We start from the raw sequence: 111376 nt of genomic DNA, 5'->3' as shown, positions 1-111376 counted from the left end.
CATGCTCCAGCGCGCCGCGCGGCGGGCGGCGCTCGGCACAGGTGAAGCCCGCGGGCAGCACGATCACGCGCGTGGCACCGAGTGCGATCGCGGTGGATACCGGGGTGTTGTTGGCCACGCCGCCGTCGATCAGCGTGCGGCCCTCGAACTGCACCGGCGGGAACACGCCGGGGATGGCGGCGCTGGCCAGCACCGCGTCGACAATGCTGCCGCTGGACAGCAAGACCTCGTCGCCGCTGTGCATGTCGGTGGCCACCACGTGCAGCTGCAGTTCCGCTGCCTCCAGCCGCCGCGTGCCGAAGTGCTGCGCCAGCAGTCCGCGCAGCCCGGCCGCCTCCACCAGGTGGCCTCGGTTGCCGCCGAACATGCTCCACACGCTGCGCCAGCTCCACGGCAGGATGTCCGAGCGCCGGATGCCGCGCCACAGCGCGTCAAGCCGGCCGGCGCCGGCCACGCCCGGATTGCAGGCAAAGTAGGCGCCGTTGATGGCCCCGGCCGAGGCGCCGATCACGATATCGGGCATCACGCCCCATGCCGCCAGTTCGCGCAGCATGCCGACCTGGATCGCACCCAGGCTGCCGCCGCCCGCAAATACGAAGGCTGTCTTGTCCATGGCTGCGCCGGTCTCCCTGTCCAGTCTGCGGTCCTGAGCAAAGCATAGGCGACATCCGGGCCATCGGGCAGGTCGGACGGTAAGTCGTTTGTCGCGCTAGGGACTGAGCCTGTGGATCGTCTTCGCGAATTAATAGCGCAATTAACCGCCAGGAATATCCACCAACCACCAATGCTGGCTGGCAGCGGGGTGGCTGGTACCGTCAGCTATGACGCAAGCGGGGCGTCAGTCGAGAAACTCGTCGACGGGGATGCCGAGTTGGCCGGCCATGTGTTCGACCAGGCTTTGCAGCTTCGCTACCTTCTCGGTCAGGGCCTGCTGCTCGGCACGCAGCTGTTCGAGCTCGCCCGGCGAGGCGGTGGCGCCGCCGGTGGTGCGCTCGGCGTCGTCGGCGTCCGCCGCGGCGCTTACTTCGCCGCTCAACAGGTGCATCCAGCGGTTTTCGCGCGCACCCGGCGCGCGCGGCAGCCGGACGACGAAGGGCGGCGCATGGCTGGACAGTTCGTCAAGGAAGGCCTCGACCGACGAGATATCGGCAAAGCCGTGCAGGCGCGCGGTGTTCAGGCGCAGCTCCGCCGCGGTCTGCGGGCCGCGCAGCAGCAGCATGGCCAGCAGTGCGACGGACTGGCTGGGCACGGCCAGCACGCGCTGCATATTGTGCTCGAAGCGCGGCACGCGGCTGCTGCTGCCTTCAAAGACCAGGCTCAGGCCCTTGAGGCCATCGATGGCTTCAAGGATCTCGGCCTCGCTGACGTTCATCACCGGGGCGCGGGCGGTCTTCTGGTTGCAGCCCGAGGCCAGCGCATTGAGCGACAGCGGGTAGGTATCGGGCACGGTGTGCTGTTTTTCGACCAGCACGCCGAGCACGCGGCCTTCAACGGGCGTCAGGGGGCGCAATGCCGGGCGGGCGGGGCGGTCGCCAGCCTGGCTGGCGTCGGAATCATGGTTGGATTGCATCAAGACTGGTTTTTTGCTGAAGGTGACGGCGAATGCCGACACGCCGAGGCGCTCATTCAATCCCAAGCCGGCGCAATCCGCAACTGCGCCGTGCGATTCTCGCATTCTGCGCGCCGCCGTCTACTATCGATAGGCCGCGCGGCGGCAACCGGGAAGATGCGCCGGGGCAGGCGCGGGTCCAGACGGGGAGGGAGCATGGCGATTTCGCAATCGGAGGCAATGGCCCCGGATGAGGACACCGGCCCGGAGGCCGGCGGCGCCCTGGAGGCGCCGTATTCCACGCTGGAGTCACGCTGGCACCAGATGTTCCCGCAGCTCGGCGCCGAAGACATGGCGCGCGTGCGCCGCTTTGGCACGCCGCAGAGCTGGCGCGCGGGCGAGAAGCTCTTTGCCATCGGCGATACGGGCCGGGGCATGTACCTGATCGGCAGCGGCCGCGTGCGCCTGATGCGGCGCGACGGCCTGGGCCGCGAGCACCAGATCACCGAGCAGGGCGCCGGCCACTTCCTGGCCGAGGTCGGCACGCTCAGCGGCCGCCCGGCGCTGGTCGACGGCGTGGCCGTGACCGATACCCAGGGCTATGTGATCACGCCAGAGCGGTTGCGCGCCCTGCTGGTGGCCGAGGCCGAACTGGGCGAGCGCATCATGCGCGCGCTGATCCTGCGCCGCGTGGGGCTGATCGAATTCGGCAGCGGGCCGGTGCTGGTCGGCCATGGCACCGAACCGCAGCTGGTGGCACTTCAGGCCTTCCTGCGGCGCAACGGCTACCCGCATACGGTCATCGACATCGACGCGGAACGCGACTGCTCATTGCTGCTCGACTACGCCAACGCGCCCGCCAGCGACTTCCCGCTGGTGATCTGCGCCGACGGCCGCGTGCTGCGCGCGCCGGACGAAGGGCAGCTGGCTTCGTGCCTGGGGCTGTTGCCGGAGTTCGATCCGGCCCATGTCTATGACGTGGTGGTGGTCGGTGCCGGGCCGGCAGGGCTGGCCACGGCCGTGTATGCCGCTTCCGAAGGCTTGTCGGTGGCGGTGATCGATTGCCGCTCGCCGGGCGGGCAGGCGGGCGCGAGTGCGCGCATCGAGAACTATCTTGGCTTTCCCACCGGCATCTCCGGGCAGGCGCTGGCCGGGCGCGCGTTCGTGCAGGCGCTGAAGTTCGGCGCGCATATCGCCATCCCGCTGGAGGTCAAGGCATTGCATTGCGGCGCGGACCCGATCCGGCTGGAGCTGGCCGATGGCCGCATGATCCCGACCCACACCGTGGTGATTGCCACCGGCGCGCAGTACCGGCGCCCGGACATCGCCGCGCTGGAGCACTTTGAAGGGCGTGGCGTGTACTACTGGGCTTCGCCGGTGGAGGCCAAGCTGTGCAAGAACGAGCCGGCAATGCTGGTGGGCGGCGGCAATTCGGCCGGGCAGGCAGCGGTCTACCTGGCCTCGCACGCGGCGCACGTGCATATGCTGGTGCGCGGGCCGGGGCTGGCCGCCACCATGTCGCGCTACCTGATCGACCGCATCGGTTCGCTGCCCAATATCACGCTGCACACGCACGCGCAGATCAGCGCGCTGGCGGGGGAAGGATGGCTCAGCTCGGTGCGCTACGAATGCCGCGCGGAAAGCCCGGCCCCGGTCACGATGGACGTGCGGCACCTGTTCCTGTTCATCGGCGCCGATCCCAATGCGTCGTGGCTGCGCACCTGCAACGTCGAGGTCGATGACAAGGGCTTCGTGCGCACCGGCGGCGGCGAGCTGGGCTGCGCGTCGGCGGTGCCGTATCCGCTGCAGACCAGCGTGCCGGGCGTGTTTGCCATCGGCGACGTGCGGGCGGGCTCGACCAAGCGGGTTGCCGCGGCGGTGGGTGAGGGCGCGGCCGTGGTGGCGCAGATCCACGACTACCTGGCTCGGGTGCAGGCAGCCGCGGCGCGCTGAGCGCGCGACACTCAGGCCTGCGCCTCGCGCTCCAGCAGTTCGCGCTTGCGCGCCACGCCCCAGCGGTAGCCCGACAGGTTGCCGTCGCTGCGCACCACGCGATGGCAGGGAATGGCCACCGCCAGGTGGTTGGCGGCGCACGCCTGCGCCACCGCGCGCACCGCACGCGGCGCGCCGATGCGCGCGGCAATCTCGGCATAGCTGGCGGTGCTGCCCGCGGGGATCTCCTGCAGGGCCTGCCATACACGCTGCTGGAACGCGGTGCCGCGCACGTCCAGCGGCAGCGCCAGGCCGATCGAAGGTGCCTCGATAAAGCCCACCACTTGGGCCACCAGTTGCTCGAACTGCGCATCGCCGCCGATCAGGTTGGCGCGCGGGAACTGGTCCTGCAGGTCCTGCAGCAGCGTCTGCGGATCGTCGCCCAGCAGGATCGCGCAGACGCCGCGCTCGCTCTGGGCCACCAGGATCGCGCCCAGCGAGCACTGGCCGATGGCAAAGCGGATATCGGTGTCGGCCCCGCCCGCGCGGTAGCGCGACGGGGTCATGCCCAGCACTGCGTCCGAGGTCTCGTAGAAGCGGCTGTTGGAGCCGAAGCCGGCGTCGTAGATCGCCTCCGTCACTGAGTCGCTGGTGCCGAGTTGCCCGCGCAGCTTCCTGGCGCGGTGCGCGGCGGCGTAGGCGCGCGGTGTCAGGCCGGTGGCGGCCTTGAACAGGCGATGGAAATGATAGGGGCTGACGCCCGCCGCACTGGCCAGTTCGGGCAGCGTGGGCAGGGTGTCGGCGGCCTCGATGCGGCGGCAGGCGTCGGCCACGATGGCCGCGTGCCGGGCCGCCAGCGCCGGCGCGGCGGCACGGCGGCTGGGCCGGTAGCCGGCGGCTTCGGCCGCGGCGGCGTTATCGAAGAACTCGACATTGGCCGGATGCGGCAGGCGCGACGGGCTGCTCGGCAGGCAGTACACGCCGGTGGTCTTGACCGCATAGACAAAGGCACCGTCGGCGCCCGGATCGCGCGCCAGCACGCGGGCCCAGCGCGGGTCGCGTTCGATGGTGCTGGCTTCCGGTTGCTGTGTGGGACGGGTCATGGGATACCTCACGTGGCGTCGTGGAAGATGATGCCCAGCGTGTAGCGCTGGCCCGCGTGCAGCCGGCTGACGCCATGCCGCAGGTTCACGCGGTAGCTGCCGCGGCTGCCCTGCACCGGGCGCTGGCTGACGGCAAAGACCACGGCATCGCCCTGGTGCAGCGTCACCACCTCGGCTCGCGACTGCATGCGCGGCCGCTGCTCGGTCATCACGAACTCGCCGCCGGTAAAGTCGCGGCCCGGCTCGGACAGCAGGATGGCGACCTGCAGCGGGAATACGTGCTCGCCATACAGGTCCTGGTGCAGGCAGTTGTAGTCGCCGGGGCCGTAGCGCAGCAGCAGGGGCGTCGGGCGCAACTGGCCGGCGTCGTGGCAGCGGGCAAGATAGTCGGCGTGCGCGGCGGGATAACGCACATCGATGCCCATGGCGGCGTTCCAGCGGTTGGCCACCGGCACCAGGTGCGGATACAGCGCCGTGCGCAATGCGGCCACGGTGTCGGGCAGCGGGTAGCGGAAGTACTTGTACTCGCCCTGGCCAAAGCCGTGCCGGCGCATCTCGATGCGAGAGCGGTACAACGCGTCCTGCGCATAGCCGGCGGCAAGCGCGTCGCATTCGGCTGCCGACAGCAGCCCGCGGATCGCGGCGCAGCCATAGTCGTCGAGCTCGCGTGCAATGGCCGCCCAGTCGGTGCCATCGACGCGGGTGGCGATATCGGCTTCGTGCCCATGCCCCCGCGCCGTGCCGCGCGCTGGCGGTATTGGCCGGCGCGGCCCTGCCACGGCCATTTCGGGACGTTGTATCTGGCTGATGCTCACCGCGGGTCTCCTGTCTCTTGCTTGCATGGTGCCAACTTTAGGCCGCCCGCGTGCGGCTCGCACTCCGGGTCTTGCTTTTGAATTCTGCCAAGTATCCTGCCTTGACAAGACAGATCTGTCTACCAATAATGAGACAGGTCTGTATCATATCGAGCAGGCTGTTCTTCCTACCTGATTCACCCTGTTTCCGCCAAGGAGCCTCCGCATGTCCGCACAAGCCGAAATCCGTTCGCCGTTGCCCCCATTCACCCTTGAATCCGCCATCGCCAAGGTCCGTGCCGCCGAGGATGGCTGGAACAGCCGCGACCCCGAGCGCGTGGCGCTGGCCTATACCGTCGACAGCGCCTGGCGCAACCGAGCGGAATTCGTCAATGGCCGCGCCGACATCGTCGCCTTCCTGCAGCGCAAGTGGCAGAAGGAGTTGGATTACCGGCTGATCAAGGAGCTATGGGCGCACGACGGCAACCGCATCGCCGTGCGCTTTGCCTATGAATGGCACGACGATTCCGGCAACTGGTACCGGTCATACGGCAATGAGAACTGGGAGTTCGATGAGGCGGGGCTGATGCGCAGGCGCTTTGCCTGCATCAACGATGCGCCGATCAAGGCGGCGGACCGCAAGTTCCACTGGACCCTGGGCCGGCGGCCGGATGAGCATGCGGGGTTGAGTGAACTGGGGTTGTGACGGTTGTTCGGGTATCAGTTTGAACGCTGACGCTCGAACTGCTTGAGGCTGCTCCCCTCTCCCGCGCGCGGGAGAGGGGAGCACACAAGCGATGAGGGAACGCCTTACTGCATCTTGTCCAGGTTCCCGATCCGCACCAGCATCTCGGTGAACATCTGCATATCCAGGTTCAGGTCGGCCACTTCCTTGTACTCGCGCGCGTTGTGCGCGGTGTACTTCTTTCCCGGCATGGCCGGCCCGAAGTTGATGGCATTGGGCATCAGCTTGGCGGTGGTGCTGCCGGCGGTGGAAACCGGCTTGGCTTCCAGCCCGGTGGTATCGCCAAAGATATTCAGCAGCGTGGACAGCCACGCGCCCTTGGGATCGCGCGCCATCCAGTTGCCCTGGTCGTACTTGATCTCGACCGGGCCATGGGTGGCGGCCCAGCCGAAGATGCGCTTGGTGATCTTGCCGCCCAGCTCGTCCGGCGTGCGGCCGCGTGGCATGCGCACGTTGGTGACCACGTCGACATATTCGCCGCGCTCGCGCACCAGCGTGGGCGACATGGTCAGCGGGCCCATGAACGGGTCGCGGTAGGCCACCTCCATCCTGGTGCCAAGGTAATCCAGCCCGTACAGGTCGTTCAGGTAGCGGACCGCGTTCAGGTAGTGGTTCTCGGCAAATTGCACGCCGCTGGCCTGCAGGAACAGCGCCAGCCGCGGCAGCGGGTTGACCCCTTCCTCAGGGCGCGATCCGTGCGCCGAGGCGCCGGTGACTTTCACTTCCACGTCGTTGCCGGCGCGCTTCACGTCGATGGAGAACTTGCCGCGCGGGGTGTGGCGGCGCAGGAATTCAGCGCGTGCCTGTTCCAGCGTGGCAGCCACGGCGGCAGCATCGCCACCGGCAATGCGCGCGGTGGCGGTCTCGGGGATGGCATTGGCCGAGGCCGCGCCGCGCATGGCAACGATGGCTGGTCCCTTCTGGTCGGACTTGCCTTGCGCGCTCTTGTCGTCCGCCGATTTGATGCCGAAGGAAACGGTCAGCGTGCCCGCGCCTTTTTCCGCCACCACCGCGGGGTATTTGCTGTCGAGCACGACGTTGTACTCGGGCAGGGTGGTGTGCTGGCGGTAGTATTTCATGCCGTCGCCGCCGGTTTCCTCGGTGGTCTCGATCATCAGGCGGATGGTGCGCTCGAGCGGCACGCCGCTTTCCTTGACGGTCTTCATGGCATACATGACCGCGGCGATCGAGCCCTTGTCGTCGATGGTGCCGCGCCCGTACAGCGTGTCGCCCACGCGCGTCATGCGGAACGGATCCAGCTTGGTGCCGTCCTCCAGCACCCATTCCTCGGCCACCGCGGGCACCACGTCGGCGTGGGTCAGGATGCCGAAGGTATCCTTGCCGCCGCCGGGCAGCGTGACCTCGAAGACCCGGTTGTCGACATTGCGGTAGGCCAGCCCGAAGTCGCGCGCCATGGCCTCGATCATCTTGCCGAACTCGATGATGGCGGGGCTCTCGTGCTGCGGGATTTTCTCGTCGCGCACGGTACGCAGCGCCACCATCCTGCCGATGGCGTCGATCACCGCGGCCTCGTTGCGGACGCGGTTGTAGACGCCCAGCAGGCGGCCGATATTGACCAGGTTGTCGCCGGCCAGCGGCGACCGGGCCTGCCACGCCGCCACGGCCGGCGCGACGGAAGGCTCGGCCCTGGCGGCGGCGGCCATGAATGCCTGCAGGTCGGCCTGGGCCGCCGTTCGGGTGCCGGAGACCAGCGCATCCAGGGCCGGCTTCTTCAGGGTTTGCGCCTGCGTGGGGTGCGCCAGCATCAGCGACAGCGCGAGCATCGGGGCCCATCGGCAGAGAGACGGCAGGCGGCAATATCGGGTCATTGCGGACAAAACGGGAGTCTGAGTGGATGCCGCATGATAGGGCACTCGCCGGTACTTGCTGGAAAAAATATGCTTTTGCGTGCGCGCGGATGAGGTGCAATGGCCGGCGCAATAGGGAATGGCTATGCAGTATCAATAGCGTGAGACAATCGCCGTGGTTAAAACGATGAATTGTACAAATCACATCCCGGTCGACAGAATGGGGCCTTCGCTGCAACCCGCAGCCGAAACCAACCCGATCCAGACCAAGGAGTGAACTGATGCTGCAATCCCGTGAAGGCCAACGCGTTCCCAATGTCGCTTTCCGCATGCGTGAAGACAACGAGTGGAAGACCGTCACCACCGGCGAGCTGTTCAACGGCAGGACCGTGGTCGTGTTCTCGCTGCCGGGCGCCTTCACGCCGACCTGCTCGTCGACCCACCTGCCGCGCTACAACGAGCTGGCGCCGGTGTTCGCGAAGCACGGCGTGGACGACATCCTGTGCGTGTCCGTCAACGACACCTTCGTGATGAACGAATGGGCCAAGGACCAGGAGTCCGAGAACATCACCATGATCCCCGACGGCAACGGTGAATTCACCGAAGGCATGGGCATGCTGGTGGACAAGGCCGACCTGGGCTTCGGCAAGCGCAGCTGGCGCTATGCGATGCTGGTCAAGGACGGCGTGGTGCAGAAGATGTTCATCGAGCCGCAAGAGCCGGGCGACCCGTTCAAGGTGTCCGACGCCGACACCATGCTGGCCCACATCGCGCCGGACGCGCGCAAGCCGGACCAGGTGGTGGTGTTCTCCAAGGTCGGCTGCTCGTTCTGCGCCAAGGCCAAGCAACTGCTGGACGACAACGGCTTCGACTATATCGACGTGCCGCTGGACAACAAGGTGCGCGGCAAGGTGCTGGGCGCCGTGTCGGGCGAGATGACCGCACCGCAGGTCTTTATCAACGGCAAGCTCATCGGCGGCGCCGAGGCGCTGCAGCAGTACCTGGGCAAGTAAGCGGATTCCCCCTTCATCCCCCACCCGGGGACCGGCAGTCGCCGGACCCGATGGGGTCGCCTTGCCCGGCGGCATGGCGGCCCCATCCATCCCGCTGATTGACACCAGTTTGACACCATCAAGACAAAGGAATTGACCGCCATGACCACCATCCAGACCGACGTCGCCGTGATCGGCGCAGGCACCGCCGGCCTTGCCGCCTATCGTGCCGCGATTGCCGCGGGCAAGCGCGCCGTGATCATCGAAGGCGGGCCGTACGGCACCACCTGCGCCCGGGTGGGCTGCATGCCCTCCAAGCTGCTGATCGCTGCCGCCGAAGCCGCGCACGAACTGCGCCACACCGCGCCGTTCGGCGTGCACGTGGATGGCCAGGTCCGCATCGACGGCCGCGAGGTGATGGCCCGCGTGCGCAGCGAGCGCGACCGCTTTGTCGGCTTCGTGGTGCGTGGCGTGGAGAACATCCCCGAAGCCGACCGCATTCGCGGCTATGCCCGCTTTATCGACAACACCACGCTGGAAGTGGATGGGCACACCACCGTGCGTGCCAGCCGCGTGGTCATCGCCACCGGCTCCACGCCGATGCTGCCGACGCCGTTCCAGGTGTTCGGCGACCGCCTGATCGTCAATGACGATGTGTTTGCGTGGGAAGACCTGCCCGCCAGCGTGGTGGTGTTCGGCCCCGGCGTGATCGGGCTGGAACTGGGCCAGGCCTTGTCGCGCCTGGGCGTGCGGGTGCGCGTGTTCGGCGTCAGCGGCTCGCTCGGGCCGCTGACTGATCCCGTGATCCGCGCCTACGCGGCGAAGACTTTCAACGGCGAGTTCTATCTCGATCCGGACGCCAGGGTGACCGACATGGCCCGCGACGGCGACCAGGTGGTGGTGACCTACCTGGACCGCGAAGGCCGCAGCGTGACCGAGCGCTTCGACTATGCGCTGGTTGCCACCGGCCGCGTGCCCAATGTGCGCGGCCTGGGCCTGGAGCATGCCGGCCTGGCGCTGGATGCGCGCGGCGTGCCGCTGTTCGATACGCGCACGCTTCAGTGCGGCAATGCGCCGGTGTTCATTGCCGGCGACGCCAACAACATCCTGCCGCTGCTGCATGAGGCCGCGGACGAGGGCAAGGCCGCGGGCGAGAACGCCGCGAGCTATCCGCAAGTGAAGCCGCTGGCCCGGCGCGCGCCGATCGCGGTGGTGTTCACGGACCCGCAGATCGCGATGGTCGGCCAGCGTTACGCCGACCTGGCCGAAGGGACGTTCGTGACCGGCGAGGTCAGCTTCGAGGACCAGGGCCGCAGCCGCGTGATGCTGAAGAACCGGGGCCTGATGCATGTCTATGCCGACAAGGCCACGGGCCGCTTCCTGGGCGCGGAATGGACCGGCCCGCGTGCCGAGAACATCGCCCACCTGCTGGCGTGGTCGTACCAGCAGGGCCTGACCATCGGGCAGATGCTGGGCATGCCGTTCTACCACCCGGTGGTGGAAGAGGGCCTGCGTACGGCGCTGCGTGATGCGGAGGCAAAGCTCGAGGCCTGAGCGGGCCAGGTTTGCTAGACAGGTCTGTCTGTCATAGTATCAACCTATAGAGGCCGGGCGCCGCAGGGCGCTGTCCGGCTGCTCCCATTACCGACTACGCTGCCACCATGGCCACGACTTCCGCCCGCGACCGCATCCTCGACACCGCTGCCCGCCTGTTCTACCAGGAGGGCTACCGCGCCACCGGCATCGACAAGATCATTGCCGAATCCGGCGTCGCCAAGATGTCGCTCTACCGCCATTTCGCCTCCAAGAACGAGTTGATTTCGGCGTTCCTGGCGCGCCGCCATGACGAGTGGATGACGTGGTTCCGGCAGGACGTGGAAGCCCGGCTGGCCGAGCGCCCGCACCTGGACGTGATTGCCGACGCGCTGGCGGACTGGTTCGGCCGAGACTTCCGTGGCTGCGCCTTTATCAACGTGGTGGCCGAGGCGGGCGGCGACGCGCGCGCGGCCGAACAGGCCGCGGCGCACAAGGCCGAGCTGGCCGCATTCGTCGCCGACATCGCCACGCGCCTGGGCCTGGATCAGCCGCAAGCAGTGGCCGAGGAAGCGATGCTGTGCATCGAAGGCATGATCGTGCGCTACCAGATGCAGCCGGATGCGGCGGTGATCGAGGCGGGGCGGCGGTTGCTGGGCCGGCTGCAGGCCGGCTGATTGGCGTGGGGGCTGGCCACTGAGGCTGAGAACTGCCCAACGCCTTCTTCGTCTGGCTTAGCGCCGAGGCAGCATCCGGTGCGATTTGGCGTAATCGCGCAGTGCGTCGTTCATCAGCGTTTGCCAGCCGCTACCGGTTGCCTTGTAGGCGTCCAGTACATCGGGATCGATCCGCAAGGTCTGGTTGACCTTGCGCTCGCCAGCCGGCTTGGCCGGCCTGCCACGGCGTTTCACCAGCGCATCGGCATTTTCTTTTCCCACGACCTGCTCAAGTACCTCGCGCGCCGGGCGCAGCCGCTTGATTTGTTCCGTCGGCAATGACACCGCATCGGGGTCTCCGGCAATGCCGCGCGCAATTGCGGCGTCCTCCGCGGGCGTCGGCATGGTGAGGTCAGGTTTCCTGTTCATAGTCTCGCGCCAAAATCGTAGCCGGCTGTATTTATGCTACAGCAATAAAAATGAATTTGGCACCGTCGGAATGCCAAAAGCCATATCACTCTGGAGCGGCTAGCCCGAGGCTCCCATAGAAAATGTCTCGCTTCTGACACATTCAGGCTACAATTCTTTGTAATTACGAATTATTCGCATTCGTAATCAGAGTTTTTCCACTTGCCACGCAGCGCCTGCGGGGTAGCTACCTTCCGATCCCTGAGTGATGTATTTCCACCCGACCAAGCAGGCAAAGCCGCGCTTTGCCTACCCCGCGATTGTCACCCCGCGCGGCCTTTCGCTGACCACCCTTGTATTGAGCCTGCAGGCCGGCGGCGTGTTTGCCCAATCCGGCGAAGTGCCTGCGCCGGCAACGGCCGGTGCTGCGGCTGAACTGCCGGCCGTGACGGTCCGCGCCAGCAGCGATGACGAAACCGCCTCCGGCCCGGTCCATGGCTTTGTGGCAAAACGCAGCGCCACTGCCACCAAGACCGACACCCCGGTGATGGAGACGCCCCAGTCGATCACCGTCATCACACGCGACCGGATGGAGGCGCAGGGCGCGCAGAGCGTGCAGCAGGCCATCGGCTACAGCGCCGGCGTCTACGCCGGGCCGTTCGGCAACGACGCCCGCGGCGACTGGGGCCGGTTCCGGGGCACCGAGTTCACGCAGTACCGCGACGGCCTGCTGAACCAGGTCGGCTTCTACAACAACGTGCGGCCCGACGTCTACGCGCTGGAGCGCATCGACGTGCTGCGCGGGCCGTCGTCGATGCTGTTCGGGCAGGGCGCGGTCGGCGGCATCCTGAACCTGGTCAGCAAACGCCCGCAGCCTGAAGCGGCGCGCGAGATCGGGGTGCAGTTCGGCAACTACAACCGCAAGCAGGTGCAGGCCGACCTGACCGGCCCGCTCGATGCGGACGGCAAGTGGCTGTACCGGCTGGTGGCGCTGGCGCGCGACAGCGACACGCAGGTGGACTACGTCAAGGACAACCGCTACCTGGTCGCGCCTTCGCTGACGTGGCGCCCGAGCCAGGACACCTCGCTCACGCTGCTGGCCAACTTCCAGCGCGATGAAAGCGGAACCTCGGTCGGCTTCTTCCCCTGGCGGGGCACGCTGCATGCCAACCCGGCCGGCCAGATCCCCGATCACCTGTTTATCAGCGAGCCTGGCTTCGACCGCTACAACGCCGAGCAGGCGTCGGTGGGCTATGAGTTCCAGCACAAGTTCAACGACACCGTGACGGTGCGGCAGAACCTGCGCTATTCGCACAGCACGGTGGACTACCGCAGCATCTACGCGGCCGGCTTCAACGGCGCCGGCCACGGCTGGGTGCCGGGCAGCGATACGCTGATGCGCCGGACGGTCTACCTGAACCAGCCCACGCTGAACTCGTTCGCGGTCGATACCCAGGCGCAGACCAACTTCCGCACCGGCCCGGTCCAGCACACGCTGCTGACCGGCGTCGACTACCAGCACTCAGAGATCACGGGGCGCGCCGGGGTGGGGGGCACGGCCGCGCCGCTCAATGTGTTCAACCCGGTCTACGGCAATTTCACCCTGCCGGGCACGCGCGACCTGAATCCCGCCACGCAGGCGCAGACCGGCCTGTACGTGCAGGACCAGTTGTCGTGGAACAAGTGGCTGCTGATGCTGGGGCTGCGCTATGACTGGTCGCGCGCCGCGCAGGACAACACGCCCTCGGCCAGCCGCGACGACAGCGAGCTGACCAGGCGTGCCGGCCTGATGTACCGCTCGGACATCGGCCTCAACCCATACGTGAGCTATTCCGAGTCGTTCCAGGGGCTGGCCGGCTTCAACAAGGCCAACCAGGCTTTCAAGCCGCTGCGCGGTTCGCAGTGGGAGGCAGGGATCAAGTACCAGCCGCCGGGCAAGAACGCCACGCTGACCATTGCCGCATTCGATATGCGCGAGAAGAACCGCAAGACCGCCGGCGTGGTCAACGGTATTCCCGATTCGGTCCAGGTGGGCGAGGCACGTACGCGCGGTATCGAGGTGGAGGCACTGGCCTCGTTGTCCAGCCGGCTGGACCTGATCGCAACCTATACCTACCTGGATGCGCGCGTGATCGACGGCACGCCGGCCGAGGTGGGCAAGAAGCTGGCGAGCACGCCGTCGAACATGGCGTCGCTGTGGGCCAACTATCGCTTCAAGCTGTTTGGCGTGCCGGGCTTTGTCGCCGGCGGCGGGATGCGTTATGTCGGCCCCAGCTATGACGGTGCCGACCAGAACCGGGTGGGCGGCGTCACGCTCTACGACGCGATGATCGCCTATGACCACGGCCCGCTGCGCGTCTCGCTGAATGCCAACAACCTGTTCGACAAGCAATTCCTGACCACCTGCCTGGCGCGCGGTGACTGCTACTTCGGCGCGCGCCGCACGGTGGTGGGCAGCGTTACCTACCGCTTCTGAGCCGGCTTGCATGGAAGCGCGCCTGCGGCCGGGGCGGCGATAGCGGCGCGCTTACTCCGAGTCGGGGATTGGCGCTCCCTGCACTTTGGGCGCCGGTTCGGCCCGCATGGCGTCTGCGGGCAAGAGCTTCAGGAAGGTGCGCGCGACCTCGGGAGCGCGGCAGGCGAGCCAGTCGTCCCACTGTTCACGCGGCACGATCACCACTGACCGCTTTTCCTCGCCCGGCTTGTGGAAGCGCTGCATCACCGGGTGCTGGGCCGAGTTGATGGTCAGCATGGTGAAGGACAGCGACTGGTCCGGCCAGCTGCGCCACAGGCCCGCAATGCCGAAGGCCGGCTCGCCGGGGAGCCAGACGCGCCAGCGCACCGGCTTGCCGGGCGGGCCGCCGGGCGCTGCATCTTCGGGATACGCAAACTCATAGAACGCCGTGGCCGGCACCAGGCACAGCTGGCCCTGGCGCCAGTAGCGCGCAAAGGCGGGGCGTTCGCCCACGGTCTCGCTGCGGGCATTGGTGGTGTCAAAGCGCCGTGCGCCGGGGGGGATGCGCGGGCGCGGCACCATGCCGAACGAGGCCAGTGCGCCACTGCGCGTGCCATCGTCCGCGGCGCGCACGATCGGCGCCGCGTAGTCCGGATAGGTTTCAGCCTTGTACAGCCCCGGCGGCGGTTCCACGCCGAAGATTTCGCGCAGGATCCGGCTCTGGACCGGGGCGTAGTTGGTGCACATGCGCTGTCTCCTGGCGGTGATGCCCGTATCGTCGGCGCCGGGCGGTGCCGCGTCAAGGGTGCCAGGAGGTGCGTCAGGGCTCACGGCAGGGATGGCAAAAACCGTCAGCCGCGCTGGCGGAATCGGTTATTGCCTGCTCCCGTGGCGCTCGCGCACACTCTTGCGGCAGCCGTTGCGCGCCGGCACCCCGCGCGCAGCGGCCACCTACCAAAAGGCACCAGCCGGAATACAGGAGACACCATGCGCGACTACGCCCAAGCCTTCGACGGATTTTCCTATGACGACGCCGTGGCACGGCAACTGCACGGCAGCCTGGAGGCAATGAACGCGTGCGTCGAATGCTGCGACCGCCACGCGCTGCCGGGCCGTATCGCGCTGTTCTGGGAAGGGCGCGACGGCAATTCGCGCAGCTGGACCTTTACCGAGCTGCAGGCACTGTCCGCGCAGTTTGCCGGCTTCCTGAAGGCGCAGGGCGTGCAGCCGGGCGACCGCGTGGCGGGCCTGCTGCCGCGCAATGCGGAACTGCTGGTGACGATTCTCGGCACCTGGCGCGCTGGCGCGGTGTACCAGCCGCTGTTCACGGCCTTCGGCCCCAAGGCCATCGAGCACCGGCTCAATGCGTCCGGCGCGAAGGTTGTGGTCACCGATGGCGCCAACCGCCCCAAGCTGGATGAAGTGGATGGCTGTCCCGCCATCGTCACCGTGGCCGGCGACAAGGGCCGCGGCCTGGTGCGCGGCGACTTCAGCTTCTGGGCCGAACTGGAACACCAGCCGGCGTCGTTCGAGCCGGTGCCGCGCCGGGGCGACGACCCCTTCCTGATGATGTTCACCTCCGGCACCACCGGCCCGGCCAAGCCGCTGCTGGTGCCGCTCAAGGCCATTGCCGCGTTTGCCGGTTATATGCGCGACGCGGTCGACCTGCGCGCGGAAGATGCTTTCTGGAACCTGGCCGATCCGGGCTGGGCCTACGGCCTGTATTACGCGGTCACGGGCCCGCTGGCACTGGGCCATCCCACCACCTTCTACGATGGCCCGTTCACCGTGGAGAGCACATGCCGTGTGATCCGCAAGTACGGCATCACCAACCTGGCCGGCTCGCCCACGGCATACCGGCTGCTGATCGCCGCGGGCGAGGCCGTGTCAGGCCCGCTGCGCGGGCGGCTGCGCGCGGTCAGCAGCGCGGGCGAGCCGCTCAACCCGGAAGTGATCCGCTGGTTCGCCAGCGAGCTGGGCGTGACCATCCACGACCACTACGGCCAGACCGAGTTGGGCATGGTGCTGTGCAACCACCATGCGCTCGCGCATCCGGTGCGCATGGGCGCGGCCGGCTTTGCCAGCCCCGGGCATCGCGTGGTGGTGGTGGACGATGAGCAGCGCGAACTGCCGCCGGGCCAGCCGGGCACGCTGGCGCTGGACCTGAAGCGCTCGCCGATGTGCTGGTTCGGCGGCTATCACGGCACGCCCACCAGCGGGTTTGCCGGCAGCTACTACCTGACCGGCGATTCCGCCGAGCTGAATGACGACGGCAGCATCAGCTTCATCGGCCGGGCCGACGACGTCATCACCACCTCTGGCTACCGCGTGGGCCCGTTCGACGTGGAAAGCGCGCTGATCGAACACCCGGCCGTGGTCGAGGCCGCGGTGATCGGCAAGCCCGATCCGGAGCGCACCGAGCTGATCAAGGCCTTTGTCGTGCTGGACCCGCAATATCGCGCCGCGCCGGAACTGGCCGAGGCGCTGCGCCAGCACGTGCGCAAGCGCCTGGCCGCCCATGCCTACCCGCGCGAGATCGAGTTCGTCGCCGAACTGCCCAAGACCCCCAGCGGCAAGGTCCAGCGCTTTATCCTGCGCAACCAGGAAGTGGCGCGCGCGCGCGAGGCGGCCGCTGCCTGAGGCCTGAGCCGTTCCCGGACCGCCTTCCTATAATGAGGAAGCGGTTGCCGGGCCCCGGGGGTGAAGGAGCCTGCGGTGCCGCGCCAGGCGCGCCTGCAGGCAGGGGCGCGCGTCTTCCATCTCCAGACCAATCGGGCGAGGCGAACAAAATGCAGAGTAGCGAAGCGGTGCTGACGCAGGCGCGCGCAGCCTTGGCGCATGTGCCTTATCAGGGTCATGTCCTCCATCCCACCATCCAGTTGCGGCTTTCCGACGGCGCGCTGATCCTGGAAGGCGAGGTGGCCGATATCGTCGACAAGACCAGGGCCGCGGCGACGGTACGGCGCGTGGACGGTGTAACCAGCGTGATTGATCACCTGCGCGTGGCCAATGGCGGCATGCAGGTAGGCGACGGCGAACTGCGCGACGCGGTGTGCGAGCGCCTGCTCAATGCCATCGATTTCCGCAATTGCAAGATCTGCGCGCGCGTCAAGGGCAAGCCCGAGGCCATGCGCGAAGCCGTGGGCGAACGCAGCGGCTGGATTGAAGTGGAAGTGCACGACGGCGTGGTCACGCTGTGGGGGCAGGTGATCAGCCTGTCGCACATGCGCCTGGCAGGGGTGCTGGCCTGGTGGTCGCGCGGTTGCCGCTGCGTGGTCAATGAACTGGTGGTAGCGCCCGCCGAAGCCGACCGCGACGATGAAATCACCGAGGCACTGATGCTGGTGCTGGAGACCGATCCCTTCATCGATGCCGGCCAGGTCAGCGCGCGCACCGAGAACCGCGTGGTGACGCTGGAAGGCTGCGTCGCCAGCGAGGACACGCGGCGCCAGGCCGAGCGCGACGCATGGTACGTGCAGGGCGTTGAGAACGTGGTCAACCACATCGCCTTGCGCACCTGAGCGCTGCCCTGGGCGCGGTCACTCCCCGGTGCCGCGCCGTACCGCGACATCTTCCATGCGCCAGTAGCGCCGCCGCGCCCGCAGCGCAAAGCGGGCGCGATAGTCTGACATCGACATGCCGGTGGTGCGCTGGAACAGCCGCCGGAACGCGGCGGCGTCGCTGTAGCCGCAGGCTTCCGCAATGCCCTGCGTGCCGTGCAGCGTGACTTCCAGCAGCATGCGCGCGCGCTCCACGCGCAGGGTGTGCAGGTAGTCCAGCGGGCTCAGCCCCGTAACCTGGCGGAAATGCCGCAGCAGCGTGCGTTCGCTGACCGCGGCCGCCTGGGCCACCGCGGCCAGCTTGTAGGGCTCGGACACATGGTCCTGCAGCCATTGGATGGCGCGATACACCGGGCTGTCGGCGGTGCGGCTGAGCCAGCGTTGCGACACCAGTGCCGGCACGCTGCGCTGGCGCTCGGGCTGGAACAGCATCAGCCGCGACGCCGCCTGTGCCAGGTCCGGGTCGTGCAGGTGGCCCAGCACGCGCAGCATGAATTCCACCTGCAGCGCCGGCGCCACGCACGAGAACACACGCTGGTGCACGCTCATGGCCTGGTCGCTGCCCAGGTCGCAATGCGGATACTGGCGCATCATCCAGCTCTGGAACATCCAGGGCGCGCCGGTCCTGGCGCCGTCGAGTAGCCCCAGCTGCAGCGGCAAGACCATCCCCGACGAACACGCGGCGATCCAGCCGCCGGCCTGCGCATGGCGCTCAACCAGGCGCAGCGCCGCCGCATCGCGCTGCACGATCTCGCCCAGCTGCAGCGCGTTGCTGGCCAGCAGGGCGGGGATCACCAGCAGCGTGCGGCTGTCCGCGGCGCGGGTGCGCCGGGTGGAGGCCACCAGCCCCGGCAGGTCTGCCGCCAGCGTGCGCCCGTTGCTGCCGCACAGTTGCCAGCTCAGCGTGGGCGCGGCGTCGGGCCGCTGCAGGCTGGCGACGCCGGCCACGGTGCGGAGCACGTCGAGCGCGGTGAACAGGCTGCCCGGCATGGCTTGCGGCAACCATAGCAGGCGGACATGCAGCGGGATGTTCTGTGAAGGCGGCGTGATTGCGGCTGGCATGCCAGGGGGCGTGGTCGGGTGCATGAGCGAAGCGTGGGGGGCAGGATGCCGTGGCGGGATCGGCATCCGGATTGGCGATATTGATCCTCCCCTAAGGTTCTGGCAAGGGCTAGCATCGTGCAGTTGTGCCGCGGCGCTGCCTGTGCGCCGAGGCATGGCACCAACAAGACCAATCCGAGGAGATTCCATGCCGTTTTCCGTCCGCCACGTTGCCGTTGCCGCCGCCCTGACGCTTGCCGGGGCCAGCACCCTGGCCAGTGCCGCCCAGCCCGATGCCGCGCTGCTGTCCGCCGCGCAGGCGGCCCAGCCCGCGCTGGTGCAGTCGCTCAAGGAGATGGTGTCGATCGAATCCGGCAGCGCCAACGCGAAGGGGCTGGCGCAGATGGCCGGCTATACCGAGAAGCGCCTGCAGGCGCTGGGCGCGAAGGTGGAACGCATGCCCGTCACCAAGGGTCCGGGCACCATGGTCAAGGCCACCTTCACCGGTACCGGCAAGCGCCGCATCATGCTGATCGCCCACATGGACACGGTGTACCCGGACAACACCCTGGCCACGCAGCCCATCCGCGAGGAAGGCAACCGGCTCTACGGGCCGGGCATTGCCGACGACAAGGGCGGCATCGCCGTGATCCTCCATTCGCTGGAGATCCTGAAGAACCAGGGCTGGCGCGACTACGCGCAGATCACGGTGCTGTTCAACCCGGACGAGGAGGTCGGCTCGGTCGGCTCCGGCGAAGCCATTGCCGCGCTGGCCGCGCAGCACGACGTGGTGCTGTCGTGCGAGCCCACCGCGGCCAAGGACGTGGTCAAGGCCGAGTCGCTGCTGCTGGGCGCCTCCGGCACCGCCACTGCCACCATGCAGGTCAAGGGCCGCGCATCCCACGCCGGCGCCGCGCCGGAGCGCGGCCGCAATGCGCTGATCGAACTTGCCCACCAGTTGCAGCAGACGCGCGACACCGCCAGCCAGGTGCCGGGCTCGCAGCTGAACTGGACCCAGGCCCAGGCCGGCACGGTGCGCAACCAGATCCCGGAAAGCGCCGTCGCCTACGGCGATGTGCGCACCACCGCGGCCGGCGCCGCGGAGAAGCTGAAGGTGGCGCTGCAGGACAAGGTCAAGTCCAGCCAGCTGGTGCCGGAGACGCAGACCACGGTGACGATGGAAGAGGGCCGCCCGCCGTTCGTGGCCGACGCGCGCGGCCGCGCGCTGGCCAAGCGCGCGCAGGAGATCTACGCCGAGCTGGACGGCCGCACGCTGGCCCTGGCCGAAGGCACTGGCGGCGCCACTGACGCCAGCTATGCCGCGCGCTCGGGCAAGCCCGCGGTGGTGGAAAGCTTCGGGCTGGCCGGCTTCGGCTATCACGCCCGCGACGAGTACATCGAACTGGACTCGATCGTGCCGCGCCTGTACCTGATGACCCGCATCCTGCAGGATATCGGGCGCAACTGAGCCGGCGCGCCAGGCCTGCGTTGCCGGCGCCTGGTTGCCCCTCCCGGCAAGCTGCTACAGTGTCATGGCTGCCCGCATGCGGCGGCCATGACAAAAGAGACCTTGCAGGGGGAGACAGAGATGAACCGCAAAGGCTTGCTGGACGCGGCCACGGCACTGGAAGACCTGGCCGCCGGCCGCACCCCCGCACCCGCGCAGGTGGCCGCGGGCGCCGCCGCGCTGGAAAAAATCCACGCCGATTACCCGGCCTGGCGCGACGTGGGCGATGCCTTGTTTGGCCTGAAGGCGCTGGCCGGCGGCAGCGGCATGGCGCTGGACACCAAGGGGCGCCAGCGCGCCGGCCGGCTGGCCGATGTGGTGCGCAGCCTGCTCGACCAGATCTGAGGGGCCGTGCTCCCGGGAACCCGTTCTACAGCATCGACTCGATCGGCAGGATCGACAGGAACCAGATGCCAAGCCGGCGCCACCAGCTGGTGTTCGGCTCGGTGTCGTGGCGGATGACTTCGTCGTCGCGCCGTTCCAGCCAGTACAGCTTGCCGGTTTCATCGAGCTTGACCTGGTAGGCCGCGCGCGGCACCACGCTGGCGAAGGTGGATTCGATCCGGCCAGCCAGATCCGGGCTGTCGATGACGAAGCCCAGTTCGGTGTTGATCGTGGCCGAGCGCGGGTCGAAATTGAACGAGCCCACGAAGACCCGGGTGCCGTCGACGGCAAAGGTCTTGGCATGCAGGCTGGAGCCCGAGCTGCCAAAGGGGCCGGCGCGCTCTTCCTTCTTGCCGGGCGCGGCCGAGCGGCGCAGCTCATACAGGTCCACGCCGGCTTCCAGCAGCGCCTTGCGCCGCTTGGCATAGCCCGAATGCACGGCGGCCACGTCGGTGGCTTCCAGCGCATTGGTCAGCACGCGCACCGCCACGCCGCGCCTGGCCATGTCGGCGAAATAGGACGTGCCGCCCGTCGATGGCACAAAGTAGGGCGAGACCAGGTCAAGCTCGCGCTGCGGGTCGCCCAGGATTTCACGCAGCTGGTGCGCCACCAGGGTGTTGCGCGATGCCTCGCCGAGCGCCTTGGCCGGGTTGTCGCTGACCATGCGCGTTTTCGCCCACTGGAACCGCAGCGTGCCGTCCAGCATCCGCTGCACGTCAGGCAGGTCGCGCACCGCGGCCAGGTAGGCTGCGGCAGCGGGGGTCTGCTCGACTGCACGGGCCTTGCTGGCCAGCGCCTGCAGCCGTTCGACACTGACCGGCGGCACCAGCCGGTCCACCGGATAGGCCGACGCACTCGACCAGTAGCGGTCGAAATCGTGCGCCACGTCGCCGGCCGCGGGCCCGATGGCGATCACGTCGAGGTCGGCAAACAGCACGCCATCGGTGGCGCCGAAGTATTCGTCGCCGACATTGCGCCCGCCGATGATGGTGGCGACGCCGTCGGCGGTGAAGGACTTGTTGTGCATGCGCCGGTTCAGGCGCCGGAAATCAGTCAGGAAATTGAGCGCCTTGGGGTGGCGGATCACGAACGGGTTGAAGAGCCGCACCTCGACCTGCGGATGCGCGTCCATGGCCGCCAGCCATTCGTCCATGCCGGCGATGCCGTTGTCGTCAAGCAGCAGGCGCACGCGCACGCCGCGGTCGGCGGCTTCATGCAACGTTTCCAGCAGCAGGGTGCCGGTCAGGTCGTCGCGCCAGATGTAGTACTGGACGTCGAGCGTGCGCTGCGCGGTGCGCGCCAGATGCACGCGCGCGGCAAAGGCGGCGTAGGCATTGTCGAGCGGATGGATGCCGCTCAGGCCCGGATGGCCCGCCACTTCGCCGGCCACCGCCTGGCCCAGCGGCGTGGCCTGGGATTCGGCGGGCGTCAGCGCAAAGGATTCGGTGCGGTGATCCAGCGGCGGCAAGGCGCAGCCGCCGAGCAGGGCGGCGCAGCACAGCAGCAGCGAATTGGCGCGCAGGCGGCGGTGGGGGGCGAACGCGGCGTCTGTCGGCGATGGCATGGCGGGTCCTGTCGGACCCCTCGCGGGGGCCGATCGTTACGGCAATGCCGCCATGTTGCCATGCCGCGCGGGCCGCGGGCTTAATTACGCACCGGGAGCGGGAAGTGTTGGCGCGCCACGGGGCTCCGGCGCATCGCCCAGGCCAGGGACGATATACAGACGGGCGTGCTCTCCTTACGCCTTGAGGCGGCGGTCTGATGGCGCGGGCAGGAACTGGTCAGTCCAGATGTCCGCCACCGTCAGCGGCGCCTTGATGCCGAAGGCGCCGACGGTTTCATCCAGCGTTGCCTGCAGCCGTGCCGGCGTGGCCGCGCCCCAGCCGTCGCGCCGGGTGTCGGGCGTCTTCATGGTGCCGTCGACAATCAGGCGCAGGCGCTCAGTCTCCAGCGCCTGGTCGGCCAGCGGCTCGCGCGCCTTGACCGCGGCACCGCCCGCGGCGGGATCGGCAATGGCGTCGAGCCAGCCGCGGGTCGAGGCCTTGACGAAGGCCTTCATCACCTCCGGATCGGATGTCATGCTCTTGCGGTTGGCTACCAGCCCGTTGCCGTAGGACTTCATGCCGTAGTCCGAGAAGCGGAACACGGTGATCTTCTCTGGCCCCATGCCGCGCGCCTTCAGGTTCACCAGGCCGGTGAAGAAGAAGTAGGCGGCGGCATCGAAGTCGCCCTTGACGAAGCGCGTGTCACCGATATCGGGCGTGACGCTCTCCCACTTCACGCCGCCGGGGTCGAAGCCCTGCGCCCTGGCGAAGACCGGGAACAGCTTGCGCGAGGCATTGAACGGCTGGCCCAGGATGGACTTGCCGGCCAGGTCCGCTGGCCTGACGATGCCGCTGCCCTTGCGCACCAGGATCGCGTTCGGATTGAGGTCGTACTGGATGGCTACCGCCTTGAGCGCGGCGGACGGATTGGTGGTGTTGAATTCGATCATCGCCGCCAGGTCGGCCGAGGCGCAGTCATAGGCGCCGCCCGCGACCAGGCTGATGGCCGAAGCCGAGCCGTTGCCGGTATCGATGGTGACGTCCAGCCCGGCGTCCTTGTAGTAGCCGCGCTGGTGCGCCAGCAGGAACCCCGCGCCCGAGGCTTCCACCTTCCAGCCGAGATTGAACTTGAACTTCTGCAGCGAGCCCGCCGCGCGGACATGGGGCACCGCGAACGGGGCGGCGGCAAGCAGGGCGGTGGCGCCAGTGGCGCGCAGGAAGGAACGGCGACGCATGTCTTTCTCCGGAACGAATGTCACTGGACGATGCGTGCGCGGGCGGGTGGCGCGAGTGCGGAAGGCGAGCGTGGCCTCCCGGGACGCCGGCACCATGCCGCGCCGGCATGCGGCCAGGGCATGCGCGGGGACCGTGCACATCATCGGGAGCAATTTCCGGGCGGCGTGCCGCTGAACGCTTCTACTCCGCTGCGGTTTCAGCAGGATCCGTGCCGGGCGCTGCGCGGCGCCATGCACCAAGCCGTTGCCCCGAATGCGCCATCACGGCGCAAGCCCCGGCGCAATCGCTGCGATCCCGGTGCAAAACCCCTGGCCCGGAACCTGCATGACCTCGGGCAAGAGTAGAAGCGTTCACCATCCGCGCGGGGCGTCGCAGACGCGCGCCGGATGGCCGGGAATTGCTCTTGAAGTCCGTGCCCCGCGCCATCGCGCAGGCTGGCACAGGCGACCTCAGGAGCGCGTTGTCCCGGCGTGCGTTGCCATGGGTGGTCTGCCTGTGCCGGCGAGGGGCCAATCCCTGATCCGCTTTGCACAAGGAACACCATGAGCCAACCAGACACCGCCTACGCCCTGGCCGAACTCCATCGCGAATCGCGCATGGGCGCGTTCGGTTCGGAAACCCGCCGGCGCGAGATCCGCCGCATCGACCTGTCTGACTACGCGCGGCGCAAGCCGCAAATCGCTGACGAACTGTGGCAGGCATCGGTAGACGTCGGCTTCTTCCAGATCGCCAACCACGGCATCGACCTGGCCAGCGTGCGCGAAGCCTTTGCCATGACCGAGCGCTTCTTCGCGCTGCCTGACGCCGTCAAGGCGCAATACCCGCTGCAGAAGGCCAACAACGCCGGCTGGGAAAGCCGCGCGCAGGTGCGCCCCTCGACCGGCACCCCGGACCAGAAGGAGTCCTACCAGATCACGCGCCCGCACATGGCCGGGCTGTGGCCCGGCGATGACGAACTGGAAGGCTTCCGCGCCACCATGCTTGCCTTCGAGGCGCAATGCTGGGAGGTGGGCATGAAGGTGCTGTCATGCTTCGCCGGCAAGCTCGGCTTTGCCAGCGACTTCTTCACGCAGGCGCACGATCCGCGGGCGCCGGACTACCAGAGCACGCTGCGGCTGCTGCACTACTACGCGATCCCGCCCGAACTGCGCGACAAGCTGGAGCTCTGGCGCGCCGGTGCGCATACGGATTTCGATTGCCTGACGCTGCTGTTCCAGCGCCCCGGCCAGGGCGGGCTGCAGGTCTGCCCCGGCAAGGAGATGGAGGCGCAGGCATGGACCCCGATCGAGCCGGACGAGGAAGTCATCACCTGCAATATCGGCGACATGCTGATGCGCTGGAGCGACGACCGGCTGCCGTCGAACTTCCATCGCGTGCGCAATCCCGCGCCGGATGACTACATGGGCCCGCGCTACAGCATGGCGTTCTTCTGCCAGGCCAACCGCGGTGCGATGATCGAAGGGCCGGGCGGCAAGTATCCGCCGATCAGCGCGGGGGATTACCTGCGGCAGCGGGTGAATGCGAATTTCAAGGGGTATTGAGGCGCGGAAGAATTTCCATGCCGACGGTTTGCTCCCCTCTCCCGCTTGCGGGAGAGGGAGAACCCCGGCGGGTTCGCAGGAGTTCTTGGTTCGCTATTCCTACCTTACGAAGCCGCCACCACCCCGCAAGCGATCCGCCCGCCCGCATTACCGGTCGGCTGCGTCTTGTAGTCGTCCGGGTCCTTGTGTACCACCACCGCGCGGCCGATCACCCCGTTGGCGCCCGTGCCAACGGTCAGGTCCGGCAGCAGCATGCTGACGCGAACGTTGCCGCTGGCGTCCGCGGTGACGTTGTTCATGTCGCCGGCATGGTGGTCGGGCATGGTCATCTGGCCGTGGGGCTTGCCGGTCGGGTTGAAGTGGCCGCCCGCGCTCATCGCATCAGGCGCGGAGCAGTCGCCCTTCTCATGGACGTGGAAGCCGTGCACGGAGTTGGGCGGCAGGCCGGTGATCGCCGCGGTCATCATCACGCCGCCGGGCTGCTGCTGGAAGGTCACGGTGCCGGCGGTATTGGCGCCGCTCTTGGGCTGGAGCGTGGCCGTCGCCTTGGCGCTGCTGCCGGTGCTGGTGCTGGCGGCGGACGCGCTGGCCGCAGACGAGGAGGTCTTGCCGGAGCCGGCGCAGCCGGCCAGTGCAATGGTCGCGGCAATGCAGGCCGCCAGGGGGGTAAGCACTTGTTTCATCGGACTCCTCTTCTTGTCATGATTTCGGAAGAAACAGTATAGGCTGGCCGGCGCCAGGCCGATTTCCGGTTTTGTCCTACATACCGCACTAACTGCGGATACTAGCCAATCACGCCATTAGGCCGCGACCGCCAGCCGCTGCTGTGCCGCACCAAAGTGCGGGTGGCGCGAGAACAGGTCCGCCGCCCAGTTGACGAACACCCGCACCTTGGCCGACAGGTGCCGGTTCTGCGGATACATCGCCGAGATCGGCAGTTCTTCGGTCTGCCAGTCGGTCATGACCTCCACCAGCCGGCCGCTGGCCACATAGGGCTCGGCCATGGCGCGCGAGACCCGTGCCACGCCGTGGCCTTCCAGCGCGCAGCCCATGTAGACATCGGCATCGTTGGTGGAGATGGCCGACGGCAGCAGCACCTCGCTGCGCTCCATGCCGCGTGCCATGGGCCATGGCATCTCACGGCCGGTGCGGTTGGAAAGGAAATTGACCGCCTTGTGCTGGGCCAGTTCGGCCAGGTCGTGGGGGATGCCGAAGCGGTTCAGGTAGATCGGCGAGGCGTAGAACGCCAGTTGCACATGGCCGATGCGGCGAGCCACCATGGATTCCTCGACCGGCGTGCCCACGCGCAGCACCACGTCCACGCCTTCCTGCAGCAGGTCGATCGGCTTGCCGTTGATGGTCAGGTCCAGCTTCAGGTCCGGGTAGGCCTGGAAGAATTCGTGCAGGTGGGGCACCAGCACCAGCTGCGCCAGCCCCGCGGTGGTGTCCACCGACAGCGTGCCGCGCGGCGAGTTGTTCTGCCGCGTCAGTGACTGCTCCGCTTCCTCGACATCGGCCAGGATGCGCACGCACCGTTCGTAATAGGCCGCGCCGTCGTTGGTCACGCTGATGCGGCGCGTGGTCCGGTGCAGCAGCTTGACGCCCAGGTGGGTTTCCAGGTTCTGGATCAGGCGGGTCAGCGTGGCCTTGGGCAAGTCCATCGATTCCGCGGCGCGCGCAAAGCTGCCGACGTCAACGACCCGGGTGAATGCCTGCATTGATACGAGACGGTCCATGATGAGGTTCCGACGATAGATCCGAACGGCGTGCCGCGCGCGCTCGTGACGCACGTGGCCATGCTGGTTGTTGTTGTGGGGAGTCTGCCGGCTGGCTGGTACAGGGACTGCGCGCTGGCTGGGCGCGGGTTCCGGCATGGATTTCTGATCGGGCGCGCACCGGCCTGGCAGACCGCCGCGCGTGCCGAGAGCCGCAGTGAATCACAAAATCCAAGACCTTGTCATGCGTGGGGATATGCGGTTTCAGTGGCATGGCGGGGCGGTTTGCGATTATTCCAATCCCGGAACAGTGCATTGGCGATCTCTCGCTTTATCCCATCCTCGTCAATCACCATAATCCGTTGCATCGCAACACTCAAGCGCATTGTTTCCGTCGTGCGCCAACGCCATGTCCGAGAAGCCAGGCCAACGCCCTGATGCAGCCAGCGCCGCCTCTGCCCCCACGGCAGCCGGGCAGGGGCAGGTGCGCGTGGCCGAGCATACGGTGACCAGTGACGGGCGCGAGATCCTGGTTCGGGTGTGCTACCCGGCGGGCTATCCGGCGCCGGGCGCCGAGGGCGCCGCGCTGCTGCCCTGGCTGGTGTACCTGCATGCCGGCGGCTTCGTCGAAGGCGGCCTGGAACACGCATGCCATCTGGTGCAGGACCTGGCCACCACGGTGCCGGCGGTGGTGGTAACGCCGGCGTATTCGCTGGCGCCGGACCATCCGTTCCCGGCGGCGCCGGAGGACGCGCACAGCACGGTGCAGTGGGTGCTGCGCAATGCCCGGCGGCTGAAGCTGGACAAGGCCCGCTTTGCGCTGGTGGGCGAGGAGGCCGGGGGCAACCTGGCGATCGCGCTGGCGCAGATGCTGCGCGACCGCGGCACCGCGCAGCCGCGCGGGCAATGGCTGATCCGCCCGGTGACGGACCCGTGCCTGCAGCATGCTTCGTGCGCGGGGTTCGACGGCGGGCAGGTGCCGATGGACACCCTGCGGCGCCTGGCCGACAACTATCGCGACTACCTGCCGACGCCGGCGGATACGGTGCATCCGTATGCCGCCCCGGCGCTGGCCTCGCGCCTGGCCGGGCTGCCGCCCACGCTGGTCCAGGTGGCTGAATACGACGCGCTGCGTGCCGAAGGCGAAGCCTTCGCCGGGCGCTTGAGCAAGGCCGGCGTGCCGGCCCAGGCCATGATCATGCCCGGCGCCTGCGGCGACGGCGTGGAAGAGGCCCATGACAGCTGTCAGGCATGGGTCGACGAAGGTGCGCGGTTCCTGCGGCGATGTCTGGCCGCGGCCGACGATACCTCATCCCTGACTGAACGCCGCGCTGACGCCAACGCCAGCCGGCCTGGAGCCAAGCCCGCCGGCTGAGCCGCTCCAGACAACCGCCAGCCGGCTCTGTTTCGGCCAGAGCCAGGACCGCAGCAACACGCAAGCGGTCCTAAGTCCGACCATCAGTTTGGCCATGGTTCCGGTCCGCCCACGCGGACCGGCAGGCGGCGTTCGGCCATTTGCTTTTCCGGTTGAAGAAAACCCGATCCAGGAGTTTGAGAAATGCAGCAGCAGAAACGACGTACTTTGATTGCCCTCGCCATCGTCGTGGTGCTGGGCGCCGGCGTGGCCGGCTCGATCTTGCGCCCGTGGCATGGCGGCGAAGCCCATGCCAACACCCCGCCGCCCGCGCCGGCGATTGAAGTGGCCGCCGTGGTCGGCCAGACCATCACCGAGTGGGATGAGTTCTCCGGACGGGTCGAGGCCGTGGAGCGCGTCGAGATCCGCCCGCGCGTCGGCGGCACCATTGACGCTGTGCACTTCCGCGAGGGCGCGCTGGTGAAGAAGGGCGACCCGCTCTTCACCATCGACCCGCGTCCTTATGCCGCGGAAGTCGCCCGTGCCGACGCCGCGCTGGGCGCGGCGCAGGTGCGCGCCGCCCATGCGCAGAGCGAACAGACGCGCGCGCAGCGGCTGCTGGATGACAACGCCATCTCGAAGCGCGAGTTCGACGAGCGCATCAACGCGGCCCGCGAAACCAGCGCCAACGTGCGTGCTGCCCAGGCGCAGCTGGAAACCGCACGCCTGAACCTGGCCTACACCCGCATCACCGCGCCGGTCGCCGGGCGCGTGTCGCGCGCCGAGATCACCGTCGGCAACCTGGTGGCTGCGGGCACGGCCTCGCCGGCCCTGACCACGGTGGTGTCGGTGTCGCCGATCTATGCCAGCTTCGAGATCGACGAGCAGAGCTACCTGCGCTACACCGCGCCGGGTGCCGGCGGTGGCCAGCCCAACCTGCCGGTCTACCTGGGCCTGGCCAACGAGGACGGCAATCCGCATGAGGGCAAGATCCAGTCGGTCGACAACCGCCTGGACCCGCGCAGCGGCACCATCCGCGTGCGCGCGGTGTTCCAGAACGAAGACGGGCGCCTGCTGCCGGGCCTGTACGCCAAGGTCAAGCTGGGCGGCGGCGCGCCGCATGCGGCGGTGCTGGTCAATGACCGCGCCATCGGCACCGACCAGGGCAAGAAGTTCGTGCTGGTGCTGGACAAGACCAACAAGCTGGTCTACCGCGAAGTGGAACTGGGGCCCAACCATGACGGCCTGCGCGTGGTGCGCAAGGGCCTGAAGCCGGGCGAGACCATCGTCGTCAACGGCCTGCAGCGCGTGCGGCCGGGCGATACGGTCCAGCCCAAGCCGGTGGCCATGGCCTTCCGCAGCGAACTGGAACCGCGCGGCAACGCGCCTGATCGCAAGCAGGCTGCGAGCGAGAAAGGCGAAGCCGACGTGAAGCCGGTGAGCTGAGTCATGCGAGCCGATGGTTTGCTCCCCTCTCCCGCTGAGGGGAGAGGGAGCCGGCCTGAGCGATGTTTGATTCCGTCGCTTATGGCAACCACGTGAACCCGCACACCCAGCGCCCCTAGTTTTTTTCGCTCCCAAAGCAGCAGATGGTGCCCGCCATGGCGGACCGCCAGGGGAGCGTTTTTGCAGAGACCAAGATGAATCTCTCTAAATTCTTTATCGACCGCCCCATCTTCGCGGGGGTGCTGTCGGTGCTGATCTTCCTGATTGGCGCCATATCGATGTTCAAGTTACCGATCTCGGAGTACCCGGAAGTGGTGCCGCCGTCGGTGGTGGTGCGCGCGCAGTTTCCGGGCGCCAACCCCAAGGTGATTGCCGAGACCGTGGCTTCGCCGCTGGAAGAGCAGATCAACGGCGTCGAGGACATGCTGTACATGTCTTCGCAGTCCAACAGCGACGGCCTGCTCACGCTGACCGTGACCTTCAAGCTGGGCACCGACCCGGACAAGGCCCAGCAGCTGGTGCAGAACCGCGTCTCGCAGGCCGAGCCGCGCCTGCCGGAAGACGTGCGCCGGCTGGGTATCACCACGGTCAAGAGCTCGCCGGACCTGACCATGGTGGTCCACCTGGTCTCGCCCAACGACCGCTATGACATGACCTACCTGCGCAACTACGCGGTGATCAACGTCAAGGACCGGCTGGCGCGCCTGCAGGGCGTGGGCCAGGTGCAGCTGTTCGGCTCGGGCGATTACGCCATGCGCGTGTGGCTGAACCCCGAGAAGATGGCCGAGCGCCAGCTTGCCACCAGCGACGTGGTCAAGGCCATCCGCGAGCAGAACGTGCAGGTGGCGGCCGGCGTGATCGGCCAGTCGCCGGCGCTGCCGGGCGCGGACCTGCAGCTGTCGGTCAATGCGCAGGGCCGCCTGAGCACGGTGGAGGAGTTCGGCGACATCGTCGTGCGCACTTCCGCAGACGGTGCCGTCACGTACCTGAAGGACGTTGCCCGCATCGAGCTGGGCGCGTCTGAGTACGCACTGCGCTCGCTGCTGGACAACAAGCCGGCGGTGGCCATCCCCATCTTCCAGGCGCCGGGCTCCAACGCCATCCAGATCTCGGATGACGTGCGCAAGACCATGGAAGAGCTCAAGCAGAACTTCCCGGACGGCATCGACTACAGCATCGTCTATGACCCCACGCAGTTCGTGCGCCACTCGATCGAGGCGGTGACGCATACGCTGTTCGAGGCCATCGCGCTGGTGGTGCTGGTGGTGATCCTGTTCCTGCAGACCTGGCGCGCGTCGATCATCCCGCTGCTGGCGGTGCCGGTGTCGATCGTCGGTACCTTCGGGCTGATGCATGCGTTCGGCTTCTCGATCAACGCGCTGTCGCTGTTCGGGCTGGTGCTGGCCATCGGTATCGTGGTCGATGATGCGATCGTGGTGGTGGAAAACGTCGAGCGCAATATCGAAGAGGGGCTGACGCCGAAGGAGGCCACCTACAAGGCCATGCGCGAAGTCAGCGGCCCCATCATCGCGATCGCGCTGACGCTGATCGCCGTGTTCGTGCCGCTGGCCTTCATGACGGGCCTGACCGGCCAGTTCTACAAGCAGTTCGCGCTGACCATCTCGATCTCGACCATCATCTCGGCGTTCAACTCGCTGACGCTGTCGCCGGCGCTGTCGGCACTTCTGCTCAAGAGCCATGACGCGCCCAAGGACTGGCTGTCGCGCTGGATGGATCGCGTGTTCGGCGGTTTCTTCAAGCGCTTCAACCACTTCTTCGGCCGCAGCGCTGAAAGCTATGGCCGTGGCGTGAAGGGCGTGATCCGCCGCAAGGGCTCGGTATTCGGGGTCTACGCGGTGATGCTGGCGCTGACCTGGGGCGTGTTCCAGCTGGTGCCCAAGGGCTTTGTGCCGGCGCAGGACAAGCAGTACCTGGTTGGCTTTGCCAAGCTGCCGGACGGCGCCACGCTGGACCGCACCGAGGACGTGATCCGCAAGATGAGCGATATCGCGCTCAAGCATCCGGGCGTGGAATCGGCGGTGGCCTTCCCGGGCCTGTCGATCAACGGCTTCACCAACAGCCCGAGCGCCGGCATCGTCTTCGCCACGCTCAAGCCGTTCGAGGAGCGCAAGACCAAGGAGTTGTCCGGCGCGGCGATCGCGGCTGACCTGAACCAGAAGTACGCGGCCGTCCAGGATGCCTTTATCGCGGTGTTCCCGCCGCCGCCCGTGCAGGGCCTGGGCACCATCGGCGGCTTCAAGCTGATGATCGAGGACCGTGCGGCGCTGGGCTATGACGCGCTGTTCGAGGCCACCAACGCGTTTGCCAACAAGGCGCGCGCCACGCCAGAGTTGACCGGCATCTTCAGCAACTACCAGGTCAACGTGCCGCAGCTCGACGTCAAGCTGGACCGCGTCAAGGCCAAGCAGCTGGGCGTGCCGGTGACCGAGGTGTTCGACACGCTGCAGACCTACCTGGGCTCGGCCTATGTCAACGACTTCAACAAGTTCGGCCGGACCTACCAGGTCAAGGTGCAGGCAGACGCGCCGTTCCGCGCCCATGCCGAGGACATCCTGCAGCTGAAGACGCGCAACGCCGCCGGCGACATGGTGCCGCTGTCGTCGCTGGTGCAGGTCAAGCAGGGCTTTGGTCCGGACAGCGTGGTGCGCTACAACGGCTTTACCGCCGCCGACATGAACGGCGGGCCCGCGCCCGGGTTCTCGTCGGGCCAGGCCCAGGCCGCGGCCGAGCGCATTGCCGCCGAGACCCTGCCCAAGGGCATGAAGTTTGAATGGACCGAGCTGACCTACCAGGACATCCTGGCCGGCAATGCGGGCGTGTGGATCTTCCCGCTGTGCGTGCTGCTGGTGTTCCTGGTGCTGGCTGCCCAGTATGAAAGCCTGACGCTGCCGCTGGCGGTGATCCTGATCGTGCCGATGAGCCTGCTGGCGGCGATGACCGGGGTGTGGCTGACGCAGGGCGACAACAACATCTTCACGCAGATCGGCTTCATCGTGCTGGTGGGCTTGTCAGCGAAGAACGCGATCCTGATCGTGGAGTTTGCGCGCGAGCTGGAGCATCACGGCCGCACCGTGGTGCAGGCCGCGATCGAAGCCAGCCGCCTGCGCCTGCGCCCGATCCTGATGACCTCGTTCGCTTTCATCATGGGCGTGGTGCCGCTGGTGATCTCCACCGGCGCCGGCTCCGAGATGCGCCATGCCATGGGCGTGGCGGTGTTCGCGGGCATGCTCGGCGTGACCTTCTTCGGGCTGTTCCTGACGCCGGTGTTCTATGTGGCGCTGCGCCTGCTGGCCACGCGCGGCCAGCGCCGCACGGCCACGCAAGAGCAGGGCGCGCAACTGGCTGCATCGGCTGAATAATGGTGATCAACATGAATGCCCCTGCATTTTCGACAACAAATTGGCTGCCTAAGCTGGCGACCCTGGCTGCAGCGCTGATCCTTGCGGGTTGCTCGCTGGCCCCGACCTACAAGGTGCCCGAAACGGCCACCGTGCCGGCCTTCAAGGAGGCCGAGGCCGCCCAGGCCGAAGGCGCGCAATGGAAGACCGCGACGCCGGCCGAAGGCCAGCATCGCGGCGACTGGTGGAAGATCTTCGGCGATGCCGAACTGGACCGCCTGATCGACGCGGCTGGCAGCTCCAACCAGGATCTGGCGATTGCCGCTGCCCGCCTGAAGCAGGCACGGGCCTTCACGGGTGCCACTGAGGCGGACCTGTACCCGCAGCTGAGCGTGGGACTGGACCCGACACGCGCACAGCCGTCGGCGGCCTCGCAAGGCTTGCCTGACGGCACGCGGGTGCCGCCGCAGACGGTGCTGAAGGCGCGCGCCTTCGCCAGCTATGAGCTCGACCTGTTCGGCCGCGTCGCGTCCAGCGTCAACGCCGCCCGCGCTGAAGGCGAGGCCGCGGAGGACCTGTACCGCTCGGTGCAGCTGGCGCTGCAGGCCGACGTGGCGCAGGCGTACTTCGCGCTGCGCACGCTTGACAGCGAGCGCGACCTGCTCAACGCCACCATCAGGCTGCGCGAGGATGCGCTGTCGCTGCTGAAGAAGCGCTATGACGCCGGCGAGACCACCGACCTGGATCCCGCCCGTGCCGAAGCTGAACTCGGCACCGCGCGCGCGGACCTGGCCGGCATCGAGCGCCGCCGCGCCAACCAGGAGCATGCGCTGGCGGTGCTGACCGGCGTGCCGCCGGCGGCATTCTCGCTGCCGGCGCGCCCGTTCGACGCCGCGCCGATCGCGATTCCCGCCGGGCTGCCGTCCGAACTGCTGGAGCGCCGCCCCGACATCGCCGCGGCCGAACGCCAGATGGCCGCGGCCAACGCGCGCATCGGCGTGGCCAAGGCGGCGTTCTTCCCGCGCATCACGCTGACCGGCCTGTTCGGCTTTGAATCGGCGGACCTGTCGAACCTGTTCAAGTGGTCGTCGCGCACCTGGGCGCTGGGGCCGCTGATCGGCTCCACCATCGCACAGACCGTGTTCGATGGCGGCCGCAACAGCGCCAACCTCGCCGGTGCCCGTGCCGCGCACGAGGAATCCGTGGCCGGCTACCGGCAGACCGTGCTGGTGGCGTTCCGCGAGGTGGAAGACAGCCTGGCCGACGTGCGCTGGCTCAGCCAGCAGGCCGGCGCGCTGGACGGCGCACTTGGCGGCGCCCGGCGCGCGGCGCGGATCTCGCGCAGCCGCTATGACGCCGGCGCGGTCGATTACCTGACGGTGATCGATGCCGACCGCACCGTGCTGCAGTCGCAGCGCGAGGCCAACCAGGTGGCCGGCCTGCGCGCTGCGGCAACGGTGTCGCTGATCCGCCGGCTGGGCGGCGGCTGGGGCCCGTTGCCGGAGACGGTGGCGGCCGTGCCGGCGCCGGCGGCCGAGGGCGCGCCGGCATCCCAGGCCCGCTAAGCAGCGCGGGACTGGCGCGATGCTTCCCAGTCACTACACTGGAAGCATCGCGCCATGCGTACAGGATGCACGGGGGCGCCCCGGATGCATCCTGTCCCGCCGCCATGCTTGTTCGACACAGGAAACCGTTCTGGGGACTGATCTTCGCCGCGATCACCGTGGGCATGCTGCTGGCGCCGCTGCCATGGTCCGACCGCACCGCCATCCATGACGAGGTGGTGATTGCGCGCCCGCCAGCGCAGGTGTTCGACTACGTGTCCACGCCGCTGCACTGGCCCAAGTGGCATCCGGCCTCGCTCGGCGTGGCGGGAGCGACCGACCATCCGCTGGGGCAGGGCGAGCGCGTGACCGAGACCTTCATGGTGGCGCAGCGCGGTGGCGCGGTGGTCTGGACTGTCATCGAAAGCCAGCGGCCGCGCACATGGTCGATCGAAGGCGTGGCCGAAGGGCGCAGGGTCGGCACCATCACCTACCGGCTTACGCCCGCCATGACGCCGTCGCTGACCCCGTCGGCCGAACGCACGCGCATTGAGCGGGAATTCCGCTACCGGTCGCCTACGCTGCTCTTCGCCCTGATCAACCGGCTGACGCTGCGCGAGCGCGTCCAGGCCGAGTCCACCGAAGCCGTGCGCCGGCTCAAGGCGCTGCTGGAGACGCAGCCGCCGCCATAGCGCGCGGCGACGCCTTGCGTGGGACACCGATCCGGCCTAAGTTGGAGCCATCCCTCAGTGCGTCCAGCGAGGCCAGTATGCCGTTCCAGCTGCAATCGACCGCATTCGCCCCGGGTGGCGAGATTCCCGCAGAGCACACCTGCGAAGGCGCCGATATTTCCCCGCCGCTTGCCTGGACCGGCCTGCCGCCCGGCACGGCCAGCCTGGCGCTGATCGTCGACGACCCCGACGCACCCGACCCCGCCGCGCCGAAAATGACCTGGGTCCACTGGCTTCTCTATAACCTGCCGTCCCATGCCGAGGCGCTGCCGGCGGACATCGGCAAGGCCGGGCTGCCCGCGGGCACTCGCAACGGGCTGAACGACTGGCACCGCGCCGGTTATGGCGGCCCGTGCCCGCCGATCGGCCGGCACCGCTACTTCTTCAAGCTGTATGCGCTGGACGTGGCGTTGCCGGACCTGGGGATGCCTGACAAGGAGGCGCTGGAGCGGGCGATGCGGGGCCATATCCTGGCCAGCGCAGAGTTGATCGGCACTTACCAGAAGCTGCAGCGCTAGGCGCGGTGCGGCCGGAGGCTACGTCATGTCGCACCGAATGCTCCGCCTCGATCTCCGTGGGCCGTGGTGGCGACTGGCGGCGGCCGGGGCGCTGGCACTGCTGGCCGTGGCGGGCCCGGTGCGCGCCCAGCCACATGAATCCGGCCCGATCACCATCGGCGGTTCGGCGCAGGTGCAGGGGCCGCTGACGGTGCACGGCAAGCTGGTTGTCGCCGGCCACGTCTATGCCAGCGGCCCACTCACCGCCGCGTATTTCACCGGGCCAGCCACCGCGCGGGGGCTGCCGTACGGCGGCGGCTATCTCAAGGTATTCAACGGCCCGGTGACGGTGCATGGCGACATGGTGGTCAGGGGCGACCTGAGCGTGGCCGGCCCGCTGACCGTGGACGGCCCCATTGCCGCCAGCGGCGGCATCGATGCCGACGGGCCCATGCGCGAGCGCGAATACGGGCGCTGACAGCGCGCACCGGGCGCAATGCCGGCATTGCCTGCCGGTGTTGCACAATACCGGCTTTGCAATTCTTGCATCGACCGGGGACACCGCATGGCAAAGCAGGGCGCACTGGGCCTGAAGGGCATCGCATTGTTCGAGGCAGGCAAGGGCTTGATCGTGATCGTTGCCGGCCTGGGCCTGGCCGCACTGCTGCACCGCGACGCCCAGGCGCTCGCGGAAGCCATCATCCAGCGCCTGCATGTCAATCCGGCCAGCCGCTATCCCACCATCTTCCTGTCCTTGCTTGCGCATCCCGACAACGCCCGCCTGTGGGCCATCGGCGGCTCTGCCACGGTCTATGCGCTGATGCGCTTTGCCGAAGCGTACGGGCTCTGGCGCGGGCTTGCATGGGGCAACTGGATCGGGGTGTGGTCCGGCGGCATCTACATTCCGCTGGAACTGTACGAGGCCCTGGTCCACCCCAGCTGGCTACATGGCACGCTGGCGGCAGCCAACCTGCTGGTGGTGCTTTACCTGGCGCGGGGGCTGCTGGCGAAGTCGACCACCAGGGGGTCGTGATCCGATGAACGGTAGGGGCCGGGCGCGTAGTGGCCCGACACCGCAGGCGCACCCGGCGCCGGGGCGTAGGAGAAGGCCGGAGGCTCGTCGGCATTGATATGCCAGGCATGCACGGCCAGGATATGCCGGGCCGCGGCGGCATCGGCAAGCACATGATCGAGATAGCCGGCCTGGCCGTTGTAGACGTAGCTGTACGCCGGCTTCCCGGCGAATTCCGCAACCATGTCGGCATAGCCGCGGCGCGCCAGCACGCGCATGGGGTCTTCCATGGCATAGCTGTTCAGGTCGCCAATCACCAGCACGCCCGCGCCGGATACGCCCGTCGGCGTCGCGCCCAGCCATTCGGCCAGCGCCTGGGCAGCCTGCGCGCGCGCGGGATTCCAGCAACCCTGGCCATCGCCCTGGTCGGCCTGCGCGCCGGTGGCCTCGGTGCAGGTCTTGGATTTGAAATGATTGACCACGACCGTGACCGGCGTGCCGCCAGCCGCCGCGCGGAAGGTGCCGGCCAGCGGCTGGCGGCTGCGCTCGCCCAGCCAGGTGGTGGCCGCGCGCCCGGCCGGCACGGCGGTGCGGGCGTGGTACAGCAGGCCGACCGCGATGGCATCGCTGCCAAGCGCCGGCGTGCCGGGATCGAGCACGCGCCAGTCCGGCCCCAGCCGGCTGGCCAGCTGGCGGATCGCGCTGTACTGGCCGTAGCCGTCGTTTTCTACCTCCATCACGCCGATCACGTCCGCATCCAGCCCCCGCAGCGCGGCGAGCAGCCTGGCTTCCTGGCGTGCCAGCGCCTCGGTGTCCTGCGCGCCGCGGTTGCCGGGAGCATCGAAACCACCGCCCTGGCCGTCACCGTTGAAGTAGTTCTGCAGGTTGAAGGCGGCCACGCGCAGCGTGGTGGCCGGATGCCGTGGCGGGGCGCCGCGGCGCGGGTTGGTGGCATGGAATACCGGCGCGCTCGCTCCGGGCACCGGTCGCAGGCGCCACTGCCCGTGGCGTTTTTCCAGCACCCCCTGCACGCCGCTGACCGTGTCTCCGGCACGCACCGGGTGGTCGGCGGCCAGGCGCGGTGGCGGGTAGGGCACCACGGCGGGATACTGCCGCGTCGAGCCATCGTCAAGCAACAGCCGGTTGCGGGCGTTGGCGGCGGCGGCTTGCCGCGCGGCCGTTCCCGGCAGGGCCTGTTGCGTCGGCGCGATGGGCCGGCCGTCGCTTAGCGCCAGAGTGCCATAGCGACCAAGCTCATGGGTATCGGCAACCGTCAGCGTCTGGGGCAGGCGCACCAGCATGCCTTCACGCGCGGCAAGATCGGATTCGCCCGCGACCGGCAAGGTCAGCGTCTGCGGCGTCACCGCCATGCTGCGTGCGCACACCGCCAGCGCGCCGGACAGCACCAGCTGCGTCTGCCCGAATTTCTCTTCGACCCTTCCGGACACGCGCACCATGTCGCCGGCGCGTGCCGTGGTGCGTGGCGCATAGACGAACAGACCTTCCGACACGCCGGGCCGGTGCAGGCGTTGCGCGTCCGCGGCCTGCAGGAAGAAGCCGCGCAGGCCGCCATCACCGCTGAAGTCCGCGGTGACGACGGCCTCTACCTCCACCACGCTGCCCGCGAGCGGCGACGCCGCCGCGGCACCCTGGATCTCGGCGATCGGCGTCGCCGGCGTGCCGCATGGTTGCGATGCAGCATGCGCGCCCGCCAGGCAGGTCAAGGCTAGGGCGGGCAAGACGGCCCGGGCGAGGTGGCGCTTGCGCAGGGACGATCGCATGGCGTTATCGGCAGGTAGTGGCAGGGTGGACGATGCTAACCGCCGCATGTAACGGAATGCTTGCAGCAGGCATGTGGCCCCGCGATCGTGCTAAGGTAGCAGACACCCGCCGGTGCCCCGGCATCTACTCCATTGGTAAAACCGTCATGATCAAGGAAATCGCACAACTCACCATCAAGCCCGGCATGGACAAGCAACTGGAGCAGGGCGTGAGCCAGGCCACGCCGCTGTTCCTGCGCTCGCGCGGCTGCCACGGCGTGCAGCTGTTCCGCTCGATCGAGCAGCCGGAACAATACACGCTGGTGGTGGAATGGGAGTCGGTGGACGACCATATGGTCCATTTCCGCGAATCGCCCGAGTTCCAGCAATGGCGCGCGCTGGTCGGTGAAACCTTTGCCGCGCCGCCTAACGTGCACCATGTGGCCAAGGTCCTGTAAGCGCACGCCATGAGCACCCGGCCGGAACGTCCCCGCCATTTCTCGATGCTGCGCGAGCTGCAGCTGGCCGATGTCTTTACGCTGGGCAATGCGGCCTGCGGCATGGGGTCGGTGTTCTTCGCCATGTTCTACGTGGCCGACCAGCAGTTGTCGCATTTCTACACGGCGGCGGCATTGGCGCCGCTGGCCTTTATCTTCGACGTGCTGGACGGCCGCATCGCGCGCTGGCGTCATGCGCATTCGGCGCTGGGGCGCGAACTGGATTCGCTGGCCGACGTGATCTCGTTCGGCGTCGGGCCGGCCACGCTGGCCTTTGCCGCCGGCATGCGCGGCGGCTGGGACCTGGCCGTGCTGATCTACTTTGTCTGCTGCGGCGTCAGCCGGCTGGCGCGCTTCAACGTCACCGCTGAATCGCTGGCAGAGGGCAGCGACAGCGGCAAGGTCGCCTACTTCGAAGGCACGCCGATCCCGACCAGCGTGCTGCTGACCGCGGTGCTGGCATGGTGCGCCTGGCAAGGCCAGCTTGGCGGCGAACTGCCGGGCGGCGCGTGGGTGCTGGGCCCGGCGGTGCTGCATCCGCTGGTGCTGCTGTTCGCGCTGTCGGGCACGCTGATGGTCAGCAAGACGCTGCGCATTCCCAAGTTCTGAGCCGCCGGCGGCTTCGCTTCCGGCGGCCCCTTGCTGCGGGCCTCAGGCAGGCGCCGCATTTCCCGCCTCAGGGCCTGCTGGCCGCGTGATGACCTGCCCGTTGCGCGCCCCGCTGTGCGCGCCGTGCTGCCAGGTAATGGCGCCGTTGACGATCACGGTGTCGATGCCTTCGGCTGGCCGGGTGGGGGTTTCGTAACTGGCGGCATCGCGCACGTTGGCCGCATCGAAAACGACGATGTCGGCATGATTGCCCACGGCGAGCGTGCCGCGCCGGTGCAGGCCGAAGTTGCGCGCCGTCAGCCCGGTCATTTTCCAGACCGCCGTCTCCAGCGGGAACAGGCCGACCTCGCGGCAGTAGTGCCCCAGTACGCGCGGGAAGGTGCCCCACAGGCGCGGATGCGGACTGGCGCCGACGGGGATGCCGTCGGAGCCGATCATGGTTTCGTCGAAGGCAAGGATGCGCTGGACGTCGTCCTCGTCCATCTGGAAGTAGATCGCGGTGCCCGGCTGCAGGCGGCGCGCGGCTTCGTCCTTGGGCACGCCCCATTCCCTGGCGATGTCGTCGAGATCGCGGCCCGCGCATTCGGGGTATGGCTCGCTGGCGGCGATCAGCACCCGGCCGTCGAGCATGCCGCGGTCGGTCCGGATCATGGTGGAGCCGGCCGTGTATGGGTAGCAGTCGAGCGACACGCACTGGTGCTTCATGGCCTCGCGGATGAAGGGCAGGGTCACCTGGCTTTTGCCGAAGTTGGCCTGCCTCTGCACCTTGTGGTGCGACACCACCACCGGTACGTCGAGCTCGCGGCCGATGCGGAAGGTCTCGTCGAGCGAGGCCATGACGTGGTCGGACTCGTCGCGCATATGCGTGACATAGAGCGCCTTGCGGGCACTGAGCGGCCGGCAGACTTCGATGATCTCCACGGTCGTCGCCATGGCGGCGGGCGGGTAGAAGGTGCCGGTCGACACGCCGATCGCGCCGGCCTGCATGGCTTCTTCGACCAGCGCCTGCATGGCGGCGATCTCCTTGGCATCGGCTGGCCGGTCCAGCGCCGCCATGGTGACCGCGCGCAAGGTCGAATGCCCGACCATGGCGGCTACATTGACCGAGCTCGGCATGGTGCGCAGCGCGTCCAGGTAAGCGGCGAAGGTGGTGAAGCGGCCTTGCGCCGGTGTGTCGATCAGGCTCAGCGGCATCGGCAGATCCATATCGGCACGCAGCGGCGCGGCGCTGATGCCGCAGTTGCCGGCGATCACGGTGGTGACGCCCTGCGAAACCTTGAACGGCATGGTGGGTTGCGACAGCACCGCCTGGTCATCATGCGTGTGCGCGTCGATGAAGCCTGGGGCGACGATCAGGTCCGTTGCATCCAGCACGCGCTCGGCCGTGTGCCCGGCGAGGTCGCCGATCGCAGCGATGCAGCCGTCGCGCACGCCGATATCGGCGCTGAAGCGGGGTGCCTTGCTGCCATCGATCACCGTGCCGCCAGTGATCAGCAGGTCATAGTGCGGGGCGTGTGCAGAGGTGGGGTCGGACATGGGATTCCTTTCCTTGGCTGGAGCGTAGCGGTCAGCGGAAATGGCAGGCCACCTGGTGGATGCCGGTGGCGGAGGGACGTTCGGTCAGCAAGGGGGCCTGCTCCTTGCAGCGGGCTTGCGCATGCGGGCAACGCGTGTGGAAGCGGCAGCCCGCTGGCGGATTGGCCGGGCTGGGCGGATCGCCCTGCAGCAGCAGGCGCCGCGCGGGCCTGCGCGGGTCGGGCACCGGCACGGCGGACAGCAGGATCTCCGTATAGGGGTGGCGCGGCGCGGAGAACAAGGTGTCGCGGTCGGCCAGTTCGACGATCTGGCCAAGGTACATCACGGCGACCCGGTGGCTGATATGGCGCACCACGGCCAGGTCGTGCGCGACGAACAGGTAGGCGATGCCGAACTCGGCCTGGAGGTCCATCAGCAGGTTGACCACCTGCGCCTGGACGGAAACATCGAGCGCCGATACCGGCTCGTCGCAGACGATCAGCTTCGGGTTGAGTGCCAGCGCGCGCGCGATGCCCAGCCGCTGGCGCTGGCCGCCGGAGAACTCGTGCGGGAACTTGCGCACGGCTTCAGGCCGCAGGCCGACCTTGCTGAACAGCCATTGCACGCGCTCGTTGCGCTCGGCACGCGACTGCAGGCCGAAGTTGCGCAGCGGCTCGGCGACGATTTCGCCCGCCGTCAGCCGCGGGCTGAGCGAGGCATAGGGGTCCTGGAAGATGATCTGCAGGTCGCGCCGGCGCTGCCGCATGGCGCTTGCCGGCAGGCGCAGCAGTTCCACCCCGTCGAGCTGCACCGAGCCTGAAGTCGGCTCGATCAGGCGCAGCACCGACTTGGCGGTGGTGGTCTTGCCGCAGCCGGATTCGCCGACCAGCGAGAGCGTCTCGCCGCGCGCCACGGTGAAGGACACGCCGTCCACCGCCTGGATCGGCGGCCTGCCCGGTGCCAGCCAGCGCCGCGGTGCGAGGTAGTGTTTCCTCAGGCGGTCGACCTTGAGCAGAGGCGTTGGCGTGGCGGAGGTCGTGCTCATGCGATGGCTTCCTGGGCTTGTGGGTTGCATTCGATGCGGCCTTCCTCGACGGCGAAGCAGGCCACCGCATGGTCGCCGCGGTGGCGCGTGAGCTGCGGGAGCTCGCGCGCGCAGCGCGCGTTGGCATGCGCGCAGCGTGCCGCGAAGGCACAGCCGCGCCGCGCTTCCTGTGGCGATGGCACCAGGCCGGGGATTTCGGCCAGGCGCCGGCTGCTGGTGTTCATCGACGGCATCGATGCCATCAGTGCGCGGGTGTAGGGGTGCAGCGGGCGGTCAAACAGCTCGGTGACGCTGGCTTCCTCGACCTTGCGCCCGGCGTACATCACGATCACGCGGTCGCAGCATTCGGCCACCACGCCGAGGTCGTGCGTGATCATCACCACGCCCATGCCCAGTTCCTGCTGCAGGCGGCGCATCAGGTCCAGGATCTGCGCCTGGATGGTCACGTCGAGCGCCGTGGTGGGTTCGTCGGCGATCAGCACCTCGGGGTTGCAGGCCAGCGCCAGCGCGATCATCACGCGCTGGCGCATGCCGCCCGAAAGCTGGTGCGGGTACTCGTTGACGCGGCGCTCGGGCTCGGGGATCTGCACCAGCCGCAGCATCTCCACCGCGCGCCTGAGCGCCTCGGCGCGGCTCGCGCCCTGGTGCAGCTGCACGGTTTCGGCAATCTGGCGGCCAATCGTCAGCACCGGGTTCAGCGAGGTCATCGGCTCCTGGAAGATCATCGAGACGCGATTGCCGCGGATGCGGCGCATCTCGCGTTCGCTGAGCTGCAACAGGTCCGTGCCGCGCAGCCGCACCGCGCCGCGGATGCGTGCCGGCGGCGTGGGCAGCAGCCGCATGATGGACAGCGCCGTCACGCTCTTGCCGCAGCCTGACTCGCCCACCACGCCCAGGGTCTGGCCGGCGCGCACGGTGTACGAGACGCCGTTGACCGAGCGGGCCGGCCCGGTGAGCGTGTCGAAATGCGTGTGGAGGTCCTCCACTTCGAGCAGCGGCTCGCCCGTGGCCGGCCTGACATGGGACATCGCGCGCGACATCGTGATGGTCATGGTTGCGCTCCCGGATTCAGAGTTGCCGCGCCAGGCGCGGATCGAGCGCGTCGCGCAGGCCGTCGCCGAGCAGGTTGATGGCCAGCACCGTCGCGGCCAGCAGGATGCCCGGGTACAGGATGATGTGGAAGGCCACGGCCACGAAATTGCGCCCCTCGGCCATCATGTTGCCCCAGCTAGGCATCTGGGCGGGCACGCCGACGCCGAGGAAAGACAGCGCGGCTTCCGTGAGCACGGCGGTGGCGGCCACGAAAGTGGCCTGCACGATCAGCGGCGCCACCATATTGGGCACCACGTGGCGCACCAGGATCACCGGCAGGCGGGTGCCGACCGCATGCGCCGCCTCGACGTAGAGCTGCTCGCGCAGGGTCAGCGCCAGCGAGCGCACCAGCCGCACCACGCGCGGGACCTCGGGTATGGCGATGGCGATGATCACCGCGCCCAGGCTGGCCTGCGTAACGGCCATCAGCGCGATCGCCAGCAGGATCCCCGGGATCGCCATCAGGCCGTCCATCACGCGCATCACCAGGGAGTCCGCGCGGCGCACGAAGCCTGCGACCAGGCCCAGCAGCACCCCGGACACGGTTGCGAGCAGCCCGACCGACAGGCCCACGATCATGGAGACGCGGCCGCCCCAGACCGCGCGGCTGAATACGTCGCGGCCGAGCGCGTCGGTGCCGAACCAGTGCTCGGCCGAGGGCGGCTGCATGCGCGCCAGCGGGTCGATGTCCTGCGGGTCGACGGTGGCAATCCAGGGCGCGCCGAGGGAGAGCACGGCGATCACCGCCAGCAGCAGCGCACCCAGGATCAGCGTGGGGTGCTTGCGCGCCCAGTGCCAGCGCGGCAGCACGAAAGGCGCATGGTCGGGTGCCGGTACGGCAGGTTCGGTGGCGGGTCGGGAAGTGGTCATGTCAGCGGGTCTCGCGGCGAGCCATCAGTACTTGATGCGCGGATCGAACAGCCGGTAGCTGAGGTCGATCATCAGGTTGATCAGCACGTAGACCCCGGCGGAGACCAGCAGCACGCTCTGGATCACCGGGTAGTCGTGGCGCTGCACCGAGTCGACCACCAGGCGGCCGACCCCCGGGATCGCAAACACGGTCTCGGTCACGACCACGCCGCCGATCAGCAGCGCGATACCCATGCCGACGGTGGTGGCGATCGGGATCGCCGCGTTGCGCAGCGCGTGGCCGAGCACCGGCAGCACGCCCAGGCCCTTGGCGCGCGCAGTGCGGATGTAGTCTTCATGCAGGACTTCCAGCACGGTGGCGCGCGTCATGCGCGTCACCAGCGCGATATAGACCAACGCCAGGTTGACGCAGGGCAGCACCAGGCTGCGCAGCCATGCGCCAGCGCCGTCGGCGAAGCGCGCATAGCCCTGCACCGGGAACCACGGCAACTGGATGGCAAAGGCGTAGACCAGCAGGTAGCCCACCAGGAACACCGGCAGCGAGAATGCCAGCACCGCGAACAGCATCACCAGCCGGTCGACCCAGCTGCCCGCGCGGTACGCGGCCAGCGTTCCCAGCGGCACCGCGACCAGCAAGGTCAGCAGCATCGTCAGCGCGGCGACAGAGACGGTCGGCTCCAGCCGCTGCGCCAGCAACTGCGCCACCGGCACCTGGGTGAAGATGGAGGTGCCGAGGTCGCCGGTGGCGAGCCGGCCGAGCCACAGCAAGAACTGCCGCCACAGCGGCTGGTCCAGCCCCAGCACGCTGCGCAGCCTGGCGATGTCGTCAACGGTGGCGAGGTCGCCTGCGATCAGCGCCGCCGGATCGCCCGGCGACAAGTGGATCAGCAGGAAGACCACCACGGCCACCACTGCCATCACGGGCAGCGTCGCGGCCAGGCGTCTGAGCAGGTAGCCCATGGTCGTGTTTCCCCCGTGGTTAGCGCTTCGTGGTTATTTGTCGAGCATCCAGACCGTGGGCATGCCGGCCCACATTCTGTCGATGCCCTTGAGGCTGGCACGCGCCGCGAACGCCGCCGAGTACTGGCCGGCGTTCACATAGGGCACCGCCTCATAGGCGCGCTTCTGGAAGGCATCGAGCAGTTCCTTGCGCTTGGCGGGCACGGTCTCGCGGATCCAGGCCGTGCGCAGTGCGTCGAGCGGCTTGTCGCAGGGCCAGCCGGGCAGGCTGGTGCCGCAGGCGGCGCCGAGGTAGGCATTGGTGATCGGGGAATCGGCATCGAACTCGCCCGCGACGGTCACGTACATATTCCAGCCTCCGGCCTCGGGCGCATCCCGCTTGGCGCGGCGCGCGCCGATGGAGGCCCAGTCCATGTTCTGCATGTCGACGTTCATGCCCATGCTGCGCATGGTCTGTGCCGCCATCAGGGCTTCAGCGTTGAGCTGGGGAATGTCGGTGGGCACCAGCAGCACCACCTTTTCGCCCTTGTAGCCCGCCGCGCCCAGCAACTGCCTGGCACGGGCCGGATCGGCCTTGCGGTACGGTTCGGCGCCGGCAGCGGTATCGTTGGGGCCGCCGCAGATGAAGAAGGTGGCGCAGTAGTTGATACGCATGTCGAGCGGATAGCCCATGGCCGCGGTGAAGCGTTCCTGGCTGACCGCCTGCAGGAAGGCCTGGCGCACTTTCGGGTTGTTGAATGGCGGATGCAGCTGGTTCATCACCAGCACGCCCTGGTAGGCGCCGCCCGAGCCGATCTTGATGCCGGCGTCGCCGCGCAGCGGGGTGATGTAGTCCGGCGGTACCTGTTCGATCAGGTCGACCTCGCCGCGCTTGAGCGCCGCGATGGCGCTGTTGGCGTCCGGCAGGTAGAGCCATTCGACGCGATCCACGCGGGGCTGCTTGCTGCCGGCGAGACCGCTCGCGGGCTCGCTGCGTGCCACGTAGTGCGGGTTGCGCACGAACACCGCCTTGTTGCCCGGCACCCATTCGTCGCGCTTGAAGATGAAGGGGCCGGAGCCCAGCACCTCGGGCAGCGGCGCGGTTGCGGGCATCCTGGCCAGGCGCTCCGGCAGGATCACCGGGGGAAAGCCCGAGGGCTTGGCCAGCGCATCGAGCACCATGCCAAAGGGCTCCTTGAGCGTCAGCGTGAACGTGCGCGTGTCGACCGCCTTCCACTCGGCGCCGGCTTCGCCTATGGCACGGCCCAGGCTGTCGCGCGCGCCCCAGCGCTGCAGCGAGGCGATCGCGTCCGCCGAGGTAACCGCGCTGCCATCCGAGAACTTCAGGCCTGGACGCAGCGTGAAGCTCCACTGCCGGCCATCCTTCGAGCTGCTGTACTTCTCGACCATTTGCGGTTGCGCCTTGCCCTTGGCGTCCTGCGCGAACAGCGTGTCGTAGACCATGTAGCCGAAGTTGCGCGTGATGTAGGCCGTGGTGAAGGTCGGATCGAGGATCTTCAGGTCGGCATGCGCCACGACCTTGAGCGTCTTGGTCTGTGCCAGCACGGGAAGGCTGGCGCCTGCCAGGACCAGGGCGCCCGCCGCGAGCGCGGCGGACAGGGATCGGTTTGGTGTCATGTGCAGTCTCCGTTTTCTTCGTTGTCGTTGTTGTCGTGATCGCAGCAAGGCGGCCGGCGCTCAGGCCGCGGCGCTGTCCAGGGGCCACTTGGGCCGCTGGATTTTGCGATAGGGCAGGGTCGTGAGGTCAAGCGTGACGGCACCCGGGGCGCCTGCGTAGATCACGTGCCTTGCCACTTTCGAGAAGGACGCGTAGAAGTGCTGCGAGGACTTGACCACGATGATCTGCTTGCGCGCCAGGTCACAGCCCAGCTGGGTGAACATGTCCGTGCCCATGGCCTGGTTGCGCAGCGTGATCAGCACGATGTCGATGCCGTTAGCTTCCACCAGCGCGCAGTCGCCCATCGGCACCGGCGCGTCGGACAGCCCGGTCATCACCATGTCGGGCAGCAGGGTCTTGACCGTGCAGTCCAGGTCCAGCGGATCGCCGGAAAGCGGACTGATCTTGCCGCCGATGCGCATCGACAGGCGTGCGCCCACGCCGGCATCGAAGGCGATGCGCACCGCGATCGGGTCCCACATCGGGCCGACCGCCGCATTGCCGATGCCGCGCTCGATCATGCGGCGCAGGACAAAGGTGGAGTCGCTGGCTGCACCGCCGCCGGGATTGTCGGCGCCGTCGGCCAGCACCACCGGCCCGCCGTCGCAGGCCAGCGCCTCGTCGAGCGAGGTATCGATGTCCGGGTAGCGCACCGTGAGCCCGTCGCGCATGGCGACCAGTTCGTCGGCCAGTTGCCGCGCCAGCGCATCGGCCCTGGCCGGGTTGCCATCGGTGTAGACCAGCACCTTGGTGCCCATCCCCGGCACATCGCCCCATGAAAACCCATGCGCCACCGAGATCGACAGCACGCCGTCGCGCCCTTCCAGCGACTGGATGCGGTCGATGAAGCCGCGCGCCGGCTCGCGCGAGGTGTGGACCGTGACGATCATGCTGCAATCGACCACCGCCGCCACCGGGCGAACCTTGCCTTCCACCGTGGCCGCGCACAGGTCGACCAGTTCCAGCGCGCGTTCCAGCACGTCGGTATGCGGGTATTCCTTGAAGGCAACCATCACGTCGGCGTACGCCGTCATCTCGGGCGTCAGGTGGCAGTGCGGGTCCAGCTCCGCGCCGATCACCACGTCCGGGCCGACGATGGCGCGCACACGCTGCAGCAGGTCGCCCTCGCAGTCGTCATAGCCATCGGCCACCATCGCGCCGTGCAGACCGAGCAGCACCATGTCCACCGGCAACGCAGCGCGCAGGTCGGCCAACAGTTCCTCGCGCAGGGTTTCGTAGGCATGGCGGGTGGTGGTGCCGCTGGGCTGCGCGCCGGCCACCATGCCTTCGCACAGCTGCCAGCCGCGCTCCTTGCCGCGGATCCGCGCGGCCCACAGCGGGCCCGAAAAAAACGTCATCTGGTCAGGATGCTGGCCGGCCGGGAAGTAGCCGCGATCCCTGAACGACGACAGGCCGGTGGGCATCGGCGCGAAGGTGTTGGTTTCGGTAGCGAGGGAGGCACTGAAGACACGCACGATGGTTGGCTCCTGGTCAGTCGGGGATTGGCGGTTGGGGGAAGACGCGATTCAGGCGGGAGCGGCCAGGCGGCGCAGGCGCGCCGGCCCAAGCATCCCGGCGCTCAGGCCGAACGAAGCGGGATGCGCCGGCACCGGCAGGCCGCGCGCCAGCGCGGCACAGGTCTCGCCCATGGCCGCCGAGGTCTGGATGCCGTAGCCGCCCTGGCCCGCCACCCAGAAGAAGCCCGGCACGGCGTCGTCGAACCCGCCCACCAGGTCGCCGTCGGCGACGAAGGAGCGCAGCCCGGCCCAGGTGCGAGCGGGGCGGCGGATCTTGAGCGAGGTCGCGGTCTCGATGCGGTCGATAGCGAGCGCGATATCCATTTCCTCGGGCTGGACGTCCTGTGGCTCGACCGGGTCGGCATTGGCCGGGGAGCCCAGCAACATGCCGGCATCGGGCTTGATGTACCAGTCCTCGTCGGCGCCGAAGACCATGGGCCAGCCGCTGGTGTCCATATCCGGGGGCGGAGCAAAGACGAAGGCAGAGCGGCGGCGGGGTTCAATCCCCAGCGGCTGCACGCCGGCCAGCCGCGCGATGACGTCGGCCCAGGCGCCGGCGGCGTTGAGTACCACCGGTGCCGCATATACCGACCCGCCAGCCTCCACGCGCCAGTGGTCCCGCACACGTGCCATGGCTGTGACTTGGGCATCGCACACCAGCTTGCCGCCGGCCTGGCGCATGCCGCGCAGGTAGCCCTGGTGGATCGCGTCCACATCCATGTCTGCGGCGCCGGGCTCATAGACGCCCCCTACCAGTTGCTCCGCGCGCAGCGCCGGTACGCGCTCGCACGCTTGCGCGGCACTCAGCAGGCGGGCGTCGGGATCGACGGCGCGCACCACGTCCCAGTGCGCGTCAAGCAAATGCTGTTGCCCGGGGCCGGCGACCATCAGCGCGCCGCGCGGCGTGAGCAGCGGGTGCGAGGCAAATCCCGGCGGCGGATCCTGCAGGAAGGCGTGGCTTGCCATCGTCAGCGCGCGGACCTGGGTGGTGCCGTAGCTTTCCATGAACAACGCCGCCGAGCGGCCGGTCGAGTGGTAGCCAGGCTGGGCTTCGCGTTCGAGCAGGATGACGCGGCCATGGGGCGCGAGCCAGTACGCGACGGAAGCACCGGCAATGCCGCCTCCGATGATGAGATAGTCGGTTGGAATCGGTGAGGCAGCGTGAGTCGGGTGCATGGATCAGGTGGCAGGAGAGCGCCTGCGGGGCGCTCGTGCATTCGGAATGGGAGTGAGTGTAGGCAAGAATTTGCGTATATGCAAATTGCGGATACGCAAATCTTGCGCTAAGGTGGGCGGCAGGGGATGAGCCTTGGCACGGTCTGCTCTGTTAGCATTCCGTCCAAAGGAAAAAAGGACGCAGGCTTGAAACCACACACCGCCCAGAGGCGCGGCAGCGGCATCGGCATCGATGACGACGAGTCGCGCACGCTCGACCGCGAAGCCTTTGGCAAGCGCCTGCGCTCGGCGCGCAAGGCCTTCGGCTGGACGCTGGCGCACCTCGCCGAACTGTCGGGCGTCTCGATCACCACCATCTCGCGTGCGGAGCGCGGGCAACTGGCGCTGGGCTACGAGAATTTTGCTGCGCTGGGCCAGGCGCTGCAGATGGACATGGGCTCGATGTTCGCGGGTGCCGGCACGAAGACCTCACCGTTCCAGGGGCCGGTCGTGACCCGGGCCGGCGCGGGCGTGACCTACCGGGGATCGTCGCTGACCTATGAATTTCTTGGCGCGGAGGCCGTCGGCAAGCAGATGAGCCCGGTGGTCGGCACCGTGCATGCGCGCCGCATCGAGGGCCCCGGTGACTTCTCGCGCCATCCCGGCGAGGAGTTTGTCTATGTGCTCAGTGGCGAGATCGAAATCCATTTCGACAACGGCGAGAAGCTGCACCTGGCGCGGGGCGATGCGTTGTATTTCGATGCCCGCATGGGCCACGCCTACATCAGCGTAAGCCGGCAGCTCGCCCGGATCGTGGGTGTGACCACCAGCGAAAGCAACTTCATGAAGTCGGCCCAGGCGGCGAAGCCGGCGGCGGTGCCAGAACGGACCGTCGGGCGCACGCAGGGGAAAGCCGCAGCGACCAGGGGCAAGGGCAAAGGCTGAAGGGGGCGGAACCCACGCTTTCAGGATCCAGGGTGAAGCATTGCTTGCGGAGCCCCGTGTGGCCGTGGATGCGGCCTGCGGCATGGGGTTGGTGTTCTTCGCCATGTTCTTCGTGGCCGACCAGCAGCTGTCGCACTTCTTCACGGCGGTGGCGCGGCTTGCATGCCGTTGCGAGCAGGCTTTCCCCTGGTGAATTCAGTTTTTTTGAATTCTGGCTTTTCTCTTCTTGAAGCGCAAAATCAGAATCGCCTGATTTATTTTTCGACAGCACCATATTTACTATCCATCTTAAGTTGCAGCGCCGTCATTCCATGACCGCCGCAGCGATAGCGTGCCGCGAGACGCAGCGTATCCAGTCACTTTTTTTTCGGCACGAAAGCGTTCAACTCCACGGAGTGCTTCGCATGGGTAGCCGATTACCGATTTCCTCCCGTACCGTTACCGTATCCGGTGATGGGTTGCCGGAACTATTGGGACAGCCGCTGCTAGTATTTTCCAGACTGTCCGGCACCGAGGGTATCAATTCGCTGTTCGAGTATGAGCTGGAACTCAAGACGCCGGACGACCGCAATGTCCTGTACGGCCCGGCGGGCGATGTCGACCTGGAAGCCATGCAAGGCAAGGAGCTGACAGTCAGTATCGAACTGGACGGCTCCGGCAGCGGCTTGGACGGCGGCCTCGGCAGGGGCAAGCGCGAGATTACCGGGATCGTCACCGACGTGCGCGGCCCTTACCACGAAAACGAGCGCATTCGCTATCGCCTGACCTTGCGCCCCTGGTTTTGGCTCGGCACGCTCACCTCCACCTTCAAGCGGTTCCAGAACATGAGTGTCCTGGAAATCGTGGAAGCGGTGCTGAGCAGATATACCTTTCCGGTCGAGCGCCGGCTTTCACTCATCGAGTATCCCAAGCGCGAGTATCAATTGCAGGCCGGCGAGACCGACTACCAGTTCGTGCGCCGGCTGCTTGCAGAGTGGGGCCTGAATTTCCATTGGGAGCACACGAACGGCCATCACCGCATGGTGCTGACGGATGGCAATGGCGCCTTCCAGAACATCCCCAGCCCCGCGTATCACACCATCAACTGGCATCCATCCTCGGACCGGGTGGACGAAGAACACCTCCACCAATTCGAGGTACGCGATCGCCTGATTACTGGCTCGTGGGCGCACGGGGATTACGATTACAACCAGCCCCGCGCCGACCTGAACGTCTCCGTCGAAGACCCCCGCGAGACCAGCCATGCCACCTACGAACTGTACAGCTGGCCAGGCGATTACGTTCAGCCCAAGACCGGCAATGACGCCCGCAAGGAAGGCGACATGCTGGCGCGCATCAACATGGAACGCCTGCGGCAACACGGCGTGCGCGGGCGCGGCCAGGGCAACGTGCGCGCAATGGCGCCGGGCCACACCTTTACGCTGAAGCGCTTCCTGCGCGCAAAGGCCAACCGCGAGTACCTGATTTTCGCCACGCGCCTGCTAATCGAGGACGTGGGCGAGTTCGCGGGCAGCGACCAGCAATGGCGCTGCGAGGTGGAGTTCGAAGCCCAGCCCACCAGCGAAATCTTCCGGCCCGAGCCGGTCAAGAAGCCATACATCGGCGGGCATCACATCGCCAGGGTCGTCGGCCCGGCCAATCAGGAAATCTGGAGTGATGATCTGGGACGGGTGCGCTGCCAGTTTGTCTGGGACCGCTACGGTAGTTTTGACGAGAATAGCTCCTGCTGGATTCGCGTAACCGGCTTCTCATCGGGCGGTCGCTTCGGCAACACGCACCTGCCGCGCATCGGCCAGGAAGTCATTGTCATATACGAGGGCGGTGACCCGGATCGGCCAATCATCATCGGGCCTGTCAATAACCGGCTGAACCTGCCGCCGTGGCAGTTGCCCAGCCAGCATGCATTGTCCGGCTACCAGAGCAAGGAACTGTTCGGCGAAGGCCGCAACCAGACCCTCTACGACGACACGAAGGGCCAGCAGCAAGTGCAAGTCGGGTCGGACTACCAGAACAGCCTGCTGGCCCTGGGCCACAATGTCCGGGTGAAGGGTTGGGAGGGGCGCAAGGACAAGCGAGGAGAAGGGTTCGAACTGCGCACCGACGCGCATGGGACGCTGCGCGCCGCACTTGGCCTGCTCATCACCACCTTTTCGCGCCTGAATGCCGAAGGCAACGCGATGAATGTGCGGGATGTCGTCCAGTTGCTCGAACAGGCACAGGGCATTGCCGCCACCATGGGGGAGAAGGCGACTGAAGCCCAGGCCCAGGACGGCGAACAGACCGACGTTGCAAAACTGCTGGAGAAGCAGCTCGAGCAAATCCAGGGCGGAGGCGAACTGGAGGAGTTTACCGCCCCACATCTGGTATCGGCCAGCCCCGCCGGCATCGTCTCCACGGCAGCGGGTTCGACCCACATCGCCAGCGGCGGCGACACCGCACTGACCACGGGGGAACACCTGTCCGTCACCGCCGGTGGCGGCTTCTTTGCCAGCGTGCGCAAGGCGCTGCGCATGTTCGCCTATGAAGCTGGCATGAAGCTGGTTGCAAACATGGGCGATATCGACCTGCAGGCCCTGAAGAACAATATCAACCTGCTGGCGAAGCTCAAGATCACCCTGACCGCCGACGAGATCACCATCCAGGCCAGGCAGAAACTGTTGCTGGCAGGCGGCGGCAGCTACCTGCGACTGGACGGCAACATCGAGCATGGCACCAACGGCAGGTTCACCGTCCACGCCGCCAGCAAGCAGCTGACCGGGCCGAACAGCATCCCGACGGAACTGAGCACAAAGCAGGTCTGCCTGGAATGCCTGCTCAAGGCAGCCAGGCGCAACACGGGCCTGCTGCTGCGCTGACCCGAGGACGGCGATGACAACCGAACCAAACCCCGTCTGTATCTACGCGCTCGCCGACGGCGCCCAGCACCCGCTGCTGATTGGCGACCTGATGCGCGAGGCCACCGAGCACCGCAATGTGTATGCCGGCCTCCCCGAGGAAGACGCGGGCGACGCCTCGCTGTTCCTGGCGCGCATTGCAGATGCAGGCGAACCGTGGCTTGCCAAGCTCGACGAACTGGACTTGCTCGCCCCCTGCATGACCCTGATCTGGAGCCGCGTCGGCATCGACGCGCTCGCCACGCACCTGCGGCAGTTCCTGATCGCCGACCTCGGCGACGGGCTGAACGCCATGGTGCGATATTTCGATCCGCGCAACCTGCGCACGGTCATGACGCTGTGGGGCGAAGAGACGACGCACAAGCTGATGGCACCCATTCTCCAGTGGAAGTACCGCGGGCATGAGACCGAGTGGAAGCGACTGGATGGGCCGCTGAACGGCAATCAGTTCGAGACGACACCAGTTGCCATTGCATTCGATGAGCAGCAGGTTGATGACTTCATGGCGCACTGCGAGCCGGATCAGATGCTGGCGGGCCTCGTTGAAGACGGCACCGTACCGGGCGATGGTCCCTACCTGCCGCGCTTCCTGGATTTCGTTGCGCGTTACAAGCACGTGGCTGCCTGGCGGCTCATCGAGCCCGCCGACCGCCTTGGGTACTGTCAATACTCGTACCGCTATGGCGCCGACTTTGATCAAGATCCAGAGGTGTACGGTGCGTTGGAACAACGGATGCACGAGGGCGGCAGCTTCAACACCTGCATGGCCCATGTTCCTGACTACGTGTGGAAGCGCGTGATTGCCAGGCAGGCCGATCAAGAAGCGGAGAAGAATGATGACAAAAAATAGCTTGAATCGGAAGCGCGCACATCGATGGCAAGCCGCACTGGTGTTGCTGGGCGCGCTTGGTGCCCTTTCTGCATGCTCGGGAGAGTCACGGTCTGACTTGTCGGCCGATGCCGCCGGCGGGGCCGCCAAGGAAGAAATCTATGGGGGCGGCGTGCGCGGGCTGAACTACTCGTCAGATGCCATTTATAGCTTCAGCGTCACCGGGCCACGTGGCATGAACGGTGGCGGTCCGAATATCAGTCCAGCGGGCAAGAACGGGGCATCCGGCGGAGGTGCGGAGATGTGCTGCATCGGCATCCCTCAGCCATGGAAGCCCGGCACGCAGCTACGCATCGAATGGGAGCGCGACCGCAAGCCCTTTGACTACAAGGACCGAAGTGGGCTGGCGGTGCTGACTGCAACGGTCACCGTGCCGGAATATGCGGCAAGAACATCAGGCTTTTGGGCGATTTTCCTGCCAGGGGACCGCGTGAAAGTCATGGTGGCAGACGGCAACGCCAATGGGCATAACGATCTCAACGTCAGACCTGCCGATGACGATCCTTTCATTGTCAAGGGAGTGCGTGACGAGGCCCTGACCCAGCAAGCACTGAAGAGATTTCAATAATGAGCGAGGGCGCACCTTCAACGCCTGCATAGCGGATGTCCCGGACTACGTGGGGAACCGCGTGTTCGTCACGCAGGCCGATCAACAAACGGAGAAGAACGATGAGAAAAAGTAGCTTGATGCGGAAGCGCGTTCCTTCATGGTTCGCCGCGCTGGTGTTGCTGGGCGCGCTTGGAGCCCTTTCGGCATGCTCGGGGGAATCGCGGACTGACTTGGCGGCAAAAACCGCCGTTGGAGTTGAGAAGGAGCACGTAAGTCCCGGCAGCGCTCGCGGTCTGAACTACTCGTCCGATGCAATCTATAGCTATTACGTCACGGGTCCACGTGGAATGAACGGTGGTGGCGGAAACATGGGGCCTGCATACAAAGAAGGACCTGCCGAGCCTGGCGAGATGTGTTGCGTCGGCATCCCTCAGCCATGGAAGCCCGGCACGCAGCTACGCATCGAATGGGAGCGCGACCGCAAGCCCTTTGACTACAAGGACAGAAGCGGGCTGGCGGTGCTGACTGCAACGGTCACCGTGCCGGAATATGCGGCAAGTACATCGGGTTTTTGGGCGATTTTCCTGCCAGGAGACCGCGTGAAAGTTATGGTGGCAGACGGCAACGCCAATGGGCATAACGATCTCAACGTCAGACCTGCCGACGACGATCCCTTCATTGTCAAGGGAGTGCGTGACGAGGCCCTGACCCAGCAAGCACTGAAGAGGTTCCAATGATGACCGCTTTCCGCCTGCCCATTGCCATGCCGGAAACGGATAAAGGTCGCCTTCCCGAGGGAAAGCGGGCCTACGAGAATGGCAAGACCACCGTGGACGATCCCCATGGCGACTGTGAACAGACGATTCACATCAACCTGTTCTTCGATGGCACCAACAACAATGACGATGTCAGAACTCCTGCCCGCTGGCGGGATTCTACCCACAAGACGCACACCAATGTTGCGCGGTTGTTCAGGGCTTGCCCTACCCGCCCGCAGCAGGGGATCTTCAGTTCTTACATTGCAGGAGTCGGCACGCTCTTTCCCGATCTGGGCGAACACACCTATAGCAGTAGTGGCAAGGCTTTTGCGAGCGGCTTTGCCAAACGCTGTGCCTGGGGTTACACGCGCGTGCTGAACGCCGCGCACGAAGCAATGACAGGTGTGCGCGGCGATGACCTGATCAAGGACGACGAAGCTAAGAGAATCTGTGAAAAACTCGACTGGAACCTCGGTTCCTCCTTGCTCACCACCAAGGAAAAGCACCTCGGCAGCCTGCACGAGTCGCTGGTTCGGCAATGCAAGCGCAACCGCCTCATCAGGAAAGCTTACATCAACGTGTTCGGCTTTTCGCGCGGCGCGGCGGGCGCCCGGGTGTTCGTCAGCAAGCTGATCAATTACTGGGCCAAGGCCGGGAAGCTGGCGGGCAAGATCGACTATGAAGTCAACTTCATGGGGCTCTTCGATACGGTCGCGTCGGTCGGCCCGCCCGAGTCGTTTCAATCCGCCGTGGATTTGGAATACTTCGACGGGCATTTCTGGGCGGCAGGGGGCGGCGCCCTGAACATTCCCGTCCAGGTGCGGCGGTGCGTGCATTTTTTCTCCATGCATGAACAACGCATGAGCTTCCCACTGGATTCCATCCGGAAGGGGAAGAGCTACCCGGCAGGCGACAGCAAGCTGCTGGAGGTGCCCTATCCAGGCGTCCACTCAGACGTGGGGGGCAGCTACGCGCCGGGCGATCAGGGCAAGTCGGTCAAGGGCGAGGGGCACCGGTTGGGCAAGATTCCGCTGCATGACATGTACATCGAGGCCCTGAAGGTCGGTGTGCCGCTGCGGCTGGTGGATGCCACGAACGACGAAGACCGGATGGGTGCGAACAACATGCAGGATTTCGCCATCGACCCCGCCGTTGCCAAGGCTTTCAACGACTGGCGGGCAGCACTGCCCGCCATCGACGGCGTGGAGAAGGCCCTGGAATTTGGCCTGCGGCAAAGCCTGCAATGGCGCACCTTGCGCGCACGCTGGCACACCGGCACCTACGTTACCAACCAAGGGTTCTACCACTATTGCGCGGAGCCGGCGAACAAGCGCGAGGACAGCAAGACTCCCCAGCAACTGCGCACGGACGTGGATAAGACAAGGAAGGCCGATCCGGTAATCCAGAAGCTGGAACAGGACAACATCCAGTTGAAGCTTCAGGTCCAGCAGCTCAGAGACCGCGCAATGTTTCCCCAGACGACTTCGCAGTCCATGGCGGATTTGACGAAGCGCCGAGCCCTGGAAGCCAGGGTTGCCGCGAACGATGCCGCCATCGCTGCGCGAGAGAATGCGCTGATGGCGGAGGCGGTTGGCAAGGACCCGGCCGACTGCCGCCCTGGGGAAGGTGCCGACGAATTTGTCACCAATGACCGCACCGACTTGCTGGAGGCGGCTGAGGAATTCCAGTTGCTATTGGGATACCTGCACCCCGAACTTCAGCCCAGCTTGAACGTGCGGAAGGAAATGATGGCCCGGCCGGTCTTTTCACCCATCGGGGCAGCGGAACGGGTCGCCAATGGTTTCAAGTACCTGGCGACCCCCCGCGCAGAGCGTCCACGCACGGATTCGAAGCTGCTCGTTATGGTCGACGACGATATCTTGACCAAAAGCGCTGCCGTTCGCGGTTATTGGCCCATCGATGACGTATTGGTGGAACCTGCGCCGGAGATGATCCTCTACCTGAGGGCCACGACCGCTGCCAAGGCCGTGGACGACTTTGCCTTGCGTGAGAAGGCAGCCATTGAGTTGTTCGATAACTACATCCACGACAGCCGCGCCTGGTTCCGTGTGCCGAATTTCCACGAATACGCACCAGGCGGCTACGGGTGGGCCAGGACATTCTTTGTCGGCGACAGCAAGGCAGTGCGGCACCTCGGCATGAGCGCAAAGGGCGTGTTGGACAAGGTGCAAGATACCGCTCTGGCCGTCGAGCGCGAAATCGATGCCACCAAGGACAGGGCGATGCGGGCATTGGGCGACGCAGCAGGGCGCGCAGCGGATGCCGCCCGGGATGCAGTCATCGATCAAGGCAGGAAGGCCATGGAAAGAGTCATCCCCTCGGGATTCCCGATGCCAAGACTGTGACGGGCGCATGATGGCAAATGCACCGCTCATGCCGCATCCGTCAATCCTTGAAGGAACGCCAACATGACAGCATGGCTAGACCAAGATGATCCCGCGCCGCAACGGACACGGCCGCCGAAACCAGGCTCCTCTGCCAGGCAGGCCGTAACCGGCCAGGAGGCCCAGGAGCCCGCCACGAAGCTTCTCCCTTCAGCCAAGACCATCGAGGCCCGCATCGCCGAGATCAAGGGCGCGCCCAGTCCCATGCTGAAGGCCGCCAGGCCGCTGCTGCGCGCACTGGCAGACATCCCGCCCAAGCTGGACAAGCGCGGTGAGGTGGAACGTCTGCGCACCCTGCTGGAGCAGGAATTGCGCACCTTCCAGGCGGTGTGCGACCGACTGAACATCGACCGCAAACACACCACCGCCGCGCACTACGCACTCTGCACCGCGCTGGATGAGGCCGTGAGCCATACCGAGTGGGGCGGCGGCAGTGCGGCTTCGCTGGGCGCATGGCCTGGCAGCGCCCTGGCCTCGACCTTCCACCAGGACCGCGAGGGCGGCACCAAGGTGTTCCTCATCCTGGGCCGGTTGGTGGAATCGGTGGCCGAGAACATCGGCACCATCGAGGTCTGCTACCACATCCTCTCGCTGGGGTTTCAGGGGCGGTATCGCGGCATGGCGGACGGTGACCAGCAACTGCACGCGATCCGGGGACGCTTGCTCGATGCGATCAGCAAGCACAACGGACCGCTGCCCAAGGAACTGTCTTCCCACTCGCAGCCCGCCCCGCCTGGCCGCTTCCATCACCTGAGCGGCATCCCGGTCTGGATGACCTGCGCAGCGGGCCTTCTGGCCGTCGCTGGCCTGGCCGGATACTACAAGTACCAGCTGATGCTCCAGGAGCGTGACGTAGTGCAACAGATCGGGGCCATTGGCAACCTGACTTCGCCCCCGGCACCGAAGGCGTTGCGCCTGGCCGAGCTGCTCAAGGACGAGATCGCGCGCGGCGTGGTAGCTGTCAGGGACGACAACCAACGCAGCACCGTAGTGTTCCGCGGCGACGACATGTTTGGCGCGGGCCGGGCCGAGGTCAACGCGAAGCTGACGCCGGCGCTGAACAAGGTGGCGGGCGAAATCAATAAGTTGCAGGGCAAGGTGCAGGTGATCGGCCACAGCGACAACCAGCCCATCAAGAGCGCCCGCTACCCGTCCAACCAGGCCCTGTCCGAGGAGCGTGCCGCCATGGTCAGCGAATACCTCGCCAGCCAGGGCGTCGCCAAGGGACGCCTCGAAGCCATCGGCAAAGGCGACACCGAGCCGTTGACGGACAACAAGACCCCCGCCGCCCGCGCGGCGAACCGGCGCGTGGAAGTGGTCGTCACACAGTAGGCGCGGGATCTGCACTTCCCCCTCCTCAGGCCAGCAGCACGTGCCCTGAGCCGGTATCGATCAGGCTGACGCGCGCCCCCTGCCGGATTGAAAGTCCCCACGTGCCCGGTCCGGGCACCTGCGCCACGGATCAGCACGTTGCCTGTCCAAGCGCACGCTGCTCTATGCCAGCGTCGGCACCGTGCAGAACAGCGCCACGACGAACTTGCCACGCGTCGTTGCTCGTCGTTGCCATAGCTACGGCTATGGCGCCTCCTCGCGCCTAGCCTGACGACCGACCGGGCGATTTCATTTTGGCAAGCTATCTACGGAACAGGACACTAGACCCGCGCCGCCTCGGTTGCCGCCGCCGCGCGTGTCCGGCTGACCATCAGCGCCAGCAACGCCGCGACCATGCAGGCCGCACCGGCCGCGTACAGCGCCGGCGTATAGGTCAGCAGCAGCGTACGGCTCAGCCCCGCGCCGAACGCCGCCACGGCCGCGCCGATCTGGTGGGCCGCGAAGATCCAGCCGAACACCATCGGCGCGCGTTCGCGCCCGAAGGCGGTGGCCGCCAGCTTGATCGTGGGCGGCACGGTGGCGATCCAGTCCAGGCCGTAGAACATCGCAAAGATCGACAGGCCGTACAGCGTGAAGGTTGAATGCGGCAGCCAGAACAGCGACAGGCCGCGCAGCGCGTAGTACCAGAACAGCAGCTTGCGGCTGTCATAGCGGTCCGACAGCCAGCCCGACAGGATGGTGCCGACAAAATCGAACGCACCCATCATCGCCAGCGCCGAGGCGGCCGGCACCGGGCCCATGCCGAAATCGCCGCACAGTGCAATGAAGTGGGTCTGGATCAGCCCGTTGGTGCTCAGGCCGCAGATGAAGAAGGTGCCGGCCAATAGCCAGAAGGTCTGGGTACGGGCGGCATCGCGCAGCACCAGGAAAGGCCCGCGCAGCGTGAACGGCATGACGGGTTGCGCGGCGGGCGGCGTGGCCGGATGGGCCGGATGGGCCGGGACCTCGCCGAACGCGGCCAGGCCGACATCGGCGGGGCGGTTGCGCATCAGCGCGAACACCAGCAGCGCCAGCGCCGCGCAGGCAGCCAGCACCGGCAGCACGGCCACGCGCCAGCCCATATGCTCGATCAGCCAGGCGGCCACCGGCAGGAAAGCCAACTGCCCCGTCGCCGCGCTGGCTGTCAGGATGCCGATCACCAGCCCGCGCCGCGCGCTGAACCAGCGGTTGGCGACCACGGCCGCCAGCACCAGCGCGGTCAGCCCGGAGCCAACGCCCAGCATCAGGCCCCAGGCGACAAAGAGCTGCCACAACTCGGTCGACACGGTGGCCAGCGCCATGCCGCCGGCAATCAGCGCCAGCGCGGCGCAGACCACGTTGCGCACCCCGAAGCGATCCATCAGCAGGGCGGAGAAAGGCGCCATCAGCCCGAACAATGCAAAGCGAAACGCCAGGATCGATGAGATCTGGTCGGTGTTCCAACCCATCTCCTTGGTCAGCGGCTTCAGGAAGGCGCCAGGCAGGCCAAGCGCGGCCGAGGTGGTGAGCATCACCAGGAAGGTCAGGGCGGCGACCAGCCACGCGTAGTGGATGCCGCGCCGGTCGAGCCGGCTGGAAAGGGCTTGCGCGAACATGGGGGTCTCGTTGTCAGGGTCCGGGAGGCGTTGGCAAAGGGCAAAGCGAAGCCATCCCCGCCGTGTCTGACGGCGGCGAGGGTGTTTCAGCCTTGGGGAAAACGGGGTCTAGGCGGTGCTGCCCAGCAGGCGGGTCCGCACCGCGTTCAGCATTTCGTCGGAGAGCGGATCGCCGTCGGTGGCACGCGCCAGCGTGAGGGCGCCGACCAGCAGCGCCATGCGCACCAGCGCTTCATCGTGGCGCGCTTGCGGGTCATCGGTTTCAACGGTCTGCGCCATGTCGTCCACCAACACGCGCAAGCCTTCCACGTAGGCCTGGCGCACGGGCTTGCCGGCGGGCTCGCGGGCCACGTCCACGGCCAGCGCCGCGGCGGCACAGCCCACGCCCGGGTTGGCGCAATGCGCGGCGGTCAGGTAGGGCTCAACCAGGTTGGCCAGCATGGCCTTGCGGTCGCCGCCGGCGCGGGCCAGGCGGCGTTCCCAGCGGGCGGTCGATTCTTCAAACGCGCGCTTGCAGGCCTGCGCGGCCAGCGCGTCCTTGGAGGCGAAGTGGCCATAGAAGCCGCCATGGGTCAGGCCCGCGTCGGCCATCAACTCGGCCACGCTGACGCCATTCAGGCCACGTTCGCGGAACAGGCGCGACGACGCCTGTTCGATCGCCTCGCGGTTCTTGTCGGTTTGTTCGCGTGATGCGCGTGCCATCTGAAGACCTCTTCGGGATTTCTGCCTTGACCGGAGTTTAGATGATGACCATACTTTATTCAATAGATGACAGTTATCATCTATGTGCAGTCTCCCTTTCGCCGCATTTGTGCAGATGTGCTGTCCAGGTGCCGGCTCCCAATCCTCACAGGAGTGATCAGTCATGCAGAACCTTTTCGACCTTGGCGGCCGCGTCGCCGTCATCACCGGCTCCACCCGTGGCATGGGCCTGGAAATGGCGCGCGCGCTTGGCGCGGCCGGCGCCGCCGTGGTGGTGTCCGGGCGCGATGCAGGCGCGGCGCGCGACGCCGCCAGTCAGCTGGAGGCCGAGGGCATCCGCGCCACCGGCATCGCCTGCGATATCGCCGATGTCGAAAGCGTGCGCGCCTTCGCGGAGCAGGCGCTGGCCGCGTATGGGCGCGTCGATGTACTGGTGCTCAATGCCGCCGCGAGCGGCCAGCCCGGATCGATGCTGAGCCAGGGACCCGAGGTGTTCGATGCGGCGATGGCGGGCAATGTGCGCGGCAACCTGGTGCTGGTGAACGCCCTGGCGCCGCAGATGATTGATCGCCATGACGGATCCATCATCTTCATGTCGAGCATTGCCGCCAGGCGTGGCTCTGCCTTCCTGGGGATGTACAGCGTGACCAAGGCCGCCATCGACCAGGCGGTACGCAGCCTGGCGCTTGAACTGGGGCCGTCCGGCATCAACGTCAACGCGATCAATCCCGGCCCGGTGCGCACCGAGTTCTCCCGCGACGCGCTGTGGGGCGATCCGGAGCGCGAGGCGCGGCTGGCTGCGGGCGTGCCGATGCGGCGCATCGGCGAGGCCAGCGATGTCGCGGGTCTTGCCGTCCTGCTGGCGGCACCGGCCGGGCGCTTTATCCACGGGCAGAGCATCGGCGTGGATGGCGGGCTGTCGGCGCAGTAACCGCGTGCCGTGGCGGGCGGCCAATGCTCAGTGTCATTGGCCGGGCGGGGGGGCGAAATGTGCATACATATGAACGCGCCTTCAGCACGTTGAAGGGTTTTCCCGTATCGTCTTGACCTGATGATCACCATGCCTTGTGTGCAGCCCTTGCACCACTAGTCCCGTCATGGCGGCAACCGGTAAAGACAGTGTCCAGCACAGCACCCCTCCAATCCGCTTCCACCGCGGACGCCGCCATGACTTCGCGCGAGCGCCGCGGCATGGCCGCCATCCTCATCGCCGTCGCCCTTGCCACCCTGGATACCGCGATCGCCAACACGGCGCTGCCGTCGATCGCGGCAGACCTGCGCGCCACGCCGGCCGCGTCGGTGTGGGTGATCAATGCCTACCAGCTGGCCATGGTGTCGACGCTGCTGCCGTTCGCGGCGCTGGGCGGCGTGGTGGGCCACCGGCGCATCTACCTTGGCGGCGTGGTGCTGTTCACGGCCGCCTCCGTGGTGTGCGCGCTGGCGTGGTCGCTGCCGACGCTGGCGGCGGCGCGGGTGCTGCAAGGCATCGGCGCGGCGGCCATCATGAGCGTCAACACGGCGCTGATCAGCGCGATCTTCCCCACGCACCGGCTCGGGCGTGGGCTGGGGCTCAATGCGCTGGTGGTGGGCGTGTCGTTCGCGGTGGGCCCCACCGTGGCCTCGGTGATCCTGTCGTTCGGCACGTGGCCGTGGCTGTTCGCCGTCAACCTGCCGATCGGCCTGCTGGCGCTGGCGATCGGGCGCGGCTCCTTGCCGCAGACGCCGCGCAGTGCGCATGGTTTCGACCGCGTCGCGGCGGGGCTCAGCGTGGTTGCCTTTGCCGCACTGGTCCTTGCGCTGGGCGAAGGCGCGCAGCGCGCGCCGCTGCACCTGTCACTGGCCGCGGCGGGCATCTTCGTGGTGACGTTCGGCCTGCTGCTGTGGCGCGAGCGTGGCCATCCGGCACCGATGCTGCCGGTGGACCTGTTCCGGCGGCCCATGTTCGCGTTGTCGACGCTGACCGCGGTGTGCTCCTTCGCCGCGCAGGGCCTGGCCTTCGTCTCGCTGCCGTTCTACTTCCAGCACGTGCTCGGGCGCGGGCAGGTCGAGACCGGTTTCCTGCTGACCCCGTGGTCCGTCGTGGTGGCGCTGATCGGGCCGCTTGCCGGGCGCCTGTCTGACCGCTACCCGCCGGCCGTGCTCGGCGGCGTGGGGCTGGCGGTGCTCAGCGCCGGCATGCTGTCGTTGGCCATGCTGCCGGCCGACCCTAGCGCGCTCGATATCTGCATCCGCATGTGCATCTGCGGCGCGGGTTTCGGCTTCTTCCAGTCGCCCAACCTCAAGGCGTTGATGACTAGCGCCCCGCGCGAGCGCAGCGGCGGCGCCAGCGGCGTGGTGGCCACGGCGCGACTGCTGGGGCAGGCCACCGGTGCGGCGCTGGTGGCGCTGTGCTTTGGCATTGCCGGGGACCACGGGCCGGGGTTGGCCCTGGCGCTGGGCGCGGGCTTCGCCGGGCTGGCCGCGATCGCGAGCTGGCTGCGGCTGGCAGCGCGCGATCCGCTGGCGGCGTAGCGGCGTGGCCGGGCCGGCAGCAATCCCGGCGCCGTCCTAAAATCGATACTTCCTGTCCGATCCCTGCATGGAGCAGCACGCATGAGCCTTCTGTTCGAACCGCTCGTCATCGGCGACCTCACCCTCGCCAACCGCATCATCATCGCCCCGATGTGCCAGTATTCCGCGCAGGACGGCAACGCCGGCGACTGGCACATGATCCACCTCGGTTCGCTGGCGCTGTCCGGCGCCGGCATGCTGATCGTGGAAGCCACGGCCGTCTCGCCCGAAGGGCGCATCACGCCGCAGGACCTGGGCCTGTATTCCGACGAAAACGAGGCGGCGCTTGGCCGCGTGGTCAAGGCGATGCGCGCGCATTCGCCGATCGCCATTGCGATCCAGCTGGGGCATGCCGGCCGCAAGGCGTCGAGCCAGGCGCCGTGGGATGGGGGGCAGCAGATCGCGCCGGATGCGCCTGGTGGCTGGCATGCGGTGGCGCCTTCCGCGGTACCGCATGGCGCGGAAGAAGTCGCGCCTGTCGCGCTGGACCGTGCCGGCGTGGACAAGGTGCGCGATGACTTTGTCACGGCGGCAAGGCGTGCGGCGCGGCTTGGGCTGGACGGAATCGAGATCCATGCTGCGCACGGCTACTTGCTGCACCAGTTCCTGTCGCCGCTGGCCAACCATCGTGACGACGAATACGGCGGCAGCCTGGAAAACCGCATGCGTTTCCCGATCGAGGTGTTCGACGCGGTGCGTGAGGTGTTCCCGGCTGAGCGTCCGGTGTGGATGCGTATTTCCGCAACCGACTGGGTGCCGGGCGGATGGGATATCGAAGGAACGGTGGCGTTGTCGAAGGCGCTGAAGGCGCGCGGCTGCGCGGCGATCCATGTGACCACCGGCGGCGTGTCGCCGCAGCAGGCGATCAAGCTCGGGCCCGGCTACCAGGTGCCGTACGCGCAGCGCGTAAAGGCCGAGGTTGGCCTGCCGACGATTGCGGTGGGCCTGATCACTGAGCCGGAGCAGGCCGAAGCCATCATCGCCAATCATGAGTCCGACGCGGTGTCGTTGGCCCGTGCCATGCTGTATGACCCGCGCTGGCCCTGGCATGCGGCCGCGCGGCTGGGCGCAAGCGTGCACGCGCCGAAGCAATACTGGCGGTCGCAGCCGCGCGAACTGAAGGACCTGTTTGCCGATGCGGCTTTCGGGCAGCGCTAGGCTGCCGGTCTACACAGGAGGAACCCGCCATGAAACCTCGGATTACGCTGATCACGCTGGGTGTCGATGACCTGCAGCGTGCGGTCCGCTTCTATCGCGACGGCCTGGGACTGCCCACCGCAGGCATTGTCGGCGAGCAGTTCGAGCACGGCGCCGTGGCCTTCTTCGACCTGCAGGCCGGATTGAAGCTGGCGGTCTGGCCGCGCACCAGTCTTGCGCATGACACCGGACTGCAGGTGACACCGCGCGCGCAGACGGATTTCTCGCTGGCGCATAACGTCGGCGACAAGGCGGAAGTGGATGCGGTGATGGCCCAGGCGCTGGCCGCGGGCGCCAGCGTGGTCAAGCCGGCGCAGGACACGTTCTGGGGCGGGTACGCCGGCTATTTCCAGGATCCCGACGGGCATCTGTGGGAAATCGCCTGGAATCCTGAGATGCTGCCCGCGGATTGAGGACCGGCGCGATGCGCGCCTTGCGCACGCCCGGTTCCTTCGATCAAGACCTTGCCTTGCGGCGCTGCATCATGACTGGTGCGGTGCCGCAAAGGGATTTCCATGATTGCCACGCTCCGTCGAAGTGGTGACTATCATTTCAACAGACAGCCATAGCATGCTGGCGACGGAGCGTCCCCACGCATTCCCGCAAGACCCCCGCATCACGCTCCGTCGGCAGCCCACCGAAGTAAAGCAATAAGAACAATGGCAAGGGAGACATCCATGCAAGTCTATGACAGCCTGCTGTATGTGACTGCGATGGTGCTGGTGTGTTTGTATGTGTATCTGGGCGTGCTGTCCCGCAGCACGGCGATCCGGCTGGGTTCCCCGGCGATCGTTGCGGGGCTGGTGCTCGCCTATTCGCTGTCCCCGCTGCACTCGGGCGGCTGACGCCCGCCGGTCCCCGGCTGAGCGGGGGTTCTGCTAACTCTACCGCGGCCGCCGCCTGACGGTCGGGGTTGCCTTCGCCCTGCGTGATCGAGTCGCGCGGCAGCATATCGATCGCCGCCTGCAATTCCTGCGATAGCACCGGCTTGTGCAGCCCAACAAAAAAAAGCCGGCGCCGCAAGGCGACACCGGCTTGAATCGTTGTCCGGACGCAGCAGTCCGGCCTGACGACTTGCAGCGGAGTTACAGACGGTTGACCGAGATACTGAAGAACCGGCGAGCCGTATTCACGCCGATCGCCACATTCAGGCCCGTGTTGCCAATCGACATGCTGATGGCCTCACTACCGCCGCTGTTGTTGGGAGTCGGGGCGCGGTAGCGCAGCCCGTCGAGCGGGGTATTCACCTTCCAGGTGTCCACCCGTCCGTCGTCGCGCTCGCGCGTGTACGTGTTTGCCTGGGTATCCACCGCGGTGAACTTGACTGTGGAGGCTGTCGTCGTGCTGATGCCATCGGGCGTGGCGGAGTTGCTGTCCACCGGAAGAATGCTCGTGTCCCAGAACGCATTGGTCGCGCCCACGGCAGGCAGCGCACGGGCGATCCGCCTGGTGGCCATCATGAATCCGTCACCGTGGGTGAAGACGATGACCAGTTGCCCATCGGTGCCCTTGAACGCGTAGGCCCGCTCAGCACCACCGTCCTGGTCGGTGACGTTCAGGCCGCCATCGGGGTTGAGCGTGATGGTGGGAAATTCATCCGGCAGCCATGCCGAGCACGAATCCAGGCCCGAGCAATCTGCGCCGGCGGTCACCTTGCCCGCGGCATCCAGGCTGAAGTTCACGCGCGACGCCGCGTACGGCGACGGGCCATCGCGCTCATAGCCAAGACCATTCCAGTCGCCGGCCAGGTCGGCCAGGGTCAGTGCCTGGGAAGGAATCAGCAGGGCGGGCAGGCGGTTGACCGTGCCAGCCGGAGGCAGCACCACGCTCAGGCCCGACTTGGAGACCAGCACGGTGTCGGTGCCTGCGGTGAAGCGGCAGGCTTCCGATGCGTCGGCGGTGAAGGTGGTCACGTCGGTGCCCAGCTTGAACTGCAACGTGGCGGCGTCCATTTCGCCGGTTTCACCAATCGGCGTGCCCAGTTCTACGACGTGGTACTTGCCGGTCTTCAACCCGGCGCAGGTGGCCGCTGCCGGTTGGAGTGCGGTCTGGACTGCCGCTGCGCCGGCATTGGACGCGACTGCCGAAGAGAGTTCGGCCAGCGTGGTCTTGGACGCTTCCAGGCGATCGCCCAGCTGGTCCAGCAGCTTGTCCTGTGCATTGCCGGCGTTGGCGCCGTTGGCTGCCACCAGCGGATCCTTGACCGGGTCGATGCCGGAAAGGTCGACCACGCCCGTCAGCACCAGGCGCACGGCGCCGATGGCACTGGTTACGTTATAGGAGGTGAGCCTGGCTTGCGCGTTCGCATCGAACTGCTCGAAGAAGGCATCGGTATTGCCCTGTGCCAGCGAAGCGGTGACCAGTTCGGTCAGCGGCGTGATGTTGGCCGTCGCGGTGGTGCCGGTGCCGGCTTCGACCACGGAATGCAGCGTGGTGCCGTCAGGCGCCGTGACGCTGAGCACGCAGGGGCGCGTCGCGCCTTCGATGCTGATGGTGAAGCTGCCGTCCGCCGCGGTGGTGGCGGTGCCGCTGCCCGATGCGCACTTGGCTTGCACGGCGGCATTGCCCAGTGCGGCGCCAACTGCGGCGGTGCCGCTGATCTTGGTCGCGGCAGGTGCCGCCGTGGTGGTGGTCGGCGCGGTCGAACCGCCATCGCCGCCTCCGCATGCAGACAGGACCGCCGTCGCCAGACCCGTCAAGAACAGTTGTTTTGTTTTCATCCCGTTTTCGCCCTGTATGGTTTTTGTTCTGGTGGAGTCCTGCGGTGGTCGATATCCAGCTCATGCAGGCCCCGCCCACGGGGTGGTTGACCCGCCCCGCGAGGCGAGTCTGCGTGATAGGGGGGATGGGGCCAACCCGAGTTCAGGCGATTGACAAAGTGTCGGGAGTGTGTGGCAGAGGCTGCTGCGGCAATGCTGCGGGATGGCTGTCACGTGCCTGGCTGCCGTGGCTGCATTGGTCTCGCTGGAAAAAGAAAAGCCGGTGCCGCAAGGCGGCACCGGCTTGGTTCGTGTCCGGGCACGGGGTGCCCGGATTCACCGTTGGCGGCGAGGTTACGGGCGGCCGACCGAGATATCGTAGAACGATCCGTTCACGGCGATGCCGAGGGTCAGGCCGGTATTGCCCGGGATCAGCGAAATCATTGCCGATGCATTGCTGGTTGCGGCGCGATGGCGCAGGCCAATGGCCGGGCTGTTCACCTTCCAGACGTCCAGACGGTTGTCTTCCAGGCGCTTGCGGGTGTAGCTGCCGCTCTGGGCGTCGACCGCCTCGATCGTGGTCGACCACACCGTCGGGCCGTTCAATACGGGGGCCATGCCGGAGTACAGGACCGAATCCCAGTACGAGCCGCCCGAGCCCACCACTGGCAGCGTGCGTGCGATCTGCTTGGCGGCGATCATGAAGCCGTCGTCGTGCGTGATGATGACGGTCACCTGGCCATCGGTGCCCTTGAAGGCATAGGCAAACTGGGCGCCGAAGCTGTCGGTGATCTTGAAGCTGCCGTCGGCGTTGGTGCTGACCGTCGGCAGTTCATTCGGCAGCCAGGCTTCACAGGTGTCGAAGCCAGAGCAGTCCGCCCCCTTGGCCACCTTGCCTGCCGTATCGATGCTGAAAGTCACGCGACGCGGTGCATACGGCGTCGTGTTGTTGTCACGCTCCATGCCGAGGCCGTTCCAGTCGCCGGTCAGGTCGGTCAGCGCAATGGACTGGGCCGGCACCAGCAGGGTGGGCAGGTCCGACAGGGTGCCTGCCGGCGGCAGCACTACGCCCAGGCCCGACTTGGAGACCAGCGCCGTGTTGGTTGTGCTGTTCTCGCCCGGCACCGTGAAGCGGCAGGCTTCCGCCGTGACGGCGGTGAATGGGACCGCCTCGGCGCCGATCTGGAGCTTCAGCGCGGCAGCATCGATCTCTCCGGCTTCAGCGGCCGCGGTGCCCAGCCCGATCACATGGTACTTGCCGGTCTTCAACCCGGCGCAGGTTGCCGCTGCCGGTTGCAATGCGGTCTGGACTGCCGCTGCGCCGGCATTGGACGCGACTGCTGAAGAGAGTTCGGCCAGCGTGGTCTTGGACGCTTCCAGGCGATCGCCCAGCTGGTCCAGCAGCTTGTCCTGCGCATTGCCCGCGTTGGCACCGTTGGCTGCCACCAGCGGGTCCTTGACCGGGTCGATGCCGGAAAGGTCGACCACGCCCGTCAGCACCAGGCGCACCGCGCCGATGGCACTGGTTACGTTGTCGGACTTGAGCCTGGCTTGCGCGTTCGCATCAAACTGCTCGAAGAAGGCGTTGGTGTTGCCCTGTGCCAGCGAAGCGGTGACCAGCTCGGTCAGCGGCGAAGGGCGCAAATGTCGCCAACCTTCGTTGCGGTGGTTGACAAATTCCGCGCCGTGTGACGCGCAGGCCGCTGCGTCAGGCAGCCGTCGGCACAAGTCCGGGCCAGGTGGCAGTTGGCACTGTGGTGCGGCTGCCTGCCCGGCAATCTTCCACCAGGCGCGCCGCATCGATGCCGAACCAGTTCTGCCAGCTGCGCGCCAGCGCGCTGCCGGAACGCAGGCCGGCATGCGCCGCCACCACGTCCAGCGAAGGCACCGGGCCGGCGGCGGCCAGCGCGTGCAGGGCATGGGCGGCGCGTTGCTCGCGCAGCAGCGGGTGCAGGGCCTCGCCTTCGGCGAAGAGCCGGGCGCGCACCTGGCGGGCCGGCACCTGCCATTGCGCGGCCAGGCGCTCGACATTCCAGTCGGTATCGGGGCGGGAAAAGACCAGGCCGGCAAAGCGGCGCGACCAGGGCCTGTCGCCGGGCTTGCCGGCCAGGCGCGGGCATTCACTGTCCGGGACGGCAGTCAGGACGATGGCGCAAGGGTGCTGCCACGTGCCGGGCAAGTCGCAGTCGAAGTGGGCAAAGGCGTGAACCACGAACGGGTCGCCGGGCCGCACCTCGCGCCGCGCATTGGCATCGCGCAGGCTGGCCGTGCCGTGCAGGGCTTGTACCTGCACGGCAAAGGGGAAGCGCAGGCGGGCAAAGCGGACGTGGTGACGGCTGACAAGCGGCATGCGGAAGACAACCCGGAAGCTGAGCGGGGGGGCGGCCGGTAACTGTCGCAGGATTCCACCGGCGGCGCAAGGCCGCGGGCATCGTCCGCTTGATCGTTCACGGGGCCCGGTGGCGGCGGCGTTACAGCTCGGATAGCCCGAAGTGGCGCAGCCGGGGCAGGTCGGTCACGCGGATGCTCTGGTAGGACAGGTGGACCATGCCGGCATCGGCCAGCCGGCGCAGCGCCTGGTTGACGCGTTGGCGCGACAGCCCGGTCAGCAGGCCGATCTCTTCCTGCGACAGTTCCAGCACGGGGCTGGTGCGCGGATACAGGTCCGGGTGGAACAGCTGCGCGATGGCCTGCGCCACGCGCGCATCGGCGCCCAGCAGGCGGTCGTTCTGCACGGTGGCGATGAATTGGCCCATGCGCTCGTTGAGCTGGCGCACGACAAAGCTGGCGAACGGCAGGCTCTGCGCCAGCAGCGTGTTGAACACCGGCCCCGGCACCAGCAGCACCTGCGAGTCACGGATCGCGATCACGTCGTAGCGGCGGTCTTCGCGCTTGATCACGCTGCCTTCGCCGCACCAGCCGCCGGCGGGCACGCCGGAGAAGGTGCAGCCGCGCCCGTCGGGGGTGTACACCGCCAGCTTGATCAGGCCGCTGTCCACCCCGATCCAGTGGCGCGAGGGCTCGCCGCGCCGGGCGATGAAGGCGCCCGCGGCAAAGGACTGGAGCAGCGTTTCGCGCGCGGCCAGCGCCTGGTGTTCCGGCGCCAGTGCGCCGAACCAGGCATGGCCGGCAAGGACTGCGGCAGGGGCGGAAATCGGGTCTGCAGGTTCGCTCATGGCATGGACGTGCGGCTCGGGCCGGGTCCCTGTAAGAATCGTGTAAGCCTTGCCTGGCGCGGGTTTGCGGCAGGTTTGTCGTCTGGGCGACAGTGCGCCAGCGTGTGCGATGATAGCCTTGTGCCAGAAAAAGTGACAGCGCCGGATGGCGCGGACAATGGTCACCTCGCCCCGGACATCGCTGCACCCATGCAGCGCATCGACAGCATCACGCGGCCTGTTGCGCGGCCCTGCCGCCAACGCCGCCAGATACGCGGAGACACAAGCAATGCCCACCGATTTCGACAGCGGCCTGGCCCGCAACGCGGCCAACTTCGTGCCGCTTACGCCCATCGACTTCCTGGTCCGCGCCGCCGAGGTGTACGGCCAGCGCCTGGCCATCGTGCACGGCCCGCTGCGCCAGAACTGGCGCGACACCTATGCGCGCGCACGGCGCCTGGCCAGCGCGCTGGCGCGTGCCGGCATCGGCAAGGGCGATACCGTGGCCGCGCTGCTGCCCAATACGCCGGCCATGGTGGAGGCGCATTTCGGCGTGCCGATGGCGGGCGCCGTGCTCAATGCGCTCAATATCCGCCTCGACGCCACCAACCTGGTCTTCATGCTGCGCCATGGCGAGGCGCGTGTGCTGCTGGCCGATACCGAGTTTGCCGACCTGGCGCGCCAGATGGCGCTGGAGATCCCCGGCCTGAAGGTCATCGCCGTGCATGACGTGCTAGGCCCGCAGGAGGCGCCGTTCGGCGACACCGATTACGAAGCCTTCCTCGCCTCGGGCGACCCGGACTACGCGTGGCACATGCCGGCCGACGAGTGGGAAGCCATCGCGCTGAACTACACCTCGGGCACCACCGGCGACCCCAAGGGCGTGGTCTACCACCACCGCGGCGCGGCCATCAATGCCGTGTCCAATATCCTTGAGTGGGATTTGCCCAAGCACCCGGTCTACCTGTGGACGCTGCCGATGTTCCACTGCAACGGCTGGTGCTTCCCGTGGACCGTTGCGGCGCGCGCGGGCGTCAATGTGTGCCTGCGCAAGTTCGAGCCCAGGCTGGTGTTCGACCTGATGCGCGAAGAGGGCGTGACCCACTACTGCGCCGCGCCGATCGTGCATACCGCGCTGGTCAATGCACCCGCCGCGTGGCGCGAGGGCGTGCGCGGCCCGGTGCGCGGCATGGTGGCCGGCGCTCCGCCGCCGGCCGCGGTGCTGGCGCAGATGGAGGCGATGGGGTTCGAGCTGACCCATGTCTATGGCCTGACCGAGGTCTACGGCCCGGCCGCGGTCTGCGCCGAGCAGGATGACTGGAGCGCGCTGTCCGAGCAGGAGCGCGCGGTCAGGAAGGCGCGCCAGGGCGTGCGCTATCACCTGCAGTCGCAGGTGGCGGTGCTCGATCCCGATTCCATGCAGCCGGTGCCGGCCGATGGCGAGACCATCGGCGAGATCATGTTCCGCGGCAATATCTGCATGAAGGGCTACCTCAAGAACGAGAAGGCCACGCGCGAGGCCTTTGCCGGCGGCTGGTTCCATACCGGCGACCTGGGCGTATGCATGCCCGATGGCTATATCAAGATCAAGGACCGCAGCAAGGACATCATTATTTCCGGCGGCGAGAACATCTCCAGCGTTGAAGTGGAAGACGCGCTCTACCGGCATCCCGCGGTGCTGGCCGCCGCGGTGGTGGCGCAGCCCGATGCCAAATGGGGCGAGACCCCATGCGCGTTTGTCGAACTGAAAGACGGCGCCAGCGTCAGCGCGGAAGAACTGATCGCGCATTGCCGCACGCTGCTGGCGGGCTTCAAGGCGCCCAAGGCGGTCTACTTCGGGCCGCTGCCCAAGACCTCGACCGGCAAGATCCAGAAGTTCGAGCTGCGCCGCAAGGTGAAGTCGGATTCCGCGATCGATGTTTGATGGGCCGAAGCGGCGCTAGTGTAGCGCCGCGTCCTCGGCATCGTGCAGGCCGGCGATGTGCGTGTCGATGGCCTCGCGCCCCCAGGCAATGCCGGCGCGCGTGGCGTCGGTGGCGCAGCCAAAGCGCGTCTGCGCGGCCGGGCAGGGCAGCGCCAGCTTGTTGCCGTGATGCCAGATCTCCGCGCGCAGCGTCCACCACCCGTCATGCTGGCCGCCATAGCGCAGCGCCGCGACATGGATGCGGTGGCCGCGGTAGGTCACGTTCTGGTCATGCCATCCGCTGGGCATAGGCGTCGGGCGCGCCGGGGCAACTCAGCGCGCCCGCAACTCGGCGGGGGTGCCGGGTTTTGGCGGGCGGTGCCAGTCCTGATCGATGTCGGGAAACACCTCACATTCACCCCGCACGATGTTTTCGATGGTGGCGCACACGCATTCGGTGCCGCGCGGCCCCACGCAGACCAGGCTGCGCGGATGGTCGGTGTGCTGCGGGATGGCATAGACGCGCATACCCTCGCGGAAGAGGGGATGCTTGGTGAGGCGCTCGTTCATCAGTTCAACGAAGCGCTGGGGCGTGACGACCGGCTTATCCATTGCATGCTCCTGCGGCCTTGCCCACCGTGCCCGTTTCTAGGGGCGGCATGGCGACCAGGTCAGTTAAGGCCAGGAATATGACAGGCAGGTGGCAGGAAGCGCCCCGGGCAGCATACGTTGCCCGGGCGTGGCCGGAACGGAAAACCGCAGGTAAATGCATACCCCGCGTTGCCACTGCCACGCTTCCAGACTAGGACACGCGGCACGTAGTGCAAGTGTTGCGCGATGCCGTGGGGGCTTCAGGTGGCGTGCAGTTCGCCTGCGGCGCGCGGACCGTTCAGTATGCCGTTGCCGGCGGCCCAGCAGGCGGCCTCGGCCTCTGCGCGGGAACCGTAGGTGGATGGCGCCGCGACGGTGCAATCCTCGTCGGCGGCACCACAGCGTTCTTCCATGACGATGCGCCAGGTGAACTGGCCGGGTGCATCTTCAAGGACGTGAAGCACCAATGTGCGGTGCTCGTCAGTCAGCGTGAGGGGCAAAGTCGACATGGGTGTCTCCCGTTCGCGGGTGGGCGCCATTGATGCTAGCAAGAGCTCGCCGCAAATGCCATGACTGTCTTGCGGCCGCGGCATGGCAAGATACTGCCTTTGCGGCGTTCGCCGCGCCTGTACTTTCCGCCAGACCATGCCCATCTCGCCTGAGCTCAACCAAGGGGTCGCCGCCCTGACGGCACATTACGATGCCACCGTGCTGCCGCTTTGGACCGCCAGCGGCTGGAACGGCGACCTGCTGCTGCCCTACGAGGCACTCGACGGCGCCAGTGCCGCGCCGTTGCCGCCGGCCCGCTATCGCGCCATGGCATGCGCCCGCCAGCTCTATGTGTTCTCAATGGCCGGCAACCATGCGCATGCCGACACGCTCTTCGGCTCGCTGCAGGCCTACTTCGGCAATGGCGAGGGCGCGTGGCTCTACAGCGTCGACCCGGCCGGAACGCCGCTCGATGCCACGCGCGACCTCTATACGCATGCCTTCGTGATCTTCGCCTGCGCCAACTATCATGCGCGGCGCGGCAATCCTGACGCGCTCGACGTGCTCGATGAAACCGTCGATGTCGTCGAGGACCTCTTCAGCGACGAACAGGGCCTGTACCACGCCGCGCTTACCGAGCATTTCCGGCCCAAGGGTGCCGGCGTGCTGCAGAACCCCATCATGCACCTGACCGAGGCCTACCTGGCCGCGCTGGATGCGACCGGGGACGAATGGTATGCCGAACGCCTGCGCGAGATCGCGATGGCGGTGCATGAGCGCTTTGTCGATCCGGCCAGCGGCTGCATTGCCGAGCTCCCGCAAGGCAGCCCCGGCAACCGCATCGAGCCGGGCCATCAGTTCGAGTGGTTCTCGCTGGTGGCCGGCACGCCGGCGCTGTTCGGGGACTTGCCGCTGGCCGATACGCTGCGCCAGGCCTTTGCCTTCGCGCAGCGGCACGGCGTGGTGCCGTCGACGCAGGGCGTCAGCGCGGCACTGAACGCCGACGGCACCATGCTGGACGATACCCAGCGCATCTGGGCGCAGACCGAATACGCGCGCGCGCTCGCCGTGCATGGCGCGCCGGAGTCGCTGGCGGCGCTGGAAGCCTGGACGCAGCAGTTCCGCAGCCGCTTCCTGCACGATCACGGCTGGCATGAATGCCTGGCGCGCTCGGGCAGCGTGATGCGCGCCGACATGCCATCGACCTCCCCGTATCACCTGGCGACGTCCTACTCGGCGCTCGCCGCGCTGACCGGCGCGGCGTGGCCGGCATGGCCAGGGGCTTAGGCCACCCTGCGCACTTCGTGCGCGTCCGCGCGCGGCTCCCCCCGTTTATCTGTGGCGCAGCCTGCCGAGCAGGCTGCGCGCAGCGTTCCATGCTGCCAGCCCTGCCATCCAATGCTGGCGATGGCATGCAACTGACCGGTTATACACCTGCATCGGCCGATTGACAGGCATCCCCTGCTGCGCGTGTCCTGGTCAGCGGTCATGATTTCGAATACCTTATATCGGCGTGAAGATTATCCGGTCTGGCTCTGCTTCGGCCGAGGGGTAGTCGGCTACCGCGCTCTTATCAATTCTTTGCAGTCGTCGGTGGGCACCGCGCCTACACTCAAGCCCGCGCTCCGGCACGTGCTGTTGTTCTTCTTAACCACTGGTCGTCGTTCTGAAGTTACGGGCCGGGGCGCACCCGATGCGGCTCAGCGCCGCGCGCCGAGGGCCTGCGACAGCCGCTCCGGCTGTTGAGCGGCCGGGGACGCAGCGTGGGTCTGGATCAGGCCTGCGCCCGCGGGCTTCACCCGGACGGCCATTTGCTCGACCCTTTTGGCGGCCTGGGTCTCGGCGTGGTCATTCAGGATCAGGCACAGCAGTGTCAGCAAGGCTGCTGCGATCATGCTCAGCGCGATCCAGGCCAGGCAGTGCTTGCGTTCCATGGTAGGCGGGAAGGGGGGTGTCATCAGTGCGCGAAGTTTACGCGCCCGCGCGCAATGCAACTGTCAATCTTTGCAAACGCCGCCCGCCGTCCGGCCCGCTATTCCGTCACGCCGTTTTCATGCAGCAGCCGCTCGCATTCTTCCAGCATGTCGTAGGCAAACGCAGACTGGTAGTTGGGATCGAGGGCTTCCATCATCTCGTGCGCGGCGTACAGGCCGGCCTCGCGTGACAGGGTCTCAGCCAGCTGGCGTGCAAACTGGTCGCTCAGTTCGGACAACAGGCGCCGCTCGGACAGCGGCAACTGCAGCTTCGAGCGCGACAGCCATTCGCCGGCCAGCGTCGCACCCTGGGCGTCGGTCATCCATTGGCGGTGTTCGTAGTAGGCCGACAGCCGTTCGGCGGCGAGTGCGAACAGCAGCGCCTTGCGGGTATTGAAATCGATCCTGGGCAGTGGGGCGAGGGTCATGCTTGCAGGGTAATGCGATGCGCGGCGCTGCAGCCGGCAATCATCTTGTCAGGGAGCGGATCAGGACTGCGCGGTGGCTGCCTGCGCAAAGCGCGCTGCCAGCCAGGCGCCGATGGCGGCGATCTCTTCCAGGCAGACCGAATGGCCCATCGGATAGGTGTTCCAGGTCACCGGGTGCTGCCGCGCCTGCACGAAATCGCGGGCGGCGACGCCCAGTTGCAGCGGCACCACGTCGTCCTGCGTGCCATGGGCGGCAAACACGGGCGTGGTGGCGTTGGCGGCGCTGGCCTCGGCCGCCAGCGCTGCCGGCGCAGGGATGTAGGTGGACAGCGCGACGATGCCGGCCAGCGTCTCGGCATGGCTCAGCCCGGCGGTGTAGGCAATCGCGCCGCCCTGCGAGAAGCCTGCCAGCACGATGCGGTGCGTGGGGATGCCACGGGCGTTCTCGCGCGCAATCAGTGCGCGAATGGCTTCGCAAGAGGCACGGATGCCGGCTTCATCGGCGCGTCGCCCGGATTCATCGAGGGAATAAATGTCATACCAGGCCGGCATGACATAACCGCCGTTGCAGGTCACGGGGATAGCCGGCGCGTGCGGGAAGATAAAGCGCACGCCGGGCGCTGCGGGCAGGCGCAGCTCAGGCACGACCGGGGCGAAATCGCTGCCGTCGGCGCCCAGCCCATGCATCCAGATGACGGCGCAGGCGGGATTGGGCGCGGTTTCGAATTCGATCGCGGGCAGCAGTTCGCTCATGGGGCTGGTTCCTGTGGATATGCGCCTGCGCGCCGCACGGGCGCCAGGCAGCGCGAGTATCGCACAGGTCGGGGCCTGCCCCGGCTGCGTCAGGCCGCGGACGGAACGATAGGGACCGTGGTGAGGCCAGGCGTGCGTGCCGGCAGCTCCGGCATCGCAGGCGGCGTCGCGCGGCGCTTGTCGACCACGTCCTCCACGCCCTTGGCCGCGACGTCTTCCAGGAAGGCCACCATGTCGCGGTAGTAGGCCACCTGCATTTGCGCTTCGAGCAAGCGCCTTTCGGCCTGGAACAGCGTCAGCCTCATGTCTTGCAGTTCCCTCTCGGCGATTTTCTCCGGGGTCGGCGGACTGAACAGGTTTGCAAGCCAACGCATGGCAGTACCTCCAGTGCTGTCAACGGCGAAATAGCGATGCTCGTGCCATGGGGACCAATATAGACAAGAATTCGGCAAAAAGTCTCTCGGGCATCTCGCCGTGGCGCCTCGCCCACAAGGATGATTGCCGGTGGCGGACGTCTGCGGTAGATTGTTCGGCCATGGTCCGGCCGTCCCGTGACCCTACTGCCTGCGCTCGCCGCTTGCTGTCGCCAATGTGCCTGTGCGACTGGTCGATGTGCCTGCCTGATCCGCGTTGCCAGGCGGATCGCCTTCATATTTCGCGTCGTTTCCTGCCAACAGCGCCTGCATGGCATCGCCGTCCTGCGCGCGCACAAAGCGCAGGATCGGCGGCCAGAATGCCTCGATATGTTCCGGCAGGATGGCTGCGTCATGCGGCATGGCGTCCAGCATCACCAGCGCATGCAGATGCCTGGCCGCACGGGCCACGCGTTCGGCATGGGGTGGGACGATCACGGCATCGTCACGGCTGTGCACCACCAGCAGAGGCCGCTCCAGCCGGCTGGCACGCGCAGCGTTGTTCCACGGATCCGGCAGCAACCACGCGGCCCATGCGGGTATGCGCCCGGTCTGCACCGCGGCCAGGCGCGCCGAACTGAAGCCCGCCGCAATGACATAGCCGTCGGGCTGCGGGTCGAAGCGCTGTGCCACCTCCAGCAGAATGCCCGATCCCAGCGAATGCCCCAGCACCACGCGCCGTTTTGCCTGCGGCGTGGCCGCCAGGAATTGCCGGTAGGCGGCCAGCGCATCCTCGCGCAGCCGGCGCACGCTTGGCCGCCCGCTGCTGCGGCCGTAGCCGCTGTAGTCGAAGACGTAGGAGGCGATGCCCGCGCCGGCCAGCATGGCCTGGACCGGGGCCCAGTCGGGCAGGCTCTCATTGTCGCCGTGGCACACCATCAGCGCCGGCGCTTCGGGGTCCGCTGCGGGCATGAAGGCGGCGTGCAGGATGCGATCGCCGCTGGCGAACGTGGCATGGCGCACCGTCAGGGCTGAAATGTCGGATGCTGCCGCATCCTTTGTTTCATCCGTCGGCGTGACAAAGGCTTTGCGTTCCACCGCACGAAACAGTAGGTGCCGCGCAACACCCGCGGCCACGGCGAGTGCCGCGGCGGTGGCGAGCCAGCGATGGCGGGATGCCGGCTGAGCGGGGCGGGGGCCTTCAGGCATGGCGACGTTTCGGGATGGCGTTCCCTTCAGGCTAGCAGGCCATCGGCGTCCGGGTGAAGAAAAGTTCATTCGCACGCATGCCCCAAGTGGATTTCCGTCCATATCTGCAGTGTCGGCAGGGGCTATCTGCTTGATAGAAAACTTTTGCCTTGACTATCTACCTAGTAGTAGATAGCATTAAGTCCATGGCACCGCTGCACCGCCGGAAGCAAGCAAGAACGGGCGGAAAAGTGGCGATCCCATTGCATGACCGGCGCGGTCATTTTTTCAGCACCTGGAATCTATCTACTGATAGATGCGGTATGAACAAGCGACCTGCCACAGCCACTGATACCGAATTGACGCGATCCCGAAACATCGCACCCAGGAGCCCATCATGAATGCCAAGTTCGCCAAGACCCTGATCACCGCCGCCACCCTTGCCGCCGCACTCGCAGGCGGCGTGGCGCAAGCCGCCAGCGTGCAGGACAACACCTCGGCTGGCGACAAGTACGGCTACAGCTACCGCGCCGGCAAGTTCGATACCTTCACGGAAGGGGCCCGCGCCGGCAAGTTCGACCCGTTCACGGAAGGCGCTCGCGCTGGCAAGTTCGACCCGTACACCGACGGTGCCCGCGTCGGCAAGACCGACCCCTACACGGACGGCTACCGCACCGTGGCTGGCCTGGACCGTAGCGGCGTGTCGGCCGAGCCGGCCCGCAGCTTCGACCCGTACACGGACGGCGCACGCGTCGGCAAGGCTGACCCCTACACCGACGGCGCCCTGGCCTGATTGCTGCCGGCTGTGGGGCCGGCGGCCAACAACGTTACGGCGGCGGTCACGCTGACTGCCGTCCGATGGAGTCCATCATGAGTTTGCGTAACAGCGTCCTGCTGCTTGGCGGATGGCTGGTCCTTTGCGTGACGAGTGGCTCGATGATCACCTTCGCCGCGCAGGTCCTGCCAGGCTAAAGCATCCTGAGAACATGCCCCGAGGCTAGGGAATTACCCCAGCCCCGGGGCATTTCAACTTGAGCGTCTATCTTCGCATAGATAAACTGCTTTCATGAAAACGCAATCGGTACGCGAGCAACTGCTCGAGCACACCCTCGTCCTGATCCGCCGCCGCGGCTTCAACGGCTTCAGCTACCGCGACCTGGCGGAGCTGGTGGGGGTCAAGACCTCCAGCATCCACTATTACTTCCCGACCAAAGAAGACCTGGTCCAGGAGGCGGTGAAGGAATACAGCGCCCGCCTGGCCGAACGCATCCGCTCCATCGACACCAGCTTGCCGGTGACCGAGCAGGCGGCCATCTACCTGGCGCCGTTCCGCGCCAGCTGCGGCTCGGACCAGATCTGCCTGTGCGGCATGTTGTCGACCGAGACGCTGTGCCTGCCGGAGCCCGTGCACAAGATGCTGCAGGGCTTCTACCTGATGAACGAACAATGGTTGGCGGGCCTGCTGGAACGCGCGCAGCCGCAGCGCAGCACGCCGTTCCCGGTGCCGCCGGCGCGGCTGGCGCAGGTGGTGTTCGGCTCGCTGCAGAGCGGGCTGATTGCGGCGCGCCTGTTCGGGACCTCCGACCGGGTGGAAGCCGCCGCCGATACGCTGATGGCCGCCGTCGCCGGCTAAGGTTTTCGCGCAATTATCAGTGGCGCGTCTGAGGCCGTCATGTGGCGCAAGCTGCATGGCGGCTTTTTATTGACACCCAGCTGGTTCGCCACCGACGCCTTGGGGTCGGTCATAAGCGCTTTTAAAACAATGAGATAGAGCCAGGAAAGGCATAGGCTATCGGGCCGATAGAAATGTTTTTTCTTGACTCTCTACCTAGTAGTAGATAGTATTTGACTCATGGAAGCGCTGCACCGCCAGCAACAAGCAAGACAAGGCGAGAACGTGGCGGTCCCATTGCATGACCGGAGGCGGTCATTTTTTCAGGACCAGTTATCTATCTACCAGTAGATGTGGAAGCGAAAGACCGACCTGCAAAGCCACTGACACCTAATTACGCGATCCCGAAACATCGCACCCTGGAGCCCATCATGACCAAGATCACCAAGACCCTGATTACCGCCGCCACCCTTGCCGCCGCGCTCGCGGGCGGTGTTGCGCAAGCCGCCAGCGTGCAGGACAGCACCTCGGCCGGCGACAAGTACGGCTACGCCTTCCGCGTCGGCAAGGCCGATGCCTTCACCGACGGCGCCCGCACCGGCAAGTTCGATCCGTTCACGGAAGGCGCCCGCGCCGGCAAGTTCGATCCGTTCACCGAAGGCGCACGCGTTGGCAAGCCCGACCCGTACACCGACGGCGCGCGCACGGTAGCGGCCAACGTGCCGGCTGACAGCTACGGCTACAACTACCGCAGCGGCAAGTTCGACCCGTTCAGCGAAGGCGCGCGCGTGGGCAAGTTCGATCCGTACACCGACGGCGCGCGCACGGTAGCCGGCCTGGACCGCAGTGGTGTGTCGGCCCAACCGTCGCGCAGCTTCGATCCGTACACCGACGGTGCGCGCGTGGGCAAGGCTGACCCCTATACCGACGGCGCCATCGCCTGAGAGCCGGCCGGCGTGCTGCCGGCCATTGAAACCCGCCGGGCCGCCTGGGTGCGGCCCGTCTTCAGGAGTTGATCATGCGTTGGCGTGACACTGCGCTGATCCTTGGCGGATGGGTAGGGCTTTGCTTCGCAAGCGGGTCCCTCATCACGCTGATCGCACAATCGCTGCCGGCCTGAACGGCGCGGCAGCAAGACCAGGAGTTGATGCCATGAACACCCGATCCGTACGCGAGCAACTGGTCGAACATGCGCTGGCGCTGATCCGCCGCAGGGGGTTCAACGGCTTCAGCTACCGCGACCTGGCCGACCTGGTCGGGGTCAAGACCTCGAGCATCCACTATTACTTCCCGTCCAAGGACGACCTGGTGCGGGAAGCGGTGCGCGAATACGGCACCCGCAGGCGGGCGCGCCTGGATGCGATCGACGCCAGCCTGCCGCCCGCGGAGCAGGCGCGGCAATACCTTGCGCCTTTGCGCGCGGGTGCCGGCACCGACCAGGCTTGCCTGGTGGGCATGCTGTCGGCCGACGTGCTGATGCTGCCGGACGCGGTGCGCGCCGCGATGCAGGACTTTATCCGGCTCAATGAGCAATGGCTGGCCAGCTTGTTCGAGCGCGCCGCGGCGCAACGCAAGTCGCCCTATCCGATTCCGCCGCAGCAGCTGGCGCAGGTGGTGTTCGGGGCGTTGCAGAACGGCTTGATCAGTGCGCGGCTGTTTGGCACGCCGGACCGGCTCGATGCCGCGGCGGCGCTGCTGACCAGCGCCATGCCGGCGGAGCAGGCCTTAGCCGCCGCTTAGTGTCAGTATCACCGAGCCGGCGACGGCATTGCACAGCCACTGCGGGTCATCGTGGGGCAGGTCATGCCCGGCCCAGTGGTGCGTCAGCAACTGCGCGTCCCAGGCTTGCGCGATGCGCGCCGAGCACACCGGGTTGACCAGGCGGTCTGCCGCCGAGGCAAGCAGCAGCGCCGGGCAGCGCGGCGCACTGGCGGGGGCGTGATAGCGGGCCGCGGCCAGCAACTGTGCCAGCGCGGATTGGCGGCTCACCGGCGCGTCGGCGGCAATGGCCTGCCAGGTCTCGAGATCGCGTGCCAGCGTATCGGTGCGGGCACAGGTGATGGCATGGATGGTCCGCTCGCAGTACGCGCGGTCCTGCCAGCGCTGCGCCACGCGCAGCAGCTTGCCCCAGTTGCGCGGCCGCAGGCGCTGTGCGGGCGTGCAGAACGGCCGCATGCTGGTATTGACCAGCACCAGGCCGCCGACTTCCTCCGGATAGGCGCTGGCCCACTCGGTCGCGGCCATCGCACCCAGCGACATCGCCAGCACGCGGTAGGGGCCGTGCGCGCCGGTGGCCGACAACTGGCGCCGCACCGCGGTGACCATCTCAGGCACGCTCCACGGCGCCGGCTGCGCGGACAGCGCGCCGTTGCCGGGCAGGTCGGGCAGCAGCGGACGGCCCAGCCCGGCCGCTTCCCAACGCGCCGGCAGGCTTCCCCAGTGGCGCGATTCCCGCGTCAGTCCCCGCAAGAATACCCATCGGCTCATGGCGGCGGCTCCGTCTGCCAGTGTGCGCGTGCCTGCAGCAGCAGGTCGTCACGCTGCACGCCGCGCGGCCGCCAGCGATCCGGCGCAAAGGCCACGCGGCCCAGGAAGTCGAACAGGCTCACGTGCCGGCGCAGCACGCGCGCGGTGCGGTGCGCCTTGATCGGGTTGAAGATGCCCTCGCGCGAGAACAGCTGGCGCGGGTTCTTCTTGATCCACAGCCACGAGCCCAGTTCCAGCGTCATCGGCAGGAACAGGTTGCCGTGCGGCGTCAGGTCATAGGCATGGTCCCACAGGTCGCCGTGCAGCAGGTACTGGTGGCTTTGCGGCTCGAAGGTGTAGCCGTGGTGCGGGTGGGCCTGCTCGAACAGCGTCTTGAGCAGGTACATCTCGGGCAGGTGCGCCATCGGCCGGCGCGTTCCCGCGTACGGAAACCAGATGCTGTCGCGCCAGCCGTAGCCCGAATGGCAGTCCACCGCAAAGCTGAGCGGGCGCGGCAGCAGTTCTTCCTGCACCACGCGCAGCAGCGCGCGGCTTTCCGCTTCCATCGGCGCGCCCGCCGGGCCGCGGTACCAGGGCAGCCAGGCGCCGATGCGCTGGCCGCCGGCGAGGAAGGGCACGCGCGCATCGGCGTCCTGCGGGCCATTGCGCATCAGGTCGACGCCGTTGGGGTTGGCGCGGGTGCCGGCCCACATGCCGCCGGGGTTGACGATCGGCATGAACACCAGCCGCACCGACTGCAGTTCGCGGTGCAGCAGCTCGTCCCACGCCAGCCGGCTCAGCACCGAGCGCAGGTAGTCCAGCACCAGCTGCGTGCCGATGCGTTCCAGCCCGTGGATGCCGCCGAAGATGCCGATCGCCGGCGCGCCCGGATCGCGGCTGCCGAGCGTGGCGACATGGACGCCGAAGCGATGGCCCTGCACCATGGTTTCGCAGACCACCCGCGTATCCAGCACGTGGCTGCCCGTATCCAGCAAGGCCAGCAGCTGGTCGTACTCGGGGAAGCCGGCGTGCGGGTGCATGGGCTCAGGCGGCCGGCACGCCGGCCGTGCCGAACAGGCGCAAGACCGGCCACCCGCGCGCCTCGGCCGCGTCTCGCAGCGCCGAATCGGGATTGACGGCGACCGGGTGGCCAACGCTTTCGAGCAGCGGCAGGTCGTTGCGGGAGTCGCTATAGAAGGTGGCCTGTGCCAGCGCCGTGTGCGCAATGCCCAGCGTGTCGAGCCATGCCAGCACCCGCAGCACCTTGCCGGGGCCGAAGGCCGGCACGCCGGCCAGCGCGCCGGTGAATTCGCCGTGCGCGTCATGTTCGGCCTCTACCGCCAGCAGGTGCGGCACGCCCAGCTGGCGCGCGATCGGCTCGGTGACAAAGCGGCAGGTCGCGGTGACGATGCAGCACAGGTCGCCGGCGGTGAGGTGGCGCGCCAGCAGGTCGAGCGCATCGGGCCGGATCGCGGGCACGATCACCTCGCGCATGAAGTCCGCGCGCCATTGCGTCAGGCGTTGGCGCGGGTGGCGTGCGAGCAGGCCCAGCGCAAAGCGGGCATGGGCGGCAAAGTCCAGGCGCCCGGCCTGGTAGGCGGCCAGCCAGCGTGCATTGTGCGCATCGATCTCGGCGGCCTCGGCGCCGCCCACGGCGACGAGGTAGCGGGCCCATTCATACTCGCTGTCGAGCGGCAGCAGGGTGTGGTCGAGGTCAAACAGGGCGAGGCGGGGGGCAGCGGGCATGCGGGATAGCTCAGTTGGCGAAACCGGCAAGCTTGGCGCGGCGTGGTGACCGCGCGGTGATGAAGGACCCAAGTTTTCCGATACCGGCATTGGCGCTTTATCTGGCGCGGCAGGCATGCGGGTGTCAGGCGGCGTGGGTGGCGGCGGTCGGCTCGTCCAGCGCCACGCAGTCCAGGAAGGCGCCGACCAGCCGGGTCTCGCGCCGGCTCTGCAGGCAGTATAGGTATTCATGCAGCACCGGCGCGCCTTGTGCGAACGGCACCACGCGCAGCAGCGGGTCGCGCGGCACCTCGCCAAGCGGCACCACGCTGGCGCCCAGGCCCTGGCGGATGGCCTCGTAGATGGCCTCGCGGCTGCCGATCACGGTGTGCGGCGGCAACTCCAGCCCGCACGCGGCCAGCGCCGTCTCGGTGGCCTTGCGCGTCATCGAGCCGTGCTCGCGCACCAGCAGGTGGCAGCCGCGCAGTTGCGGCAGCTCGACCTGCGCCAGCCGCGCCAGCGCATGGTCCGGATGGGCCACCAGCACCATCGGGTCCGTCGCCAGCCGGATGCAGGCAAGCCGGTCGTCGTCCACCGGGTGCGACGATACCGCGGCGTCGATGCGGTACTCGAACAGCGCCTCCAGCATCTGCTGCGAATTGCCGATGTCCAGGCTCACGTCGATCGCCGGGTAGCGCTGCCGGAACGCCGCCACCGCGCGCAGGATGTAGTAGGGGCCGGTGGCGCCGATGCGCAGGTTGCCGAAGCGCAGGTTGCCGGCGTTGCGCAGCAGGTAGTCGGCATTGCCTTCCTGCTGCATCAGCTGCTCGACCACCGGCATCAGCGCCACGCCCACGTCGCTCAGGTCGACGCGGCTGGCGCGGCGGTGGAACAGCTCCACGCCGTAGGTCTCTTCCAGCTGGCGGATGCGGCCGGTGACGGTGGGCTGGCTGATGCGCAGCTGCCTGGCCGCCATGGTGATGCTGCCCTGGCGCGCCACTTCGAAAAAGGTCATCAGCAGGTCGCCGAGCATGGTCATCCGCAGGAAAGTTGGGGGACAGCCCGGACAGGTCCCGGACGACCGCGCAGTCTAGCGGGCCAATGTGACAAAACGGCTACGCCCGCCCGCGGCCGGAGCGGCCGGGGGGCGGGCGCAGCGCTGCCCGTCAGGCGACTTGCGCGTCAGCCGTTGAGGCCCATCGCCGGATCGGACACGCTGTCCTTGCCGGTTTCGATGCGCCCGGCGAAGCGGCGCGTGAAGCCGCCTTGCGCGGTGGTGACGGTGAAGTCGTACCAGTTGCCCTGGCGGGCCACGGGCCAGTGCTGCTGCAGCTGCATGCCGGCCGGCACCTCGTAGGTCCAGGGACCGTCGGTGCGGTAGGCGTTGGGCTGCACGGTGAAGGTGCAGGGGGCGCTGCCGGTGTTGATCATGTCCACGTACACCGCGGCGTTGGCGATGTCATAGCAGACCCGGATCTCCGGCGCGCTGGCACCCGCCGCGGTCACGGCCCCCACGTTGCCGCGGAAGGCGCGGTGGAAGCCGTTGGGGCCAAGCACCCACAGGTCGTACTTGCCATCGTCGCTGGCAAAGACGTCCCAGCTGCCATGCAGTTCCTTGCCCGGCTCGACCATGTAGCGGCGCGGCACGCGGTCCAGGTGCAGGCGGTCGTAGACGTGGAACACCGCCGCCGCGGTGCCGGTGTTGCTGAACAGCAGCCACACCGCGCGCTGGTCGCGGGCGTCTTCGCGGGCGCTTACGTGCAGCTCATAGGGCAGGGCGCGCGACGGGCGCGTGCCGGTGTCCTGCTGCGGCATCTGCTGGCTGCTGGCCGAAGGCAGCGGCACTTGCGGCAGCACGCCTTGCGCGGTGCGGATGGCATCGGCGCTGGCCTTGTCGCGGTTGGGCAGCGTGGGCAGCGGGTTGGTGTTCGGGCTGACGAAGTTGAAGGCCGAGGTCAGGTCGCCCGCCACGGCGCGGCGGAAGCTGCTGATATTGGTCTCGGCCACGCCAAAGCGGGCTTCCAGGAAGCGCAGCACCGAGGTGTGGTCGGACACCTGCGAGTTGACCCAGCCGCCGCGGCTCCATGGCGAGACCACGTACATCGGCACGCGCGGGCCGGGGCCGTAGGGGTGCCTGTCGACGTGGTATTCCGGCTTGATTTGTTGCGGGTCGAGCGTGGTGGCGCCGGCCAGCGTGTCGCCGTCGTAGGCGGGCGCGCACGGCGGCGGTACGTGGTCGAAGTAGCCGTCGTTCTCGTCGAAGTTGATCAGCAGCACGGTCTTGCTCCAGACCGCCGGGTTGGCGGTCAGGGCATTCAGCACCTCTTGCGTATACCAGGCGCCCTGCACCGGGCTGGAAGGCCCGGGGTGCTCGGAGTACGTCGCCGGCGCCACGATCCACGACACCTGCGGCAGCTTGCCCGCGGCAACGTCGTCGCGCAGCGATTGCAGGAAGCCGCCGTCAGGCATGGTGTTGGCCACGCCCTTGAGCAGCGGGCTGATGGCGTCGTCGGCGCTGGTGTATGCCGGGTAAGGGCTGCCGTTGGCCTGGTTGCCGCGCGCGGCGTTGGCGTCGCGGTATTGCTTGAAGCCCGCCAGCGGGTTGTCGGTGAAGTTGTCCGGCATGTTCTGGTAGACCTTCCAGCTCACGCCGGCGGCTTCCAGGCGCTCCGGGTAGGTCTTCCAGGTATAGGCCGGGGCCGACCCCGTGAACGAGTCGCCGCTGTTGTCGATCACCGGCCCGCCGTTGGCGCCGCTGGGGTCGTTGGTGCCGGTCCAGTGGAACAGGCGGTTGGAGTTGGTGCCGCCGTGGAAGCTGCAGTGATAGGCGTCGCAGAGGGTGAAGGCATTGGCCAGCGCTACCTGGAAGTCCAGCTCGGCCTCGGTGTAGTAGCCCATCGACTGGGTCTGCTTGTAGGTCGGCCACTTGTTCATGCGGCCCAGGTCCCAGGCGTTCTGCGCATCCGGGTACGAGTGCGGCGTGCCGCTGACGCGCTGCGCATTGCCAGCGCTGCTGTCGAGGTGGTAGGGCAGCACGGTGCGGGTGGTGCTGCCGTTGGTATAGGTCTGCTGCCAGACGTTCAGGCCGCCCGCCAGCGGGATCGGGAAGCGGTCGCCAAAGCCGCGCACGCCGCGCAGCGTGCCGAAGTAGTTGTCGAACGAGCGGTTTTCCTGCATCAGGATGACCACGTGCTCGACGTCGCGGATGGTGCCGGTGGCATTGTTGGCCGGGATCGCCAGCGCGCGGCGGATGGACGGCGGGAAGGCCGCCAGCGCGGCGGTGGCGGCGGCGCTGCCGCCGGCGAGCTTGAGGAAGTTGCGTCTGCTTTGCGGGTTCATGGATTCTGTGCCGGGTGGTTTCTGGAGGAGGAGACGGGCCGGTGCGGCTTCAGGGCGCGCAGCGCAGTTGCGGCTTCACGGCGGGCGTCTCGCCAGGCTGGTCGCTGCCATTCCCCTGGCCGGGGTTGCCGCCGGTGCCGGGGGCACCCGGCGTAGTCGGTGCCGCGTTGGGCGAGCCGGTGGGGCTGTCGCCGGAGTCGCCGCCGCAGGCGGCGAGCGCTGCGCACATCAGCACGGCGGCGAGCCAGTGCGGCCGCGCCAGGAAGGAAGGTCGGAAAGTCATGGTGTCAATCTCCTGCAGGGGATCGGGCGGGGGGGGAAGGGTCGGTGAGGAACTCGTTCCATGACGAAACGGGTTCCAGCCGGATTTATGGATTCAGCGTGGACAGCGGCTGGCGTGCGCCGGTGATGGCCTTCAGCTCGTCCAGCGACAGCACGCGCGTCCACATCGCCAGGTCGTTGAAGCCCATCACGCCCTTGAGCGCGCCGGGGTTGTTGCCCACGTAGTTATGCGTGGCATCGTCGTTCACGCCCCAGCCGGTGCCGAGCCCGGCCAGCTTGGTCACGTCGGTGTTGGCGATTGCCTTGTTCTCGGTCTTCTGCAAGCCCAGCACCGGATCGATGACATAGGCGCTGAAGCGCCTGGCTGCCGCGTCGACCGACAGCGCCAGGTAGGCCCACTGGTTGGCCGACACCTTCATGCCGTTGATGTCGTCGCGCTTGCCGCTGCCGCTGCCCAGGTTGAAGCGGATCTCGCAGCTGCCGAACAGCGCCACGGCAATGCCGGGGTTGCCGCCCGAGATGTAGTTCTTGTTGGACAGGACGGGCTCGCCGGTGCCGTTGCCCTGGCTGCAGTCGGTGCGGAACCAGAAGCCGATGGTGAACTGCGGGCTTTGCGTGATATCGGCGGCGTTGTACGCCAGCTTGTAGCTGTCGACACGCGAGTCCAGCTGCAGCGACTGGCCGCTGAAGTTGTCGGCAGCCAGCGTGCCGCCGTCAAGGCTTGCCACCCACGGGCCGAGCGTGGCGGCGTTCTTCGCGTCGGCGAACGGCTTGCTGTCGAGGCTGAAATACGTGGCCAGCCCATTGAGCAGCGTCGGCGCCAGCGTGACCGGCTTGACGTAGTGGATCTGCGCCAGGTACGACACCGGCACGTCGTTGCGCACCAGCGTGTAGTTGAACTGGTACAGGCCCGTGGCCATGTTGAAGGCCTTGTCGGTGAACTGCCGCGCCTCAGGTCCCAGCGAGGCGATCTGCACGCCGTCGCGCAGCACCCGGGTGACGCCGAAGGCTTCGGTCGGGTTCTGCCAGCTCAGCGTGATGGCATCGTTGTACTGGCTGATGCTGGCGCCGATGGCTCGCACGCCGGCGGTGGCAGTGGTCAGCGCCGAACCGTCCAGCCGCGTGGTGACCGGGTCAAGCGCCACGCTGGCGTGGGCCAGCACGGTGGGGACGATATCGGCTTCGGTCGGCAGCGCGGACAGGTCCGCCGGGGTGTCCGGCGCTGCCGCGCCAGGTCTGGCCAGCGCGCCGTTGAGCGCCTTGTTGGTGGCGAGGAAGGCGGTACGGTTCTCCACCGTCGGCACCGTGGTGGTGGCGCCGGTGGCATCCAGGCCGTGGCTGGTGGTGACCATCACCAGCCAGTCTTCACCGGGCTGCCCCTGGCTGCGCGCGGCGACGGCGCCGAGCAGCTCGCCCAGCGCCTTGTCGATGCCGGCCAGCGCCGTGGCATAGGCGCCGTTGCCGAAGCCGCCGGCTTCCGCCGCCTGTGCCGGCGCGCTGTATTGCGCAAACACCACGCCATAGCCGGACTGCACCTGCCGCACGGCGTTCTGCGTGACGCAGCTGTCGACCGCGGCGCAGTCAACCAGCGTATCGAGCATGCCCGCTTCCTGCTCGGCCTTGAGCAGGCCCGGCAGCACCCCCGAACTGGTGGATGCGCCTTGCTGCAGGCCGGGTTTGCCGGCCGCGCGCAGGTAGCGGAATACGGTGGGGGCCCGCAGTGCGGTGCTGCCGGTATCGTCTTCGATGCCGTGGCGGTTGGCCCAGGCGCCGGTCAGCACCGTGGCCCAGCTGGGCGCGTCCAGCGGCGGCTGCGCGGTGATGGTGCCGGGCATGCCGCCGGTGGCGGTGGGCACCAGGTTCAGCCGGGCCAGGTTGGGCAGCTCACGCCGCAAGAGCGCGCCCTGCACCTGGGCATAGGTGGCGCCGTCCACGCCGACCAGCAGCACGCGCGGGCCGCCGGCACCGGCAGGCGGCGGGGTCTTGATGGTGGTGTCGTTCGGTGCGGTTGTCGGCGCGGCGTCATCGCCGCCGCCGCAGCCGCCCAGTGTTGCCGCCAGTGCGGCGATCATGGTGGCGGCCAGCACACGGCCGCGCGCCATCCCCGCCAGCCTGCCCGGTGCAAGGTTCCCTGCCATCTCTGATTCCCCTGTTCATCTGCGTTGTTGTGCGCCGGCGGCAGGTGCCGCGTGGCGGATTGCGTTTGCCGCAATGCGCTCGCAGAGTAAGAACCGGGGTTGTCACCGTGGTGACAGCGGGGCAAAGAATGCTGATGGGGCTATTCGGATTCTTGGGGTGAGGGTGGCGCCAGCGTCCTATGCCTGGGGCGTGCCAACGGCATCGCCTGCCTGGATCAGCAGCACCGCGTCGCGCTTGTCCAGCAGGTGCTGGCGCAGGATGGCGGCAAGCCGCTTGCCATCGCGCGCCTCAAGTGCCTGCAGCATCTCTTCGTGGTCGTGGATGGCGCTGTCCCACTTCGGCTTCTGATAGTTGGAGCGGAAGCGCAGCGCCTGCAGCCGCCGGTTCACCGACAAATAGGTCTGGCGCAGCGCCGAATTGCGGGCCGCCAGGTTGATGCGGTCATGGATCTGGTGGTTGATCCGGTAATAGCCGGGCAGGTCGTCATTTGCCCGGCAGGCCAGCATCGCATAGTGCAGGGCCTTGATCTCGGCCAGTTCGACGGCCGTGATGCGTTCGCAGGCCAGTTCGCCGGAAAAGGCTTCCAGCCCGCTCATCAGCTCAAACGTGTCCTGGATCTCCGCCCCGGACAGGCGCGATACGGTCGCGCCGCGGTTGGGCGAGATATCGATCAGCCCCTCCGCCGCCAGCACCTTCAGGGCCTCGCGCAGCGGCGTGCGGGAGATGCCCAGGGTCTCGCACAGTTCGCGCTCATTGAGCTTCCTGCCCGGTTCCAGGGTGCCCTCGACGATGAAGGTGCGCAGGTGGGCCACCACGGTGTCGTGCAAACGTTGCCGTTCGAGCCTGGGCAGTACCGGAGCCGGCGAATCCGTGCCGGAAGTGGCGACAATTTGCATTCAAAATTCCTATCGCGTGTTGCGTTCAATTTTAGCAGACTCTCAACTGGAACTCAAAAACGCAGGTAAACCCTTAATTTGTCGGGTAAACGCTAGAGAATTTCCATGCAATCTCCGCTGTTTTTCCGTCACTCCTCTGATAAAGTATTTTGCATTCAAAACTCAACAGGAGGAGTCAAATGCTGAATCTCAACTTCCATCCCGCCGGCCGCCACTTCCTGCAGATCCCCGGACCGAGCCCGGTTCCCGATCGCATCCTGCGCGCCATCAGCTATCCGACCATCGACCATCGCGGCCCGGAATTCGGCGCGCTGGGCCTCAAGGTGCTGGACGGCATCAAGAAGATCTTCAAGACCGAGCAGCCGGTGGTGATCTATCCGGCTTCGGGCACGGGGGCCTGGGAAGCGGCGCTGTCGAACACGCTGAGCCCCGGCGACACGGTGCTGATGTTCGAGACCGGCCACTTCGCCACGCTGTGGAAGAAGATGGCCGAGAACCTGGGAATCAAGCCCGAGTTCCTCGGCCTGCCGGGCGTGGAGGGCTGGCGCCACGGGGTGCAGGCCGACATGATCGAGGCCCGCCTGCGTGCCGACACTGCGCATGCGATCAAGGCGGTGTGCGTGGTGCACAACGAGACCTCGACCGGCGTGACCTCGGATATTGCCGCCGTGCGCCGCGCCATCGATGCGGCCGGACACCCGGCGCTGCTGCTGGTCGACACCATCTCGGGGCTGGCGTCCGCCGATTACCGGCATGACGAGTGGGGCGTGGATGTGACCGTGTCCGGCTCGCAGAAGGGCCTGATGCTGCCGCCCGGCATCAGCTTCAATGCGGTCTCGCCCAAGGCCGTCGCAGCCTCCCGCACGGCCCGGCTGCCGCGCAGCTTCTGGGGCTGGGATGAAATCATCGAGATGAACCGGACCGGCTACTGGCCCTACACCCCTAGCACGAACCTGCTTTATGGCCTGTCCGAAGCCCTCGACATGATCCTTGAGGAAGGGCTGGACAACGTCTTCACCCGCCACCAGCGCCTGGCCGAAGCCTGCCGCCGCGCGGTCAAGGCCTGGGGCCTGGAGATCCAGTGCGCGGACCCGGCCGTCTACAGCCCGGTGCTGACCGGCGTGATGATGCCCGAGGGGATCGACGCGGACGTGGTGCGCAGGAACATCTATGACCGCTTCAACATGTCGCTCGGCGCCGGCCTGGGCAAGGTCAAGGGCCGCATGTTCCGTATCGGCCATCTGGGCGACTGCAACGACCTCACGCTGATGGCCACGCTGGCCGGCTGCGAGATGGGCCTGAAGATCTCGGGCGTCGCGCTCGCGGGCAGCGGCACCGTCGCCGCCATGGACTATCTCGCCGCGCACGCGACGCCGCTGTCGCTCAAGGCTGCCGCCTGACGCAGTCACTGCCTTCCGAGACGGGGGCGGGCGCCGCGCGTGCGCAACGCCCCCGCCGGACTGATCGCAACGGATCAGCGCAGCACTGCCGTACCTGACAAAAAACAGAGGAGACGCTGTGGATACAACCCTGCAGGCGGGAACAAAGATCAGGACGTTCGAGGATGCGACCTATCGCAAGGTGAGCTGGAGGCTGGTGCCATTCCTGATGGTCTGCTTCCTGATCGCCTATCTCGATCGTGTCAACGTAGGTTTTGCCAAGCTCCAGATGTCGCAGCAACTGGGCTTCAGCGAAACCGTCTACGGGCTGGGCGCCGGGATTTTCTTTATCGGCTACTTCCTGTTCGAGGTGCCGAGCAACCTGGCATTGCACAAGTTCGGCGCCAAGGTATGGATCGGCCGGATCATGATCACGTGGGGGATACTCTCCGCGTGCTTTGCCTTCGTGCAGACGCCAACCCAGTTCTACACGCTGCGCTTCCTGCTGGGCCTGGCCGAAGCCGGCTTCACGCCAGGCATCGTGTACTACCTGTCGTGCTGGTACCCGTCGCAACGGCGTGCCAAGATCATGGCCATCTACTGCATGGGCTCGCCGCTGTCCGGCATCATCGGCAACCCGCTGTCCGGCTACCTGATGGGCAGCATGGCCGGCGTGGCTGGCTGGGGCGGCTGGCAATGGATGTTCATCATCGAGGCGGTGCCGGCGGTGCTGCTGGGCTGCTTCTGCTTCTACTACCTGGACAACTCCATTGCCAAGGCCAAGTGGCTGACCAGCGCGGAGAAGCAGGTCCTTGAACTGGCCAAGTCGGAAGACGTCAAGGCGGTGGACCCGCAGGCACGCGTCGGCAAGGTGTTTACCGATCCGCGCGTCTGGCTGATCAGCCTGATCTGCTTCTGCTATGTCACGGGCCAGTACGGCATCACGCTCTGGCTGCCCACGTTCATCAGGTCGACCGGTGTCAGCGACCCGCTCCATATCGGCATGCTGAGCGCGATACCGTATATGGCGGCCATTGTCGCGATGTACTTCTTCGGTCGCAGCGCCGACAAGCACCGCGAGCGGCGCTGGCACCTGATCATCCCGTGCATGATGGGTGCGATCGGCTTCCTGGCGTTGCCCTGGGTCATGCACAGCACCGCGCTGTCCCTGGTGTTCCTGTCGATCGCCACAGCCGGCATCCTGACCTGCACGCCGCTGTTCTGGTCCCTGCCGACGGCTTTCCTCAGCGGCGCGGCGTTGGCCACGGCCATCGCCATGAGCAACTCGATCGGCAACCTTGCCGGCTTTACCAGCGGCTACATGATCGGCTACCTGCGCGACGTGACCCAGAGCGGCAACAGTGCCTACTACATGATTGCCGGGATGCTGATGCTGGGTGCGTTCTGCATCTGGACAATACCTGCCCGCCTGGTCAACCGATAGCGAGACAAAGCGGGGTGCGGCACCGTGCCGCTGCCCCGCCTGGCCATCACCTCGCAAACACTTCGCGCCCTTGCCGGCGCATGGAAGGCTCTCATGACAAACTCGTACCAACCGGTGCCAGACGGCCCCGGCCATCACGCGCCGTTCAGCGTGGTGGAAGCCACCGTTGCCAGCGCGCATGCCGCGATGCGCGACGGCAGGCTGACGGCGCGCCAACTGGCCAGCGCCTGCCTCGCGCGCATCTCGGCCTATGACCAGGGCGGCCCCGCCCTGCGCAGCATCCTGCAGCCCAACCCGCAGGCGCTGGAAGAGGCCGGCCGCATCGACGCCATGGCGGGCCGCAACCCCACGCGGCCGCTGGCGCTGCTGCATGGCATCCCGGTGCTGGTCAAGGACAACATCGAATGCGGCGGCATGGAAACCACCGCCGGCGCCGCCTGCCTGCGCGGCAACCTGTCCAGCGACGATGCCTTCGTCATCCGCCGGCTGCGCGAGGCGGGTGCCATCGTGCTGGCCAAGACCAACCTGCACGAGCTTGCCTCCGGCGGCGAGACCGTCAGCACCTTGTCCGGCCAGACCCTCAATCCCTATGACCTGACCCGCACGCCCGGCGGTTCCAGCGGCGGCACCGGCGCCGGCATCGCCGCCAGCTTCGGCCTGCTTGGCATCGGCACCGACGGGGTCAATTCCATCCGCTCGCCGGCCTCGGCCAACAACTTGGTGGGCCTGCGTCCGACCATGGGCCTGATCAGCCGGGCCGGGCTGGTCCCTTGCGGGCTGACGCAGGACACCATCGGCCCGATCACCCGCACGGTCGCCGATACGGCGCTGCTGCTCGATGTCATCGCCGGCCATGATCCGGCCGACCCGGTCACCAGCCAGGGCGCGCCCCACATCCCGGCGAGCTATGCCGCCAGCCTCGACCGCGACGGACTCAGGGGCGCGCGCATCGGCGTGTTGCGGCATTTCTTCGGTGATCAGGATGTGCACCGTCCGGTCAACGCCGTGATGCAGGCAGCGCTGGCGACCATCGCGGCACAAGGCGCCGAGCTGGTCGCGATTGAAGACGCGATCAGCCCGGACGAGCTGCTCGCGTCCACGCTTGTGCACCACTACGAGATGGCGCGCGATCTCGATGCCTACCTGGCGGGGCTGCCCCCCGGCGTCCCGGTGCGATCGATGAAGGACATCATCGCTGCCGGTTCGGTCCATCCAAGCGTGGCGGGAACCCTCGACACCGCGGCAGCGCTGAGCGAGCGGGAAGGGGAGTACCGCGAACGCCTGCAGCGCCAGCAGGCATTGCGCCAGCGGCTGCAGGGCCTGATGGCGCGGCACCGGCTTGATGCGCTGGCATTTCCGCACCAGCGGCGCCTGGTGGCGCCGGTCGGCGAGATCCAGGCAGAGCGCAATGGCGTGCTCGCGTCGGCCACCGGCTTTCCGGCCATCGTGATTCCGGCCGGATTTTCGGCGCCAGACGGCAATGCACCGCAGGGTGTGCCGGTCGGGCTGGAGTTCTTTGGCTTGCCCTTCACCGAACCCGTGCTGATACGGCTGGCCTATGCGGCCGAGCAGGCCTTGCGCGCGCGCCGGCCGCCGCACTCGACGCCCGCGCTGGAATAGGCGCGCGCCGGAACGAAGTTTTATCGCTGCTCGACAAACGCCAGCCGGACACGGCGGCGACAAGGTCGCGGACAAACCGCGGCAACCTCGAAACGAGGAGGAGACAAAGATGGGCGCAGAAACTGTAGTTCAATCGCCGAATTCCCCACAGCAGCATGAGCTCGACCGGGCCATGGATGGCATCGGGGTGACGGCGTCGCACAAGAAGATCATCTTCATGATCATGCTCGGGGTGATGTTCGATGTCTTCGAACAGAACGCCGTCGGCCTGATCGGCCCCATGCTGCGCGAGCAGTGGGGCATCTCGGTGGCGGAGATCGGCTTTCTCAATACGCTGACCTTCAGCGCCGCCGCGCTGGGACGCATCGGCTCCGGCTATATCGCGGACCGCTACGGCAGGCGCACGATGCTGAGCGCCAACCTGCTGCTGTTCACGCTGGGCGCCATCATCTGCGCGCTGGCGCCGAACTATGGCGTGCTGGCGGCGGGCCGCTTTATCGTCGGCATCGGCCTGGGCGGGGAGATCTCGATCGCCGTGACCATGCTGGCCGAGCTGTGCTCGACGCGCTTCCGCGGCACCGCGGTGGGCCTGGTCAGCGTGGGCAGCGGCGGCCTCGGCAATATGCTAGCGCCGGCTTTCGGCCTGGCGGTATTCGCCATGTTCCCGGGACCGGACAGCTGGCGCTGGCTCTTTGCCTGCCTGGTGCTGCCGGCATTCTTCGTCGTGTTCTACCGGCGCTTTATTCCGGAGACGCCGCGCTTCCTGCTGTCCAAGGGGCGCGTGGACGAGGCCAACCGGGTGCTGTCGGTGCTCGCATCCGGCCGCCTGGGCAAGCTCGACGGCGAGCCGACGCCCTATATCAAGGCCGCGATCCAGGACGACGCGCCGCGCACCAGGGTGCGCCTGAGCGATATCTTCAAGGGTCGCCTGGGACGGCGCACGATCGCGCTGGGGATTGCGGTGTCCATGACGTACGGCGCGCAGATCTCGGTGCTGACGCTGATGCCGACCATCCTGATGTCGCAGGGCTACACCATCTCCAAGAGCTTTCTCTTCACCATGGTGATGCAGAGCGGCAGCCTGTTCGGGGCGCTCGCGGCGTCGTACTGCGGCTATCACTTCCCGCGCAAGCGGGTGCTGACGATAGGCGCGGGGCTGGCCTGCGCGGCCGGGTTGTGCTTCGGCTTCCTGACGTATAACGTGGGCCTGGTGCTGATGTTCGGTGCCGCCTTCACGTTCTGCGTGGTGTTGCTGAACACGTCGATCTGGATCTTCGCGCCGGAGCAGTATCCCACCCACGTCCGCGCGTTCGGCACCTCGCTGATCCTGGCGCTTGGCACCCTGGCAGGGGCGCTGACGCCGCTGATCAGCGGGCGCGTGTTCGAAACCTACGGCGTTGGCGGCATGTTCAGCATGCTCGCGGCGATGTACGCAGTGTTTGCGCTGGCCGTGCAGTTCGCGCCGGAAACCTTCGGCCGCGCCATGGGCGAGACCGCCGCCGACGACGAAGCCGCGCCTGCGGTCAGTGGCACCGCGGCCAGCGCCAGCGGCTCCTGAGACCGGCCCGTTCCCGGCAGCGTGCTGCGCGCGCTTGCCGGGAGCGGGATACCGGGCGATATTCATCCCTCATTCAAGGAAATACCCAAGGCATGACATCTTCCAATATCGATCGGGTCGCGCAGGCCCTGCTCAGCGCGCGTAGCGAACAGGGCTGCGCCGATGCAGAGCAATTCGCCACCGTGCTTGAGAATGCGGAACAGGCCTACGCCGTGCAGTCGGCCGTGGCCCGCGCGCTTGGCTGGCAAGTGTCAGGCGCCGGCTACTGGAAATCCGGCGGTGCCTCGCGCGAGGCGGTGCTGACGCATGCCGAACTGCCGCCTGCCGGGGTCTGGACCAGCCCCGCGCATGCCGGCGACTGGCCTTTCACATGGCGCGGCATCGAGGCAGAGATTGCGTTGCGGCTGGGGCAGGGCGTTGACGCCGCGCAGGCTGCCGCCCTCGACTACGCCGGCGCGGCCGGGCTGATCGATGCGATGGCGGTGTCGATCGAAGTCGTCGATTCGCGCTGGCGGCAGTATCTTGCCGCGCCCGCGCTGCTGAAGCTGGCCGACCTGCAGTCCCACGGCGCCCTGGTGCTTGGCGAATGGCGTGACTATGCGGCGCGGGACTGGGCGGCACAGCATTGCCGGGTGCGGATCGGCACGCAAACCACCGAGCGCCGCGGCACCCACGCGCTGGGCGATCCGGCCTTTGGGCTGGCCGCCTGGCTGCGCCATGCCACGCGCGACGGGCAACGTGTAGAGGCCGGCACGGTCGTCACTACCGGCACCTGGGTCGGCATCCTGGACGCATCGGCAGGCGACCTGGTGACCGCGGAGTTCGATGGCATCGGCGAGGCCTCGGTCCAGCTCTGAAAACGGCGTTGCCCTTGACGGGGCGTCAGCTGCGCAAGCCGACGCCCTGCATGATGATCCGCAGCACCCACGCGGCCACGCCCAGTGCCGCCACGCTGGCGGCCCAGATCAGCACCAGCCAGCCGATGCGGCGCAGCCAGGTGCCGGTGCTTGTCCCCGAGCGCCGTGTATCCATAGCCATCAGTGGTAGCCCTCGCCGTGGCGTACCTTGCCGCGGAACACGTAGTAGGCCCATACCGTGTACATCAGGATGAAGGGGATGATGAACAGCGCCCCCACCAGCGCAAAGCCCTGGCTTTGCGGCGGCGCGGCGGCGTCCCAGATCGAGATTCCCGGCGGGATGATATTGGGCCAGACGCTGATCGCCAGCCCGCTGTAGCCCAGGAACACCAGCCCCAGCGCGTACATGAACGGCGAGATATCCGGCTCATGCCGCAGCGCGCGCATCAGCATGAGCATGCACAGCGCCACCAGGATCGGGACCGGCGAGAACCAGAACAGGTTGGGCAGGCTGAACCAGCGCTCGGCAATCTCGGGATGCGTCAGCGGCGTCCACAGGCTGATCACGGCGATCACCGCCAGCAGCAGCCACGCCAGCGAGCTGGTCAGCTTGATCATGCGCTGCTGCAAGTCGCCCTCGGTCTTCATGATCAGCCAGGTGCTGCCCAGCACCGTGTAGGCCACCATCAGCCCCACGCCGCAGAACAGCGGGAAGGGCGTGAGCCAGTCCAGCGGCCCGCCGGCAAAGCGGTGGCCCTCCAGCTTGATGCCGTCGATATAGGCGCCCAGCGCCACGCCCTGGAAGAAACTGGCCGTGCCCGAGCCCAGGATGAAGGCGGCGTCCCACACCGGGCGCTCGCGGTCGTTGGCCTTGAAGCGGAACTCGAACGCCACGCCGCGGAAGATCAGGCCCAGCAGCATCAGCATCAGCGGCAGGTAGAGCGCGCTCAGCACCACCGAATACGCCAGCGGGAACGCCGCCAGCAGCCCGGCGCCGCCCAGCACCAGCCAGGTCTCGTTGCCGTCCCAGACCGGTGCCACCGTGTTCATCATCACGTCGCGGTCATGCCGGTCCGGCACGAACGGATAGAGCATGCCGATGCCCAGGTCGAAGCCGTCCATCACCACGTACATCATCACGCCGAAGAAGATGATGAAGATCCAGAGAAGCGAGAGGTCGATGCCCATGGTGTCAGCTCCGGGTGCGTGCAGTGGTGGCGGGGGCGAGCGCTTCGTCGTCATCCACGGCTGACAATGGCCGTGCCGGCGTATGCCCGCGTCCGGGGCCGCCTTCCGGCTTGGCTTCTTCCAGCGCCGGACCCTTGCGCACCAGCCGCATCATGTAGGCGATGCCGACGCCGAACACGAAGAAGTAGGCCACCACGAAGATCGCCAGCGTCGTTGCCAGTTCGGGCACGCCGTGCGGCGACACCGCGTCGGCGGTGCGCTGCAGCCCGTAGACCACCCACGGCTGGCGCCCGACCTCGGTGGTGAACCAGCCGGCCAGGATGGCGATCAGGCCGGTGGGCCCCATCCACAGCGCCATATGCAGGAAGCCGCGCGAGCGGTACATGCGCTCGCCCCGGCGCAGCAGCAGGCTCCACACGCCCAGCAGGATCATCAGCAGCCCCAGCCCCACCATCACGCGGAACGACCAGAACAGGATGGTGGAATTGGGCCGGTCCTGCGGCGCGAACTCCTTCAGGCCCTTGATCTGCCCGTCCCAGGAATGGGTCAGGATCAGGCTGCCCAGGCGCGGCACCTCGACCGCGAAGCGCGTCTCTTCGCGCGCCATGTCGGGCCAGCCGAACAGCAGCAGCGGCAGGCCTTCATTGCCCTTGTTCTCCCAGTGGCCTTCCAGCGCGGCGATCTTGGCGGGCTGGTGCTTGAGCGTGTTCAGGCCGTGCATGTCGCCGATCACGGCCTGGATCGGCGCGACGATCAGCAGCATCCACATCGCCATCGACAGCATCTTGCGGATGGCGGGGTTGTCGCGCCCGCGCAGCAGGTGCCAGGCGGCGGAGGCGCCGACGAACAGCGCCGTGGCCAGGAACGCCGCCACGCTCATATGCACCAGGCGGTAGGGGAACGACGGGTTGAAGATGACTTCGAACCAGTTGGTCGGCACCACGCGGCCGTTGATGATCTCGAAGCCCGCCGGCGTCTGCATCCAGCTGTTGGAGGCCAGGATCCAGGTGGCGGAGATCAGCGTGCCGAGCGCCACCATCACCGTGGCAAAGAAATGCAGCCCCGGCCCGACGCGGTTCCAGCCGAACAGCATCACGCCCAGGAAGCCCGCTTCCAGGAAGAACGCGGTCAGCACCTCATAGGTCAGCAATGGCCCGGTGATGCTGCCCGCGAACTCGGAGAAGAAGCTCCAGTTGGTGCCGAACTGGTAGGCCATCACCAGCCCGGACACCACCCCCATGCCGAAATTGACGGCAAAGATCTTGGACCAGAAGTGGTAGAGGTCGCGGTAATGCGTGCGCTGCGTGCGCAGCCAGCAGCCTTCCAGCACCGCCAGGTAGGCGGCCAGGCCGATGGTGATCGCCGGGAAAATAATGTGGAAAGAAATCGTGAAGGCAAACTGCGTGCGGGCTAGGTCTAGCGCGGTCAAACCAAACATGTTGTTCTCCGTGGCGCTGGCCTGGCGCACGCCTGTGACGGGCGCGGCACTGCCGTCTGGCAGGCCGGGGCCGGTCGGCAGGGCGCGCCGGGGCGCGGGCCGTAGGCGCGTGCGGTAAAGCGTAGTGTACGCCGCGCGCGCAGCAAAGGGCACTGTTGCTGCCGGTGGCGTACGGGTGACATATCGCCGCACCCGGTACCGCCGGCGCCGCTTCGCGCGGCCCGATGCCCTTGTCGATGGCGACCATGCTAACGGAGCCGGCACGAACGGAACAGCATCACCTCATTGAAAAAATACCGTATCAGTTTTGCGCGGCGCAGCAGAGACAGCGGCTGACAAGCAGGGCAAAGAAGTGCATAGTCATGCGCTTCCCAGAAGCCTTTGAACATCGCGTCCGCCATCGTATGACGCGGCCCCGCCTGCCATGGATTCCACCTTGCTGATCGTGATCGCCGGCGCCGCCGTGGCTGGCTTTGTCCAGGGGCTGTCCGGCTTTGCCTTCGGCATGGTGGCGATGTCGTTCTGGGCCTGGGCGATCGAGCCGCAGCTGGCGTCGGCCATGACCGTGTTCGGCGCGCTTACCGGCCAGCTGCTGGCGGCGGTGTCGGTGCGGCGCGGGCTGTCGTGGCGGCGGCTGTGGCCGTTCGTGGCCGGCGGCGTGGCCGGCATCCCCCTGGGCGTGGCGATCCTGCCGATGCTCGACGCGCTGTGGTTCAAGGTCGTGCTCGGCGGCTTCCTGACCCTGTGGTGCCCGGTCATGCTGATGGTGCGCAAGCTGCCCCATATCGGCGTGGGCGGGCGCGTGGCCGACGGCGTTGCCGGTGCGGCCGGCGGCGTGATGGGCGGCATCGGTGGTTTCACTGGCGTGATCCCCACGCTGTGGTGCACGCTGCGCGGCTTCGACAAGGACGAACAGCGCGCGGTGATCCAGAACTTCAACCTCGCCACGCTGGCCATGACCATGGCCGCCTATGTGGGCAAGGGCATCGTCACGCGCGAGATGCTGCCGATGTTCCTGGTGGTGGCGCCCGCGATGCTGGTGCCAACGCTGCTGGGCACGCGGCTCTATCTGGGGATCAGCGAGGCCACCTTCCGCAAGGTCGTGCTGACGCTGCTGACCGTATCCGGCGTGGCGCTGCTGGCCACGTCGGTGCCGGTGCTGATGGCGCGTGCCAGCTAGACGGCCCTGACCTGCGCCGCAGCCTCGCGCAGGCATTCCAGCAGCTGGTCGGTGCCGAGCGAGGGCGCCCGTTCGCGCAGCGTGATGATGCCGACCGGGGGCAGGTCGACCGGCACGGCCATCTTCAGCACGTGCAACCGGCCTTCCTCTGCAACGACAGCGCCACCGACTCGGCCATGAAGCCGGCCGCGCCGCGCTGGCCGACGAAGGTGGCCTGCGCCAGGTAGGACGAGGTCTCGATGACATCCTGCGGCGGGTGCAGGCCGTGGCGATAGAAGGCCTGCTCGATCTTCACGCGCAGCGAGGCCCACGGCGGCGGCAGCACGCAGGGCATCGCCGCCAGGTCGGCCCAGCTGGGGCGGGCCTTGCGCGCCAGCTTGTGGCCGCGGCGGACCACGACCACCATCGGTTCTTCATAGAGGGCTTCGGTCAGCAGGTCCGGCGCCGCATAGCCCGGCTCCAGCCGGCCCACGATCAGGTCCAGCTCGCGCAACCGCAGCTTGGGCAGCAGGTGGGTCAGGTCGCCTTCCTCCACCAGCACGGTGGCGCGCGCGTGGCGGTCCTTGAGCGCGCCCACGGCCTGCGCCAGCAGCACCGGCAGCGCCGCGCCCATCGAGCCCACGCGGATGCGGCCGGAAGCGCCGCTCTGCACCGCGGCGATCTCGTCGCGGGTCTGCTCGTACTGGGCCAGCACCGAGCGCGCAAAGCGCACCAGCGATTCCCCGGCGGGGGTGGGCTCGGTGCCGCGGGTGGAGCGCGTGAACAGCGACAGACCCAGCATCCTTTCGACTTCGGTCAGCACCTTGGACACCGCCGGCTGGCTCACGGACAGGAACTCCGCGGTGCGGCCGAGGTGGCGGAACTCATCCAGCGCCACCAGCAGTTGCAAGTGGCGCAGCTTGATATTGGAGCGCAGCGCGCGATCGATCTGGACCATGCTACCAGTCTATCTAACCTTAAGGTTATGAAGCAATGCCGTTCTTTGATTGGATTGTTATGTTGAGGCGCGACAGAATGCGGGCATGACGAGGCTGGCTGCGCCGGTCCCGCCGATAATCAGAACATCGGAGACACCCGCAAATGACCCAAGGATTCCCCATCGATTCCAAGCGCCGCTGCCTGCTCATCGGAGCCGCCGCGGGTGCCGCCGCGGGCGCTGCCGGCGTGCTGCTGCCTGCCGCGCGGGCGCTGGCCGCCGAGTATCCCGAGCGTCCCATCACCTTCATCTGCCCATGGCCGGTCGGCGGCACCGCTGACCAGTCGATGCGCGCGCTGTGCCAGGTGGCGAGCGGCATTCTCAAGCAGTCGATCGTGGTCGAGAACCGCGCCGGCGCTTCCGGCATGATCGGCACCAAGGCCCTGGCGCGCGCCAATCCGGACGGCTACACCATCGGCCAGATCCCGATCTCGGTGACGCGCTTCGCGCAGCTCGGCATGCTGCAGCTGGACCCGCGCACCGAGCTGACCTACCTGGCGCGCACCTCGGGCCAGACCTTCGGCATCGCCGTGCCGGCCAGCTCGCGCTACAAGACGCTGCAGGACGTGGTGGCCGCCGCCAAGGCCAGCCCCGGCAAGATCACCTATGCGCACGCCGGCATCGGCGGCGCGACCCACGTCGGCATGGAGCAGTTCGCGCTGGCCGCGGGCATCCAGTTCAACGCGATCGCCTACAAGGGTGGCGCCGCCGCGCTGCAGGACGTGCTGGCCGGGCAGGTCGACCTGCTGGCCGATTCCAGCTCGTGGGCGCCGCACGTGGAAGCCGGCAAGCTGCGCCTGCTGGCCACCTGGGGCGAACAGCGCGCGACCCGCTTCAAGGACACGCCGACGCTCAAGGAGCTGGGCTACAACGTGGTGGTGGAAGCGCCCAACGGCATCGGCGCCCCGAAAGGCCTGCCGCCCGCCGTGGAAAAGAAGCTGCGCGACGCCTTCCGCGCCGCGGTGGCCAGCAACGAGTTCAAGCAGGTGGCGGCGCGACTGGATGCGCCCGTGATGTACCTGGACGGTCCTGACTACAAGAAGTACGTGGCCAGCGTCTATGACCAGGAAACCCAGCTGATCCAGCGCCTCAAGCTGAAAGAACTGCTGCAGCAAGGCTGATCGCCGCCGAAGGCCAAGTCCAAGTGAATCCCAATCCCGTCATCCGCCTGCACGCCAACGACAACGTGCTGGTCGCCCGCAGCGACCTCAGCCTTGGCCAGCAGCTGGCCGACCCCGCCGTGCGCGTGCGCGCGCAGGTGCCGGCCGGCCACAAGATCGCGGCCTGCGCCATCGCCGCCGGCACGCCGGTGCGCAAGTTCGACACCGTGATCGGCGTGGCCGCGCGCGATATCGCCCAGGGCGACCACGTGCATTCGCACAACCTGACCCTGGTCGATTTCTACCGCGACCCGGCGTTCTGCCAGGACGTGCGGCCGGTGGACTACGTGCCCGAGGCCCGGCGCGCCACCTTCAACGGCTTTGTGCGACCGGACGGGCGCGTGGGTACGCGCAATTTCATCGGCATCCTGTCTTCGGTCAATTGCTCGTCTACCGTGATCCGCCAGATCGCCGCGCATTTCACAGCGGAGCGGCTGGCAGCGTATCCGAATGTCGATGGCGTGGTCGCCTTCGCGCAGACCAGCGGCTGCGGCATGTCGTCGCCGAGCGAGCACTTCGACGTGTTGCGCCGCACGCTGGCTGGCTATGCGCGCCATCCCAACCTGGCCGGCGTGCTGATCGTCGGCCTCGGCTGCGAGCGCAACCAGGTGGCCTCACTGGTGGAATCGCAGGGGCTTGAGCCCGGCCCCGCGGTGCACACGCTGGTGATGCAGGATAGCGGCGGCACGCGTGCGACCATTGCCGCAGGCATCCGCGCGATCGAATCGATGCTGCCCGCGGCCAATACCGCGGTGCGCCAGCCGGTATCGGCCAGCCACCTGAAGATCGGGCTGGAATGCGGCGGCTCGGACGGTTTTTCCGGCATCAGCGCCAACCCGGCATTGGGCGCGGCGATGGATATCCTGGTGCGCCATGGCGGCACCGCCATCCTGTCTGAAACGCCGGAAATCCATGGCGTTGAGTTCATGCTCACGCGCCGCGCGGTAACACCCGAGGTCGGCCAGAAGCTGCTGGACCGCCTGGCCTGGTGGGAGCGCTACACCGCCGGCCACAACGCACAGTTCAACGGCGTGGTCGGCCACGGCAACCAGCAGGGCGGGCTGGCCAATATCTTCGAGAAATCGCTGGGTTCGGCCATGAAGGGCGGCACCACGCCGCTGCAGGCGGTGTACGAATACGCCGAGCCGATCGACCAGGCCGGCTTTGTGTTCATGGACTCGCCCGGCTATGACCCGGTGGCCGTCACCGGCCAGATCGCCAGCGGCGCCAACCTGATCTGCTTTACCACCGGCCGCGGTTCGATGTTCGGCTCCAAGCCCGCGCCGACGATCAAGCTCGCATCCAACTCGGCGATGTACCACCGCCTGGAAGAAGACATGGACATCAACTGCGGGCTGGTGCTTGACGGCGAACTGACCGTGCCGCAGATGGGCCAGCGGATCTTCGAACATATCCTGCGCGCGGCCTCCGGCGAGCCGACCAAGAGCGAAGCGCTGGGCCTGGGCGACAACGAGTTCGTGCCCTGGCACCTCGGCATCGTCAGCTGAGCCGCCTTCCGCCAATCTTTCTTCCTCCACACTTATGCTGACGCTTTCCGAACAAGCGCTGCTGCGCAGCCAGAACCTGATTGACGACCGGTGGTGCGATGCCGGCCTTGGCGCGCGCCTGCCGGTCGCCGACCCGGCCACCGGCGAGACCTTTGCCAACGTGCCGGACAGCGATGCCGGCGATGCCTGCCTTGCCGTCGATGCCGCCGCTGCCGCTTTCCCGGCATGGAGCCGCCGGCCCGCGCGCGAACGCGCCCAGTTGCTCAAGCGCTGGCATGCGTTGATCCTCACGCACCAGGAAGACCTGGCGCGCATCATCTCGACGGAGCAGGGCAAGCCCCTGAAAGAGGCACGCGGCGAGGTGCAGTATGGCGCGTCTTATGTCGAGTGGTTTGCCGAAGAGGCCACGCGCATCTGCGGCGATATCGTCGCGGAAGCCGTGCCGGGCCGCAAACTGCTGGTGCTGAAGGAGCCGGTGGGCGTGGTCGCGGCAATCACGCCGTGGAACTTCCCGCTGGCGATGATTGCCCGCAAGATCGCCCCGGCGCTTGCCGCCGGCTGCACGGTGGTGGCCAAGCCCGCCGAGGACACCCCGCTGACCGCGCTGGCGCTGGTATGGCTGGCGCAGCAGGCCGGCATGCCCGCGGGCGTGCTCAACATCGTCACCGCATCGCGCGAGCGCACGCCGGGCGTGGTCGACGCCTGGCTGGCCGACAGCCGCGTGCGCAAGATCACCTTCACCGGCTCCACGCCCGTGGGCAAGCACCTCGCGCGCGAATCGGCGGGCACGCTGAAGAAGCTGTCGCTGGAACTGGGCGGCAACGCGCCCTTCATCGTCTTCGAGGATGCCGATCTCGATGCCGCGGTCGATGGCCTGATGGCGTCCAAGTTCCGCAACGGCGGCCAGACCTGCGTGTGCCCGAACCGGGTCTATGTGCACGACACAGTGCACGACACCTTTGTCGAGCGCCTGGCACAGCGCGTTGGCGCGCTCCATGTCGGTCCGGCCACGGAAGAGGCCGCGCAGATCGGTCCCATGATCAATGCCCGCGCCGTCGACAAGATCGCACGCCACGTGGAAGACGCCGTCGCCCGGGGGGCGCGCGTGGTCACCGGCGGCAAGCGCGTGCGCACCGCCGATGGCCCGCACTACTACGCACCGACGGTGCTGGCCGATGCGACCCCCGCGATGGAGCTGTCGTGCGAAGAGACTTTCGGTCCGGTCGCGCCGATCTTCCGCTTCCGCGATGAAGCCGAGGTGATCCGCGACGCCAACGACACCCCGTTCGGCCTGGCTGCGTACTTCTACTCCAACGACATCCGCCGCATCTGGCGCGTGGCGCAGGCGCTGGAAACCGGCATGGTCGGCATCAACGAGGGCGCGATCGCGGCCGAGGCGGCGCCGTTCGGCGGCGTCAAGGAATCCGGCTACGGGCGCGAGGGCTCGCGCCACGGGCTGGACGACTACATGCATACCAAGTACCTTTGCCAGGGCCAGCTCGGCTGAAGCGCCGGGCCCAGCGATCATCGAACCGGAACACACCATGCCCGCAAACAATCCCTTCAAGACCGCGCTGGCCGCCCGCCAGGCGCAGATCGGCCTGTGGCTGTCGATGGCAACGCCGTACCTGGCCGAAGTGTCGGCCACCGCAGGCTTTGACTGGCTGCTGATCGACGGCGAACACGCCCCCAACGACCTGCGCTCGACGTTGCACGCGCTGCAGGCGGTGGCGCCATACCCGGTCCAGCCCGTGGTGCGCGCCGTGGCCGGTGAAGTGCCGCTGATCAAGCAGCTGCTCGACATCGGCGCGCGCAGCCTGCTGGTGCCGATGGTGGATACCGCGGAACAGGCCCGCATGGCGGTCAGCGCCACGCGCTACCCGCCGCAAGGCATCCGCGGCGTGGGCAGCGCGATTGCGCGCGCCTCGCAGTGGAGCGCCCGCACTGACTACCTCGATGTGGCCGACGATGAAGTCTGCCTGCTGGTGCAGGCCGAAACCGTCACCGCATTGCAGAACCTGGAAGCGATCTGCGCGGTGGATGGTATCGACGGCGTCTTTATCGGCCCGGCCGACCTGGCTGCGTCGATGGGCCACCGCGGCCGCCCCGGACACCCGGAGGTGCAGGCCGCCATCGAAGGCGCGATGCGCACCATCATCGCCAGCGGCAAGGCCGCCGGCACGCTGACGTCGGACCCGGCACTGGCACGCCGCTACCTGGACCTGGGCTGCACCTTCGTGGCCACCGGCGTGGACGTGATGCTGTACGCCAACGCCGCGCGCAAGCTTGCCGCATCGTTCCGCGAACAGCCCTCTGACGCTCCCGCCGCAGACAAGCCTTCCGCCGCGTACTGACCCGTATCTCCTTCGCCTTACACACATGCCAGCCGAAACCCCGACCCCAGACACCACCTTGCGCGCGATGCAGGCCATCGTTGGTGCAAGCGCCTGCCGCAGCGGCGACGCCGACACGCAGGCCTACGTCACCGACTACCGCGGCATCTACTGCGGCCAGGCCCAGGTAGTGGTGCTGCCGTCATCGACGGAAGAGGTCAGCCAGGTGCTGCAGTGGTGCCATGCCCGGCGCGTGCCGGTGGTGCCGCAGGGCGGCAATACCTCGCTGATGGGCGGCGCCGTGCCCGACGACAGTGGCACCGCCGTGGTGGTCAACCTCAGCCGCATGAACCGGGTGCTGGACATCGACACCATCAACGACACCATGACCGTGCAGGCCGGCGTCACACTGAGCGCGGCACGCAGCGCCGCCGAGGCCGGGCAGCGCCTGTTCCCGCTGCGCATCGGCTCCGAAGGCTCATGCCAGATCGGCGGCAACCTGTCCACCAATGCCGGCGGCACCGCGGTGCTGCGCTACGGCAATATGCGCGACCTGGTGCTCGGCATCGAAGTGGTGCTGCCCGATGGCCGCATCTACTCGTCACTGCGCGGCCTGCGCAAGGACAACACCGGCTACGACCTCAAGCAGCTGTTCGTCGGCGCGGAAGGCACGCTTGGCATCATCACCGGCGCCGTGCTCAAGCTGATGCCGCAGCCGCGCAGCAGCGCCGTGGCCTTTGTCGCCGTGCAGGACCCCGCCGCGGCGGTAGCCTTGCTGGGCGAAGCCAAGCGCCTGTCCGGCCAGGCCGTGACCGCGTTCGAGCTGATCTCGCGGCCAGCGCTGGAACTAGTGCTTGAGTATCTTGGCAACGTGGCTTCCCCGCTGCAGGCCAAGCACGACTGGATGGTGCTGATCGAGCTGACCTCCGGCACCGATGCGGAAAGCCTCAACGCCACGCTGATGGAAATCCTCGAATCCGGCTTCAGCCAGGGCCTGGTGCAGGACGCCGCCGTGGCCGCCAGCCTGTCCGATGCCCAGACCTTCTGGCGCATCCGCGAAGAGATCTCCGACGCGCAGACCCGCACCGGCGGCAGCATCAAGTGCGATGTCTCGGTGCCGCTGTCGCGCATCGCTGCGTTTGTCGAGGAAGCCTCGGCCAGGGTGCTGGAACTGGTGCCGGACGCGCGCATGGTGATCTACGGCCATATGGGCGACGGCAATGTGCACTTCAACCCGCTGCGGCCCAGGGATCAGCCAGGCAAAGAGTTCCTGGCGCAATGGTATGAACGGGTCTCCGCGCTGGTCGACGGCATGGCCCATGCGGAAAACGGCTCGATCTCGGCCGAGCATGGCATCGGCGTGGCCAAGCGCGATGACCTGACGCGCTACAAGTCCCAGGTGGAACTGGAGCTGATGTGGCAGGTGAAGCAGGCGCTCGATCCGTTGAACCTGCTCAATCCCGGCAAGGTGCTGCCGGCGCCGGCCCGATAGCTCACCGCTATGCCACACCACGCAACGCGGGCAGGGCGCGCGTAGCAGGAATCGCCCATCTGGGCTAAGGTGTCAGCTATCCAGAACGCGCGGAGCCGGGGCATTGCCGCACCGGCCACCGCGCACAGCACGGCCGGCCCACCGGCCCAGATACCGATGAGCGCCCAATCCCCCGACATCGCCCTCGCAGCTGCCCCCATCTCCCTCGAAAAACCCGAGCTCGACTACCCCTGCGGTGACGCCCCCGAACCCGGCCACGCCCGCGAGGTAGCGCCCGGTGTGCTGTGGCTGCGCATGCCGATGCCGCTGGGCCTGAACCACATCAACCTGTGGGCCATCCGCGACGGCAATGGCTGGGCCGCCGTCGACGCCGGCCTGCAGACCCCGGAAACCGCCCAGGCCTGGCGCGCGCTGTTCGCCGCAAGCGGCCCGCTGGCCGGCGGCCTGACGCGCCTGTTCGTGACCCATATGCACCCCGACCACATCGGCATGGCCGGGTGGCTGACCGGCAAGTTCGACTGCCAGCTGTGGATGACGCGGCTGGAATACCTGATGTGCCGTGTGCTGGCGGCGGATACGGGGCGAGCGGCGCCCGATGACGCGACCGAGTTCTATCGCAAGGCTGGCTGGGACGACGAAGCGATCGAGGTGTACCGCACCCGCTTCGGTGGCTTCGGCAAATATGTCCACGCCTTGCCCGAGAGCTTCCACCGGCTGTCCGATGGCGACACCGTGCGCATCGGCGCGCACGACTGGCAGGTCATCGTCGGCACGGGTCATTCGCCCGAACATGGCTGCCTGTACTGCCCGGCGCTGAAGCTGCTGGTGTCCGGCGACCAGGTGCTGCCGCGCATTTCTTCCAACGTCTCGGTGTTCCCGACCGAGCCCGATGCCGATCCGATGCAGGACTGGCTGGCTTCGCTGGACAAGGTGCGCGCCGCTGTGCCGGACGATGTGCTGGTGCTGCCGGCGCATAACGAACCGTTCCGTGGGCTGCATGCGCGGATTGACTATTTGCGGGCGAGCCAGTTGCAGGCGCTGGATCGGTTGCGTGGGGCGTTGGGGAAGCCGAAGCGGGCGGTGGATGTGTTCGGTGAGTTGTTCTCGCGCCCCATCACCGGAAGCGGCGGGCTGTTGGGGATGGCTACCGGCGAGAGCATTGCGCACCTGAACTACCTGCTGGAGCGGGGCGAGGCGGTGCGGGAGACCGGTCCCGATGGCTGCCACTGGTACCGCATGAGGTAATCCCCACGCGGCGGGGACTGCCGCGTCGCCTTGACTTCCGCTCGTACGATATATATCGTAAGATATGTTTTACGACATATCGGGGCTAGTCATGCGCCATCATTCCCACCCTTTTGGCATCTCAGGCCACGGCCGTCACCTGTTGATGCGCCTTGTGCCGCACTTTGAGCGTCACTTCGCCCACCACGCCATGGGCCGCCACGGCGGCGGCTTCTGGGGCGGCGGCCATGACGACGGCTTCGGCCCTGGCGGCCCCGATGGCCCCGGCAGCTTCGATGGCGAAGGCTGGCGCCGGGGCCGCAAGTTCAGCGCCGATGACCTGCAGTTGCTGCTGCTAGCCATGCTCGAAGAGAAGCCGAGCCACGGCTACGAACTGATCAAGGCGATCGAGAGCCGTACCAACGGCTTCTACAAGCCCAGTCCCGGCGTGGTCTATCCGGCCCTGACTTACCTGGAAGAAGTCGGCTACGCCACCGTCGACACGGAAGGCAACAAGAAGCGCTACCAGCTGTCCGAGACCGGCAAGGCCCACCTTGCGGCCAACCGCGAGCGGGTCGAGGTGATGATCGCCAAGCTGCGCCACGTGGCGCGCAAGGTGGAGTGGATGCGGCGCGCCATGAGCGGCGAGCCGCAGCCCGAGCCGGAGCAGGGCGGCTGGCTGCCCGAACTGATGCAGGCCCGCGCCGCGATCAAGCGTGCCATTGCGCTGCGCAGCGATGCGGGCGCCGACGAGCAGCGCCGCATCGCAGAGATCCTGCTGCGCGCGGCGGCTGAGATCGAAGCGGTCCGCAAGGCCTGACGCGTGGCACTGACGCTGGCTGCGGCCATCGGCAACCTGACCCGGCAGACGCCGGGTTTAATTCCAAGGAATTCCAACATGAGTGAGAACGACCAAGCCTCCGCACGCGACCTGACTGTGCAGCGCGTGCGCCATCCTCTTAAGATGCGGTTGCTGCAGGTGGTGCGCACCACGCAGGTATCGCCGCAGCTGCTGCGCGTGACGCTGGGTGGCGCCGATCTGCAGGACT

100 protein-coding genes and 2 pseudogenes (2 of these 102 running past the window's edge) are annotated in these 111376 nt (G+C 67.4%); 54 read left to right on the top strand and 48 right to left on the bottom strand.

Going from position 1 to position 111376, the window contains the following annotated elements; all coding sequences use genetic code 11:
* Window positions 1-613, bottom strand: the 5' portion of a protein-coding gene (locus AC3WLE_RS02520; protein WP_492318570.1) for a patatin-like phospholipase family protein. Its footprint begins 290 nt before the window's first position; 613 of the gene's 903 nt are visible here — the first part of the coding sequence; its start codon is at window positions 611-613; the stop codon falls past the left edge of the window.
* A 225-nt stretch (window positions 614-838) separates the two neighbouring features.
* Entirely contained in the window at window positions 839-1570 is a 732-nt protein-coding gene (locus tag AC3WLE_RS02515) for a YceH family protein (RefSeq protein WP_492318569.1), read from the bottom strand.
* 195 nt (window positions 1571-1765) lie between these two features.
* On the opposite strand from AC3WLE_RS02515, the gene AC3WLE_RS02510 reads away from it, so the two are divergent.
* Window positions 1766-3502 (top strand): FAD-dependent oxidoreductase, encoded by a 1737-nt coding sequence (locus AC3WLE_RS02510; protein WP_492356230.1) that lies wholly within the window; start codon window positions 1766-1768, stop codon window positions 3500-3502.
* 11 nt (window positions 3503-3513) lie between these two features.
* On the opposite strand, the gene ada is transcribed toward AC3WLE_RS02510, so the two are convergent.
* Window positions 3514-4584: a bifunctional DNA-binding transcriptional regulator/O6-methylguanine-DNA methyltransferase Ada gene (ada, locus tag AC3WLE_RS02505; protein ID WP_492356231.1), complete on the bottom strand. Its 1071-nt coding sequence runs from the start codon at window positions 4582-4584 to the stop codon at window positions 3514-3516.
* A gap of 8 nt (window positions 4585-4592) precedes the next feature.
* A complete protein-coding gene (locus AC3WLE_RS02500) occupies window positions 4593-5369 on the bottom strand; it encodes a 2OG-Fe(II) oxygenase (RefSeq protein WP_492318688.1) in 777 nt (258 codons plus the stop codon).
* A 235-nt stretch (window positions 5370-5604) separates the two neighbouring features.
* On the opposite strand from AC3WLE_RS02500, the gene AC3WLE_RS02495 reads away from it, so the two are divergent.
* Entirely contained in the window at window positions 5605-6084 is a 480-nt protein-coding gene (locus AC3WLE_RS02495) for a nuclear transport factor 2 family protein (protein WP_492356232.1), read from the top strand.
* Between the two features lie 104 nt (window positions 6085-6188).
* Here the strand turns inward: AC3WLE_RS02495 and AC3WLE_RS02490 are convergent, their stop codons facing one another.
* Window positions 6189-7907 (bottom strand): dipeptidase, encoded by a 1719-nt coding sequence (locus tag AC3WLE_RS02490; protein WP_492352119.1) that lies wholly within the window; start codon window positions 7905-7907, stop codon window positions 6189-6191.
* Between the two features lie 305 nt (window positions 7908-8212).
* Between AC3WLE_RS02490 and AC3WLE_RS02485 the strand changes: the two genes are divergently transcribed.
* From AC3WLE_RS02485 to AC3WLE_RS02475, 3 genes are all read left to right on the top strand, one after another.
* Window positions 8213-8944: a glutathione peroxidase gene (locus AC3WLE_RS02485; RefSeq protein ID WP_492356233.1), complete on the top strand. Its 732-nt coding sequence runs from the start codon at window positions 8213-8215 to the stop codon at window positions 8942-8944.
* Window positions 8945-9085: 141 nt separating this feature from the next.
* On the top strand, window positions 9086-10477 hold the full coding sequence (locus AC3WLE_RS02480; protein ID WP_492318563.1) for a dihydrolipoyl dehydrogenase: 1392 nt from the start codon (window positions 9086-9088) through the stop codon (window positions 10475-10477).
* Between the two features lie 107 nt (window positions 10478-10584).
* Complete coding sequence (locus AC3WLE_RS02475; RefSeq protein ID WP_492356234.1) at window positions 10585-11133, top strand: TetR/AcrR family transcriptional regulator; 549 nt, start codon at window positions 10585-10587, stop codon at window positions 11131-11133.
* A 57-nt stretch (window positions 11134-11190) separates the two neighbouring features.
* Here AC3WLE_RS02475 and AC3WLE_RS02470 read toward each other — a convergent pair whose 3' ends face one another.
* Window positions 11191-11517 carry a BrnA antitoxin family protein gene (locus AC3WLE_RS02470; protein WP_035822186.1) on the bottom strand — a complete coding sequence of 109 codons (327 nt, stop codon included), beginning with the start codon at window positions 11515-11517 and terminating at the stop codon, window positions 11191-11193.
* Between the two features lie 271 nt (window positions 11518-11788).
* On the opposite strand from AC3WLE_RS02470, the gene AC3WLE_RS02465 reads away from it, so the two are divergent.
* Window positions 11789-13996 (top strand): TonB-dependent siderophore receptor, encoded by a 2208-nt coding sequence (locus AC3WLE_RS02465; RefSeq protein WP_492356283.1) that lies wholly within the window; start codon window positions 11789-11791, stop codon window positions 13994-13996.
* Window positions 13997-14047: 51 nt separating this feature from the next.
* Here AC3WLE_RS02465 and AC3WLE_RS02460 read toward each other — a convergent pair whose 3' ends face one another.
* On the bottom strand, window positions 14048-14722 hold the full coding sequence (locus tag AC3WLE_RS02460; RefSeq protein ID WP_492318559.1) for an SOS response-associated peptidase: 675 nt from the start codon (window positions 14720-14722) through the stop codon (window positions 14048-14050).
* A 240-nt stretch (window positions 14723-14962) separates the two neighbouring features.
* Between AC3WLE_RS02460 and AC3WLE_RS02455 the strand changes: the two genes are divergently transcribed.
* Together AC3WLE_RS02455 and AC3WLE_RS02450 are read left to right on the top strand one after the other, a co-directional pair.
* Entirely contained in the window at window positions 14963-16615 is a 1653-nt protein-coding gene (locus tag AC3WLE_RS02455; protein ID WP_492356235.1) for an AMP-binding protein, read from the top strand.
* 149 nt (window positions 16616-16764) lie between these two features.
* On the top strand, window positions 16765-17496 hold the full coding sequence (locus AC3WLE_RS02450; RefSeq protein ID WP_035822196.1) for a BON domain-containing protein: 732 nt from the start codon (window positions 16765-16767) through the stop codon (window positions 17494-17496).
* Between the two features lie 18 nt (window positions 17497-17514).
* Here AC3WLE_RS02450 and AC3WLE_RS02445 read toward each other — a convergent pair whose 3' ends face one another.
* On the bottom strand, window positions 17515-18597 hold the full coding sequence (locus tag AC3WLE_RS02445; RefSeq protein ID WP_492352115.1) for a GlxA family transcriptional regulator: 1083 nt from the start codon (window positions 18595-18597) through the stop codon (window positions 17515-17517).
* A 187-nt stretch (window positions 18598-18784) separates the two neighbouring features.
* Between AC3WLE_RS02445 and AC3WLE_RS02440 the strand changes: the two genes are divergently transcribed.
* Window positions 18785-20044 carry a M20/M25/M40 family metallo-hydrolase gene (locus AC3WLE_RS02440; RefSeq protein ID WP_492356236.1) on the top strand — a complete coding sequence of 420 codons (1260 nt, stop codon included), beginning with the start codon at window positions 18785-18787 and terminating at the stop codon, window positions 20042-20044.
* 120 nt (window positions 20045-20164) lie between these two features.
* A complete protein-coding gene (locus tag AC3WLE_RS02435) occupies window positions 20165-20428 on the top strand; it encodes a hypothetical protein (protein WP_010812450.1) in 264 nt (87 codons plus the stop codon).
* Window positions 20429-20453: 25 nt separating this feature from the next.
* On the opposite strand, the gene AC3WLE_RS02430 is transcribed toward AC3WLE_RS02435, so the two are convergent.
* Window positions 20454-22031, bottom strand: coding sequence for a phospholipase D family protein (locus AC3WLE_RS02430; protein ID WP_492356237.1), 1578 nt, complete (start codon window positions 22029-22031; stop codon window positions 20454-20456).
* A gap of 174 nt (window positions 22032-22205) precedes the next feature.
* Window positions 22206-23246, bottom strand: a complete 1041-nt coding sequence (locus AC3WLE_RS02425) for an ABC transporter substrate-binding protein (protein WP_439669935.1) — start codon at window positions 23244-23246, stop codon at window positions 22206-22208.
* A gap of 543 nt (window positions 23247-23789) precedes the next feature.
* Here AC3WLE_RS02425 and AC3WLE_RS02420 point away from each other — a divergent pair.
* A complete protein-coding gene (locus AC3WLE_RS02420; RefSeq protein ID WP_492356238.1) occupies window positions 23790-24788 on the top strand; it encodes an isopenicillin N synthase family dioxygenase in 999 nt (332 codons plus the stop codon).
* Window positions 24789-24892: 104 nt separating this feature from the next.
* Here AC3WLE_RS02420 and AC3WLE_RS02415 read toward each other — a convergent pair whose 3' ends face one another.
* Complete coding sequence (locus AC3WLE_RS02415; RefSeq protein WP_492318553.1) at window positions 24893-25471, bottom strand: superoxide dismutase family protein; 579 nt, start codon at window positions 25469-25471, stop codon at window positions 24893-24895.
* Between the two features lie 117 nt (window positions 25472-25588).
* Complete coding sequence (locus AC3WLE_RS02410; protein ID WP_492318552.1) at window positions 25589-26524, bottom strand: LysR family transcriptional regulator; 936 nt, start codon at window positions 26522-26524, stop codon at window positions 25589-25591.
* A 388-nt stretch (window positions 26525-26912) separates the two neighbouring features.
* On the opposite strand from AC3WLE_RS02410, the gene AC3WLE_RS02405 reads away from it, so the two are divergent.
* From AC3WLE_RS02405 to AC3WLE_RS02370, 8 genes are all read left to right on the top strand, one after another.
* On the top strand, window positions 26913-27878 hold the full coding sequence (locus AC3WLE_RS02405; protein WP_492318551.1) for an alpha/beta hydrolase: 966 nt from the start codon (window positions 26913-26915) through the stop codon (window positions 27876-27878).
* A 183-nt stretch (window positions 27879-28061) separates the two neighbouring features.
* Window positions 28062-29303: an efflux RND transporter periplasmic adaptor subunit gene (locus tag AC3WLE_RS02400; RefSeq protein ID WP_492318550.1), complete on the top strand. Its 1242-nt coding sequence runs from the start codon at window positions 28062-28064 to the stop codon at window positions 29301-29303.
* A gap of 194 nt (window positions 29304-29497) precedes the next feature.
* Window positions 29498-32683 (top strand): efflux RND transporter permease subunit, encoded by a 3186-nt coding sequence (locus tag AC3WLE_RS02395; protein ID WP_492352110.1) that lies wholly within the window; start codon window positions 29498-29500, stop codon window positions 32681-32683.
* 11 nt (window positions 32684-32694) lie between these two features.
* Window positions 32695-34227: an efflux transporter outer membrane subunit gene (locus tag AC3WLE_RS02390; protein ID WP_492318548.1), complete on the top strand. Its 1533-nt coding sequence runs from the start codon at window positions 32695-32697 to the stop codon at window positions 34225-34227.
* A gap of 104 nt (window positions 34228-34331) precedes the next feature.
* Window positions 34332-34898 (top strand): SRPBCC family protein, encoded by a 567-nt coding sequence (locus AC3WLE_RS02385; RefSeq protein WP_492318547.1) that lies wholly within the window; start codon window positions 34332-34334, stop codon window positions 34896-34898.
* 77 nt (window positions 34899-34975) lie between these two features.
* The gene (locus AC3WLE_RS02380) at window positions 34976-35455 is read left to right on the top strand and encodes a YbhB/YbcL family Raf kinase inhibitor-like protein (protein WP_492318546.1); all 480 of its coding nucleotides are present in this window, start codon (window positions 34976-34978) and stop codon (window positions 35453-35455) included.
* Between the two features lie 25 nt (window positions 35456-35480).
* On the top strand, window positions 35481-35912 hold the full coding sequence (locus AC3WLE_RS02375) for a hypothetical protein (protein ID WP_492340449.1): 432 nt from the start codon (window positions 35481-35483) through the stop codon (window positions 35910-35912).
* 87 nt (window positions 35913-35999) lie between these two features.
* Complete coding sequence (locus AC3WLE_RS02370) at window positions 36000-36467, top strand: DUF2127 domain-containing protein (RefSeq protein WP_492318544.1); 468 nt, start codon at window positions 36000-36002, stop codon at window positions 36465-36467.
* Here the strand turns inward: AC3WLE_RS02370 and AC3WLE_RS02365 are convergent.
* Entirely contained in the window at window positions 36419-38227 is a 1809-nt protein-coding gene (locus AC3WLE_RS02365) for an ExeM/NucH family extracellular endonuclease (RefSeq protein ID WP_492356239.1), read from the bottom strand. The genes AC3WLE_RS02370 and AC3WLE_RS02365 overlap by 49 nt on opposite strands.
* Window positions 38228-38373: 146 nt before the next feature.
* Here AC3WLE_RS02365 and AC3WLE_RS02360 point away from each other — a divergent pair, with 146 nt between their 5' ends.
* Together AC3WLE_RS02360 and AC3WLE_RS02355 are read left to right on the top strand one after the other, a co-directional pair.
* Window positions 38374-38664, top strand: a complete 291-nt coding sequence (locus tag AC3WLE_RS02360) for an antibiotic biosynthesis monooxygenase family protein (protein WP_492356240.1) — start codon at window positions 38374-38376, stop codon at window positions 38662-38664.
* A 9-nt stretch (window positions 38665-38673) separates the two neighbouring features.
* Window positions 38674-39312 (top strand): CDP-alcohol phosphatidyltransferase family protein, encoded by a 639-nt coding sequence (locus AC3WLE_RS02355; protein ID WP_011617023.1) that lies wholly within the window; start codon window positions 38674-38676, stop codon window positions 39310-39312.
* Window positions 39313-39354: 42 nt separating this feature from the next.
* On the opposite strand, the gene AC3WLE_RS02350 is transcribed toward AC3WLE_RS02355, so the two are convergent.
* The 8 genes from AC3WLE_RS02350 to AC3WLE_RS02315 are packed head-to-tail and all read right to left on the bottom strand — an operon-like array spanning window position 39355 to window position 49144.
* On the bottom strand, window positions 39355-40848 hold the full coding sequence (locus AC3WLE_RS02350; RefSeq protein ID WP_492356241.1) for an N-acyl-D-amino-acid deacylase family protein: 1494 nt from the start codon (window positions 40846-40848) through the stop codon (window positions 39355-39357).
* Between the two features lie 31 nt (window positions 40849-40879).
* Window positions 40880-41872: an ABC transporter ATP-binding protein gene (locus AC3WLE_RS02345; protein ID WP_492356242.1), complete on the bottom strand. Its 993-nt coding sequence runs from the start codon at window positions 41870-41872 to the stop codon at window positions 40880-40882.
* Window positions 41869-42924 carry an ABC transporter ATP-binding protein gene (locus tag AC3WLE_RS02340; protein ID WP_492356243.1) on the bottom strand — a complete coding sequence of 352 codons (1056 nt, stop codon included), beginning with the start codon at window positions 42922-42924 and terminating at the stop codon, window positions 41869-41871. Before AC3WLE_RS02340 ends, AC3WLE_RS02345 begins: the two co-directional genes overlap by 4 nt.
* A gap of 16 nt (window positions 42925-42940) precedes the next feature.
* Window positions 42941-43834 (bottom strand): ABC transporter permease, encoded by an 894-nt coding sequence (locus AC3WLE_RS02335; protein ID WP_492356244.1) that lies wholly within the window; start codon window positions 43832-43834, stop codon window positions 42941-42943.
* A 24-nt stretch (window positions 43835-43858) separates the two neighbouring features.
* Window positions 43859-44794, bottom strand: coding sequence for an ABC transporter permease (locus AC3WLE_RS02330; RefSeq protein WP_492356245.1), 936 nt, complete (start codon window positions 44792-44794; stop codon window positions 43859-43861).
* A gap of 33 nt (window positions 44795-44827) precedes the next feature.
* Window positions 44828-46411, bottom strand: coding sequence for an ABC transporter substrate-binding protein (locus AC3WLE_RS02325; RefSeq protein WP_492356246.1), 1584 nt, complete (start codon window positions 46409-46411; stop codon window positions 44828-44830).
* Window positions 46412-46471: 60 nt separating this feature from the next.
* Window positions 46472-47926: a M81 family metallopeptidase gene (locus tag AC3WLE_RS02320; RefSeq protein WP_492356247.1), complete on the bottom strand. Its 1455-nt coding sequence runs from the start codon at window positions 47924-47926 to the stop codon at window positions 46472-46474.
* Window positions 47927-47977: 51 nt separating this feature from the next.
* The gene (locus tag AC3WLE_RS02315) at window positions 47978-49144 is read right to left on the bottom strand and encodes an NAD(P)/FAD-dependent oxidoreductase (RefSeq protein WP_492356248.1); all 1167 of its coding nucleotides are present in this window, start codon (window positions 49142-49144) and stop codon (window positions 47978-47980) included.
* Window positions 49145-49330: 186 nt separating this feature from the next.
* On the opposite strand from AC3WLE_RS02315, the gene AC3WLE_RS02310 reads away from it, so the two are divergent.
* From AC3WLE_RS02310 to tssL, 8 genes are all read left to right on the top strand, one after another.
* Window positions 49331-50068 carry a helix-turn-helix domain-containing protein gene (locus AC3WLE_RS02310; RefSeq protein WP_492356249.1) on the top strand — a complete coding sequence of 246 codons (738 nt, stop codon included), beginning with the start codon at window positions 49331-49333 and terminating at the stop codon, window positions 50066-50068.
* A gap of 58 nt (window positions 50069-50126) precedes the next feature.
* The gene (locus tag AC3WLE_RS02305; protein WP_492318532.1) at window positions 50127-50261 is read left to right on the top strand and encodes a hypothetical protein; all 135 of its coding nucleotides are present in this window, start codon (window positions 50127-50129) and stop codon (window positions 50259-50261) included.
* A gap of 211 nt (window positions 50262-50472) precedes the next feature.
* Complete coding sequence (locus AC3WLE_RS02300) at window positions 50473-52923, top strand: type VI secretion system Vgr family protein (RefSeq protein ID WP_492356250.1); 2451 nt, start codon at window positions 50473-50475, stop codon at window positions 52921-52923.
* A gap of 13 nt (window positions 52924-52936) precedes the next feature.
* Window positions 52937-53812 carry a DUF4123 domain-containing protein gene (locus tag AC3WLE_RS02295; protein ID WP_492356251.1) on the top strand — a complete coding sequence of 292 codons (876 nt, stop codon included), beginning with the start codon at window positions 52937-52939 and terminating at the stop codon, window positions 53810-53812.
* Window positions 53796-54419 carry a DUF3304 domain-containing protein gene (locus tag AC3WLE_RS02290; protein WP_492356252.1) on the top strand — a complete coding sequence of 208 codons (624 nt, stop codon included), beginning with the start codon at window positions 53796-53798 and terminating at the stop codon, window positions 54417-54419. The genes AC3WLE_RS02295 and AC3WLE_RS02290 overlap by 17 nt, the downstream gene beginning before the upstream one ends.
* Before the next feature lie 101 nt (window positions 54420-54520).
* Window positions 54521-55138, top strand: coding sequence for a DUF3304 domain-containing protein (locus tag AC3WLE_RS02285; RefSeq protein ID WP_492356253.1), 618 nt, complete (start codon window positions 54521-54523; stop codon window positions 55136-55138).
* Complete coding sequence (locus AC3WLE_RS02280; RefSeq protein ID WP_492356254.1) at window positions 55135-57525, top strand: T6SS phospholipase effector Tle1-like catalytic domain-containing protein; 2391 nt, start codon at window positions 55135-55137, stop codon at window positions 57523-57525. Before AC3WLE_RS02285 ends, AC3WLE_RS02280 begins: the two co-directional genes overlap by 4 nt.
* 243 nt (window positions 57526-57768) lie before the next feature.
* The gene (gene tssL / locus AC3WLE_RS02275) at window positions 57769-58896 is read left to right on the top strand and encodes a type VI secretion system protein TssL, long form (RefSeq protein WP_492356255.1); all 1128 of its coding nucleotides are present in this window, start codon (window positions 57769-57771) and stop codon (window positions 58894-58896) included.
* Between the two features lie 28 nt (window positions 58897-58924).
* On the opposite strand, the pseudogene AC3WLE_RS02270 reads toward tssL, so the two are convergent.
* From AC3WLE_RS02270 to AC3WLE_RS02260, 3 genes and pseudogenes are all read right to left on the bottom strand, one after another.
* Window positions 58925-59023: pseudogene (locus AC3WLE_RS02270) on the bottom strand (IclR family transcriptional regulator); the annotation flags it as partial.
* Between the two features lie 193 nt (window positions 59024-59216).
* Window positions 59217-60530 (bottom strand): MFS transporter, encoded by a 1314-nt coding sequence (locus AC3WLE_RS02265; protein ID WP_492318526.1) that lies wholly within the window; start codon window positions 60528-60530, stop codon window positions 59217-59219.
* 108 nt (window positions 60531-60638) lie between these two features.
* Window positions 60639-61232, bottom strand: coding sequence for a TetR/AcrR family transcriptional regulator (locus AC3WLE_RS02260; RefSeq protein WP_492352092.1), 594 nt, complete (start codon window positions 61230-61232; stop codon window positions 60639-60641).
* Between the two features lie 163 nt (window positions 61233-61395).
* Here AC3WLE_RS02260 and AC3WLE_RS02255 point away from each other — a divergent pair, with 163 nt between their 5' ends.
* From AC3WLE_RS02255 to AC3WLE_RS02235, 5 genes are all read left to right on the top strand, one after another.
* The gene (locus AC3WLE_RS02255; RefSeq protein ID WP_492318524.1) at window positions 61396-62163 is read left to right on the top strand and encodes an SDR family NAD(P)-dependent oxidoreductase; all 768 of its coding nucleotides are present in this window, start codon (window positions 61396-61398) and stop codon (window positions 62161-62163) included.
* A gap of 236 nt (window positions 62164-62399) precedes the next feature.
* The gene (locus AC3WLE_RS02250; protein WP_492318523.1) at window positions 62400-63743 is read left to right on the top strand and encodes an MFS transporter; all 1344 of its coding nucleotides are present in this window, start codon (window positions 62400-62402) and stop codon (window positions 63741-63743) included.
* An 81-nt stretch (window positions 63744-63824) separates the two neighbouring features.
* Window positions 63825-64940: an NADH:flavin oxidoreductase/NADH oxidase gene (locus AC3WLE_RS02245; RefSeq protein WP_492356256.1), complete on the top strand. Its 1116-nt coding sequence runs from the start codon at window positions 63825-63827 to the stop codon at window positions 64938-64940.
* A 29-nt stretch (window positions 64941-64969) separates the two neighbouring features.
* Window positions 64970-65392 carry a VOC family protein gene (locus tag AC3WLE_RS02240; RefSeq protein WP_492352089.1) on the top strand — a complete coding sequence of 141 codons (423 nt, stop codon included), beginning with the start codon at window positions 64970-64972 and terminating at the stop codon, window positions 65390-65392.
* A gap of 264 nt (window positions 65393-65656) precedes the next feature.
* Window positions 65657-65824 carry a hypothetical protein gene (locus AC3WLE_RS02235; protein WP_010812488.1) on the top strand — a complete coding sequence of 56 codons (168 nt, stop codon included), beginning with the start codon at window positions 65657-65659 and terminating at the stop codon, window positions 65822-65824.
* 240 nt (window positions 65825-66064) lie between these two features.
* Here the strand turns inward: AC3WLE_RS02235 and AC3WLE_RS02230 are convergent, their stop codons facing one another.
* The 4 genes from AC3WLE_RS02230 to AC3WLE_RS02215 form a co-directional block, all read right to left on the bottom strand.
* Window positions 66065-67699, bottom strand: coding sequence for a hypothetical protein (locus AC3WLE_RS02230; RefSeq protein ID WP_492356257.1), 1635 nt, complete (start codon window positions 67697-67699; stop codon window positions 66065-66067).
* 333 nt (window positions 67700-68032) lie between these two features.
* Window positions 68033-69322, bottom strand: coding sequence for a hypothetical protein (locus tag AC3WLE_RS02225; protein WP_492356258.1), 1290 nt, complete (start codon window positions 69320-69322; stop codon window positions 68033-68035).
* A 64-nt stretch (window positions 69323-69386) separates the two neighbouring features.
* Window positions 69387-70028: an AraC family transcriptional regulator gene (locus tag AC3WLE_RS02220; protein WP_492318518.1), complete on the bottom strand. Its 642-nt coding sequence runs from the start codon at window positions 70026-70028 to the stop codon at window positions 69387-69389.
* A gap of 121 nt (window positions 70029-70149) precedes the next feature.
* Window positions 70150-70854 (bottom strand): Crp/Fnr family transcriptional regulator, encoded by a 705-nt coding sequence (locus tag AC3WLE_RS02215; RefSeq protein ID WP_492318517.1) that lies wholly within the window; start codon window positions 70852-70854, stop codon window positions 70150-70152.
* A 268-nt stretch (window positions 70855-71122) separates the two neighbouring features.
* Between AC3WLE_RS02215 and AC3WLE_RS02210 the strand changes: the two genes are divergently transcribed.
* Window positions 71123-72757: an acyl-CoA synthetase gene (locus AC3WLE_RS02210; RefSeq protein WP_492356259.1), complete on the top strand. Its 1635-nt coding sequence runs from the start codon at window positions 71123-71125 to the stop codon at window positions 72755-72757.
* Window positions 72758-72772: 15 nt separating this feature from the next.
* Here the strand turns inward: AC3WLE_RS02210 and AC3WLE_RS02205 are convergent, their stop codons facing one another.
* From AC3WLE_RS02205 to AC3WLE_RS02195, 3 genes are all read right to left on the bottom strand, one after another.
* Window positions 72773-73045, bottom strand: a complete 273-nt coding sequence (locus AC3WLE_RS02205) for a DUF6566 family protein (RefSeq protein ID WP_492340442.1) — start codon at window positions 73043-73045, stop codon at window positions 72773-72775.
* Between the two features lie 24 nt (window positions 73046-73069).
* Window positions 73070-73348: a hypothetical protein gene (locus AC3WLE_RS02200; protein ID WP_492356260.1), complete on the bottom strand. Its 279-nt coding sequence runs from the start codon at window positions 73346-73348 to the stop codon at window positions 73070-73072.
* Between the two features lie 239 nt (window positions 73349-73587).
* Window positions 73588-73836 carry a hypothetical protein gene (locus AC3WLE_RS02195; protein WP_492318513.1) on the bottom strand — a complete coding sequence of 83 codons (249 nt, stop codon included), beginning with the start codon at window positions 73834-73836 and terminating at the stop codon, window positions 73588-73590.
* A gap of 136 nt (window positions 73837-73972) precedes the next feature.
* Here AC3WLE_RS02195 and AC3WLE_RS02190 point away from each other — a divergent pair, with 136 nt between their 5' ends.
* Window positions 73973-75103, top strand: a complete 1131-nt coding sequence (locus AC3WLE_RS02190) for an AGE family epimerase/isomerase (RefSeq protein WP_492318512.1) — start codon at window positions 73973-73975, stop codon at window positions 75101-75103.
* Window positions 75104-75516: 413 nt separating this feature from the next.
* On the opposite strand, the gene AC3WLE_RS02185 is transcribed toward AC3WLE_RS02190, so the two are convergent.
* The 5 genes from AC3WLE_RS02185 to AC3WLE_RS02165 form a co-directional block, all read right to left on the bottom strand.
* A complete protein-coding gene (locus AC3WLE_RS02185) occupies window positions 75517-75750 on the bottom strand; it encodes a hypothetical protein (protein WP_010812497.1) in 234 nt (77 codons plus the stop codon).
* Between the two features lie 98 nt (window positions 75751-75848).
* Window positions 75849-76217, bottom strand: a complete 369-nt coding sequence (locus tag AC3WLE_RS02180) for a hypothetical protein (protein WP_010812498.1) — start codon at window positions 76215-76217, stop codon at window positions 75849-75851.
* A gap of 60 nt (window positions 76218-76277) precedes the next feature.
* Complete coding sequence (locus tag AC3WLE_RS02175) at window positions 76278-76970, bottom strand: alpha/beta hydrolase (protein WP_492318511.1); 693 nt, start codon at window positions 76968-76970, stop codon at window positions 76278-76280.
* Between the two features lie 89 nt (window positions 76971-77059).
* On the bottom strand, window positions 77060-77344 hold the full coding sequence (locus AC3WLE_RS02170) for a hypothetical protein (protein WP_010812500.1): 285 nt from the start codon (window positions 77342-77344) through the stop codon (window positions 77060-77062).
* A gap of 183 nt (window positions 77345-77527) precedes the next feature.
* Complete coding sequence (locus tag AC3WLE_RS02165; RefSeq protein ID WP_492318509.1) at window positions 77528-78532, bottom strand: alpha/beta hydrolase; 1005 nt, start codon at window positions 78530-78532, stop codon at window positions 77528-77530.
* Between the two features lie 376 nt (window positions 78533-78908).
* On the opposite strand from AC3WLE_RS02165, the gene AC3WLE_RS02160 reads away from it, so the two are divergent.
* The 4 genes from AC3WLE_RS02160 to AC3WLE_RS02145 all read left to right on the top strand — a co-directional run bounded on the left by AC3WLE_RS02160 (window position 78909) and on the right by AC3WLE_RS02145 (window position 81863).
* Entirely contained in the window at window positions 78909-79304 is a 396-nt protein-coding gene (locus tag AC3WLE_RS02160; protein WP_492352083.1) for a hypothetical protein, read from the top strand.
* Window positions 79305-79577: 273 nt separating this feature from the next.
* Window positions 79578-80144, top strand: a complete 567-nt coding sequence (locus AC3WLE_RS02155; RefSeq protein ID WP_035816210.1) for a TetR/AcrR family transcriptional regulator — start codon at window positions 79578-79580, stop codon at window positions 80142-80144.
* A gap of 410 nt (window positions 80145-80554) precedes the next feature.
* Window positions 80555-81067, top strand: a complete 513-nt coding sequence (locus AC3WLE_RS02150; protein ID WP_492318507.1) for a copper resistance protein CopQ — start codon at window positions 80555-80557, stop codon at window positions 81065-81067.
* A gap of 208 nt (window positions 81068-81275) precedes the next feature.
* Complete coding sequence (locus tag AC3WLE_RS02145) at window positions 81276-81863, top strand: TetR/AcrR family transcriptional regulator (protein ID WP_492318506.1); 588 nt, start codon at window positions 81276-81278, stop codon at window positions 81861-81863.
* Here AC3WLE_RS02145 and AC3WLE_RS02140 read toward each other — a convergent pair.
* From AC3WLE_RS02140 to AC3WLE_RS02105, 8 genes are all read right to left on the bottom strand, one after another.
* A complete protein-coding gene (locus tag AC3WLE_RS02140; protein WP_492318505.1) occupies window positions 81849-82610 on the bottom strand; it encodes an alpha/beta fold hydrolase in 762 nt (253 codons plus the stop codon). The genes AC3WLE_RS02145 and AC3WLE_RS02140 overlap by 15 nt on opposite strands.
* A complete protein-coding gene (locus tag AC3WLE_RS02135; RefSeq protein WP_492318504.1) occupies window positions 82607-83629 on the bottom strand; it encodes a M14 family zinc carboxypeptidase in 1023 nt (340 codons plus the stop codon). Before AC3WLE_RS02135 ends, AC3WLE_RS02140 begins: the two co-directional genes overlap by 4 nt.
* A 4-nt stretch (window positions 83630-83633) precedes the next feature.
* The gene (locus AC3WLE_RS02130; protein WP_492318503.1) at window positions 83634-84335 is read right to left on the bottom strand and encodes an HAD family hydrolase; all 702 of its coding nucleotides are present in this window, start codon (window positions 84333-84335) and stop codon (window positions 83634-83636) included.
* A 124-nt stretch (window positions 84336-84459) separates the two neighbouring features.
* Complete coding sequence (locus AC3WLE_RS02125) at window positions 84460-85347, bottom strand: LysR substrate-binding domain-containing protein (RefSeq protein ID WP_492318502.1); 888 nt, start codon at window positions 85345-85347, stop codon at window positions 84460-84462.
* A 149-nt stretch (window positions 85348-85496) separates the two neighbouring features.
* Window positions 85497-87653: a phosphocholine-specific phospholipase C gene (locus tag AC3WLE_RS02120; protein WP_492318501.1), complete on the bottom strand. Its 2157-nt coding sequence runs from the start codon at window positions 87651-87653 to the stop codon at window positions 85497-85499.
* Between the two features lie 49 nt (window positions 87654-87702).
* The gene (locus AC3WLE_RS02115; protein ID WP_492318500.1) at window positions 87703-87936 is read right to left on the bottom strand and encodes a hypothetical protein; all 234 of its coding nucleotides are present in this window, start codon (window positions 87934-87936) and stop codon (window positions 87703-87705) included.
* Between the two features lie 85 nt (window positions 87937-88021).
* Entirely contained in the window at window positions 88022-90073 is a 2052-nt protein-coding gene (locus AC3WLE_RS02110) for a LamG-like jellyroll fold domain-containing protein (RefSeq protein WP_492356262.1), read from the bottom strand.
* Between the two features lie 177 nt (window positions 90074-90250).
* A complete protein-coding gene (locus AC3WLE_RS02105; protein ID WP_492318498.1) occupies window positions 90251-90970 on the bottom strand; it encodes a GntR family transcriptional regulator in 720 nt (239 codons plus the stop codon).
* Between the two features lie 179 nt (window positions 90971-91149).
* Here AC3WLE_RS02105 and AC3WLE_RS02100 point away from each other — a divergent pair, with 179 nt between their 5' ends.
* From AC3WLE_RS02100 to AC3WLE_RS02080, 5 genes are all read left to right on the top strand, one after another.
* The gene (locus tag AC3WLE_RS02100) at window positions 91150-92370 is read left to right on the top strand and encodes a pyridoxal-phosphate-dependent aminotransferase family protein (protein ID WP_492356263.1); all 1221 of its coding nucleotides are present in this window, start codon (window positions 91150-91152) and stop codon (window positions 92368-92370) included.
* A gap of 118 nt (window positions 92371-92488) precedes the next feature.
* Entirely contained in the window at window positions 92489-93793 is a 1305-nt protein-coding gene (locus AC3WLE_RS02095; protein WP_492318496.1) for an MFS transporter, read from the top strand.
* 93 nt (window positions 93794-93886) lie between these two features.
* On the top strand, window positions 93887-95413 hold the full coding sequence (locus AC3WLE_RS02090; RefSeq protein WP_492318495.1) for an amidase family protein: 1527 nt from the start codon (window positions 93887-93889) through the stop codon (window positions 95411-95413).
* A gap of 109 nt (window positions 95414-95522) precedes the next feature.
* Window positions 95523-96971, top strand: a complete 1449-nt coding sequence (locus AC3WLE_RS02085; protein WP_492351872.1) for an MFS transporter — start codon at window positions 95523-95525, stop codon at window positions 96969-96971.
* A 92-nt stretch (window positions 96972-97063) separates the two neighbouring features.
* Window positions 97064-97828, top strand: a complete 765-nt coding sequence (locus AC3WLE_RS02080) for a fumarylacetoacetate hydrolase family protein (RefSeq protein ID WP_492318493.1) — start codon at window positions 97064-97066, stop codon at window positions 97826-97828.
* A gap of 25 nt (window positions 97829-97853) precedes the next feature.
* Here the strand turns inward: AC3WLE_RS02080 and AC3WLE_RS02075 are convergent, their stop codons facing one another.
* From AC3WLE_RS02075 to AC3WLE_RS02065, 3 genes are read right to left on the bottom strand one after another with little or no spacing between them, the layout of a single operon-like run.
* Window positions 97854-98009 carry a DUF2474 domain-containing protein gene (locus AC3WLE_RS02075; RefSeq protein WP_492318492.1) on the bottom strand — a complete coding sequence of 52 codons (156 nt, stop codon included), beginning with the start codon at window positions 98007-98009 and terminating at the stop codon, window positions 97854-97856.
* On the bottom strand, window positions 98009-99016 hold the full coding sequence (gene cydB / locus AC3WLE_RS02070) for a cytochrome d ubiquinol oxidase subunit II (RefSeq protein ID WP_492356264.1): 1008 nt from the start codon (window positions 99014-99016) through the stop codon (window positions 98009-98011). Before cydB ends, AC3WLE_RS02075 begins: the two co-directional genes overlap by 1 nt.
* A 4-nt stretch (window positions 99017-99020) precedes the next feature.
* Window positions 99021-100454: a cytochrome ubiquinol oxidase subunit I gene (locus tag AC3WLE_RS02065; RefSeq protein WP_492356265.1), complete on the bottom strand. Its 1434-nt coding sequence runs from the start codon at window positions 100452-100454 to the stop codon at window positions 99021-99023.
* A gap of 424 nt (window positions 100455-100878) precedes the next feature.
* Between AC3WLE_RS02065 and AC3WLE_RS02060 the strand changes: the two genes are divergently transcribed.
* Window positions 100879-101634, top strand: a complete 756-nt coding sequence (locus tag AC3WLE_RS02060; RefSeq protein WP_492318489.1) for a sulfite exporter TauE/SafE family protein — start codon at window positions 100879-100881, stop codon at window positions 101632-101634.
* Here AC3WLE_RS02060 and AC3WLE_RS02055 read toward each other — a convergent pair.
* Window positions 101631-102571 (bottom strand): annotated as a pseudogene (locus AC3WLE_RS02055) (LysR substrate-binding domain-containing protein). The gene AC3WLE_RS02060 and the pseudogene AC3WLE_RS02055 sit on opposite strands and share 4 nt — an antisense overlap.
* Before the next feature lie 143 nt (window positions 102572-102714).
* On the opposite strand from AC3WLE_RS02055, the gene AC3WLE_RS02050 reads away from it, so the two are divergent.
* The 8 genes from AC3WLE_RS02050 to AC3WLE_RS02015 all read left to right on the top strand — a co-directional run.
* Entirely contained in the window at window positions 102715-103731 is a 1017-nt protein-coding gene (locus tag AC3WLE_RS02050; RefSeq protein ID WP_492356266.1) for a tripartite tricarboxylate transporter substrate binding protein, read from the top strand.
* A gap of 23 nt (window positions 103732-103754) precedes the next feature.
* Window positions 103755-105278, top strand: coding sequence for a UxaA family hydrolase (locus AC3WLE_RS02045; protein WP_492356267.1), 1524 nt, complete (start codon window positions 103755-103757; stop codon window positions 105276-105278).
* 34 nt (window positions 105279-105312) lie between these two features.
* The gene (locus AC3WLE_RS02040) at window positions 105313-106785 is read left to right on the top strand and encodes an NAD-dependent succinate-semialdehyde dehydrogenase (RefSeq protein WP_492356268.1); all 1473 of its coding nucleotides are present in this window, start codon (window positions 105313-105315) and stop codon (window positions 106783-106785) included.
* Window positions 106786-106822: 37 nt separating this feature from the next.
* Window positions 106823-107632 (top strand): 4-hydroxy-2-oxoheptanedioate aldolase, encoded by an 810-nt coding sequence (hpaI, locus tag AC3WLE_RS02035; RefSeq protein WP_492356269.1) that lies wholly within the window; start codon window positions 106823-106825, stop codon window positions 107630-107632.
* 25 nt (window positions 107633-107657) lie between these two features.
* The gene (locus AC3WLE_RS02030) at window positions 107658-109103 is read left to right on the top strand and encodes an FAD-binding oxidoreductase (protein WP_492356270.1); all 1446 of its coding nucleotides are present in this window, start codon (window positions 107658-107660) and stop codon (window positions 109101-109103) included.
* Window positions 109104-109259: 156 nt separating this feature from the next.
* Window positions 109260-110348 (top strand): MBL fold metallo-hydrolase, encoded by a 1089-nt coding sequence (locus AC3WLE_RS02025; RefSeq protein ID WP_492356271.1) that lies wholly within the window; start codon window positions 109260-109262, stop codon window positions 110346-110348.
* A 91-nt stretch (window positions 110349-110439) separates the two neighbouring features.
* The gene (locus AC3WLE_RS02020; protein ID WP_492318481.1) at window positions 110440-111147 is read left to right on the top strand and encodes a PadR family transcriptional regulator; all 708 of its coding nucleotides are present in this window, start codon (window positions 110440-110442) and stop codon (window positions 111145-111147) included.
* 78 nt (window positions 111148-111225) lie between these two features.
* A protein-coding gene (locus AC3WLE_RS02015) for a siderophore-interacting protein (RefSeq protein WP_492318480.1) crosses the window boundary here: on the top strand, window positions 111226-111376 show its beginning. The gene runs 677 nt beyond the window's last position; the window shows 151 of its 828 coding nt (coding positions 1-151); the start codon lies at window positions 111226-111228; its stop codon lies beyond the right edge, outside the window.

It is taken from the genome of Cupriavidus sp. FW306-1B-F12B (assembly GCF_058781795.1).
This window is presented reverse-complemented; position numbering and strand designations above follow the sequence as displayed.

Excerpts from the sequence above, each read along its gene's own strand:
- AC3WLE_RS02515 (WP_492318569.1), bottom strand. The coding sequence starts at position 1,570 with ATGCAATCCAACCATGATTCCGACGCCAGCCAGGCTGGCGACCGCCCC.
- AC3WLE_RS02510 (WP_492356230.1), top strand. The coding sequence starts at position 1,766 with ATGGCGATTTCGCAATCGGAGGCAATGGCCCCGGATGAGGACACCGGC.
- ada (WP_492356231.1), bottom strand. The coding sequence starts at position 4,584 with ATGACCCGTCCCACACAGCAACCGGAAGCCAGCACCATCGAACGCGAC.
- AC3WLE_RS02500 (WP_492318688.1), bottom strand. The coding sequence starts at position 5,369 with ATGGCCGTGGCAGGGCCGCGCCGGCCAATACCGCCAGCGCGCGGCACG.
- AC3WLE_RS02495 (WP_492356232.1), top strand. The coding sequence starts at position 5,605 with ATGTCCGCACAAGCCGAAATCCGTTCGCCGTTGCCCCCATTCACCCTT.
- AC3WLE_RS02490 (WP_492352119.1), bottom strand. The coding sequence starts at position 7,907 with ATGCTCGCGCTGTCGCTGATGCTGGCGCACCCCACGCAGGCGCAAACC.
- AC3WLE_RS02485 (WP_492356233.1), top strand. The coding sequence starts at position 8,213 with ATGCTGCAATCCCGTGAAGGCCAACGCGTTCCCAATGTCGCTTTCCGC.
- AC3WLE_RS02480 (WP_492318563.1), top strand. The coding sequence starts at position 9,086 with ATGACCACCATCCAGACCGACGTCGCCGTGATCGGCGCAGGCACCGCC.
- AC3WLE_RS02475 (WP_492356234.1), top strand. The coding sequence starts at position 10,585 with ATGGCCACGACTTCCGCCCGCGACCGCATCCTCGACACCGCTGCCCGC.
- AC3WLE_RS02470 (WP_035822186.1), bottom strand. The coding sequence starts at position 11,517 with ATGCCGACGCCCGCGGAGGACGCCGCAATTGCGCGCGGCATTGCCGGA.
- AC3WLE_RS02465 (WP_492356283.1), top strand. The coding sequence starts at position 11,789 with ATGTATTTCCACCCGACCAAGCAGGCAAAGCCGCGCTTTGCCTACCCC.
- AC3WLE_RS02460 (WP_492318559.1), bottom strand. The coding sequence starts at position 14,722 with ATGTGCACCAACTACGCCCCGGTCCAGAGCCGGATCCTGCGCGAAATC.
- AC3WLE_RS02455 (WP_492356235.1), top strand. The coding sequence starts at position 14,963 with ATGCGCGACTACGCCCAAGCCTTCGACGGATTTTCCTATGACGACGCC.
- AC3WLE_RS02450 (WP_035822196.1), top strand. The coding sequence starts at position 16,765 with ATGCAGAGTAGCGAAGCGGTGCTGACGCAGGCGCGCGCAGCCTTGGCG.
- AC3WLE_RS02445 (WP_492352115.1), bottom strand. The coding sequence starts at position 18,597 with ATGCCAGCCGCAATCACGCCGCCTTCACAGAACATCCCGCTGCATGTC.
- AC3WLE_RS02440 (WP_492356236.1), top strand. The coding sequence starts at position 18,785 with ATGCCGTTTTCCGTCCGCCACGTTGCCGTTGCCGCCGCCCTGACGCTT.
- AC3WLE_RS02435 (WP_010812450.1), top strand. The coding sequence starts at position 20,165 with ATGAACCGCAAAGGCTTGCTGGACGCGGCCACGGCACTGGAAGACCTG.
- AC3WLE_RS02430 (WP_492356237.1), bottom strand. The coding sequence starts at position 22,031 with ATGCCATCGCCGACAGACGCCGCGTTCGCCCCCCACCGCCGCCTGCGC.
- AC3WLE_RS02425 (WP_439669935.1), bottom strand. The coding sequence starts at position 23,246 with ATGCGTCGCCGTTCCTTCCTGCGCGCCACTGGCGCCACCGCCCTGCTT.
- AC3WLE_RS02420 (WP_492356238.1), top strand. The coding sequence starts at position 23,790 with ATGAGCCAACCAGACACCGCCTACGCCCTGGCCGAACTCCATCGCGAA.
- AC3WLE_RS02415 (WP_492318553.1), bottom strand. The coding sequence starts at position 25,471 with ATGAAACAAGTGCTTACCCCCCTGGCGGCCTGCATTGCCGCGACCATT.
- AC3WLE_RS02410 (WP_492318552.1), bottom strand. The coding sequence starts at position 26,524 with ATGGACCGTCTCGTATCAATGCAGGCATTCACCCGGGTCGTTGACGTC.
- AC3WLE_RS02405 (WP_492318551.1), top strand. The coding sequence starts at position 26,913 with ATGTCCGAGAAGCCAGGCCAACGCCCTGATGCAGCCAGCGCCGCCTCT.
- AC3WLE_RS02400 (WP_492318550.1), top strand. The coding sequence starts at position 28,062 with ATGCAGCAGCAGAAACGACGTACTTTGATTGCCCTCGCCATCGTCGTG.
- AC3WLE_RS02395 (WP_492352110.1), top strand. The coding sequence starts at position 29,498 with ATGAATCTCTCTAAATTCTTTATCGACCGCCCCATCTTCGCGGGGGTG.
- AC3WLE_RS02390 (WP_492318548.1), top strand. The coding sequence starts at position 32,695 with ATGAATGCCCCTGCATTTTCGACAACAAATTGGCTGCCTAAGCTGGCG.
- AC3WLE_RS02385 (WP_492318547.1), top strand. The coding sequence starts at position 34,332 with ATGCTTGTTCGACACAGGAAACCGTTCTGGGGACTGATCTTCGCCGCG.
- AC3WLE_RS02380 (WP_492318546.1), top strand. The coding sequence starts at position 34,976 with ATGCCGTTCCAGCTGCAATCGACCGCATTCGCCCCGGGTGGCGAGATT.
- AC3WLE_RS02375 (WP_492340449.1), top strand. The coding sequence starts at position 35,481 with ATGTCGCACCGAATGCTCCGCCTCGATCTCCGTGGGCCGTGGTGGCGA.
- AC3WLE_RS02370 (WP_492318544.1), top strand. The coding sequence starts at position 36,000 with ATGGCAAAGCAGGGCGCACTGGGCCTGAAGGGCATCGCATTGTTCGAG.
- AC3WLE_RS02365 (WP_492356239.1), bottom strand. The coding sequence starts at position 38,227 with ATGCGATCGTCCCTGCGCAAGCGCCACCTCGCCCGGGCCGTCTTGCCC.
- AC3WLE_RS02360 (WP_492356240.1), top strand. The coding sequence starts at position 38,374 with ATGATCAAGGAAATCGCACAACTCACCATCAAGCCCGGCATGGACAAG.
- AC3WLE_RS02355 (WP_011617023.1), top strand. The coding sequence starts at position 38,674 with ATGAGCACCCGGCCGGAACGTCCCCGCCATTTCTCGATGCTGCGCGAG.
- AC3WLE_RS02350 (WP_492356241.1), bottom strand. The coding sequence starts at position 40,848 with ATGTCCGACCCCACCTCTGCACACGCCCCGCACTATGACCTGCTGATC.
- AC3WLE_RS02345 (WP_492356242.1), bottom strand. The coding sequence starts at position 41,872 with ATGAGCACGACCTCCGCCACGCCAACGCCTCTGCTCAAGGTCGACCGC.
- AC3WLE_RS02340 (WP_492356243.1), bottom strand. The coding sequence starts at position 42,924 with ATGACCATCACGATGTCGCGCGCGATGTCCCATGTCAGGCCGGCCACG.
- AC3WLE_RS02335 (WP_492356244.1), bottom strand. The coding sequence starts at position 43,834 with ATGACCACTTCCCGACCCGCCACCGAACCTGCCGTACCGGCACCCGAC.
- AC3WLE_RS02330 (WP_492356245.1), bottom strand. The coding sequence starts at position 44,794 with ATGGGCTACCTGCTCAGACGCCTGGCCGCGACGCTGCCCGTGATGGCA.
- AC3WLE_RS02325 (WP_492356246.1), bottom strand. The coding sequence starts at position 46,411 with ATGACACCAAACCGATCCCTGTCCGCCGCGCTCGCGGCGGGCGCCCTG.
- AC3WLE_RS02315 (WP_492356248.1), bottom strand. The coding sequence starts at position 49,144 with ATGCACCCGACTCACGCTGCCTCACCGATTCCAACCGACTATCTCATC.
- AC3WLE_RS02300 (WP_492356250.1), top strand. The coding sequence starts at position 50,473 with ATGGGTAGCCGATTACCGATTTCCTCCCGTACCGTTACCGTATCCGGT.
- AC3WLE_RS02295 (WP_492356251.1), top strand. The coding sequence starts at position 52,937 with ATGACAACCGAACCAAACCCCGTCTGTATCTACGCGCTCGCCGACGGC.
- AC3WLE_RS02290 (WP_492356252.1), top strand. The coding sequence starts at position 53,796 with ATGATGACAAAAAATAGCTTGAATCGGAAGCGCGCACATCGATGGCAA.
- AC3WLE_RS02285 (WP_492356253.1), top strand. The coding sequence starts at position 54,521 with ATGAGAAAAAGTAGCTTGATGCGGAAGCGCGTTCCTTCATGGTTCGCC.
- AC3WLE_RS02280 (WP_492356254.1), top strand. The coding sequence starts at position 55,135 with ATGATGACCGCTTTCCGCCTGCCCATTGCCATGCCGGAAACGGATAAA.
- tssL (WP_492356255.1), top strand. The coding sequence starts at position 57,769 with ATGCTGAAGGCCGCCAGGCCGCTGCTGCGCGCACTGGCAGACATCCCG.
- AC3WLE_RS02265 (WP_492318526.1), bottom strand. The coding sequence starts at position 60,530 with ATGTTCGCGCAAGCCCTTTCCAGCCGGCTCGACCGGCGCGGCATCCAC.
- AC3WLE_RS02260 (WP_492352092.1), bottom strand. The coding sequence starts at position 61,232 with ATGGCACGCGCATCACGCGAACAAACCGACAAGAACCGCGAGGCGATC.
- AC3WLE_RS02255 (WP_492318524.1), top strand. The coding sequence starts at position 61,396 with ATGCAGAACCTTTTCGACCTTGGCGGCCGCGTCGCCGTCATCACCGGC.
- AC3WLE_RS02250 (WP_492318523.1), top strand. The coding sequence starts at position 62,400 with ATGACTTCGCGCGAGCGCCGCGGCATGGCCGCCATCCTCATCGCCGTC.
- AC3WLE_RS02245 (WP_492356256.1), top strand. The coding sequence starts at position 63,825 with ATGAGCCTTCTGTTCGAACCGCTCGTCATCGGCGACCTCACCCTCGCC.
- AC3WLE_RS02240 (WP_492352089.1), top strand. The coding sequence starts at position 64,970 with ATGAAACCTCGGATTACGCTGATCACGCTGGGTGTCGATGACCTGCAG.
- AC3WLE_RS02235 (WP_010812488.1), top strand. The coding sequence starts at position 65,657 with ATGCAAGTCTATGACAGCCTGCTGTATGTGACTGCGATGGTGCTGGTG.
- AC3WLE_RS02230 (WP_492356257.1), bottom strand. The coding sequence starts at position 67,699 with ATGAAAACAAAACAACTGTTCTTGACGGGTCTGGCGACGGCGGTCCTG.
- AC3WLE_RS02220 (WP_492318518.1), bottom strand. The coding sequence starts at position 70,028 with ATGCCGCTTGTCAGCCGTCACCACGTCCGCTTTGCCCGCCTGCGCTTC.
- AC3WLE_RS02215 (WP_492318517.1), bottom strand. The coding sequence starts at position 70,854 with ATGAGCGAACCTGCAGACCCGATTTCCGCCCCTGCCGCAGTCCTTGCC.
- AC3WLE_RS02210 (WP_492356259.1), top strand. The coding sequence starts at position 71,123 with ATGCCCACCGATTTCGACAGCGGCCTGGCCCGCAACGCGGCCAACTTC.
- AC3WLE_RS02205 (WP_492340442.1), bottom strand. The coding sequence starts at position 73,045 with ATGCCCAGCGGATGGCATGACCAGAACGTGACCTACCGCGGCCACCGC.
- AC3WLE_RS02200 (WP_492356260.1), bottom strand. The coding sequence starts at position 73,348 with ATGGATAAGCCGGTCGTCACGCCCCAGCGCTTCGTTGAACTGATGAAC.
- AC3WLE_RS02195 (WP_492318513.1), bottom strand. The coding sequence starts at position 73,836 with ATGTCGACTTTGCCCCTCACGCTGACTGACGAGCACCGCACATTGGTG.
- AC3WLE_RS02190 (WP_492318512.1), top strand. The coding sequence starts at position 73,973 with ATGCCCATCTCGCCTGAGCTCAACCAAGGGGTCGCCGCCCTGACGGCA.
- AC3WLE_RS02185 (WP_010812497.1), bottom strand. The coding sequence starts at position 75,750 with ATGGAACGCAAGCACTGCCTGGCCTGGATCGCGCTGAGCATGATCGCA.
- AC3WLE_RS02180 (WP_010812498.1), bottom strand. The coding sequence starts at position 76,217 with ATGACCCTCGCCCCACTGCCCAGGATCGATTTCAATACCCGCAAGGCG.
- AC3WLE_RS02175 (WP_492318511.1), bottom strand. The coding sequence starts at position 76,970 with ATGAGCGAACTGCTGCCCGCGATCGAATTCGAAACCGCGCCCAATCCC.
- AC3WLE_RS02170 (WP_010812500.1), bottom strand. The coding sequence starts at position 77,344 with ATGCGTTGGCTTGCAAACCTGTTCAGTCCGCCGACCCCGGAGAAAATC.
- AC3WLE_RS02165 (WP_492318509.1), bottom strand. The coding sequence starts at position 78,532 with ATGCCTGAAGGCCCCCGCCCCGCTCAGCCGGCATCCCGCCATCGCTGG.
- AC3WLE_RS02160 (WP_492352083.1), top strand. The coding sequence starts at position 78,909 with ATGAATGCCAAGTTCGCCAAGACCCTGATCACCGCCGCCACCCTTGCC.
- AC3WLE_RS02155 (WP_035816210.1), top strand. The coding sequence starts at position 79,578 with ATGAAAACGCAATCGGTACGCGAGCAACTGCTCGAGCACACCCTCGTC.
- AC3WLE_RS02150 (WP_492318507.1), top strand. The coding sequence starts at position 80,555 with ATGACCAAGATCACCAAGACCCTGATTACCGCCGCCACCCTTGCCGCC.
- AC3WLE_RS02145 (WP_492318506.1), top strand. The coding sequence starts at position 81,276 with ATGAACACCCGATCCGTACGCGAGCAACTGGTCGAACATGCGCTGGCG.
- AC3WLE_RS02140 (WP_492318505.1), bottom strand. The coding sequence starts at position 82,610 with ATGAGCCGATGGGTATTCTTGCGGGGACTGACGCGGGAATCGCGCCAC.
- AC3WLE_RS02135 (WP_492318504.1), bottom strand. The coding sequence starts at position 83,629 with ATGCACCCGCACGCCGGCTTCCCCGAGTACGACCAGCTGCTGGCCTTG.
- AC3WLE_RS02130 (WP_492318503.1), bottom strand. The coding sequence starts at position 84,335 with ATGCCCGCTGCCCCCCGCCTCGCCCTGTTTGACCTCGACCACACCCTG.
- AC3WLE_RS02125 (WP_492318502.1), bottom strand. The coding sequence starts at position 85,347 with ATGCTCGGCGACCTGCTGATGACCTTTTTCGAAGTGGCGCGCCAGGGC.
- AC3WLE_RS02120 (WP_492318501.1), bottom strand. The coding sequence starts at position 87,653 with ATGAACCCGCAAAGCAGACGCAACTTCCTCAAGCTCGCCGGCGGCAGC.
- AC3WLE_RS02115 (WP_492318500.1), bottom strand. The coding sequence starts at position 87,936 with ATGACTTTCCGACCTTCCTTCCTGGCGCGGCCGCACTGGCTCGCCGCC.
- AC3WLE_RS02110 (WP_492356262.1), bottom strand. The coding sequence starts at position 90,073 with ATGGCAGGGAACCTTGCACCGGGCAGGCTGGCGGGGATGGCGCGCGGC.
- AC3WLE_RS02105 (WP_492318498.1), bottom strand. The coding sequence starts at position 90,970 with ATGCAAATTGTCGCCACTTCCGGCACGGATTCGCCGGCTCCGGTACTG.
- AC3WLE_RS02100 (WP_492356263.1), top strand. The coding sequence starts at position 91,150 with ATGCTGAATCTCAACTTCCATCCCGCCGGCCGCCACTTCCTGCAGATC.
- AC3WLE_RS02090 (WP_492318495.1), top strand. The coding sequence starts at position 93,887 with ATGACAAACTCGTACCAACCGGTGCCAGACGGCCCCGGCCATCACGCG.
- AC3WLE_RS02085 (WP_492351872.1), top strand. The coding sequence starts at position 95,523 with ATGGGCGCAGAAACTGTAGTTCAATCGCCGAATTCCCCACAGCAGCAT.
- AC3WLE_RS02080 (WP_492318493.1), top strand. The coding sequence starts at position 97,064 with ATGACATCTTCCAATATCGATCGGGTCGCGCAGGCCCTGCTCAGCGCG.
- AC3WLE_RS02075 (WP_492318492.1), bottom strand. The coding sequence starts at position 98,009 with ATGGCTATGGATACACGGCGCTCGGGGACAAGCACCGGCACCTGGCTG.
- cydB (WP_492356264.1), bottom strand. The coding sequence starts at position 99,016 with ATGGGCATCGACCTCTCGCTTCTCTGGATCTTCATCATCTTCTTCGGC.
- AC3WLE_RS02065 (WP_492356265.1), bottom strand. The coding sequence starts at position 100,454 with ATGTTTGGTTTGACCGCGCTAGACCTAGCCCGCACGCAGTTTGCCTTC.
- AC3WLE_RS02060 (WP_492318489.1), top strand. The coding sequence starts at position 100,879 with ATGGATTCCACCTTGCTGATCGTGATCGCCGGCGCCGCCGTGGCTGGC.
- AC3WLE_RS02050 (WP_492356266.1), top strand. The coding sequence starts at position 102,715 with ATGACCCAAGGATTCCCCATCGATTCCAAGCGCCGCTGCCTGCTCATC.
- AC3WLE_RS02040 (WP_492356268.1), top strand. The coding sequence starts at position 105,313 with ATGCTGACGCTTTCCGAACAAGCGCTGCTGCGCAGCCAGAACCTGATT.
- hpaI (WP_492356269.1), top strand. The coding sequence starts at position 106,823 with ATGCCCGCAAACAATCCCTTCAAGACCGCGCTGGCCGCCCGCCAGGCG.
- AC3WLE_RS02030 (WP_492356270.1), top strand. The coding sequence starts at position 107,658 with ATGCCAGCCGAAACCCCGACCCCAGACACCACCTTGCGCGCGATGCAG.
- AC3WLE_RS02025 (WP_492356271.1), top strand. The coding sequence starts at position 109,260 with ATGAGCGCCCAATCCCCCGACATCGCCCTCGCAGCTGCCCCCATCTCC.
- AC3WLE_RS02020 (WP_492318481.1), top strand. The coding sequence starts at position 110,440 with ATGCGCCATCATTCCCACCCTTTTGGCATCTCAGGCCACGGCCGTCAC.